This is a genomic window from Streptomyces luomodiensis, from assembly GCF_031679605.1.
GTDB classification, from domain to species: domain Bacteria; phylum Actinomycetota; class Actinomycetes; order Streptomycetales; family Streptomycetaceae; genus Streptomyces; species Streptomyces luomodiensis.
The window spans coordinates 1,833,311-1,946,321 of the sequence record NZ_CP117522.1; the positions used below are offsets into that span (position 1 = coordinate 1,833,311).

Annotated in this window: 107 protein-coding genes and 2 pseudogenes; 45 read left to right on the plus strand and 64 right to left on the minus strand. The window is 71.0% G+C overall.

Annotated features, from left to right (window positions below; all coding sequences use genetic code 11):
• The first annotated feature begins 162 nt into the window (after positions 1–162).
• Positions 163–1,443, plus strand: coding sequence for an NtaA/DmoA family FMN-dependent monooxygenase (locus PS467_RS07665; protein ID WP_311034591.1), 1,281 nt, complete (start codon positions 163–165; stop codon positions 1,441–1,443).
• Between the two features lie 72 nt (positions 1,444–1,515).
• Here the strand turns inward: PS467_RS07665 and PS467_RS07670 are convergent, their stop codons facing one another.
• From PS467_RS07670 to PS467_RS07715, 10 genes are all read right to left on the minus strand, one after another.
• Positions 1,516–1,953, minus strand: coding sequence for a transketolase C-terminal domain-containing protein (locus PS467_RS07670; RefSeq protein WP_311034592.1), 438 nt, complete (start codon positions 1,951–1,953; stop codon positions 1,516–1,518).
• 260 nt (positions 1,954–2,213) lie between these two features.
• A complete protein-coding gene (locus PS467_RS07675; protein ID WP_311034593.1) occupies positions 2,214–2,921 on the minus strand; it encodes a FadR/GntR family transcriptional regulator in 708 nt (235 codons plus the stop codon).
• A 147-nt stretch (positions 2,922–3,068) separates the two neighbouring features.
• Positions 3,069–4,820 (minus strand): 4-oxocyclohex-2-ene-1-carboxylate 5-dehydrogenase, encoded by a 1,752-nt coding sequence (chcC2, locus tag PS467_RS07680; protein WP_311034594.1) that lies wholly within the window; start codon positions 4,818–4,820, stop codon positions 3,069–3,071.
• A gap of 54 nt (positions 4,821–4,874) precedes the next feature.
• Entirely contained in the window at positions 4,875–5,645 is a 771-nt protein-coding gene (locus PS467_RS07685; protein ID WP_311034595.1) for an SDR family NAD(P)-dependent oxidoreductase, read from the minus strand.
• A 31-nt stretch (positions 5,646–5,676) separates the two neighbouring features.
• Positions 5,677–6,072 carry an FAD-dependent monooxygenase gene (locus PS467_RS07690; protein WP_432280723.1) on the minus strand — a complete coding sequence of 132 codons (396 nt, stop codon included), beginning with the start codon at positions 6,070–6,072 and terminating at the stop codon, positions 5,677–5,679.
• A gap of 326 nt (positions 6,073–6,398) precedes the next feature.
• Complete coding sequence (locus PS467_RS07695; protein WP_311034596.1) at positions 6,399–7,223, minus strand: IclR family transcriptional regulator; 825 nt, start codon at positions 7,221–7,223, stop codon at positions 6,399–6,401.
• 97 nt (positions 7,224–7,320) lie between these two features.
• A complete protein-coding gene (locus tag PS467_RS07700) occupies positions 7,321–7,614 on the minus strand; it encodes a YciI family protein (protein WP_311034597.1) in 294 nt (97 codons plus the stop codon).
• Positions 7,615–7,658: 44 nt separating this feature from the next.
• The gene (locus PS467_RS07705) at positions 7,659–9,026 is read right to left on the minus strand and encodes an MFS transporter (RefSeq protein ID WP_311034598.1); all 1,368 of its coding nucleotides are present in this window, start codon (positions 9,024–9,026) and stop codon (positions 7,659–7,661) included.
• Positions 9,027–9,343: 317 nt separating this feature from the next.
• Positions 9,344–10,504 (minus strand): M20 family metallopeptidase, encoded by a 1,161-nt coding sequence (locus tag PS467_RS07710; RefSeq protein WP_311034599.1) that lies wholly within the window; start codon positions 10,502–10,504, stop codon positions 9,344–9,346.
• 66 nt (positions 10,505–10,570) lie between these two features.
• On the minus strand, positions 10,571–12,136 hold the full coding sequence (locus tag PS467_RS07715) for a GMC family oxidoreductase (RefSeq protein WP_311034600.1): 1,566 nt from the start codon (positions 12,134–12,136) through the stop codon (positions 10,571–10,573).
• Between the two features lie 142 nt (positions 12,137–12,278).
• On the opposite strand from PS467_RS07715, the gene PS467_RS07720 reads away from it, so the two are divergent.
• Positions 12,279–12,782, plus strand: coding sequence for a GbsR/MarR family transcriptional regulator (locus PS467_RS07720; RefSeq protein ID WP_311034601.1), 504 nt, complete (start codon positions 12,279–12,281; stop codon positions 12,780–12,782).
• Positions 12,783–12,819: 37 nt separating this feature from the next.
• Here PS467_RS07720 and PS467_RS07725 read toward each other — a convergent pair whose 3' ends face one another.
• The 4 genes from PS467_RS07725 to PS467_RS07740 all read right to left on the minus strand — a co-directional run bounded on the left by PS467_RS07725 (position 12,820) and on the right by PS467_RS07740 (position 17,650).
• Positions 12,820–14,211, minus strand: coding sequence for a cytochrome P450 (locus PS467_RS07725; RefSeq protein ID WP_311034602.1), 1,392 nt, complete (start codon positions 14,209–14,211; stop codon positions 12,820–12,822).
• 54 nt (positions 14,212–14,265) lie between these two features.
• On the minus strand, positions 14,266–16,125 hold the full coding sequence (locus PS467_RS07730; RefSeq protein ID WP_311039785.1) for an acyl-CoA dehydrogenase family protein: 1,860 nt from the start codon (positions 16,123–16,125) through the stop codon (positions 14,266–14,268).
• Positions 16,126–16,142: 17 nt separating this feature from the next.
• Complete coding sequence (locus PS467_RS07735; RefSeq protein WP_311034603.1) at positions 16,143–16,682, minus strand: EF-hand domain-containing protein; 540 nt, start codon at positions 16,680–16,682, stop codon at positions 16,143–16,145.
• A gap of 155 nt (positions 16,683–16,837) precedes the next feature.
• The gene (locus PS467_RS07740) at positions 16,838–17,650 is read right to left on the minus strand and encodes an SDR family NAD(P)-dependent oxidoreductase (RefSeq protein ID WP_311034604.1); all 813 of its coding nucleotides are present in this window, start codon (positions 17,648–17,650) and stop codon (positions 16,838–16,840) included.
• A gap of 98 nt (positions 17,651–17,748) precedes the next feature.
• Between PS467_RS07740 and PS467_RS07745 the strand changes: the two genes are divergently transcribed.
• Entirely contained in the window at positions 17,749–18,351 is a 603-nt protein-coding gene (locus PS467_RS07745) for a TetR/AcrR family transcriptional regulator (RefSeq protein ID WP_311034605.1), read from the plus strand.
• Between the two features lie 93 nt (positions 18,352–18,444).
• Here the strand turns inward: PS467_RS07745 and aztD are convergent, their stop codons facing one another.
• The 4 genes from aztD to aztB are packed head-to-tail and all read right to left on the minus strand — an operon-like array spanning position 18,445 to position 22,793.
• On the minus strand, positions 18,445–19,650 hold the full coding sequence (aztD, locus tag PS467_RS07750) for a zinc metallochaperone AztD (RefSeq protein WP_311034606.1): 1,206 nt from the start codon (positions 19,648–19,650) through the stop codon (positions 18,445–18,447).
• Positions 19,651–19,693: 43 nt separating this feature from the next.
• Positions 19,694–20,659, minus strand: a complete 966-nt coding sequence (gene aztC, locus PS467_RS07755) for a zinc ABC transporter substrate-binding protein AztC (RefSeq protein WP_311034607.1) — start codon at positions 20,657–20,659, stop codon at positions 19,694–19,696.
• Positions 20,656–21,894: a hypothetical protein gene (locus PS467_RS07760; RefSeq protein WP_311034608.1), complete on the minus strand. Its 1,239-nt coding sequence runs from the start codon at positions 21,892–21,894 to the stop codon at positions 20,656–20,658. Before PS467_RS07760 ends, aztC begins: the two co-directional genes overlap by 4 nt.
• Before the next feature lie 44 nt (positions 21,895–21,938).
• A complete protein-coding gene (gene aztB / locus PS467_RS07765; RefSeq protein ID WP_311034609.1) occupies positions 21,939–22,793 on the minus strand; it encodes a zinc ABC transporter permease AztB in 855 nt (284 codons plus the stop codon).
• A 14-nt stretch (positions 22,794–22,807) separates the two neighbouring features.
• Here aztB and aztA point away from each other — a divergent pair, with 14 nt between their 5' ends.
• A complete protein-coding gene (gene aztA / locus PS467_RS07770) occupies positions 22,808–23,545 on the plus strand; it encodes a zinc ABC transporter ATP-binding protein AztA (protein WP_311034610.1) in 738 nt (245 codons plus the stop codon).
• Positions 23,546–23,659: 114 nt separating this feature from the next.
• Here aztA and PS467_RS07775 read toward each other — a convergent pair whose 3' ends face one another.
• Positions 23,660–25,024 carry an MFS transporter gene (locus tag PS467_RS07775; protein ID WP_311034611.1) on the minus strand — a complete coding sequence of 455 codons (1,365 nt, stop codon included), beginning with the start codon at positions 25,022–25,024 and terminating at the stop codon, positions 23,660–23,662.
• Between the two features lie 287 nt (positions 25,025–25,311).
• Positions 25,312–26,049: a GntR family transcriptional regulator gene (locus PS467_RS07780; RefSeq protein WP_311034612.1), complete on the minus strand. Its 738-nt coding sequence runs from the start codon at positions 26,047–26,049 to the stop codon at positions 25,312–25,314.
• Positions 26,050–26,193: 144 nt separating this feature from the next.
• Here PS467_RS07780 and PS467_RS07785 point away from each other — a divergent pair, with 144 nt between their 5' ends.
• The 3 genes from PS467_RS07785 to PS467_RS07795 all read left to right on the plus strand — a co-directional run bounded on the left by PS467_RS07785 (position 26,194) and on the right by PS467_RS07795 (position 28,332).
• A complete protein-coding gene (locus tag PS467_RS07785) occupies positions 26,194–27,081 on the plus strand; it encodes a sugar phosphate isomerase/epimerase family protein (RefSeq protein ID WP_311034613.1) in 888 nt (295 codons plus the stop codon).
• A complete protein-coding gene (locus PS467_RS07790) occupies positions 27,078–27,491 on the plus strand; it encodes a dihydroxyacetone kinase subunit DhaK (RefSeq protein ID WP_311034614.1) in 414 nt (137 codons plus the stop codon). Before PS467_RS07785 ends, PS467_RS07790 begins: the two co-directional genes overlap by 4 nt.
• A 70-nt stretch (positions 27,492–27,561) precedes the next feature.
• Positions 27,562–28,332 (plus strand): SDR family NAD(P)-dependent oxidoreductase, encoded by a 771-nt coding sequence (locus tag PS467_RS07795; protein WP_311034615.1) that lies wholly within the window; start codon positions 27,562–27,564, stop codon positions 28,330–28,332.
• 63 nt (positions 28,333–28,395) lie between these two features.
• Here the strand turns inward: PS467_RS07795 and PS467_RS07800 are convergent, their stop codons facing one another.
• Genes PS467_RS07800 through PS467_RS07810 form a run of 3 tightly spaced genes read right to left on the minus strand, consistent with a single transcriptional unit; the run spans position 28,396 to position 31,645 of the window.
• Positions 28,396–30,129 (minus strand): CotH kinase family protein, encoded by a 1,734-nt coding sequence (locus tag PS467_RS07800; RefSeq protein WP_311034616.1) that lies wholly within the window; start codon positions 30,127–30,129, stop codon positions 28,396–28,398.
• A complete protein-coding gene (locus PS467_RS07805; RefSeq protein ID WP_432280724.1) occupies positions 30,129–30,806 on the minus strand; it encodes a DUF4956 domain-containing protein in 678 nt (225 codons plus the stop codon). Before PS467_RS07805 ends, PS467_RS07800 begins: the two co-directional genes overlap by 1 nt.
• A 5-nt stretch (positions 30,807–30,811) precedes the next feature.
• The gene (locus PS467_RS07810) at positions 30,812–31,645 is read right to left on the minus strand and encodes a polyphosphate polymerase domain-containing protein (protein WP_268976869.1); all 834 of its coding nucleotides are present in this window, start codon (positions 31,643–31,645) and stop codon (positions 30,812–30,814) included.
• Positions 31,646–32,107: 462 nt separating this feature from the next.
• On the opposite strand from PS467_RS07810, the gene PS467_RS07815 reads away from it, so the two are divergent.
• Positions 32,108–33,610: a M1 family metallopeptidase gene (locus PS467_RS07815; protein ID WP_311034618.1), complete on the plus strand. Its 1,503-nt coding sequence runs from the start codon at positions 32,108–32,110 to the stop codon at positions 33,608–33,610.
• Between the two features lie 11 nt (positions 33,611–33,621).
• On the opposite strand, the gene PS467_RS07820 is transcribed toward PS467_RS07815, so the two are convergent.
• Positions 33,622–34,308 (minus strand): response regulator, encoded by a 687-nt coding sequence (locus PS467_RS07820; RefSeq protein ID WP_311034619.1) that lies wholly within the window; start codon positions 34,306–34,308, stop codon positions 33,622–33,624.
• Between the two features lie 219 nt (positions 34,309–34,527).
• Here PS467_RS07820 and PS467_RS07825 point away from each other — a divergent pair, with 219 nt between their 5' ends.
• The 4 genes from PS467_RS07825 to PS467_RS07840 all read left to right on the plus strand — a co-directional run bounded on the left by PS467_RS07825 (position 34,528) and on the right by PS467_RS07840 (position 37,410).
• Positions 34,528–34,755, plus strand: a complete 228-nt coding sequence (locus PS467_RS07825; protein ID WP_311034620.1) for a hypothetical protein — start codon at positions 34,528–34,530, stop codon at positions 34,753–34,755.
• 331 nt (positions 34,756–35,086) lie between these two features.
• A complete protein-coding gene (locus tag PS467_RS07830) occupies positions 35,087–35,581 on the plus strand; it encodes a DUF5709 domain-containing protein (RefSeq protein WP_268970815.1) in 495 nt (164 codons plus the stop codon).
• 189 nt (positions 35,582–35,770) lie between these two features.
• The gene (locus PS467_RS07835; protein WP_268970816.1) at positions 35,771–36,655 is read left to right on the plus strand and encodes an SDR family oxidoreductase; all 885 of its coding nucleotides are present in this window, start codon (positions 35,771–35,773) and stop codon (positions 36,653–36,655) included.
• Positions 36,656–36,804: 149 nt separating this feature from the next.
• Positions 36,805–37,410, plus strand: a complete 606-nt coding sequence (locus PS467_RS07840) for a DUF2165 domain-containing protein (protein WP_311034621.1) — start codon at positions 36,805–36,807, stop codon at positions 37,408–37,410.
• On the opposite strand, the gene PS467_RS07845 is transcribed toward PS467_RS07840, so the two are convergent.
• The 4 genes from PS467_RS07845 to PS467_RS07860 all read right to left on the minus strand — a co-directional run bounded on the left by PS467_RS07845 (position 37,299) and on the right by PS467_RS07860 (position 41,476).
• On the minus strand, positions 37,299–39,035 hold the full coding sequence (locus tag PS467_RS07845) for an MFS transporter (RefSeq protein ID WP_311034622.1): 1,737 nt from the start codon (positions 39,033–39,035) through the stop codon (positions 37,299–37,301). The genes PS467_RS07840 and PS467_RS07845 overlap by 112 nt on opposite strands.
• Positions 39,036–39,245: 210 nt before the next feature.
• Positions 39,246–39,875 (minus strand): TetR/AcrR family transcriptional regulator, encoded by a 630-nt coding sequence (locus PS467_RS07850; RefSeq protein ID WP_311034623.1) that lies wholly within the window; start codon positions 39,873–39,875, stop codon positions 39,246–39,248.
• Between the two features lie 406 nt (positions 39,876–40,281).
• Positions 40,282–40,560, minus strand: coding sequence for a hypothetical protein (locus PS467_RS07855; RefSeq protein WP_311034624.1), 279 nt, complete (start codon positions 40,558–40,560; stop codon positions 40,282–40,284).
• Positions 40,561–40,633: 73 nt separating this feature from the next.
• On the minus strand, positions 40,634–41,476 hold the full coding sequence (locus tag PS467_RS07860) for an enoyl-CoA hydratase/isomerase family protein (RefSeq protein ID WP_311034625.1): 843 nt from the start codon (positions 41,474–41,476) through the stop codon (positions 40,634–40,636).
• Positions 41,477–41,686: 210 nt separating this feature from the next.
• Between PS467_RS07860 and fabG the strand changes: the two genes are divergently transcribed.
• The 9 genes from fabG to PS467_RS07905 all read left to right on the plus strand — a co-directional run bounded on the left by fabG (position 41,687) and on the right by PS467_RS07905 (position 51,257).
• The gene (fabG, locus tag PS467_RS07865; RefSeq protein WP_311034626.1) at positions 41,687–42,430 is read left to right on the plus strand and encodes a 3-oxoacyl-ACP reductase FabG; all 744 of its coding nucleotides are present in this window, start codon (positions 41,687–41,689) and stop codon (positions 42,428–42,430) included.
• A 185-nt stretch (positions 42,431–42,615) separates the two neighbouring features.
• Entirely contained in the window at positions 42,616–42,870 is a 255-nt protein-coding gene (locus PS467_RS07870) for an acyl carrier protein (protein ID WP_311034627.1), read from the plus strand.
• Positions 42,870–44,093, plus strand: coding sequence for a beta-ketoacyl-[acyl-carrier-protein] synthase family protein (locus PS467_RS07875; RefSeq protein ID WP_311034628.1), 1,224 nt, complete (start codon positions 42,870–42,872; stop codon positions 44,091–44,093). Before PS467_RS07870 ends, PS467_RS07875 begins: the two co-directional genes overlap by 1 nt.
• Positions 44,090–45,286, plus strand: coding sequence for an SDR family oxidoreductase (locus tag PS467_RS07880; protein WP_311034629.1), 1,197 nt, complete (start codon positions 44,090–44,092; stop codon positions 45,284–45,286). The genes PS467_RS07875 and PS467_RS07880 overlap by 4 nt, the downstream gene beginning before the upstream one ends.
• Before the next feature lies 1 nt (position 45,287).
• Positions 45,288–46,418, plus strand: a complete 1,131-nt coding sequence (locus tag PS467_RS07885; RefSeq protein ID WP_311034630.1) for a ScbA/BarX family gamma-butyrolactone biosynthesis protein — start codon at positions 45,288–45,290, stop codon at positions 46,416–46,418.
• Positions 46,415–47,356, plus strand: coding sequence for a beta-ketoacyl-ACP synthase III (locus PS467_RS07890; protein WP_311034631.1), 942 nt, complete (start codon positions 46,415–46,417; stop codon positions 47,354–47,356). Before PS467_RS07885 ends, PS467_RS07890 begins: the two co-directional genes overlap by 4 nt.
• Before the next feature lie 32 nt (positions 47,357–47,388).
• The gene (locus PS467_RS07895; RefSeq protein ID WP_311034632.1) at positions 47,389–48,891 is read left to right on the plus strand and encodes a coproporphyrinogen-III oxidase family protein; all 1,503 of its coding nucleotides are present in this window, start codon (positions 47,389–47,391) and stop codon (positions 48,889–48,891) included.
• 55 nt (positions 48,892–48,946) lie between these two features.
• Complete coding sequence (locus PS467_RS07900) at positions 48,947–49,918, plus strand: alpha/beta hydrolase family protein (RefSeq protein WP_311034633.1); 972 nt, start codon at positions 48,947–48,949, stop codon at positions 49,916–49,918.
• The gene (locus tag PS467_RS07905) at positions 49,908–51,257 is read left to right on the plus strand and encodes an FAD-dependent oxidoreductase (RefSeq protein WP_311034634.1); all 1,350 of its coding nucleotides are present in this window, start codon (positions 49,908–49,910) and stop codon (positions 51,255–51,257) included. Before PS467_RS07900 ends, PS467_RS07905 begins: the two co-directional genes overlap by 11 nt.
• Here the strand turns inward: PS467_RS07905 and PS467_RS07910 are convergent.
• Positions 51,245–52,258, minus strand: a pseudogene (locus PS467_RS07910) (chitinase); the annotation flags it as partial. The gene PS467_RS07905 and the pseudogene PS467_RS07910 overlap by 13 nt on opposite strands.
• A 435-nt stretch (positions 52,259–52,693) precedes the next feature.
• On the opposite strand from PS467_RS07910, the gene PS467_RS07915 reads away from it, so the two are divergent.
• On the plus strand, positions 52,694–53,449 hold the full coding sequence (locus PS467_RS07915) for an esterase/lipase family protein (protein WP_311034635.1): 756 nt from the start codon (positions 52,694–52,696) through the stop codon (positions 53,447–53,449).
• A 63-nt stretch (positions 53,450–53,512) separates the two neighbouring features.
• Here the strand turns inward: PS467_RS07915 and PS467_RS07920 are convergent, their stop codons facing one another.
• The 3 genes from PS467_RS07920 to PS467_RS07930 form a co-directional block, all read right to left on the minus strand.
• Complete coding sequence (locus tag PS467_RS07920) at positions 53,513–54,301, minus strand: alpha/beta fold hydrolase (RefSeq protein ID WP_311034636.1); 789 nt, start codon at positions 54,299–54,301, stop codon at positions 53,513–53,515.
• A 72-nt stretch (positions 54,302–54,373) separates the two neighbouring features.
• On the minus strand, positions 54,374–55,273 hold the full coding sequence (locus PS467_RS07925) for an aldo/keto reductase (RefSeq protein ID WP_268970832.1): 900 nt from the start codon (positions 55,271–55,273) through the stop codon (positions 54,374–54,376).
• Positions 55,270–56,187 (minus strand): helix-turn-helix domain-containing protein, encoded by a 918-nt coding sequence (locus PS467_RS07930; protein ID WP_311034637.1) that lies wholly within the window; start codon positions 56,185–56,187, stop codon positions 55,270–55,272. The genes PS467_RS07925 and PS467_RS07930 overlap by 4 nt, the downstream gene beginning before the upstream one ends.
• Before the next feature lie 200 nt (positions 56,188–56,387).
• On the opposite strand from PS467_RS07930, the gene PS467_RS07935 reads away from it, so the two are divergent.
• The gene (locus PS467_RS07935; protein WP_311034638.1) at positions 56,388–56,915 is read left to right on the plus strand and encodes an SRPBCC family protein; all 528 of its coding nucleotides are present in this window, start codon (positions 56,388–56,390) and stop codon (positions 56,913–56,915) included.
• A 16-nt stretch (positions 56,916–56,931) separates the two neighbouring features.
• Here PS467_RS07935 and PS467_RS07940 read toward each other — a convergent pair.
• The 3 genes and pseudogenes from PS467_RS07940 to PS467_RS07950 all read right to left on the minus strand — a co-directional run.
• A pseudogene (locus tag PS467_RS07940) lies at positions 56,932–56,979 on the minus strand (hypothetical protein); the annotation flags it as partial.
• Between the two features lie 142 nt (positions 56,980–57,121).
• Positions 57,122–57,979, minus strand: coding sequence for an NAD(P)H-binding protein (locus tag PS467_RS07945; protein WP_311034639.1), 858 nt, complete (start codon positions 57,977–57,979; stop codon positions 57,122–57,124).
• Positions 57,976–58,401 carry a nuclear transport factor 2 family protein gene (locus PS467_RS07950; RefSeq protein WP_311034640.1) on the minus strand — a complete coding sequence of 142 codons (426 nt, stop codon included), beginning with the start codon at positions 58,399–58,401 and terminating at the stop codon, positions 57,976–57,978. Before PS467_RS07950 ends, PS467_RS07945 begins: the two co-directional genes overlap by 4 nt.
• 107 nt (positions 58,402–58,508) lie before the next feature.
• Between PS467_RS07950 and PS467_RS07955 the strand changes: the two genes are divergently transcribed.
• On the plus strand, positions 58,509–59,117 hold the full coding sequence (locus tag PS467_RS07955; RefSeq protein ID WP_311034641.1) for a TetR/AcrR family transcriptional regulator: 609 nt from the start codon (positions 58,509–58,511) through the stop codon (positions 59,115–59,117).
• A 47-nt stretch (positions 59,118–59,164) separates the two neighbouring features.
• Here PS467_RS07955 and PS467_RS07960 read toward each other — a convergent pair whose 3' ends face one another.
• A complete protein-coding gene (locus tag PS467_RS07960; protein ID WP_311034642.1) occupies positions 59,165–60,376 on the minus strand; it encodes a globin domain-containing protein in 1,212 nt (403 codons plus the stop codon).
• A 122-nt stretch (positions 60,377–60,498) separates the two neighbouring features.
• Positions 60,499–61,146 carry a DUF4232 domain-containing protein gene (locus PS467_RS07965; RefSeq protein WP_311034643.1) on the minus strand — a complete coding sequence of 216 codons (648 nt, stop codon included), beginning with the start codon at positions 61,144–61,146 and terminating at the stop codon, positions 60,499–60,501.
• Positions 61,147–61,386: 240 nt separating this feature from the next.
• Here PS467_RS07965 and rpmF point away from each other — a divergent pair, with 240 nt between their 5' ends.
• Together rpmF and PS467_RS07975 are read left to right on the plus strand one after the other, a co-directional pair.
• Positions 61,387–61,557 carry a 50S ribosomal protein L32 gene (gene rpmF / locus PS467_RS07970; protein WP_311034644.1) on the plus strand — a complete coding sequence of 57 codons (171 nt, stop codon included), beginning with the start codon at positions 61,387–61,389 and terminating at the stop codon, positions 61,555–61,557.
• 158 nt (positions 61,558–61,715) lie between these two features.
• Entirely contained in the window at positions 61,716–62,249 is a 534-nt protein-coding gene (locus tag PS467_RS07975; protein ID WP_311034645.1) for an EF-hand domain-containing protein, read from the plus strand.
• Between the two features lie 45 nt (positions 62,250–62,294).
• Here PS467_RS07975 and PS467_RS07980 read toward each other — a convergent pair whose 3' ends face one another.
• The 6 genes from PS467_RS07980 to PS467_RS08005 all read right to left on the minus strand — a co-directional run bounded on the left by PS467_RS07980 (position 62,295) and on the right by PS467_RS08005 (position 70,886).
• The gene (locus tag PS467_RS07980; protein ID WP_311034646.1) at positions 62,295–63,590 is read right to left on the minus strand and encodes a haloacid dehalogenase-like hydrolase; all 1,296 of its coding nucleotides are present in this window, start codon (positions 63,588–63,590) and stop codon (positions 62,295–62,297) included.
• A gap of 135 nt (positions 63,591–63,725) precedes the next feature.
• A complete protein-coding gene (locus PS467_RS07985) occupies positions 63,726–65,069 on the minus strand; it encodes a DUF3500 domain-containing protein (RefSeq protein WP_311034647.1) in 1,344 nt (447 codons plus the stop codon).
• Positions 65,070–65,252: 183 nt separating this feature from the next.
• Positions 65,253–66,719 (minus strand): sensor histidine kinase, encoded by a 1,467-nt coding sequence (locus tag PS467_RS07990; protein WP_311034648.1) that lies wholly within the window; start codon positions 66,717–66,719, stop codon positions 65,253–65,255.
• Complete coding sequence (locus PS467_RS07995; RefSeq protein ID WP_311034649.1) at positions 66,716–67,438, minus strand: response regulator transcription factor; 723 nt, start codon at positions 67,436–67,438, stop codon at positions 66,716–66,718. The genes PS467_RS07990 and PS467_RS07995 overlap by 4 nt, the downstream gene beginning before the upstream one ends.
• 249 nt (positions 67,439–67,687) lie before the next feature.
• Positions 67,688–69,781, minus strand: a complete 2,094-nt coding sequence (locus tag PS467_RS08000) for an FUSC family protein (RefSeq protein ID WP_311034650.1) — start codon at positions 69,779–69,781, stop codon at positions 67,688–67,690.
• A gap of 88 nt (positions 69,782–69,869) precedes the next feature.
• Positions 69,870–70,886, minus strand: a complete 1,017-nt coding sequence (locus PS467_RS08005; RefSeq protein WP_311034651.1) for a LacI family DNA-binding transcriptional regulator — start codon at positions 70,884–70,886, stop codon at positions 69,870–69,872.
• 275 nt (positions 70,887–71,161) lie between these two features.
• Here PS467_RS08005 and PS467_RS08010 point away from each other — a divergent pair, with 275 nt between their 5' ends.
• The 5 genes from PS467_RS08010 to PS467_RS08030 all read left to right on the plus strand — a co-directional run bounded on the left by PS467_RS08010 (position 71,162) and on the right by PS467_RS08030 (position 77,609).
• The gene (locus PS467_RS08010; protein WP_311034652.1) at positions 71,162–72,478 is read left to right on the plus strand and encodes an ABC transporter substrate-binding protein; all 1,317 of its coding nucleotides are present in this window, start codon (positions 71,162–71,164) and stop codon (positions 72,476–72,478) included.
• 89 nt (positions 72,479–72,567) lie between these two features.
• Positions 72,568–73,584, plus strand: coding sequence for a carbohydrate ABC transporter permease (locus PS467_RS08015; RefSeq protein WP_432280549.1), 1,017 nt, complete (start codon positions 72,568–72,570; stop codon positions 73,582–73,584).
• A 16-nt stretch (positions 73,585–73,600) separates the two neighbouring features.
• Entirely contained in the window at positions 73,601–74,530 is a 930-nt protein-coding gene (locus PS467_RS08020; protein ID WP_311034653.1) for a carbohydrate ABC transporter permease, read from the plus strand.
• Positions 74,531–74,611: 81 nt separating this feature from the next.
• Positions 74,612–76,072, plus strand: a complete 1,461-nt coding sequence (locus tag PS467_RS08025) for a GH1 family beta-glucosidase (protein ID WP_311034654.1) — start codon at positions 74,612–74,614, stop codon at positions 76,070–76,072.
• Positions 76,073–76,208: 136 nt separating this feature from the next.
• On the plus strand, positions 76,209–77,609 hold the full coding sequence (locus PS467_RS08030) for a WD40 repeat domain-containing protein (protein ID WP_311034655.1): 1,401 nt from the start codon (positions 76,209–76,211) through the stop codon (positions 77,607–77,609).
• An 80-nt stretch (positions 77,610–77,689) separates the two neighbouring features.
• Here the strand turns inward: PS467_RS08030 and PS467_RS08035 are convergent, their stop codons facing one another.
• A complete protein-coding gene (locus tag PS467_RS08035; protein ID WP_311034656.1) occupies positions 77,690–78,460 on the minus strand; it encodes an IclR family transcriptional regulator in 771 nt (256 codons plus the stop codon).
• A gap of 158 nt (positions 78,461–78,618) precedes the next feature.
• Between PS467_RS08035 and PS467_RS08040 the strand changes: the two genes are divergently transcribed.
• Positions 78,619–79,329, plus strand: coding sequence for a CoA transferase subunit A (locus PS467_RS08040; RefSeq protein ID WP_311034657.1), 711 nt, complete (start codon positions 78,619–78,621; stop codon positions 79,327–79,329).
• 30 nt (positions 79,330–79,359) lie between these two features.
• Complete coding sequence (locus tag PS467_RS08045) at positions 79,360–79,986, plus strand: 3-oxoacid CoA-transferase subunit B (RefSeq protein WP_432280725.1); 627 nt, start codon at positions 79,360–79,362, stop codon at positions 79,984–79,986.
• 8 nt (positions 79,987–79,994) lie between these two features.
• Here PS467_RS08045 and PS467_RS08050 read toward each other — a convergent pair whose 3' ends face one another.
• The 9 genes from PS467_RS08050 to PS467_RS08090 all read right to left on the minus strand — a co-directional run bounded on the left by PS467_RS08050 (position 79,995) and on the right by PS467_RS08090 (position 90,171).
• Complete coding sequence (locus PS467_RS08050) at positions 79,995–80,447, minus strand: DUF6314 family protein (RefSeq protein ID WP_311034659.1); 453 nt, start codon at positions 80,445–80,447, stop codon at positions 79,995–79,997.
• A 186-nt stretch (positions 80,448–80,633) separates the two neighbouring features.
• On the minus strand, positions 80,634–82,100 hold the full coding sequence (locus tag PS467_RS08055) for an aldehyde dehydrogenase family protein (RefSeq protein WP_311034660.1): 1,467 nt from the start codon (positions 82,098–82,100) through the stop codon (positions 80,634–80,636).
• A 62-nt stretch (positions 82,101–82,162) separates the two neighbouring features.
• The gene (locus PS467_RS08060; protein ID WP_311034661.1) at positions 82,163–83,302 is read right to left on the minus strand and encodes a DUF711 family protein; all 1,140 of its coding nucleotides are present in this window, start codon (positions 83,300–83,302) and stop codon (positions 82,163–82,165) included.
• 32 nt (positions 83,303–83,334) lie between these two features.
• Positions 83,335–84,519: a cytochrome P450 gene (locus PS467_RS08065; RefSeq protein ID WP_311034662.1), complete on the minus strand. Its 1,185-nt coding sequence runs from the start codon at positions 84,517–84,519 to the stop codon at positions 83,335–83,337.
• Complete coding sequence (locus PS467_RS08070) at positions 84,516–85,247, minus strand: thioesterase II family protein (RefSeq protein ID WP_311034663.1); 732 nt, start codon at positions 85,245–85,247, stop codon at positions 84,516–84,518. The genes PS467_RS08065 and PS467_RS08070 overlap by 4 nt, the downstream gene beginning before the upstream one ends.
• Positions 85,244–87,022: a non-ribosomal peptide synthetase gene (locus tag PS467_RS08075; RefSeq protein ID WP_311034664.1), complete on the minus strand. Its 1,779-nt coding sequence runs from the start codon at positions 87,020–87,022 to the stop codon at positions 85,244–85,246. Before PS467_RS08075 ends, PS467_RS08070 begins: the two co-directional genes overlap by 4 nt.
• A 50-nt stretch (positions 87,023–87,072) precedes the next feature.
• Positions 87,073–87,780 carry a ubiquinone/menaquinone biosynthesis methyltransferase gene (locus PS467_RS08080; RefSeq protein ID WP_311034665.1) on the minus strand — a complete coding sequence of 236 codons (708 nt, stop codon included), beginning with the start codon at positions 87,778–87,780 and terminating at the stop codon, positions 87,073–87,075.
• Positions 87,781–87,794: 14 nt separating this feature from the next.
• A complete protein-coding gene (locus tag PS467_RS08085) occupies positions 87,795–88,781 on the minus strand; it encodes a UbiA family prenyltransferase (RefSeq protein WP_311034666.1) in 987 nt (328 codons plus the stop codon).
• Between the two features lie 64 nt (positions 88,782–88,845).
• Complete coding sequence (locus PS467_RS08090; RefSeq protein WP_311034667.1) at positions 88,846–90,171, minus strand: cytochrome P450; 1,326 nt, start codon at positions 90,169–90,171, stop codon at positions 88,846–88,848.
• A 310-nt stretch (positions 90,172–90,481) separates the two neighbouring features.
• On the opposite strand from PS467_RS08090, the gene PS467_RS08095 reads away from it, so the two are divergent.
• Entirely contained in the window at positions 90,482–90,991 is a 510-nt protein-coding gene (locus tag PS467_RS08095) for an MSMEG_6728 family protein (protein ID WP_311034668.1), read from the plus strand.
• 339 nt (positions 90,992–91,330) lie between these two features.
• Here the strand turns inward: PS467_RS08095 and PS467_RS08100 are convergent, their stop codons facing one another.
• On the minus strand, positions 91,331–92,251 hold the full coding sequence (locus tag PS467_RS08100; RefSeq protein ID WP_311034669.1) for an SDR family oxidoreductase: 921 nt from the start codon (positions 92,249–92,251) through the stop codon (positions 91,331–91,333).
• Positions 92,252–92,396: 145 nt separating this feature from the next.
• Between PS467_RS08100 and PS467_RS08105 the strand changes: the two genes are divergently transcribed.
• Genes PS467_RS08105 through PS467_RS08120 form a run of 4 tightly spaced genes read left to right on the plus strand, consistent with a single transcriptional unit; the run spans position 92,397 to position 95,861 of the window.
• Positions 92,397–93,146: an enoyl-CoA hydratase family protein gene (locus PS467_RS08105; RefSeq protein ID WP_311034670.1), complete on the plus strand. Its 750-nt coding sequence runs from the start codon at positions 92,397–92,399 to the stop codon at positions 93,144–93,146.
• Positions 93,147–93,166: 20 nt separating this feature from the next.
• Positions 93,167–94,015 carry a CoA transferase subunit A gene (locus PS467_RS08110; RefSeq protein ID WP_311039787.1) on the plus strand — a complete coding sequence of 283 codons (849 nt, stop codon included), beginning with the start codon at positions 93,167–93,169 and terminating at the stop codon, positions 94,013–94,015.
• Entirely contained in the window at positions 94,012–94,788 is a 777-nt protein-coding gene (locus tag PS467_RS08115) for a CoA-transferase subunit beta (RefSeq protein ID WP_311034671.1), read from the plus strand. The genes PS467_RS08110 and PS467_RS08115 overlap by 4 nt, the downstream gene beginning before the upstream one ends.
• Positions 94,785–95,861 (plus strand): NAD(P)H-dependent flavin oxidoreductase, encoded by a 1,077-nt coding sequence (locus PS467_RS08120; RefSeq protein ID WP_311034672.1) that lies wholly within the window; start codon positions 94,785–94,787, stop codon positions 95,859–95,861. Before PS467_RS08115 ends, PS467_RS08120 begins: the two co-directional genes overlap by 4 nt.
• 58 nt (positions 95,862–95,919) lie before the next feature.
• On the opposite strand, the gene PS467_RS08125 is transcribed toward PS467_RS08120, so the two are convergent.
• The 3 genes from PS467_RS08125 to PS467_RS08135 are packed head-to-tail and all read right to left on the minus strand — an operon-like array spanning position 95,920 to position 98,501.
• Positions 95,920–97,077 carry an acetyl-CoA C-acetyltransferase gene (locus PS467_RS08125; RefSeq protein ID WP_311034673.1) on the minus strand — a complete coding sequence of 386 codons (1,158 nt, stop codon included), beginning with the start codon at positions 97,075–97,077 and terminating at the stop codon, positions 95,920–95,922.
• A 36-nt stretch (positions 97,078–97,113) separates the two neighbouring features.
• Positions 97,114–97,707: a TetR/AcrR family transcriptional regulator gene (locus tag PS467_RS08130; protein ID WP_432280550.1), complete on the minus strand. Its 594-nt coding sequence runs from the start codon at positions 97,705–97,707 to the stop codon at positions 97,114–97,116.
• Between the two features lie 5 nt (positions 97,708–97,712).
• Positions 97,713–98,501, minus strand: a complete 789-nt coding sequence (locus PS467_RS08135) for an SDR family oxidoreductase (protein ID WP_311034675.1) — start codon at positions 98,499–98,501, stop codon at positions 97,713–97,715.
• Between the two features lie 159 nt (positions 98,502–98,660).
• Between PS467_RS08135 and PS467_RS08140 the strand changes: the two genes are divergently transcribed.
• The 4 genes from PS467_RS08140 (at position 98,661) to PS467_RS08155 (ending at position 102,544) form a co-directional block, all read left to right on the plus strand.
• A complete protein-coding gene (locus tag PS467_RS08140) occupies positions 98,661–99,518 on the plus strand; it encodes an enoyl-CoA hydratase (protein WP_311034676.1) in 858 nt (285 codons plus the stop codon).
• Positions 99,518–100,693 (plus strand): acyl-CoA dehydrogenase family protein, encoded by a 1,176-nt coding sequence (locus PS467_RS08145; RefSeq protein WP_311034677.1) that lies wholly within the window; start codon positions 99,518–99,520, stop codon positions 100,691–100,693. Before PS467_RS08140 ends, PS467_RS08145 begins: the two co-directional genes overlap by 1 nt.
• Positions 100,693–101,679, plus strand: coding sequence for an acyl-CoA dehydrogenase family protein (locus PS467_RS08150; RefSeq protein WP_311034678.1), 987 nt, complete (start codon positions 100,693–100,695; stop codon positions 101,677–101,679). Before PS467_RS08145 ends, PS467_RS08150 begins: the two co-directional genes overlap by 1 nt.
• 76 nt (positions 101,680–101,755) lie before the next feature.
• Complete coding sequence (locus PS467_RS08155) at positions 101,756–102,544, plus strand: SDR family oxidoreductase (protein WP_311034679.1); 789 nt, start codon at positions 101,756–101,758, stop codon at positions 102,542–102,544.
• A 33-nt stretch (positions 102,545–102,577) separates the two neighbouring features.
• Here the strand turns inward: PS467_RS08155 and PS467_RS08160 are convergent, their stop codons facing one another.
• Positions 102,578–103,522: an SDR family oxidoreductase gene (locus PS467_RS08160; RefSeq protein ID WP_311034680.1), complete on the minus strand. Its 945-nt coding sequence runs from the start codon at positions 103,520–103,522 to the stop codon at positions 102,578–102,580.
• Between the two features lie 105 nt (positions 103,523–103,627).
• Here PS467_RS08160 and PS467_RS08165 point away from each other — a divergent pair, with 105 nt between their 5' ends.
• Complete coding sequence (locus PS467_RS08165; RefSeq protein WP_311034681.1) at positions 103,628–104,221, plus strand: TetR/AcrR family transcriptional regulator; 594 nt, start codon at positions 103,628–103,630, stop codon at positions 104,219–104,221.
• A gap of 78 nt (positions 104,222–104,299) precedes the next feature.
• Here the strand turns inward: PS467_RS08165 and PS467_RS08170 are convergent, their stop codons facing one another.
• On the minus strand, positions 104,300–104,962 hold the full coding sequence (locus PS467_RS08170) for a TetR/AcrR family transcriptional regulator (RefSeq protein ID WP_311034682.1): 663 nt from the start codon (positions 104,960–104,962) through the stop codon (positions 104,300–104,302).
• A 215-nt stretch (positions 104,963–105,177) separates the two neighbouring features.
• On the opposite strand from PS467_RS08170, the gene PS467_RS08175 reads away from it, so the two are divergent.
• Both PS467_RS08175 and PS467_RS08180 read left to right on the plus strand, forming a co-directional pair.
• Entirely contained in the window at positions 105,178–106,779 is a 1,602-nt protein-coding gene (locus tag PS467_RS08175) for a linalool dehydratase/isomerase domain-containing protein (RefSeq protein WP_311034683.1), read from the plus strand.
• A 17-nt stretch (positions 106,780–106,796) separates the two neighbouring features.
• On the plus strand, positions 106,797–107,306 hold the full coding sequence (locus tag PS467_RS08180) for an SCO family protein (protein ID WP_311034684.1): 510 nt from the start codon (positions 106,797–106,799) through the stop codon (positions 107,304–107,306).
• Between the two features lie 41 nt (positions 107,307–107,347).
• Here the strand turns inward: PS467_RS08180 and PS467_RS08185 are convergent, their stop codons facing one another.
• The 5 genes from PS467_RS08185 to PS467_RS08205 form a co-directional block, all read right to left on the minus strand.
• Complete coding sequence (locus PS467_RS08185; RefSeq protein ID WP_311034685.1) at positions 107,348–108,007, minus strand: response regulator; 660 nt, start codon at positions 108,005–108,007, stop codon at positions 107,348–107,350.
• Positions 108,004–109,203: a sensor histidine kinase gene (locus PS467_RS08190; protein ID WP_432280551.1), complete on the minus strand. Its 1,200-nt coding sequence runs from the start codon at positions 109,201–109,203 to the stop codon at positions 108,004–108,006. The genes PS467_RS08185 and PS467_RS08190 overlap by 4 nt, the downstream gene beginning before the upstream one ends.
• On the minus strand, positions 109,200–110,033 hold the full coding sequence (locus PS467_RS08195; protein WP_311034686.1) for a CPBP family intramembrane glutamic endopeptidase: 834 nt from the start codon (positions 110,031–110,033) through the stop codon (positions 109,200–109,202). The genes PS467_RS08190 and PS467_RS08195 overlap by 4 nt, the downstream gene beginning before the upstream one ends.
• Before the next feature lie 223 nt (positions 110,034–110,256).
• Positions 110,257–111,108, minus strand: a complete 852-nt coding sequence (locus PS467_RS08200; protein WP_311034687.1) for a nuclease-related domain-containing protein — start codon at positions 111,106–111,108, stop codon at positions 110,257–110,259.
• Between the two features lie 67 nt (positions 111,109–111,175).
• Positions 111,176–111,949: a hypothetical protein gene (locus PS467_RS08205; protein WP_311034688.1), complete on the minus strand. Its 774-nt coding sequence runs from the start codon at positions 111,947–111,949 to the stop codon at positions 111,176–111,178.
• Positions 111,950–113,011: the final 1,062 nt, after the last annotated feature.

Genomic DNA, 113,011 nt, shown 5'->3' on the forward strand with positions numbered 1-113,011 from the left:
CTCCCCTGGCAGGCCCGCGCCCACCCGTGGCCCCGGGCCGGGCCTGGTTCCCCCTGTCCGGGTGTTCACCCGCCCCCAGCAAACGCCGCACCGAGACGTCACCGCGATGCCGGTGAGAATGGACGAGTCGTGAGCGCGAAACGGCCCAGAACGCTGAAAACCGTGACCGGAGCCGGCGGCACGTCGGAGACCTACGACCTGGCGATCGACCCGACCCGGTCCACACTCGACACCGCCGTGCGGGTGGCGAAGCTCGCCGAAGCCGCGCGGATCGACGCGCTCTTCACCGCCGATCTGCTCAGATTCGACGCCCAGGGCGCCATCGGCTCGCAGGAACCGCTGGTCTTCGTCTCGGCGCTGAGCCAGGTGACATCGCGGATCGGCCTGATCGCCACGGTCTCGACCACGTTCAGCCACCCGTTCAACCTGGCGCGGCTGTTCGGCACCCTCGATCACGTCAGCAACGGGAGGGCCGCCTGGAACCTGGTGACCTCCTCGGTCGGGGAGGAGAACTTCGGCCCCGGCGAACTGCCCAGCCCCGAGGAGCGCTACGCCCGCGCCGCGGAGGCGCTGGAGGTGGTCAACGCGCTGTGGGACAGCTGGGAACCCGGTGCGCTGACCGTCGGCCCGGACGGGAAGGCGGTGCTGCACCGCGACCGGGTGCACCCGATCCACCACTCGGGCCGGTTCTTCGACGTGGCCGGTCCGCTGAACATCCCGCCACTGCCGCAGCGGCGCCCGGTGCAGATCCAGGCCGGGCAGTCCGCGGCGGGGACCGCACTGGGCGCCCGCTACGCCGAGATCGTCTTCACCTCGCTGCCCACCCTCGACCACGCGGTGGACTTCACCCGGAAGATCCGTGGCCAGGCGGAGCGGCTGGGACGGCCCGACGGGCTGCCGCTGATCTTCAGCTCGTTCCACGCCACCTACGGCGCCACCGAGGAGGAAGCACGGCGGCTGGTACGGGAGAGGCGCGAGTCGATCGACTTCGAACGCGGCCGCGCCCAGGTGGCCGACATGCTCGGCGGCGGAGTCGACCTGTCGGACCTCCCCCTCGACGCGACGCTGCCCGAGAGCCTGCTGCCCGACGTGGCCTCGGTGAACCGCCGCCGCGGCCGGGTCGACATCTTCGCCGGCTACGCGCGGCAGGGGTACACACTGCGGGAACTCATCATCGCGGCGCAGGACACCGGGCACTGGGCCGCCGCGGGCACACCCGAGCAGCTCGCCGACGCCGTCGAGGAGCGGTTCCGGACGGGGGTGCTGGACGTGATCTCGCTGGGTGGCCTCGCGGACCCGCGCCAGCACGACTTCGTGGTCAACGGTCTCCTGCACGAGCTGCGCAAACGGAAGATCGTCGCGCCCGACTACACCGGCACCACCCTGCGCGAGAACCTCGGCCTGGAACTGCCGGCCCGCGCCACCGCCGCGGTGCGGGTCTGACCCGCCCGGCCGGCGCGGGAAGGGGCGGGGCGGCCTCGCGCCGCACCCGCCCCACCGCACGGCGCCCGCGGGTCACAGGGCGGCGAGCACGGTCTCCACGACGCGGTCGGTGGCCAGTCCGTACCGGTCGTGCAGGGTCGGGAGGGCGCCCGCCGCCAGGAACGCGTCCGGGAGCGCCACGGGGGTGACGCGCACACCGAGGCCACGGCGGACCGCGGCGGAGGCCACCGTCTCGTACAGTCCCCCGACCACGGTGTGGTTCTCCAGCGTGAGCGCCAGCCGGTCCCCGGCGAGTTCGCCCAGCACCGTTTCCTCGTCGAACGGCTTGAGGGTGACGTCGGCGGCCGGGACGTCCGCGAACCGGGCGGCGGTGGTCAGCCCGGCGGCGCGGGCGCGCTCCCGCGCGGCGGGCAGCGGATCGATGCCGGTCACGGTGTACCCGGCGGCGGGCAGACGGGACGCCATCGGCAGGCCGATGGCGCCCACGCCCACGAAGGCGAGGGAGGGCATGGCGAAACCCTTTCCGGAAGGGCCGGCGCGGTCCGGGTCCTCGGCGGGGACGCCGCGTCTCGGCGGTGGGGCAGGCCGTCCCGGTGACGGGGGACGGCGGGGACGCGCCAGGGCACGCGGGCGTCACCCGGCGCGCCGACAGCGGTGCTGGTGGGGTGTCAGGCCGGCGGCCCGGTAGGGGTGGTGGGATGTCGGGCGTGACGGCCCGGCGGCGGTGTCCGCCGGTACGCCCGGGGAACCGGTACGCGGCGCGGTCGGCGTCAGGGGCCGGACGGCGGCCGGACCTCGCCGGTCACGGCGGAGAAGACGGTGAAGTGGCGCCGCATGGCCTCCCGGGCGGCCGAGCCGTCCCGGGCGTGCAGGGCGTCCACGATCTCGTAGTGCACGGTGTCGGTGATCCGGGTCTCCCCCAGGGCGAGCGGTGTCCGCACCACGGCCAGTCGGCGCAGTTCCACGTCGCTGCGCAGCACATGGCCGAGTGCCTCGTGCAGGAGGTTGAAGACGGGGTTGTCGACGATCAGGCAGAGCGTGCGGTGGAATTCCAGGTCCGCCTCCAGCGCGTGGGCGTCGTCGCCGTCGGCGGTGGCCGCGACCATCTCGTCGACCAGGGCGCGCAGCCGGTCCACGTCGTCGGCGTCCGCCCGCCGTGCCGCCGCCTCCGCAAGCGACAGCTCCAGCATCTCCCGCGCGCTGCGGAACTGGTCCTGTCGCAGGTGCCCGAGCTGTTCGGAGAGGTCGAAGTACAGCTGGACGAAGGTCGCGTCGGGCACCCGCAGATACGATCCGCGGCCCTGGGTGCGGTCCAGGAACCCGAGCGCCTCGAGCATCGACAGCTGTTCGCGCAGGGCTCCCCGGCTGATGTCGAGGCGTTCCACGAGCTCCCGCTCGGTGGGCAGCCGCAGCCGGTCCCCCTGGCCCTCCGACGAGCCGAGCCGGGCCAGTTCCTGCACCAGCCGTGGTTTGACCAAAATGCGAGAAAGTTAAGGGGGCGTTGCCAGGCAGGGCAATACTTTGGTCCGACTTTTTATGCGGACAGCGGACAGCGGACAGCCGAGCACCGGGTCGGTCACGGTGCCCGACCCGGCGCAAACTGTGGTCAACGTGTCGTCGGCGGCTCAGCGGTCCCGGCGCCGGCCCGCGGTCCGCTGGAGCCCGCCGGCGCGTTCCGCGGCGTGGCCGGCGATGTCCCGGCCGACCTGGTAGCCGAAGACCATGGCCGGGCCGATGTTGGCTCCGTATCCGGGGTAACCGCCGCCGAAGACGCTGACGGCGGCGGTGCCGACGGCGTACAGGCCCGGGACCGCCTCGCCCGTCGAGGCGACCACTTCACTGCGGCGGTTCACCGAGAGTCCCGCGTAGGTGCCCAGGTCACCCATCTGGATGCGGACGGCGTAGTAGGGAGCCTTGTCGATGGGGGCGAGGTTGGGGTTGGGCTTGTGCTCCATGTCGCCCTTGAAGTGGTGGAACCAGTTCGAGCCGCGCTTGAACCTGCGGTCCCGCCCGAGGGCCGCGTCGGCGTTGAACTCCGCCAGGGTGCGCTTCAGCGCGGCGGCCGGCACGTCGATCCGGGCGGCCAGCTCCTCGATGGACGAGCCCGCGACGAGGTAACCGACCTTCTTGTAGTACCAGGTGGGCAGCGGCCAGGGTTTGGCGTAGCCGATGCCGTAGGTGTGCATGGCCTTCTTGTCGGCGATGATCCAGCCGAAGGTGTCCCGCTCACCCGCGTTCTCCTTGATCATTTCCACGCCGAAGTCGTGGTAGGAGAACGACTCGTTGGCGAACCGCTCGCCCTTGCGGTTGACCGCGATCAGTCCGGGCAGGCCGAACGCGCGCAGATGGGGGAAGATCCGGTCCTGCCCGCGCAGGTTCTTCCAGACGGTGACCGGGCCCCAGGAGGCGGGCTGGTGCGGCCGGGTGTCCAGCACACCGCCGTGCGGCTCGGCCAGGTAGTAGCTGTCCCCCTGGTGACCGATGGTCGGCGTGAAGTGGTTGTCGCCACGCGGGTCGTGTCCGAAGACCTGGGTGCGCAGCCTGGTGTCACCGGAGAAGCCACCGGCCGCGATCACCACACCGCACCCGGCCCGGACCCTCCCGGAGTGCGCACCGGTCAGCACCGCGCCGTCCACCACCCCGGCGTCGTTCCCCAGGATCTCGGTGACCTTGGTGTCGGTCCACATCGGGATGCCCATGTCCCCCGCGCTCGCCAGCATGCGGGTCATCAGCGCGTTGCCGTTGGTGCGGGTGAACGCCCGGCGGAAGAGGGTGCGCTCCACCCAGGTCGTCACCAGCCGCCGCAGCACGTAGAGGAACGCCTTGAGGGACCGGTTGGCCTTGAGGAACGTGGCGATGTCCGGGCCGATCTCGGGCATGTAGCCGAACACGGTGTACGTGTAGAGGTAGGGCTGTACGCGCAGCCGGTTCCGCTTCAGCATCCGGCCGCTGGCCTTCTGCACCGTCAGGGCCCGGCCGGATTTCCGGGCGCCCGGGGTGTCCATCTGGTAGTCGGGCGCCATCTCGGGGTAGTGGAACCGCACATCGGCGTCGTTCTCGAAGAAGTCCAGCGCCTCGGGCACCAGGTCGAGGAAGGCCGCGACGGCGGCCGGGTCGTGGGAGTCGCCGGCGAGCGCCTTGATATAGGTCTCGGCCTCCTCGCGGGTGTCGCCCTCGGCGATCCCCTGCTTGTTGCCCGGGACCCACAGCCAGCCGCCGGAGATGGCGGTGGTGCCGCCCAGGTACGGCTCCTTGTCGACGACCAGGACGTCGAGGCCCTGCTGCTTCGCCTTGAGGGCGGCCGAGATCCCGGCGGCGCCGGAACCGATGACGAGCACATCGCACTCGTAGGTCACATCGCTGGTCTTGTCGCTCATGATGTCCAACTTTCGCGGCTCGGAACTCAGGTGGACGGGGCTCGGTGGCGGGGTTCAGTGGGCGGTGTAGCCCCCGTCGATGACGAGCTCGGTGCCCGTCGTGAACGACGATTCGTCGGACGCGAGGTACAGCACGCCGTAGGCGATCTCGTCGGGCTCGCCCTGGCGGGCGATCGGGTTGCCCAGGACCAGTTGCCGGTAGTACTCGTCGGCGCCCAGCGGGCTGCCCTCGGCCGAGGAGCGGCTCATCTTCGTCCGCATGGAGCCGGGGTGGATGGAGTTGACCCGGATGCCGTGCGGGCCGTAGACGACGGCGTCCGACTTCGTCAGCAGCCGGACCGCGCCCTTGGAGGCGTGGTAGAGCGGGACGTTGCCGCCGCCGGTCAGGCCGTGGATCGAGGAGAAGTTCACGATGCTGCCGCGGCCCCGCTCGATCATGTGCGGCACGACGTACTTGGTCAGCAGCCAGGTGCCCTTGAGGTTGACCCCGATGACCGCGTCGAACTCCTCCTCCGTCGCCTCGTGCGACGGGGCCGGGCGGCCCAGGATGCCGGCGCCGTTGACCAGGACGTCGGGGGCGCCGAACCGTTCGGCCACCTGCCGTACGGCGTTCTCGACCTGGGCGGCGTCGGTGATGTCCAGGGTCCAGTCGGCCACCGCGTCGGTGCCCCAGGGCTCGGCGGGCGCCGTCCGGTCGAAGTTGGCGACCCGGGCCCCGTGGGCGGTGAGCATGCGGACGGTGGCGGCGCCGAGGTCGCCGCTGCCTCCGGTGACGATCGCGACCTTGCCGGCGACGCGTCCGGTGTGCTGCCGGTCAGCGCTCATGATGCGTGCTCCTTCGCTTGGTTGTGGTGGGTCAGGGGGTGCGGCCCGCGGTGAGCCGGAGGGCCTCGGCGGCCACCGACGCCGGGTTGGTGAGCGCGATGGGCCAGCCGGTGTACGCCTCGGCGAGGAAGGTGCGCCCGGCGGCGGAGCCGGTGACCATGTCGAGTTCGCCCAGCCGGCGGCGGGCGTCGAAGTCCGTGGCGGACGCGTCGCGGTGCAGCGTCGAGGTCATCCACCAGGAGAGGTGCTGGGCACGCCGGATACGCTCCGAGGCCGTCGCCCCGTACCGCTCCAGCAGGTCCGGCTCACCGTCGAGGAGGAAGCGCTCCAGCGCCTGGGACAGCACGGCCACGTCGCAGATCGCGAGGTTGAGGCCCTTGGCGCCGGTCGGTGGGACCGTATGGGCGGCGTCCCCGGCGAGGAACAGGCGTCCGTAGCCATGAGCCCGGCCGGTCCGGCACCTATGATGCCGACCTGTGTGCGGGCATGGGTGGTCTGTGCGGTCATGCGGTGGTTACCCGTTCTGGCGAGAGCGGTGGGCCGGCGGGCACACACCGCGGGTGCTGACGCGCTGTCAGCGGTGCTGAGGAGTCGGGCGGTCCGGCCACGGCGGCCGGGCCGGCGCGAAGCGGACCGTCGTCTGCCGTTCACGTTCCGGTCGTTGGCCCGTGTCCGGCTCGTCGACCGATGTGACCAGCGTGCAGCGCGGCCGAGGTGGCCCACAACACACATTCCGTTCAATGGGAAGGCGGGTCACGGGGAAGGCCGTCGGCGGCCGTCGCCCGGCAGCCGGGGGCCGTGGCTGCGCAGCACGTCCTCGTCGGCGGTGGGAGCGCCCATGGCGCGGGAGATGCCCCGGCTGGCCGCGAGCAGCGCCGGGACCAGGGCGCGGGGGTTCGGGTCGGCGGCCGGGATGACGATGGACAGCGCCGCGACCACCTCGCCGTCACCGCCCCGGACCGGGGCCGCGACGCCCGTACCCGACTGGCTGATCATCTGGGCCGCGACGACGAACCCCTCGTGGCGCACCTGCGCCAGCAGGGAGCGGAGGTGCGCCGGATCGGTGACCGTGCGGGCCGTGTACCGCCGCAGTCGCCACGACAGGACCTCCTCCTGCAACTCCAGCGGGCTGTGGGCCAGGAGCACCAGGCCCGCCGAGGTCGCGTGGATCGGGAGCCGGCCGGCGATTTTGGTGATGTTCTGCACCGCGCCCCGGGCGGACAGGCGTTCCAGGTAGAGCACATCGGTGCCCTGGAGCACACCGATCTGGGTGTGCTGCCGCACCACCGCCTGGAGGTCCTCCATGAACGGCATCGCCACTTCGCGCAGATCGAGGACGCGGGACGAGCGGGACGCCAGCTCCCAGAGCTGATAGCCCATGCGCACCCGCTTGCCCTCGGCGCGGTCGAGGGCGCCGAGTTCGACGAGCTCGCCCACGATCCGATGGGCCGTGGCCACCGGCAGATCGGCGCGCCGGGCGATCTCCGACACGGTGAGGGCGGGCGAGCTGGACGTGAACAACCGCAGGATGCGCATCGCGCGGCTGAGCACCGACTCACCGGTGTTGGACCTGGCCATATGCGGTCACCTTCCGTTCCAGACTGGCACACGTCCTCGCCGGCGCACCAGCGCCGGCGAGGACCGCCGCGATACCGGCCTTTGTGGGTGGCGAGCCCTACATCTCCGCGGCCAGGCGCCCCAGCATGGGCGTCCACTCCCACGCGGTGACGGCGCCGACCAGCGAGTGGCGCCGGAACGGATCGTCCTCGGTGTGCCGGACGGCCTCCTCCTTGGTGTCGGCGCGGATCAGCAGCAGGGCGCCGGGTGCCTCATCGGGCCCGAACGGCCCGGAGCAGAGGTTGACGCCTCGGTCGCCGAGCGCGCCCAGGTACTCCTTGTGGGCCGGGCGGTGCTCGTCACGCCCCGCGGTGTCGTCGGTGTAGGTGTAGATGACGGCGAAGACCGGCATGCCGGGTCCTTCCTCTCGTACGGGTGGGGCGGGCGCCGGACCGCTCAGCGGCGCGGCAGCGGCTTGCCCAGCTCGGCCAGGGGGACCCGGTGGGTTTCGCGCGCGGTCAGGACGGCGGCCGAGGAGACCACGCCGCAGACGGCGGCGAAGACCGCGACCGGAATCCAGCCGGTGACGCCGTCCCCCATGATCGCGAACCCGATGGCCGGGGCGAACCCGGCGAGCAGGAAGCCGAACTGGCTGCCGACGGCGAACCCGGAGTAGCGCACCCGGGCGGCGAACAGCTCGGAGAAGTACGCGGGCCACAGGCCGTTCATGCCCGAATAGGCGACACCGTTGAGCAGGACGGCCACCAGGACGATCAGCGGAACGCTCCCGGTGGACACCGCCCAGAAGTATCCGCAGACCAGGACCGCGCAGCTCAGGGCGGCCGTGATCCACACCGGCCGGCGGCCGACCCGGTCCGAGAGCGCCGCCGCCGCGGGCACACCCACCACCGCCACCGCGTTCGCCGCCACCGACACCCACAGCATGGTCGATCTGTCCAGACCGACCGCGTCCGAGGTGGCGTACGCCAGGCCGAACACCATGAAGACGGTCTGGAACACCGCGAAGAGCGAGGCGAACAAGACCTTGAGGACATCGGCCCACTGCGTGCGGAAGAGGTGCGCCAGGGGCAGCGGCGGCAACGTCTCCCGGTCCGCCTCGGCGGTGAAGACCGGTGTCTCGTCCAGTCGCCTGCGGACGAGGTAGGCCAGCACGATCATGACGATGCCGAGCCAGAAGGGCACTCGCCACCCCCATGACATCAACTGGTCTTCCGGCAGGGCCGCCACCGGGATGAACACGAGGTTGGCCAGCAGGATGCCGGCCATCGTGCCGGACATCGCGAAGCTGGTGAAGAAGCCCCGGCGCCCCTCGGGCGAGTGCTCCAGGGTCAGGGTGCTGGCGCCGGCCGCCTCACCGCCCGCGGAGATGCCCTGGCCGAGGCGGGCGAGCACCAGCAGGATCGGGGCCACGATGCCCACCTGCTCGTAGGTGGGCAGCACTCCGACGGCCAGGCTCGAGATGCCCATCATGAGGAGGGTGAAGACCATGACCTTCTTGCGTCCGACCTTGTCGCCGAAGTGGCCGAGGATGACACCGCCGATCGGACGTGCGGCGTAGCCCACGCCGAAGGTGGCGAGGGCGGAGACGGTGCCGACCGCCGGGTCGCCGGAGGAGAAGAACAGGGTCGGGAAGACCAGGGCGGCCGCCGACCCGTAGCTGAAGAAGTCGTAGTACTCGAGCATGCTGCCCAGGAACGCGGCGAGCGCGGCCTTCCTGGGCTGGGTCCGAGGACCCCCGGGACCGCCGATCAACCGGTCGCCCGGTGGGTGGGCGGCTGTCGGCGGCGGGGTGGGTGCGGACATGGATTCCTCCGTACGCGGCTCGCGGAGAGAGTTCCTGTGTGGTTCGCATGCGATGGTCGGATGAGCGTGGCCTCAGTCACACGGACCGCGATACAGCCATTCCGTCCAATGGGAAACTTTCCGCTCCACCGCTCCGGGCCGCCATGTCGGCCCGCCATTCCCCTGCCCCGCAGAGAGGCACAGGCGAGGTGGCGGTCGGCCGTCTGGCATCCGCGTGCCACCACCGCCCTGTCCCCGGGCGCCGCCCGGGACGTACTGCCCGCACCCGGCGGGAGCCGGGGCCCCGGGCCACCGGCCGTACGACTCCCGCGGCCCGCTCAGGTACCCCGGCGGCCGGGCGTGGTGCGGGCGACGTCGATGGCCGTCCAGGCCATGCCGAGCGCTCCGTCGAGCACGGCTCGGTCGGCCGCCGGGGTGATACAGGCGGCGGTGAACTCGGGCTGGTGGTTGACGGCCGGATGGCAGTCCAGTCCGAGCATGGGGTGGATGGTGGGCACCACGTGTGAGACGTTGCCCATGTCGGTCGCGGCGCCGACCACACGGTCCGGCAGCTCGGGGAAGGACCGTCCGAGTGCGGTGGCGTTGGCCACCCACAGCGCCAGCAGGTCGGGGTCCGGGCGCAGATCGGCGTAGTCGGGGCCGGCCGGTGCCGTGGTCAGTTCGCAGCCGGTGGCCAGCGCCCCGGCTTCGAAGCAGCGGTGCACCCGGCGGGCCAGCGGCTGGAGGGTGTCGAGCCGGTCCGTGCGCACGATCCACCGGCCGCGGCTGACGTCGGGGATGATGTTCGCGGCGGTGCCGGCCTCGGTGACGATGCCGTGGACGCGGTCGGAGGCGGCGGTCTGCTGGCGCAGCAGGCCGATGGCCACCTGGGCGATGGTCATGGCGTCGGCCGCGTTGGTGCCGAGTTCGGGGTAGGCACCGGCATGAGCCGGCTTGCCACGGTAGGTCACGTCGAACTGGGTGACGGCCAGGCCCGGCATGGCCGCCATCTCGACCGCGGCCGGATGGACCATCATCGCGGCGCGCAGCCCGTCGAAGGCGCCCTGTTCGAGCATCCGGACCTTGCCACCGCCGCCCTCCTCGGCGGGGGTGCCGAGGACGCGTACGGTCAGCCCGAGGTCGTCCGCCAGGGGGGCGAGCGCGAGGCCGGCGCCGACCGCCGCGGCGGCGATGACGTTGTGGCCGCAGGCGTGTCCGATGTCCGGCAGGGCGTCGTACTCCGCGCAGACCCCGATATGCGTCGGGCCGCTGCCGATGGTCGCGGCCACCGCTGTCGGCAGCCCGTAGCACCCGTGGCGGACGTCGAATCCGGCGTCGCTCAGGGCGTCCGCGACCCATCGGCTGGCCAGGTGCTCCTCGAAGGCCGGTTCCGGGTGGGCGTGGATGCGGTGCGAGAGGGCGGTCAACTGGTCCTCGGCCGCATGGACACGGCGCGCCGCGGCGTCCTTCGCGGCGTCCCCGGTGAGCGGAGTCTTCATGGTCGTCGCCGTTTCCGTTCGGTACGCGTCGTTCGCTACGCGTCGTTCAGTACGCGTCGTTCGGGGTCAGTCATCGAGCCGGTCGGCCATGAGCTCGCCCGCCATGATGGTGGCGAGGTTGGTGTTGGCCCGCGGCACCGACGGGAAGACCGAGGCGTCCACCACCCGCAGCCCCGATACGCCCAGCACCCGGCACGCGGGGTCGACGACCGTCTCGGGTGCGTCCGGCGCGCCCATCCGGCAGGTGCTCGTGCCGTGCTGCGCGTCGACGACGGTGGCCAGCAGATGGTCGTCGAGGTCGGCGTCGCTCGCCAGCACCTCGAACAGCGGCCGGTTCGCCTCTTCCAGCGATCCGCCGAGGATGGCGGCGGTCTCCTCGCGGCGGCCCAGCTCGACGAGGGTGCGCACGCCCTCCCTCAGCGGGGCGAGATCGCGTTCGTCCGACAGCATCCTCTGGGCGACGCGCGGATGCGCCGAGGGGTCGGTCGAGACCAGGGTGAGCTCTCCGCGCGAATGCGCCCGGTTCAGCCAGACGCCGTAGGCACCAACGTGTGTCCCGGTGTCCGCGGTGGCCATCGCCAGCACGTTCTGGTTCATCGACGCGAACAGCAGGTCGTTCGCGTGCGTACCGGCCTGGCTGGACCAGCGCACACACACGTTGGTGTGCCGGTCGTGCGCGGAGGTGATGGCCGCTTCGGGCCGCAGGGGCAGGGAGAGCAGCACCATCGCGTGGTCCTGCATGCCGTGACCGACCGGGAGCTCCTGGCGGACCTCGATGTCCAGCGCCCGCAACCGGTCGGCGGGGCCGATGCCGGAGCGCAGCAGGATCGCCGGCGAATGGATCACCCCCGCGCTCAGGACGACCTCGTCCGCGTGCTCCGTGACGGCCACGCCGTCGATCACCGCGCGCACACCGACGGCGCGGTCCCCCTCGAAGACGACGGTGTCCACGAGGGCGTCGCCGCGGATGGTGAGGCCGGGCAGGGCACGAGCCGGTTCGAGGTAGCCGTCGTTGACGCTGACACGACGCGCGTCACGGGAGTTGATCGGGTACGGCGACACACCGGTGGCGCCGGGGGCGTTGACGTCGGGGGCCCAGCCGAACCCCGCGGCGAGGGCCGAGTCGGCCAGGGCGCGGTCGACGGCGCCCCAGGCCTCTTCCGGCATCCGGTGGACCGGGGTGGGCCCGCCGCGACCGTGGTGGGGCTGGTCGCCGAAGTCCTCGTCGTCCTCGAGCCTGGCGAAGTACGGCAGGACATCGCTCGGCGCCCACCCGTGGCATCCCAGCCGGGCCCACTCCTGGAAATCCTCCATCGGCGGCCGGATGGCGATCTGGCCGTTGATGGACGAGCTTCCGCCGACTCCCCGGCCACGCCAGTACGGCGCCTGGGGCTGTTTCTCGGTCCGTGCGGAGTCCAGACCGGCCCAGACCAGAGGCGCCGAGACGGCGGGATCCATCAGCGCCACCGCCGGGTTCGGCGAGCGCCACACCTCCGGCATCTGGGCCGAGCGGTAGTCAGGGCCCGCCTCCAGCAGCAGCACCCGCCTGCCCCGGCCGGCGGCGCGGGCGGCGAGCACCGCACCCGCCGAGCCCGCGCCGACCACGATGAGATCCCAGCCGCGTTTCGCCATGTCTTCACCCTTGAATACGGAAACCGAATGCGGGAACGAACGTCTTGCGTCGGCACGTCCGGCGCGGATGGCTGTAATCTGGCGCACCCCATAACGTTCAGTCAAGAGTGAACGTTCAGTCTTTTCTGTACGGGAGAAGTCGATGCCGCATGCCGCCAACGACGGTGAAGCCACCGACCACAGCCGGCTGATCGAGGACTTCGGCGTTCGGATCGGGCGCGCGATGGGGTGGCCCCCCATGGCCGGACGCCTGGCGGGCATCTTGATGCTCAGCCCGGCTCCCATGACGCTCTCGGAGCTCCAGCACGCACTCGGTGCCAGCAAGGGCTCGGCATCGGAGATGACCCGCCTGCTGATGACCCACGGCACGGTCGACCGCGTCAAGGTCCCCGGCGTCCGGCAGGCCGTGTACGTCTGGCGCGACGACGCCTGGGCCGGCTGTCTGCACCACCAACTCGACCAGACCAGGCTGCTCCTGGAGCTCGCGGAAACCGCCCGGGACCACAGCGGCCGCCTCGCGCCCACCCAGCGGACACGACTGCGTGACATGCACGCCTTCTACGACTTCATGGTGCGCCAGCTCGAAGGCGTGCTCGACGCGTACAAGCGGCGACTGCGCACCCCCGACGGGCACGAGCCCAGGTGAGTCACCCGCGAGGGCTCAGGCGCAGCGGAAGGCTCCGTCACAACGGAGGAGACCAGGACCCCGGGGCCGGCGGACGGCCGGGGCACCCGTGCGGCCGGCGTGCGCGGAGCCGGACCCGGCCGCCCCGGGCGGGGACGAGCATCACCGACACCAGCCGCGCCGGCTCCAGCGGGCCGGCCGGCTCGGGAACGGCCGCCGCGAGGAGCTCCCTCAGGACGGTCTCGATCTCGAGCTGGGCCAGCGACACCCCGATGCAGCGCCGCACACCGCCGCCGAACGGTGTCAGCGAGTAGGGCACCGGATCCGCGCCCAGGTGGCGCTCGGGCCGGAAGGCGTCCGGGTCGGGCCACCGTCCGGGGTCGAGGTGAGTGAGCGGGAACAGCGCCGCGACGAACGCGTGCCGCGGCACCGGGTGGCCGCCGAGCTCGGTGTCGTGCGCCGCGGTGCGCATGGCGTTGTAGACGGCGGGGCGCAGCCGGCCGGACTCCTTGACCGTCGCCTTCAGCAGGCGGTCGGAGCCCGCGTCGAGGTCGGCGATCAGGTCGTCGCGGGCGGCGGGGTGGTGGGCGAGCAGGTGCAGGGTCCAGGCGATCGTGGTGGCCGTGGTCTCGTAACCGGCCAGGACGAGCCCGGTCAGCTCGTCCAGGAGCTGTGCGTCGTCCAGCCCGGCCCCGTGCTCGTCGCGCGCGTCGAGCAGCATGGACAGCACGTCGTCGCGGTGGGCGCGGTCGGGCGCGGCCCGGCGTGCGGCGATCTCCTCGCGGGTCAGGTCCACTACGGTCGCGCGCAGCCGGTGGAAGCGGCCGCCCGGCGAGAGCGGTCCGAGATCGCGCCGCAACGGCTCGGGCAGGAACAGTACGGCGAGGTTGCCCATGCCCACGAACGCGTTCAGCGCGTGCCGGAAGGTCGCGACCCGGGCCGGGTCCGTCAGGCCGAAGACGACCCTCAGGATGACGTCGAGCGTCAGCCGCTGCGCCCACGGCCGCACGGGCACACCGTCGCCGGACAGCAGCGCGGGCAGTCCGGTGTGCACGAGTTCGCGCACCCGCGGCGCCCAGCGGGCCACCCGCACTCCGTGGAAGGGAGGCAGCAGGAGCTTGCGGTGGGCCAGGTGCAGGGGTGGCGGCGTGCAGATCAGCGAGCCGGCGCCGACCGCGGGCGCCAGCAGGGCGGCGGCGTCGCCGCCGGTGAACCGCTCGTGGTCGGTGAGCACCACCCGGTTGGCCGCCGCGTCGGCCGCGCACACGAGCGCACCGCGATAGGGGAACGTGCGCAGCGAGAAGACCGGCCCCAACCGCCGGCGCAGCGAGCGCGCGTAGCCCTGGGGGTCCAGCAGCATCCGGGCCGTCTGCACGGCCCGTGGCGCACGGGTGGCCGGCGGGAAGAGCCGGGGATCCCACCGCGGCTCCCGGGCGAACGCATCGCTCATGCCGGTGTGCTCCTCACGACGGTGGACGGGAAGGTGCGGCCGGTGCGGCCCGGCTCAGCCGACCGGTGCCCGCTGCCAGGGCCCCGCCGGGTCGTCGTAGGCGGCGGCGTAGCCGTCGGTGGCGATGGGAGCCTGGAGGATCGGGTCCGGAACGGCGAACGCCTCGACGAGGGCGAGCGCGTCGGGGGCCAGCTGGGCGCTGACGCGGTCGACGGCGGGGGCCAGGTCGCGGACCGCCGCGGCGGTGAGGTGCCCCTCCGCCAGCAGCAGGCCCGCGTGGGGGGCGAGGCGTTGCAGCGCGAACAGCTGGAAGACCCGCTCGAGCACGTTCCGCGTGGCGCGGTCGCCGACGCGGCCGACGGCGGCCAGGAACGCCTGGGCGGCCCGCCGGGTGGCGTACGCGTCGACGAGGTCCAGGGCCGGGTTCACCGCGTGGTTCCAGCGGTCCATCGGGCCGGTGCTGGGCGCGCTGAGCCGGCCGCGGGCGTGCCGGAGGCAGTACAGCTCGTGGTGCACGAGCAGGTCGAGCAGGAGGGCGGGGTCGGTCGGCGGGCCGGTCCGCGCGGCGGGCGCCGGGGGCGGGCGGTAGCCGCGTCCGGTCAGCATGTCGGCGGCCGCCTTCGTCCAGATGACGAGGTTGTCCCCTTCGGCCGTGATGGTGCTCTCGATCGGCGTGAGCAGGTCGACGATGCGGTTGGCCGAGAGCAGCCCCTGGGCGCCGCAGCGTTCCCGGCACTCGAGCGCGATGTCCCTGGCCTGCCAGGTGATCCAGCCCTTCGCCGCCGCGACGAGCAGCTCCGCCTCGGCCGACTCGGTGTCGTCCCGGTCCGCACAGCGGCGGGTGGTCTCGCGCAGCAGGAACGTCGCCGCGTAGGCGCGGGCCGCCGCCCCGAGGACGCGCGTCTGGTGGCAGCGGTAGGCGAAGACCGGGACGCCGGACCTGCTCGCCGGGGCGAAGGTGTGCCGTCGATGGGCGTACCGCACGGCGACGGTGAGGCCCGCACGGGCTCCGCCCAGCGCCGCCGCGCTCAGGCAGAGCTTCCCGGTGGTGACGCGCTGGATGGACCGCAGGAACCGGCGGCGCCGGCTGGCGATCGTGCTGTGGAAGGTCCCTTCGGCGGTCAGGTCCGCGTGGTCGCCCGCCAGCAGCGCCGTACGCTCCAGCGTCACCCGGTCGAAGGAGGTGATGGCGTGGTCGACCGCCGACCCGGGCGTCTCCGACAGCGGGCGCACCCGGATGCCGGGCAGCGGCCCGTGTGCGTCGCGCAGCGGCACGAGGAACAGGAACACACCGCAGTCCTGGCCGCGGACGATCAGCCTGGCCGCGACCAGACCGCTCTTGGGCCCGCCGGCGGGGCCGGTGTTGGGCATGAACTTCTGGGCGCCGGGCGACGGGGTGTGCAGGACGAAGGTGTCGGTGTCCGGCCGGTAGGTCGCCGTGGTCTCCAGCTCGGCGGCGTTGTTCCCGTAGCCGAGTTCGGTGATCAGAACGGTGCCGTACCGCCGCAGCCGGGTGAACGGGGAGAGGTCCACCGTGTCCCGGGGAGCGAGGCGGAGGAGGCTGCCCAGGAACAGGTTGTAGTGGATGGTGGCCAGGGTGGTCAGCGTGCCGTCGACCATCCCCGACCACTCGTGCAGCGACACCAGACGGTCCGTCGCCGCGACGAATTCCGCCACGGAGTCGATTTCCTCATTCAGGATCCGCAGACGCTCATAAGCGAGTTCGGAACGCTCCGAGGGCGACAATCCGTCGCGGTAACGGAAAATGTCCCGGCGGAACAATTCCGTCCAGGGTCTGTGCAGATCGTCGAAACGTCCGTCGAAGAGCACCTCGGTCAGCAACGGCACCCGCACCCGGTGGGCCGGGACGGCGGCGCCGTCGGCCGGAGCCCCCGTCCCCACTGCCGCGATCATGTCCACGCGGGCTTACCTCACAGCGCGCCGTAGAGCAGATGGCTCGCGGTGTCGCCCGGGTCCTCGCTGCGGTAGAACTGCGCGGCGGCGGCCATCAGCCGGCCCTTCGTCAGCTGCCCGTCCTGCCTGTCCTGCCCGGTCAGCCGGTCGAAGGCCGCCCCGGCCTCGGGCGCGGGGACACCGATGGCGACGAAGACCGCGATGAAGTCCTCCTTGCCGACCAGGCCGTCGCCGTCCCGGTCGGCGAGCTGGAAACCCGCCTCGTAGAGCGGGCCGACCAGCGTGTCGAAATGGTCGCTCACCTGGCTCAGGGCCTGGCGGAACTCGTCCTTGTCGATCCGGCCGTCGCCGTCGGCGTCGGCGGCCTCGCGCAGCGCCCGCCAGTAGTTCAACATCTCGTCGGCGTACGTCGCGCCCTTCGCCGAGGACTCCTCGCCGAAGGCGGCCACCACACGGCCGGCCATCAACTCGAAGTCGTCTTCGGCGATCACACCGTCGCCGTTGGCGTCGAGTAAGGAGAAAAGCCTCTCGTACTTCTGGTCCAGCAGCGCACCCATATTCGCCCTCCCAGCCGACGGTTCCCCCGAAGCGGGTTGAGAATATCGGCGGGCAATCGGGTTAATCCACCGGCCGCCCGCCCCTCTTTCGAGTGAAAAGCGCGTGCCGTACCTGACGCCGCGGGCGGCGATCGGCGCATCCCGAACGGTGGGGATCAGGTGAGGGTTTCGCCGCCGTCGACGGTGATGATCTGCCCGGTGACGTAGGTGTTGGCCATCAGGAACAGGGCCGAGGCGGCGGCTTCCTCGGCGGTGCCGAAGCGGCCGAGGGGAACGGCCGAGCCGGCGGCGGCGACCGCGTCGTCGGAGTCCAGCCCCGGCAGCGAGCGCAGGAGCGGGGTGTCGATCCGGCCGAAACGGACGGCGTTCACGCGCAGCCGTGCGGGGGCGAGCTCCACGGCGAGCGCCCTGGTGAGGGTCTCCACCGCACCGGCGACCGACAGCGGGGCGGTCATACCGGGCGCGGGGCGGACCACGAGGATGCCCGAGCTGAAGGTGAGCGAGCCCCCCGCGGGAAGCCGGCTCGCCGCCATGCGGGCGGTGGTGAAGGCCGCCCCGAGACGGGAGTCGACGGCCGCGCGGATGTCGTCGGCCGACAGCTCGGTCAGGGGGCCGACGCCCGTGAGGCCGCCCGCGGTGACGAGCACATGGTCGACCTGGCCCGCCGTGTCGAAGGCCGCGGCGAGGGTCCGCTCGTCCCCGCCGTCGCCGGCCACGGCCAGCACGGCGTCCTCAGGGGCCTCGGCCGGGCCCGCGCTCCGCACCCGGGAGACGGCGGCCTCCAGCCGGTCGGGGTCGCGGCCGACCAGCACGACGCGGGCACCGATCGAACGCAGCAGGACGCCCGCCGCCAGCCCGATGCCCGAGCTGCCGCCGATGAGGACGGCGGTCGCGCCGGAGAGGGCGCTCGTCAGCGGCGAACGAACGGGAATGGGACTGACGGGGGTGGTGGGGGTCGCAGTGCTCAAGGGAGCGCCTCTCTGAAATAAACCATCTGGTTGTTTTATTGCTGCCCCGATACTGCTGCCTGGACGGAGGGGAGTCAACCGGATGGTTTAATTTCCGCATGGCCTATGACGCGGAGGACACCAGACGGCGGATCTTCGCCGCCGCCACCGCCGAGTTCGCCGAGTACGGTCTGGCGGGGGCCAGGGTCGGCCGGATCGCGACCGCCGCCAGGGCCAACAAGCAGGCCATCTACCTGTACTACGGGAGCAAGGAGCAGCTGTTCGCCGCCGTCCTGCGGGCGAAACTGGAGGAGGTCCGCGTCTCCATCTCCTTCGATCCCGACGCGGTGGCCGAGTCGGTCGGGCAGCTCTTCGACTGGTACCAGGAGCACCCGGAGCTGATCAGGCTGCTGCTGTGGGAGGCCCTGGAGGCATCCGGCGAACCGGATGAGAGCGAACGGGAGCGCCGCGCCGGTTTCCGCGCGAAGGCGCACCATCTCGTGGCCGGCGGCGTGGCCCGCCACCTCCCCGAGGACGCACGCGTCCGCGCCGCCCAGGACCTGCTGTTCACCTTCATGGGACTGATCGCCTGGAACTTCGCGGTGCCCAAGATGTGCCGCATGATGCTGGACGAGGAGACCGACCGGGCCGCCCTGGCCCGCCGCCGCGCAACGGTCGTCGACGTCGCCCGCAGGCTCGCCGCCCCACAGGACACCCGCTGAGCGGGGTCCCGGAGGGGAAACCGGCTTTGGCGCGCAAACGGGAGCCGGTACCGCGTTGCGGTACCGGCTCGCGGCGGCCGCGGGGGCGTGGGATCAGTGGTCCGCGACGACTCCCGACAGCTCATTGGTGCTCTTCGGCAGGGTCACGGACGCGAGCTTCTCGCCCGATGCGAGGTCGATGGCGTGCACTTGGCGCTTGCTCGGTTCGGACACGTAAGCGGTGTGGTCGCGGACGAAGAGGGTGGGCCTGGTCTGCTGCCAGTCCAGCGGCTCCTGCCACTCGTCCACGGCCGGGATCTTCTTGTCCACCTTGCCCGTTTCCGGGTCGATGACGTGCAGGACGCCGTTGGTGCCGAGGACGAGCGCCTCGCCGTGGGGGCCACGGGCGAGCGAGCGGAACGAGTAGCTGGTGCCCAGGTCGACCAGGCGCAGCCGCGCGGTTTCGGTGTTGATCAGCGACACGCGGTTCGGCCGCTCCAGCTCCGCCTCCGGGTCGGTCTTGTAGTCGCCCAGGAGAATCGGCGACTCCTCGCTGCCCGCCTGGTTGCCGATGCGGCCGTAAGGGTCGGGGGCGTCGGCCTTGGTGAACTCACCGTCCTTGTAGATCAGGACGCCGTCCTCGCAGCCGACCGCGACGGCCTCGCCCTTGGCCGCGGCTTCGCCGTGCACACCGGGGCAGTTCTCGCTGCGCCTGGTCTCCTTGTTGTGCTTGTCCAGGACGAGGACGCCGGTGCGCTTCTCCTCGTCGCCCAGGGTGGTGAGGAGTTCGCCGTCGCTCAGTTCGATGGCGACGCCGTGGTGCGGTTCGGCGGAGGTGTAGGTGCGCCCCTCCGGCTTCTTGCCGCTGCCGAGGTCCTCGGGGTCGAAGACGTTCACCTGGCCGGTGCCGTCGGTGAACAGGACCGTCCGGCCGGCGTGCCGTACCACGTGGCCGGGCTTGGCACCCTCGTACCGGATGTCGGTGAGGGTCTGTTCGGCGGCGTTCATGACGCGGAAACCGCTGTCGGTGGAGACGATGACGTGGGAGTCGTCGCCCGCGGGGTTGACGCGGTTGAAGCCGGGCAGCTCGATCGTCCTGGCCAGCTCCAGGCTCTTGCCGTCCAGGACGTACAGTCCGCCGTCGAACGTGGCGACCAGCGGGTCCTTGATCTCGGCGGCGCTGGTGCCCGGTGTGTCCTTCGCCTTCGCGCCGGAGGAGTCGGAGGAGGTGTCCTCGCCGCCGCAGGCGGTCAGGACCGCGGACAGCGCCAGGGCGAGCGCCGTCCCCGTGAGGGCTCTTGTACCTATCGGGTTGTTCACCGGTGTGTTCCTTTCCGGGCCGCCGGGTGGCGGCGTCAGGTGGTCAGGCGTCGGTCAGGCCGTCGGCCATGGCGGTGGTGTTGGCGCGCATCATCTCCAGGTAGGTGCCGGCGCCCTTGCCCTTCTCCGTCAGCGACTCGGAGTAGAGCTCGACGACGCGCACCCCGCCGCCCAGTTCGGTGCGCAGCACCTCGGCCAGCCGGTTGGGCTGGGAGGAGTCGGCGAAGACGGTGCGCACCCCGGCCTTTTGCATGGCCTGGGTGAGTGAGCGCAGATCGGAGGAGCTGGGGGACGCCAGCGTGGTGCCGCTCGGGATCACCGCGCCGATCACCCGGAAGTCGAAGCGTTCGGCGAGGTAGCCGAAGACGTGGTGGTTGGTCACCAGCGCGCGCCGCTCCCGGGGGATGCGGTCGAAGGACTTCTCCATCCAGGTGGTGAGGTCGGCGAGGCGTTCGCGGTAGCGGGCGGCGTTGTCCCGGACCGCTTTCTCGTTCACGCCGTCCACGTGCTCGATCACCCGCTCGCTGATCAGGCCGGCGGCCTCGCGCACCCGGTCCGGGTCGGTCCAGAAGTGCGGGTCGGGCTGTCCGGTCCCCTCCTCGGGCCCGCCGTCGTCGTGTGCCTGGAAGGTGAGCGGGTGCACCGCCTTGCCGACCTCGAAGGTGGCCACTCCCGACGCGCGGGCGGCGTCCACATGGCGCAGCACGTTCTCCTCCAGCCCCAGCCCGTTGAAGACCACGAGGTCGGCATGCTCCAACTCGGCGGCCTGCACGGCCGACAGGCCGAAGGAGTGGGGGTCGGCGTTCGGCTTCATCAGGACGCTGACCTCGGCTTCGTCGCCGACGATCTCCCGGGTGATGTCGCCGAGGATGTTGGTCGTCACCACGACCCGTGGCTGGTGGCCACCGCTGGTACAGGCGGTGGCGAGACCGGCCGGGACCAGGGCGAGCAGGACCAGCAGCAGGGTGCGCGCCCGCGTCGCGCGCGCCGCTTTCGTCGGCGTCCTCATCGTCCGGTCTCCACCATCAGGGCCGGCGCGATGTCCAGGTCGAAGGAGCGCGCGATGCGCAGCTTGTCGTTGTAGTCGATCTCGTACACCCGGCTGCCCGACGGGTCGTTGAGATAGGCCCGGCTGCGGTCGACCTCGATGACCGGTCCGGCGGCCCCTTCGGCGCCGGCCTCGGGGACGTCCGTCAGGAGCGGTTCGGTCCTGGACACCTGTTCGCCGGTGGCGGTGTCGTAGCCGTGGAGCGCTCCGTCGGACTCCAGGACGAGCAGGGGGGAGCCTTCGCCCGCGGTGTTGGCCGCGACGACGGGTCCGGTCCCCACCCGCGTCCATGCGCGCTCCGTGACGTCCAGGACCCACACGGCCCGGTCCCCGGCCGGCGCCGTGAGCGTGTCGCTGCCGGGCCGGAGGCGGAAGGCCGTGGCCCGCTCCCGCTCGGGCACGTCCTCGCCGTACGGAATCCGCTCCGCCGTGAACGTGCCGTCGGACTCCCGGACGAGCAGCGCGCCGTCCGCGCATCCGAGCACCACTCCGCGCCGGGTGACGGCGTCGCCGCGCGGGTCCTCGCACTCCGCGTCCAGTGTCACGACGCGCTTGCCCGCGCGGTCGTGCACCACGACCTTCGTGGCCCCGCCGGTGTCGGTGAGGGCGAGCAGATGCTCCGCGTACGGCACGACGGCACCGGCGTGTGTGCCGGGCAGTGTGCGGGACGATCCGGCCTCGCCCTTCTCCAGGTCGGCCCGCCGGTAGAGGCTGGTTCGGCCGTCCCGGTCGGTCACCGCGGTCACGGCGGCGTCGCTGCGGACCCGTGTGCCGGGGCCGCCGGGGAGCCGGCCGACGTCGCGTATCGCCGCGCGGTAGTAGTGCACATGGTCGCCGTGGTCCACCATCCAGGCGCCGGTGTCCAGGACCCGGGTGTTCTCCGCGGTGTGGAAGTAGCCGAACCGGCCGTCGGTGGTGAGTTCGGCGGTGCCCGTCGTCCGGGATGTCCGGTGGCGCTTGCCGGTGATCAGGTCGAGTACCCGGGTGTCACCGGTCTTCGGATCGCTGAGCACCAGTCTCGACTGCTGCTCGGCGGCCTCCTGCGCCCCTTCGACATACCCGTGGGGGGTGGATGAGGAGGGGCTGGTGGCCGGGGCGGCCGCGTCGTCGTCCTGGCCGGCGCAGCTCGTGGCGCACAACGCGACGAGCACGAGCGCGGCCGGCGTCCAGGCGGTGGGCTTTCTTCGGAGCTTCAAGGGAATGTCCTCGGGATCGGCAAAGGAGTGTTCTCGGGGTGCGCTCAGCCGGTGGTCCGGGCGGGGGCGGCGGTGCGGCCCGCACGGCGGTGGCGGAGGCCCGAGGCCAGGTGGGAGAGGAAGAACAGGCTCACCGCGAGGGCCGAGACGGTCGCACCGGCCGCGGTGCTCAGGTGCCAGGACAGCAACAGGCCGCAGAACGTGGCGGTCATGCCCAGCAGCGCCGCCAGGACCATGACTCCGCGCACGCTGCGCGCCCATGGCAGCGCGGCCGCCGGCGGGGCGATGAGCAGGCCGAGGACCAGCAGCGTCCCGACGATGTGGAAGGAGGCCACGATGGCCAGCGCCAGCAGTCCCAGCAGCACGGAGTGGGCCAGCCGGGGGCGCAGGCCGAGCGTCCGGGCCTTGCGCGGGTCGAACGCCAGGGCGAGGAAGGCCCGGTGGCCGAGGACCGAGACGGCCAGCGCCAGCAGCAGTGCCACTCCCAGGAGCGCCAGGTCCTGTTCGCGCACGGCGAGGACGTCACCGAAGAGGAAGCCGGTCAGGTCCACCGCGAAGGACTGCGAACGCGACACGATGATGACGCCGAGCGACAGCATGCCCACGAAGAGCAGGCCGATCCCGGTGTCCTGGGACAGCCTCGGGGCGCGGCCGAGCGCGGTGACTCCGGCCGTCATGACGGCCGCGCTCACCACCGCCCCCACCAGCAGGTTGCCGCCGAGCAGCGCGGCGAGCGCGACTCCCGGCAACAGTCCGTGGGACATGGCGTCGCCAAGGAAGGCCATCCCCCTGAGCACCACCCAGGTGCCCGCCAGGGCGCAGATCGCCGACACCAACATCCCGCCCCACAGGGCTCTTTGCACAAAGGTCGCCTCAAAAGGGCCCGTCAACCACTCCACACACGCACACTACAATGAAAATCATGTTCAATACAGCCTCGCCGACCGCCGCCCGGGACCGGACGCCCCGCGTCCGCATCACCGAGCTGTACGCCGGCTATCCCGGACGCCCCGTTCTGCACGGACTCAGCGCCGACATACCGGCATCGGCCACGACCGCGCTCATCGGCCCGAACGGAAGCGGGAAGTCCACGCTGCTCGGCGTCATGGCAGGGGTGCTCGAACCCACCTCGGGAGAGCTGCGGAGCGACGGGAACGGGCCACCGGCGTTCGTTCCCCAGCGCGGTGCCGTCGGTGACGCGCTGCCGCTGACGGTCCGGCAGACCGTGGAGATGGGGCGCTGGGGTGAGCGCGGACCGTGGCGCCGGCTGACCCGGCGGGACCGCGCGACGGTGGAGGCCGCGATGGAACGGCTGGGCATCTCCGGCCTCGCGACCCGGCAACTCGGAGAGCTGTCGGGCGGACAGCGCCAGCGCGCCCTGATCGCCCAGGGGCTCGCCCAGGAGTCGGATCTGCTGCTGCTGGACGAGCCGACCACGGGACTGGACCCCGAGGCCAGGGACCGGATCGCCGCGCTGCTGGGGGAATTGGTCGCCGACGGGGTGACGGTCGTCCAGGCCACACACGACCTGGAGGCCGCGCGCGGCGCGGACGCCTGTCTCCTGCTCCGCGACGGACACCTGGTGGGACAGGGCAGCCCCGAGCGGCTTCTCACCCCCTCGACGCTCGCCCAGGTCTGGCAACCGGCCTGACGCCACGGGTACGTACGTCACGGGTACGTACGCCACGGCCGGGGCGGCTGGTCCCGGGCCGCCCCGGCCGTCGTATCCGCGCCGACGGGCGCGGACAAGGTGGTGGTCGCCGGGCTAGCGCACCGCCTCGGAGACGGTCGGCGCGGTGCGGGGCGACGGCGGCAGCGCGGCACGGTCCGCCTCTTCCCTCGCCGCCGCGTCCCAGGTCTCCTGGGTCGTCAGGGTCGCGACCAGGCCCAGCAGTCCATAGACGCTGAACAGGGCGGCGGGCCCGGCCCAGCCGGTGGCGGAGTAGAGCGCGGTGGCGATCATGGGGGTGAAGCCGGAGACGACCGCGGAGAGCTGGTAGGCCAGCGACGTTCCGGCGGTGCGCGTCTTGGTGGCGAAGAGTTCGGAGAACCAGGCGCCCTGGACACCGGCCAGGGAGTTCTGGCAGACGGCGTAGCTGACGGCGAAGGAGACCAGGACCAGGGCGGCGGTCTCGGTGTTGACCAGCAGGAACATCGGAACGCCCCACAGCAGCGTCACCACGCAGCCCAGCAGATACACCGGGCGGCGCCCCACCCGGTCGGACAGCCGCCCCCACAGCACGGTGGCGGCGATACCGAGGGCCGAGGCGGCCACCAGGGCGGTGAGGCTGACATTGCCCGAGACATCGGGTGCGTCGCCGTCGTCCAGGTAGGACAGCACGAAGGTGACGGAGACGGCGTAGCCCGCGGTCTCCGCGCACCGGAGGCAGAAGGCGCGCAGCACATTGCGCCAGTCCTCGCGGAGGACCTCCAGCAGCGGGTTCTTGGCGACCTCGCCGGACTGCTGGATCTGCTGGAACTCGGGCGACTCGTCGATCTTGAGCCGGATGAGGATGCCCACGACGATCAGGACCGCGCTGAGCAGGAACGGTACGCGCCATGCCCAGGTGTCGCTCAACGTGTGGGTGCTGAAGAGGAACGCGAGGTTGGCGAGCAGCAGCCCGACCGGGAAACCTGCCTGGGTGATGCCCGTGTACAGGCCGCGTCGGCGCCAGGGCGCGTGCTCGAACGTCATCAGGATCGCCCCGCCCCATTCGGCGCCGAAGGCGAGTCCCTGGATCACGCGGACGGCCACCAGCAGGATCGGCGCCCAGGTCCCGACCATCTGATAGGTGGGCAGACAGCCGATCAGGACGGTGGCGATGCCCATGATGAGCAGCGAACCGACCAGGACGGGCTTGCGGCCGATGCGGTCTCCGAGATGACCGGCGATGATGCCGCCCAGCGGACGGGCGGCGAAGCCGATGCCCAGCGTCGCGAACGACAGGAGCGTCGCGGACATGGGGTCCGAGTCGGGGAAGAACACATCACCGAAGTACAGGGCGGCGGCCGTGCCGAAACCGATGAAGTCGTAGGTCTCGATGGTCGCGCCGATCCCGCATCCCACTGCGACTCTCAGGCGCTCGGGCGACCCCTGGGCCGCCTGGTCCGACGGTATGAAGCCGGCCATACCGATCCTCCTTGATCGTGGGCGGGGCGACTGTCCCGAACCGAAGCCAGCCATCCCTGTCGGCTGTCGTCTGTTAACAGTCGAGAGCGATGCTGTGCCCCGAAGGAAGCAGTGTCAACCCTTCCGGCAGCGGAATCTGCGATGCCACCTCGGGCGATCGACGTGGTGGGGCCGGCCGCCGCGGGGAGCGGATGCGCCGCCGTAGCCTCTCCGCGGCCTCTTCGGGCCCGGCCGTCAGCGGCTCTGGATCTCTCGCGGGAGACCGCGCTGGAGTTCCCGTTGGCGACCTAGCCGGAAACCTCGTGGGAGACGTCGCCGGAGACCTTGTCGGAGACCTTGTCGGAGACCTTGTCGGAGACTTCGCGTCCGAGGCCGAGCCGGCGCACGGCAGAGGTCATGTGCGTGTGCAGGACCTTCTGGGCCGCCGCCGCGTCCCCGCGTTCGATCGCGTCGACGATCGGCACATGGGCCGACGCGGACATGGCCACCTGACGGTACTCCTCCGCGGCGCTCACGATCACCACACGGATCGGCCCCTCCAGGTGGCGCCAGGTCCTGAGCAGCATCGAGTTGCCGGAGAGCTCACAGAGCAGCAGATGGAAGGCCAGGTCCGCCTCGACCTTCACCTCGAGGTCCGCACCCTCCTCGGCGGCCCGCATGTGCTCCAGAGCCCTGCGCAGGGCCTCGGCGGCCGCTTCCCGCCGCGCCGACGCGACGATCTGCGCCACCGCGAGGCTCTCCAGCGCCTCCCGGACCTGGAACAGCTCACCGACCTCCGTCGAAGTGAGCCGCGAGACCCGCAGCATCCCCCGCGAACCCGCGGTGACCAGCCCTTCCTGCTGGAGGTGGCGCAGGGCTTCGCGCACCGTGCCACGGCTCACGGACAGCCGCTCGGCGATCTCCACTTCGCCGAGGTGATCACCTGGGCGATACTGCCCCGTGGTGATGGCCGTGCGCAGCGCCGCGAGCGCGCGCTCCCGCAGCGTCATCGTGCGGGTGAGACTGGAAAGCGCCTGACCAGCCACGATAGGCCCCCTTCGGCTACACGAACGATCAGCGTAGCGCAGAAGTGTCATGTGTTGACAGTCGGCAGCCGGGGCGGACGCTTCCCGTCCGGGTTTCACGACCGTTGACTGTTGACAGTCAACGTTACGGGACCGTAAATGGTCGTGACACCGAGAAGTAAGAGCGAGGTGATCCCCATGGCGGGGTCCGGCCGACTGGGCTGTTCCACCATTTCCTTCCGGGCGCGTCCGCTGCCCGACGCCCTCGCGGCCATCGCCGGGCTGGGCCTGCCCGAGGCCGACCTGGGGATGCTCCCCGGAGTCTGCGAGCACGCGCCGCTGCGGCCCGGACCGGATGACGTCCGGCGGCTGACGGACCTCGCCGCCGAGCACGGCATCCGCTGGCGGAGCCTGAACACCGATCCCGCGGACCTCAATAGCCCCCGGCTGCACCCCCGCGTCTGGCGGGAGTCCATCGACCTGCTGGCCCGCGCCACCGCCGGGGTCGGCGCCCCGTTCCTCGCCGTACCCAACGGCCGCCAGCGGCACCAGCCGTTCGGCCCGAGCCTCGAGGCCGACCTGGCCACGGTGGTCGCCCGGCTGCACGAGGCGGGCGAGGTCGCGGCCGAACACGGCGTACGGCTGCTGGTGGAGGCGCCGCACGTCTACCGGTTGTGCCGGGACACCGACCGCTCGGATCTGCTGCTGGACCGGCTGGACCCGGAGCGCTGCGGGCTGATCTACGACGTCAGCCATGTCGTCGCCTCGGGCGGCGACGCGGTGGGCTGGGCCCGCACGGTGGCGGACCGGGTGGACCACGTCCACCTGCGGGACGCCCGCCCCGGCGACATCAACCTCAGCGTCGGCAACGGGAAGGTGGACTTCGAGGCCCTCATCGACGCGCTGGAGTCGGCGGGATACCAGGGCCACTACACGCTGGAGCTGGAGACCCACGACGTGGCCGACACCGACCGCGAGGCCGTCGCCGCGCGCTCCGCCGCCCGGATCGAGGCGGCGCTCGGCGGAGCACGGCCGACGGAGCCGGCCTCATGACGCCGATGTTCCTCAACGACCCGGCCGACGCCGTCGACGAGATGCTGGACGGTTTCGTGCGGGCCAACGCCGACCGCGTCGAACGCGTCGCGCCCCGAGTGCCGGCCGCCACGCGGCGCCGCGCCGGGGTCGGCATCGTCACCGGAGGCGGCTCCGGGCACAAGCCCACCTTCATCGGCTACCTCGGTCCCGGCATGCTCGACGCGGTGGCCGTGGGCGATGTCTTCGCCTCCCCGCCCGCGCACACCGCGCTCGAGGCGATCCGCGCCGCCGACAACGGCAGCGGCGTGCTGTGCCTGCTGGGCAACTGCTCCGAGTCGGAGTTCCCGGGCGGCAACTCCGCCCGCAAGGTCGCCAAGACCTCCGACGTCGAGAGCCGTTACGCCAACGGCGGCTCCGGCAGCCGCTGAACTCCTGCCCCTCCCCGCTCCCCTACCCCGTACCCCCTCGTACCCCTCCCCCGCAGAAAGGCCCTTCGCCATGCCCGCTTCACCTGCCGTCGTCCGCACCGCCGTCGTCACCGGCGCCGGTTCCCAGCGCGGCATCGGCCGCGCCACCGCCCACCGGCTCGCCGCCGCCGGATACGAGATCGCCGTCCTCGACCTCGACGAGGCGGCCGCCAAGGAGGCCGCCGCCGAGATCGCCGAGCGCCACGGCGTACGCGCCCTCGGGGTCCGGTGTGATGTCACCGACCGCGCTTCCGTCGACAGCGCCGTCACCGAGGTCGAGGGGGCACTCGCGCCGATCGGCGCGCTGGTCAACAACGCCGGGATCACCGACCCGAGCCGTTTCCTGGACATCGAGCCCCACGTCTGGCGCAAGATCTTCGCGGTGAACGTGGACGGCACGTACCACGTCACCCAGCGCATCGCGGGCGGCATGGTCGAGCGTGGCTTCGGACGGATCGTGAACCTGTCGTCCGTCAGCGCCCAGCGCGGCGGCGGGGTGTTCGGCGGCTCCCACTACTCCGCCGCCAAGGGCGCGGTCCTGGGCCTGACCCGTGCCGTCGCCCGCGAACTCGGCGGCACCGGGGTCACCGTCAACGCGGTCGCGCCCGGTCTCATCGACACGGACATCACGGGTGGGGCGCTCGTCGGCGAGCAGCGCGCGAGCGTCCTGTCCACCATCCCGGCCGGCCGCGCGGGCAGCGCCGACGACGTCGCTGTCACGATCGCGTTCCTCTGCACCCCGGAGGCCGAGTACCTCACCGGCACGACCGTGGACATCAATGGCGGATCGCATATCCACTAGGCACGGCGAGCGACCGGTGCGGAGGGACGCACACGCCGTGCGTCCCTCCCGGGGTTCGGCCCTTCAGCCGGCGGTGACCTCCTTGTTCTTGGCCAGCGCCTTCGTACGGGCCGTGACGGTGCTCCGCAGCGCCGCGACGGCCTTGTCGACGCCGGTGTCGTCCGCGCCCGCTCGCTTGGCGTCGGCGGCCAGCGCGGTGAGCGTCCTGGACGCGGTACCGGAGGCGTAGAAGGTCTGGTACAGCTCGCGGTACGCGGACTTGTACACCTCGTCGAACGCGTCCAGCTCCAGGAAGCGCTCCTTGAGCAGGTGGCCGCCCATCGCGCCGCCCCTGCCGCCGCCCTTGCCCTGCTGGTCCACGCCCTGCTGGCCCTCGCCCTTCTGCCCCTGGTCCTGCTGCTCCTCGCCCGGGGCCCGCTGCTGCCCCTGGCCGCCGTTCGGCCCGGCCGCGCCCTGCTGGGCTCCACCGCCGGGACGGCCGCCGCCCATGCCGGTCTCGTCGTCCGGACCGGCCTCGGCCGAACCGCTGAACGTCAGGTTGAAGTCCCAGCCGAGCACCGAGAACTTCTTGGTGTCCAGGCTGTACCAGAGCACGTAGTTCTTTCCCGGGCCCGCCATGTCGTCGAAGTTCAGGATCAGGTTCTGCGTGGCCACGTACTGGGCCAGGGACTTCACGTCCACGTACTGGTCCAGCTCCTCGGCGAACTCCTTGTCCGACGCCTGGTTGGCCCACTTGATCAGGCGCATCACGGGGGCGAGGTCCTGGCTGCCCTTCTTGTTGAGCTGTTTGAAGGAGTCCTCGTACGCCGTCGGATCGTCACCCCGGTAGTCGAAACTGCTTCCCGCGCGGGCCTTGTACATCACGCCGTCGTCCGCGCGCTGGGTGTCGGCGTAGTCCTTGCTCGGGTTCTCGACGTACATCCGGGTGACGGCCGGACGGTTGTTGACCTGGAGCGAGGCGAAGGCGAACCCCTCGGCCGTCTGGTCGGAGGCGTCCATCAGGGAGAGCGACAGCGCCTCGTTGAACGGCACTTGGTCGTCGCTGCCGGGACGCAGGGAGATCTCCCGGTGGCCCTGGTAGGCACGGCCCTCGACATACTCGTCGATCTTGATGAGCCAGGGCAGCTCCTCCGGTTTGGACGCCGAGAGCTGGAAGTTCATCATGCCTCCGCCTCCCCCGCCCCCGCCGCCACCCGGCTGCTGCTGACCCTGCTGACCGGGCCGGCCCTGCTGCTGGCCCGGTTGGCCTGGCTGGCCTGGCTGGCCTGGCTGGCCTGGCTGGCCCTGCTGGTCCGGTTGGCCTGGCTGGTCCGGCCGGTCGCCGCCGCCGGGACCGTCGCCGGGACCGCCCTCACCGCCACCGCCAGGGCCGCCGCCCCGGTTGCCGCCGCCCAGGCTCCGGAGCGTCGAGTTGCCCTTGAGCCGGATGCCGACGTCGTTGAGGTACGTACCGTCGAGCGTCAGGTCGGCATCGATGTAGTCCTTGGTGCCGTCGGCCTTGAACTCCTTCATCATCTTGGTGAAGTCGGTCTGCTCGTAGGAGAGCTGGATGGAGTGCGGCTTGGTCTCGTCGTAGAGGTCGACCGTTCCGGTCACGTTCTCCGTGATCTCGTCGCTGTCCGCGGCCGAGGCGCTGGTGACCCACGGGGAGACGCGGGCGTCGCCGAAGAAGATCAGCAGTACCGCCGTTCCGGCGCACAGCAGCGCCGCGAACTTCCAGTGGTGCCGCAGACGCACCGGGATCCGGTGCTTCACGCGCTTGCGCACGGGCGAGCATGCCGTGGTGGGGGTGGTCATCACAGATCGGTCTGGTCGTATCCGGTCAGCACGGTCACGCGCTGCCCGAAGGTGCGCTCCTGGAGGGCGGAGACCAGTTCTCCGGGCTCGGTGCCCTTCTTCAGGCGGACGGTGTAGAAGACCTCGGTCAGCGCGCCGCCGCGGATGGTCTCCGTGCTGACGAGCTCGAACTCGCTGGTGTAGCGGATCAGGACATCGCTGATGGCGCCCGTGTGGTCCTCACCGGCGGGCACCTGCACCTTGACGACCTGGCGCTGCACATCGAGGTGGAACCAGTTGAACTTGTGCATCACGATGATGATGAGGCAGATGCCGACGCCCGCGATGGCGGCCAGGGTGTAGAAGCGGGCGCCCGCGGCCATGCCGATGCCCATCACCAGGAAGATGAAGCCGACGTCCCGGGTCTCCTTGATGGCGTTTCGGAAACGGACCACCGACAGGGCGCCGACGAGGGAGAAGGCACGGGCCAGGTTCGAGCCGACGACGAGCATGATGAGCGCGACGATCATGCCGACGATCACGAGCGTCTGCACATAGGACTGGCTGTAGGACACGTTGCGGTGCGTGAAGCGGTAGACGTAGCCGATCATCGTGCTGAGCACGAAGGTGAGCGCCATCGCGCACACGATGTCGGTGACGCTGAACGTCCCGCTGAGGTCCTGAAGGTCGAGGTTCACGGTGTTCATGCCTCCACGGGCGTGCCGGCCGGCGCGGCGGGGGACTCCGCGGACACCGGGGTGGGGGTGATGGGCGGGGGGAAGTCCTCTTCACGGACGTGGAAGACCGACCGCGGCGCGAGGCCGAACGCCTCGACGGACTGGACGTACTTGGAGACCCGGATCAGGTTCAGGTTGCGGCGGGCCGCCAGATCGGTGATCCAGTACGGGGTGCGCTCGTTGACCTTGACCTCCATCACCGACAGGTGCGGGGGCAGGGTGAAGCGGTTCTCCGCGCCCTCGGTACCGAAGTGGAAGTCACGGTCCCGGCCCCGGACGCGGCGGTCGAAGGTGACCCGTAATCCGGTGTCCTGGTCGCGGCCGACGAGCGCCTCACGCTGATAGCCGGTGATCACGGTCGGCTGGAGGCCGAGCCGGACGACCAGCTCCAGCACCTCCTCGACGAAGGCGCGCTCCTTCGCGGTGTGCTCGATCATCTGGCGTCCGTCGCACAACTGCCGGGCGACTGCGTACGGCACGGTGATGCGCCGTTTCTGCGTGACGCGGTTGACGCGCTGCTTGATCTCGACGCAGACGGGCGACTGGTCGGTGATGCCCGCGAGGTCTCCGTAGTGGCGGATGCGCAGCTTGCGCCGGAACTTCAGCCCCTCGATCTTCTCCCAGTAGAAGCGGAGCGCGGGGGTGTCGTAGTACAGGCTCCACACCCCGTAGCCGCCGACCGGGCTGTGCTCGTCCCGGTCCATGCGCTCGGCCAGTTCGTCCCGGATGGCCGCGGCCTGGTCGACGGGGACCAGGTACTTCAACTCGTAGCGGTTGAAGGCGTGCAGCCGGCTCGCCACCCGCAGCGCCGGTTCATCGGCGATTCCCCGTTCGCGGTCCGCGGGTGGGGTGGCGGCGGGCTCGATGTGGTGCGGGTCGGCCCGCGCGGCGTCGCCGCCGGACACGGGTGTCTTCCGCGAGCGGAACATGGCTCCCCTTACTCAAGGTCGTCTGTGCGTCCTGAAGCAAGGAACCGGCCGAGCCTGAGAATCAGGTAAGAAACACATATGAACGATCTATGATCCACAGCTGAACAACAGATGAACGACAGGGGACCGGAACGGAACGTACCGCATCACCGCCATCTCCGCCGTAATGTCCCGCCGCACAGCGGCCGCACAGCCCGGAGCCCGGAGCCGTGCCTTCCGCCGTGCCGTGCCCGTACCGTGCCCGCGCCGGTCGTTCTTTTGGCCGATGCCGATGGCCATGAACCCGCTATCCGGGTGATCTGCGGCAGTGGCCTCCCGGGCGACCCTCGGGTCATGGCTCGTCACACCCGAAACTCAACGTTCACACCGTGGATCGCCGCGGCACTGACCACCGCCCTGACGGGAGTGGCCGCCTGCACCGCCGACGCGGCGACCACCTCGAGCGGCACCGGCGACCCCGCGCCCGGAGCCGCCGGAATCGGCGACACGCTCCACCCCGGGCTGGGCAACGGGGGTTATACGGTGCGCCATACGGATCTGGCGGTGCGGTTCGCCGAGGACCTCACGACGTACACGGCGACCACCACGCTCCGCGGACGGGCCACCCGCTCCCTCTCCCGCTTCAACCTCGACCTGACCGGGACCACGGTCCGTTCGGTGACGGTCGACGGCCGCGAGGCGGCCTGGGACCACTCCGGAGAGGAGTTGCGGGTGACTCCGGCGGCGCCGGTGCCCAGCGGCCAGGGCTTCTCGGTGGAGGTCACGGTGCACGCGCCCGTGGCGGACCCCGAGGCGGCCGGGAAACTCGGCACATCGGCGATCGGGATGGTGCGGGCGAAGGACACCGTCCAGACCCTCAACCAGCCCTCGGGCGCGCATCGGATCGCCGCGCTCGCCGACCATCCGGCCCAGAAGGCGCCGACCACCATCACGATCACCGCTCCCGCGCGCCTGAACTCCATCGCCAACGGCGAACTCACCACCAGCCGGCGCGAAGGGGCGTACACCGTCCGCCGGTTCGAGAGCCGCCAAAAGCTCGCGCCCGAACTCATCCAGATCGGCGTCGGCCCCTTCACGGTGGTCAAGCGGCGCGGACCGGACGGCATCAAGCTGCGCCACGCCCTCCCCAACGGTGAAGTCAACGACCTCCTGCCGCAGATCGACACGGTCGTGCCCAAGGCGCTGCGCTTCTTCACCCAACGGCTGGGCGCGTTCCCGTTGCGGACGTACGGCGTCTACGCCACACCTATGGGCGGTGAGCTCGAGACGCAGTCCCTGACCCTGCTCGGCTCGGAGGAGCTGACCAAGGAGGGGATGGAGGCCAACGGCTCGGACACGGTCGTCGCGCACGAGATCTCCCACGAGTACTTCGGCAACAGCGTCTCACCCCGCCGGTGGAGCGACCTGTGGCTCAACGAGGGCCACGCCGTCTACTACCAGAGCCTGTGGGCCCAGGAGACGCACGGCGCCGATCTGGTCGACGTCATGAAGAGGAAGTACCAGGACTCCGCCGCCGAGTTGCGGAAGCAGGGGCCCATCGCCGATCCCGAGGCCGGCGCCTTCACGCCCGGGGACATGGCTCCCTACGGCTGGGGCGCCTACCAAGGCGGCGCCCTGGCGTTGTACGCGCTGCGGCAGAAGGTGGGCGAGGACACGTTCCGGCGCATCGAGCGCGCCTGGGTGGCGGAGAACCGCGACAGCACGGCGGGGACCGCCGACTTCATCCGCCTGGCCGGCCGCGTCGCGGGCCGCGACCTGGGCCCCTTCCTCCGCTCCTGGCTGTACTCCGAGAAGCTCCCGGCGATGCCCGGCCACCCCGACTGGCACACGTCCTGACGGGTCCGGGGCTACCGGTTGCGCACCGCTCCGGTGTCCCAGGCCCAGGCCGCGATCTCGACGCGGTTACGGACGGCGAGCTTGACCTGGATGTTGCTCAGGTGGGTTTTCACCGTGGACAGCGACAGGTGCAGTTCGGCGCAGATCTCCTGATTGGTCCGGCCCACCGCCACCAGCCGGGTGACGTCCAGTTCCCTGTCGGTCAAGGGCGTCTTCGCCGTGGCGCCGCCGGGCTGACTCGCCAAGCGCCGGAGCAGACGCACAGTGACCGCGGGAGACACCAGCGCGCCACCGTTCGCGGCCGACCGCACCGCCTCGATCAGCAGTTCGGGACCGGCGTCCTTGAGCAGGAAGCCACAGGCTCCATTGCGGATCGCGGTGTGCACATAGTCGTCCTGGTCGAATGTGGTGACCACGACGACCCTCAGCGGATCGACCACTCCGGGGCCGGCCAGCAGCCGGGTCACCTCCAGGCCGTCCAGGTTCGGCATACGGATGTCGACCAGGCACACCTCGGGACGAAGCCGCCGGGCCAGCGCCACGCACTCGGAGCCATCGGCGGCTTCGCCCACCACCTCGATGCCCGCCTCGGCGTCGAGGATCAGCCGGAACCCGGCGCGCACCATCGCCTGGTCGTCCGCGATCAGCACACGGATCCGGGAAGCCTCGGAGGACCGTGTGTGCGCGGCATCGCTCACGTGGTGGCCCCTTCCAGAACCGCCGTAGGGCTCAAGCGCGCCAGAACCGTCCAGCCGCCGTCGCTCGCTCGTGCGAACGGCCTGAAGGATACCGCTCGCCTCGTCAACGCGTTCGCGCCCCCATTGGGAGGACACTGCGCCGCGGCCCCGCCGCGGAAGGGGCAGTATGCGTGCGAAGCCGGTCATATCCGGCTGCTCATGCCCAGTAAAGGAGTGCCCATGCGTATCCGGACCGCCCTGTCCACGCTCGCCCTCACCGCCACGTCCCTCGCCGTCGGCGCGGCCGGCGCTGCCGGTGCCACCGCGGACGACGGACCCGATGTCACCGTCCACAACTCCACCGCCACGACCTTCCCCGGCGTGTGCGCCGGCAACGAGTTCTCGTTCGTCACCGTCCCGGTCAATGTGCTGGGCGGGTCGGACTCCAGCTCGTGCCGGACCGCCTGATCAGCACGATCAGCACCGCTCCCGCAACCGGGGACCTCTCGGACCCCGGTTGCGGCCCGCGTCACGTGCTCAGCGGCGTACGGGCCGGGGCGGGGCTGGTCCACTCGCCACCCATCGCGCCAAAAGGTGACAAAATTACCGCTAGGAGGGTGATGCACACCGGGCGGGAGACCGATGAAGCCGAACCCCGCGGTCGGCATCCTGCCCTCGGGTGACCACATCACCACAGCCCGCGACGAACGCGCCAAGACGTCCGCCGGCGGTGTGAGGGAAGGGCGGGACCGGGAAACCCGGCCAGGACCGGCACCCCTCACATGCGAAAGAGGCAGCGATGATGAGCGAAGACAAGGCAGACGACGTCTATCAGCCGACCGGCACCAACGAGGAGCAGGAGGACGCGGCCCCGCTGGACACCCAGGACGCCTTGGACGAGCGTGATTACGACGAGATGCTCGACGAGGGCTACTCCCCACCGGAGAAGCCGCTCGGTGTGACCAAGCACGGCACCACGGCGGCCGAACAGCAGGAGCGGGAGACGCTCGACCAGCGGCTGGCCGAAGAGACCCCCGACGTCGAAGCGCCGGCGGGCGACGGGGTGGGAGATCTACAGGAGGGCGAGGGAGAGCCCCTCGACCCCGAGGCCGGGACGGACCGGGCGGGCCGGCTCGTCGCCCCGGACGAGGGAGTCCGCACCGACACCACGAAGGAAGTCCTCGCCAGGGACGAAGGCGTCGACGCGGGTGCTGCCGGTGCCGAGGAGGCCGCCGTGCACATCGTCCCGGACGAACAGCTCGAGGAGGCAGACGACGGCGAACCGGATCGCTGACCCTGTCCCGTCCGCGGCCGCGCCGTGGCCACGTGGCGGCGGACTCTCCCGGCCGACGGGCCCGGCGGGCCGGGCGGGCCGGGCGGGCCACGGGCCATCCGCCACGTACCGGCGTTTGCCCAGGTGGGCCGTGGGGCACCCGGGTCCGGAAGGTTTCGTCCCCAACGCCCGTGGCCAGGAGGTGCCCCCGTGAATCAGCAGGAACGGCGTCATCCGGTGGAGCGGCATCCGCAGCCGGAGTTCCCGCAGCAGGACCAGGCGCACCCCGGCGAGACGGAGGCGATGGAGCCCCGGCCCGATCACGGCGAGAACACCTACGAAGGCCACGGGCTGCTGAAGGACCGGCGCTCTGTGATCACCGGGGGTGACTCGGGGATCGGCCGGGCGGTGGCGCTCGCCTTCGCCAGGGAGGGGGCCGACGTGTGCTTCGGCTATCTGCCCGAGGAGGAGAAGGACGCCCAGGAGACGGTGCGCCTCGTCGAGTCGGCCGGGCGCCGGGCGGTCCCCTTCCCTTGTGACATCCGCGAGGAAAGCGCATGTCAACGGCTGGTGGACCAGGCGGTCGAGGCGTTCGGCGGGATCGACATCCTCGTCAACAACGCCGCCTATCAGATGTCCCGGCCCCAGGGGCTGGAGGAGATCACGACCGAGCAGTTCGACCGGGTGATGCACACCAACCTCTACGCCATGTTCTGGCTGTGCAAGATGGCGCTTCCGCACATCCCGGAAGGCGGCAGCATCATCAACACCACCTCGGTACAGGCGTACAAACCCAGCACCCACCTGCTCGACTACGCCACCACCAAAGGTGCGATCGTCACGTTCACCCAGGGACTGGCCGGCAACCTCGCCGAGCGCGGTATCCGTGTCAACGCCGTGGCCCCCGGCCCGGTGTGGACACCCCTGATCCCCGCCACCCTGCCGGACACCTCGACCTTCGGCCTCCAGAGCCCCCTGAACCGCCCGGCGCAGCCCGCCGAGATGGCCCCCGCCTATGTCTTCCTGGCCTCGCAGCAGGCCGGCTACATCACCGCGGAGATCGTCAACGCCACCGGGGGCACGCCCCTGCCCTAGTCCGAGCCGCCGCGGTCAGCGCGTAGATGTGGCGCGAATTGCACCACCGCACGGCAACAGCGGCTGAAAACATACCGCCGCGGGACTGTTCTTCCGTGCATGGTGGGTGATCCACGATCAACGGGACCAGCCCAGGAGAAGAGGCCATCGTGAGCGAGCGAGCCGGCAGACCGCGTTCCCCCCGCGCCTTCTCCGTCATCTCGGGGGTGCTCACCGGGACGATCGCGCTCTACATCACGCTCGTGGCCTTCGGCAACATCACCGACTTCGACACCAACCAGCAGTTCGTGCGGCACGTCCTGGCGATGGACACGACGTTCAAGGACGAGGACCTGATGTGGCGGGCGATCGAATCACCCGCCCTCCAGGACACCGCCTACATCGCCATCATCGTCTGGGAAAGCCTCGCCGCCGTTGTCCTCCTCGCCGCGACGGCCATGTGGTGCGCGGGCCCGCAGGGGGACCGCGTCCGCCGCGCCCGTCAGGCCAGCACCCTGGGGCTGTTGATGCTGATGCTGCTGTTCGGCGCCGGGTTCATCGCCATCGGTGGCGAGTGGTTCGCCATGTGGCAGTCGAAGCAGTGGAACGGGCTGGAGGCCGCCACTCGCGTCTTCGTGCTCTGCGGGCTCGTCCTGCTGCTCCTTCACCTGCCCTCGGCCGAGCGGGCCGAGCGGGCCGGGCGACCCGGTGCCGAGTCCGCGCCCGACTCCGCTTCCGAGTCAGCGCCCGACTCCGCCTTCGGCTCCGCGCGCTGATCGAGCGGGCGCGCCGCGGACGCGCCGTACTCCACGTCCTGGCCTGCCGCCGTCGGCTCCTCCGGTCGGGGCCGGCCGGCGTTCCGGCCGCCGGGCAGTACGGCGAGGACGATCATCGTCCCGGCAGCCATGATGATCCCGCCGATCAGGCTGGTCTGCGCCACGCTGTGCGCGAAGGACTCGTGCACCGCCTCGATCAGGGCCTGTGCCTGCTGGGGACCGCCGGCCGGGCTCTTCGCGACCTCCTCGGCGACAGCCAGACCGCCGCCCACCGAGTCCTTCGCCGTGTCCAGCGCCGCGGCCGGGAGGTGGCCTCCGGTCAGGTCGGTGAGCTTGTCACGGTAGGCGGTGCCCAGCAGTGAGCCGAGGATCGCGATGCCCAGGGCGCCGCCCATCTCCAGCGCGGTGTCGTTGGCGCCACCGGCCACGCCCAGCTCGGCTTCGGGGAAGGAACCCATGATGGTGTCCGTGGCCGGGGACACGCTGAGCCCGATCGCGAAGCCCAGCATCACCAGTGGCGCCAGGAAGTCGGCGTACGCGGAGCCCTTGTCGACCTGAGCGAGGAGGAAGACCCCGGCCGTGCCGATCACCATGCCGGTGACGACCATGACCTTCACACCCAGCTTGGGTGTCAGCAGTGCGGTGGCCGCGGCGCCGACGAAGACGGCACCGGCCAGTGGCAGCAGTCGCACACCGGTCTCCAGCGGACCGTAGCCGAGCACGAACTGGAGGTACTGGGTGGCGTAGTAGAGCGCCCCGAAGGTGCCGAAGAAGAAGAACAGCACCGCCAGCATCGAGCCGCCGAACCCCCGCTGGGCGAACTTGCGCACGTTCAGCATGGGGCGCGGGTGGCGCAACTCCCAGGCCACGAAGGCCAGCAGGCCGACTCCGGCGATCACAGCCGCCGCGATGGGGCCGGTGCCCCAGCCGAAGTGCGGACCCTCGATGGTCGCGTAGACCAGGCAGCCGACCGAGACGATCGACAGCAGACCGCCGATGTAGTCGATCCGGCCCATGTCCCGCGCCTTGGACGGCGGCACCAGGACCAGCGCGCCGATCACGGCGAGGACGGCGACGGGGACGTTGATCAGGAAGGTGGAACCCCAGGCGTGGTCCTCCAGCAGCCATCCGGCCACCAGCGGGCCGACCGCGATGGCGAGGCCGGAGGTGGCGGACCAGGCCGTGATCGCCTTGGCACGCTCACCCCGGGGGAAGATCGCGGCCAGCAGGGACAGCGTGGCCGGCATGACCACCGCGGCCCCGACACCCATGGCCGCGCGGGCCGCGATCACCAGCTCGGTCTTCTCGACCAGGCTGCCCGTGACCGAACCGGCCGCGAAGATCACCAGACCCGTGAGGAGCGCGCCACGGCGGCTGTACTTGTCGCCGATCGAGCCCAGCACCAGCATCAGCGCGGCGTACGGGACGGTGTAGCCGTCGATGACCCACTGGAGGTCACTACTGCTCAGCCCCAGGTCCCTGGTCATGTCCGGCGCGGCCACGATCAGGGAGGTGTTCGCCATGACCACGATCAGCAGGCTCAGGCACAGCACCAGCAGCGCCCACCAGCGCCGGGCGTACGGCCCGGTCATCTTCTCGACGGGCGTGGTGGCAAGCAAGGGCATCGGAGGCTCCCTGGCGACGATTAATTGCACATCGACGAGCAGATTATTTTATTGCCCAGCAGTGTGCAAATAAGTCGATGAGGTGCCCCTCTACCTGCGCGATCGAGGTGGTGCGCGGCGCACGAAAAGCAAGACGCACGAAAGGCAAGACGGACGAAAGGCAAGGCGGAACCGCACAGCAGCCGTACGGCGCACGGCGGACAGCGGCGGTTACTCCGACAGCGTGGCGGCGACGGCGTCGACCACGGCAGACGCCTGTTCCCGCGGCACACCGGCCGCGATGAGCATGGCGACGGCGGCCCGGGTCCCGTCGTCCTCCAGCGCCCCGGTGTTGACCTGTTCCAGCAGGGCGACCGTCATCGCTTCGAGCCCGGCGCTGAGCACGGCGGGCGGCAGGTGGGTGTGGAAGACGCCGTCCCGCTGCCCTCGTTCCAGGATGGCCGTGACCTCGTCGCGGGCCGGCCTGAGGACCTCGCCCACGCTGTCCGCGCCCAGGTCGCGCCGGGTCACCGCCAGGAGCATCCGGTAGCGGTCGCCCACGGGCCACGTCGACAGCAAGAAGTACGCGAGCGCCCGGTCGGCCGGCTCCGACGGCCTCGCCGCGGCCGCCGCCGCGCCCTGGAGGCTTTCGGAGGCCTCCTCCACCAGCGCTTCCAGAAGCGCCGCCCGTCCGGGGAAGTGGCCGAAGAGAGTGCGCCGCACGACACCGGCGGCTCGCGCCAGCTCTTCCAGGGTGATGTCGGGGTTCCGTCCCAGTTCCCGACGTGCCGTGGCCAGGATGCGCGCCCGGTTCGAGCGCGCGTTGCGTCGCTGCGGCTCACGGGCGGCGGACTTGGCCACGGAAGTACCTCAGGTGATGACGATGACGACGGCGGTGACGTAGGCGATGGTGATGGTGATGGCCAACGCCAGGACACGACCCGGCGCGCGGCCGATCCATTCTGACACGCGGGCCACTCCGCCACGGGGCCATCGCGCGGTCCGCAGCCGGATGCGACGGCCCTAGGGCGTGTTTCGAAAGTCCCGCCTGCCCCGCGACGCCTGGCACGCGCGCTCGCTGCGTTGTCGGGATCGTCCGAGTAGGCCCACTACGAGGACGACCCTCCGCCTTGCGATCACACGCACGAGACGCCGCGGGGCCCGCCCTCCGGGCAGACGGCGCTACTTTCGAAACACGCCCTAGTGGCCGGGAGGTACGGCCGGGGACAGCGTCCCGGGAGCCCGGTCACCTCGTACGCGCCCCGGGCTACTCGCTCGTGCTGGGCCGGCGTTCCCGGCCGGGCCGGGTCCGACCGGCCGTCTGGTCAGGACCGGCCTCCTGATCAACACCGGCTCTCTGATCAGGCCCGGCCGGCCGCGAGGGGGCGGTGCGGGCGGCGACCACCATCACGGCGGGGCCGAGCGCCACGACGGCGGAACCCACGTACAGCGGCGCCCGGTAGCCCAGGCCCGCGCTGATCGCGAGGCCGCCCAGCCAGGCGCCCAGGGCGTTGCCGACGTTGGAGGCCGAGACGTTGGAGCTCACGCCAGGCACCGCGTCGAGCTCCGGCCTGGTCCGGTCTGGCGGGGCTGCCCCCGCACGCATTCCCGGCGAGAGGTCACTCGCCCCGGAACTCGGGCCACTCCCCGGTCAGCAGGGACGCGATCCCGTGGCGCATGTCCCGTGACGCGACCCCCGTGGCGAAGTCCGCGCGTTCCAGTTCGAGATGGTCGGCGAGCGGCAGGGACAGGCTCCGGTCCAGCAGGCGCTTGGCGCTGCGGATCGTGTGCGGCGCGGCCTGTGCCAGCTCGCGCAGCCGCCGCAGCCCCGCCTCCACCAGCTCGTCGGGGTCCACGACCGCGCTGACCAGGCCCTCCCGCAGGGCCTGTGGCGCACGTATCACCGGCTGTTCCAGCAGCAGTTCCAGGGCGCGCGCGTATCCGACCGCGCGGGGCAGGAACCATGCCATACCGGCGTCGGTGGACGCGCCGATCGCTCCGTAGGCGAAGTGGAACGAGGCCCGCCGGGACGCCAGTCGCAGGTCGCAGGCGAGCGCGAGGGAGAAACCGGCCCCGGCCGCCTGGCCGTTGACGGCGGCCAGCACCGGGCAGGGGAGCGCGCGGATCGCCAGGACGGTCCGTTTCAAGAGGTGGGTAAGGCGGTCTCCGTAAGCCGTGGCGTCGAACGTGTCGTCCGACAGCGCCTGGTGGAACTCGCGGATGTCCCCGCCGAGACTGAACGCCTTGCCGGCACCGCTCATCAGCACTCCGCGCAGTGCCGGGTCCCGGGCTAGTACTTCCGTCGCAGCGAGGAGTTCCTCCAGGAGCGCGGTATTCATCGCATTGCCGTAGTCGGGGCGGTTCAGAAGCAGTACGGCGATCCCTTCCCGCATCGTCACGCTGACGGACGGGGGAATCGGCGGACCAGGGCTTGTCGCGTTCCGTGCCGGACTGTCTGCCATGGCAGGCGAGCGTAAGGAGGCGCCGGAGCCGCTGACAAGACGACGGGCACACCGGTGACTTCTGGCCGTGGGCACCCTACGATCGGGCGCAGCACGGTCCGGACTTGCTCCACGCACTGTCGAAACGCGCTCATCCACACGGGGGATGGCATGCCGGAGACTGCCATAGACCGCTCAACCACCCACTTATCGCCTGAAGGATGCGCCCTGGTGACGGGCGCCTCACGGGGCATCGGCGCTGCCGTCGCCCGCGAACTCGCCGCCACCGGCCGTCCCGTGATCGTCGGGTTCCGCCAGGACGAGACCGCCGCGAAACAGACCGTGGCCGACATCGAACGGGCCGGGGGAACGGCCCTCGCCTGCCGCGCGGACGTCACCGAGGCCGACGGCGTCGAAGCGCTGTTCCGCACCGCCGAGGAGGCGTACGGGCGGGTGCTGGTCCTCGTCAACAACGCGGGCATCCGGGCCGACCAGGTGTTCGCGGCGATGGAGCCGTCCGACTGGCACGCGGTGCTCGACACCAACCTCAGCGCTGTCTACCGCACCATGCACCGCGCGCTGCCGGTCATGTCCAGGGCACGCTTCGGCCGTATCGTCAACATCGGATCGGTGCTCGGCAGCCGGTCGCTGCCCGGGGTCGCCAACTACGCGGCCGCGAAGGCGGGGCTCGAAGGGCTCACCCGATCGGTCGCGGTCGAGGTCGCCCGGCGCGGCATCACCGTGAACACCGTCGCGCCCGGCCTGGTCGAGACCGAGCTCGTGGCCGACGTCGAGTTCCTCAGACGCTCGGCACGCACCGCCATCCCCGCCCGACGGGCCGCCCAGCCGGCGGAGATCGCCTCCTGTGTCCGTTTCCTCGCCGCACCGGAGGCGGGCTATCTGACCGGAACCACGATCACCGTCGACGGAGGGCTCTCGGCCGCCGCGTTCGTTCCGCACGTGCCCAAGGACTGAGCGCTTCCGCCCCTTCGGTCCCCGGCTCCGCCCGGCCCGCCTGCCGTCGTACGGGGTGCCCGGCCGCTGTGTCCGCGTCCGCCCGCCGAACACCCTTCGCCGGCTCCGCCTGCCCGACATCGTCATGACCACTTGAACAGAACCGCATTGAACCGCATGGCATCTGCATGATGGGAGAGTCCGACATGCCCACCACCCCAGTCACCCGCGAGGCCGTCAGCGCGTTCGTCACCGAGGCGCTCGCCGACTTCGGCGCCGATCCCGACGCGATCACGATGGACGCCACCTTCGAGGATCTGGAGATCGACTCCCTGGACCTGGTGGAACTGGGCCAGGCCGTGAAGAAGACGTTCGGCATCCACGTCCGCCCGAAGGACATGGACGACGTCAAGACGGTGGGTGAGGCCCTCGACGCCATGTTGGCCACCGCGGGGCTGTGATGGCGCACCGCGACATCGTCGTCACCGGAGTCGGCGCGGTCACCGCCCTCGGTTCCGGCGCGGGCCCGCTCCACGAACGGGCCGTGGCGGGCGAGAGCGCGCTGGCCGGCGGGGAGGGCCGGTGCACCGGCTTCGACCCGTCCGCCGTCCTCAGCCGCCGGGAGGCCCGCAGGACGGACCGGTTCTCCCAGTTCGCGCTCGTCGCCGCGGCCGAGGCACTCGGCCAGGCGGGCTGGGACGGCCGGCCTCCGTACGCCCCGGAGCGGGTGGCCTGCGTCGTGGGTTCCGGAGTGGGCGGTCTGGAGACCTTCGAGGGGCAGCGGACCGTGCTGGACAAGGAGGGGCCGGAGGCCGTCTCCCCGCTCATGGTCCCGATGATGATGGCCAACGCGGCCGCCGCCCAGATCGCCCTGCGCCACGGCCTGGGCGGGGAGAGCCACTGTGTGATCTCGGCGTGTTCGGCCGGGGCCCAGGCCATCGGCGCCGGGCTGCGGCTGATCCGCTCCGGCGCGGCGGACGCCGTGGTGGTGGGCGGTGCGGAGGCCGCGACCTCGCCGATCGTACGGGCCGCCTTTCTGAACGCGGGCGCCCTCTCGCCCAGCGGCGCCTCGGTCCCGTTCGACCGGAGCCGGGACGGATTCCTGCTGGGAGAGGGCGCGGGCATCCTGGTGCTCGAAGGCGCGGACGGCGCGCGAGCGCGGGGCGCCACGGTGCTGGCCGAGCTCGCCGGTTACGGGGCCAGCAGCGACGCCCATCACCTCACCGCGCCCGACCCGGACGGGGTCGGCGCCGCCCGCGCCGTGTCCCTCGCGCTCGCCGACGCCGGGATCGCCCCGGGGGATCTCGACTACATCAACGCCCATGGCACGGGCACCGTCCTGAACGACCAGGCGGAGATCGTGGCCCTGCGGCGCAGCCTCGGACCGGTGCTGGAGGACATCCCGCTGTCCTCCACCAAGTCCTCGATCGGGCACCTCCTCGGCGCCGCGGGGGCGGTCGAGGCGGTGGCCACCGTACTCGCGCTACGGCACCGGCAGGCGCCGCCGACCGTGGGGCTGGCCACACCCGACCCAGCGCTCGGCCCGCTGACCCATCTGACCACGGCCCGCCCGCTGGCGCGCGGCGGGCCGGGCGGGCCGGTCGCGCTGTCCACCTCGTTCGGGTTCGGTGGCCACAACGCGGCGCTGGTCCTGCGCGGCGCACCGGAAGGAGCCGCCGCGTGATCACCCTTTCCGGGCGGCGCTACCTCGTGACGGGGGTGCTCACCAGTGACTCCCTGGCCTGGCATATCGCACGGGCGCTGCAACTCGCCGACGCGCAGGTGCTGTTGACCGGTTACGGCCGCACCCGCCGGATCACCGAACTGGCCGCCGCGGAGCTGCCGAGGCCGGCCGAGGTACTGGCCCTGGACGCGACCCGGCCGGACGACTTCACCGCGCTCGGCGCGTCGGTGGCCGACCGGTGGCCCGCCCTGGACGGCGCCGTGCACGCCATCGCGGGCGCCCCGGCCGACGCGATCGGCGGGTCGTTCCTCACCACCGCGCCGGACAGCGCCGAACGCGCCCTGCGGACCAGCGCACTGTCCCTGCACGCGCTGACCACGGCGCTCGCCCCGCTGCTCGAGCGGGGCGCGGACGGCGGCAGCGTCGTGGGGCTCGACTTCGACGGCACGCTGGCCTGGCCCGGCTACGACTGGATGGGTGTGGCCAAGGCCGCTCTGGAGTCGGTCTGCCGGTATCTCGCCCTCTATCTCGGGCCGCGACACATCAGGGTCAACCTGGTGGCGACCGGACCGGTCGAGACCGTGTCGGGCCGTGGCGTCGCCACCTTCGGCGCGCTCGACGAGCGGTGGCGCGGCGAGGCGCCGCTGGGCTGGGACAGCTCGACGGCGGCGGCCGAGGTGGTGGCGGGCCCGGTGCTGTTCCTGCTGTCCCCGCTGGCGCGCGGCATCACCGGCGAGGTGATCCACGCGGACGGCGGGATGCGCCACACCGGTATGGGCCTGCCCGCGGCTCCCATGGGCGCGGACCGCACCACCAACGTCGCGAACCGCACCGCCGACGTCGGGCACCCCACCGCCGATGTCGCACACCCCACCACCGACGTCGCGCACCCCACCGCCGACGTCGCGCACCACACCACCGACGTCGCACACCCCACCGCCGATGTCGCACACCCCACCACCGACGTCGCACACCACACCACCGACGTCGCACACCCCACCGCCGATGTCGCACACCCCACCACCGACGTCGCACACCACACCACCGACGTCGCACACCCCACCGCCGATGTCGCACACCCCACCACCGACGTCGCACACCCCACCACCGACGTCGCACACCACACCACCGACGTCGCACACCACACCACCGACGTCGCACACCCCACCGCCGATGTCCTGGGGAGGAGTTGAGATGACCGCGCCCGCGGCCTCCGGGGCCGCCCCCGCGCTGCCTGGCACCCGGCCGACGCCGCCCGGCGACCGGCCGACGCCGTCCGGCGACCGCGCCACACAGCCCGAGGGCCGTTCCACACCGCCCAGCGACCGCGCCACACCGCCCGAGGGCCGTTCCACACCGCCCAGCGACCGCGCCACACCGCCCGAGGGCCGTTCCGTGCTGCCCGGCGACCGGACCGTGCCCCGCCGGCTCGTGCACAAGCGCGCCGTCGAGCAGGTGCTGACCACCGGCGTGGCGGAATGCGGCGGCAGGCTGCTGGGCTCGGCCCAACTCCCCCGGCTGCACCGGTACTTCAACGACACCCGCGCCCCCTACTACGACCTGCTGCTGGTGGGCGAGGCGGCCCGGCAGACCGTCGAGGCCATGGCGCACGAGCTGCTCGGCGTCCCGCTGGACTCCCCCTTCGTGCTGAGCGACCTGGCGATCGAGCTGACCGGGCCGGAGGCGCTGCGGGTCGGTCCCGCCCCCGTCGACCTGGGGGTGGAACTGCACATCGACAGCGCGCGCCGCCGGCGTGACGGATCGGTGCGCGCCCTGCGGGGCACCGCGGTGTGCCGGGTGGCCGAGCGGGAGGCCGCCCGGTTCTCCGGGACCCTCCGCTTCCTGGAGGCGGGCGCGTACGCGGAACTGCGGGCCGGGCCCGCGGCCCCCGCGCCGCCCGCCACGGGCGTTCCGCCCCGGTCGGCCCCCGCGGCGGTGGGCAGGACCGATCCCCGGAACGTCGTCCTGGGACGGATCCGCCACAAGGGCGAGGAGACCGTGGCGCGGCTGGTGTGCGATCCGGGCGACCCCGTCTTCTTCGACCACCCGCTGGACCACCTGCCGGGCATGCTCCTGATGGAGGCGGGCCGCCAGATCGCGCTGGCCGCGCGGGCCCGGACCGCCGCGGTGCCGGCCACCGAGCTCATCGCCACGTCCTGCCGGGCCGGCTTCCGGGAGTTCGCCGAGCACACGGACCCGGTCTGGTGCAGGGCCCGGCCCACCGCGGCCGGGACGATCGAGGCCGTCGTGGAGCAGCGCGGCCGGCCGGCCGCGCTGCTCGAGGTCGCGGTGGCGCGGGTGACGGACCGGGGGATCGTGCCATGACCGTCACGATCAGCGGCGTCGGCGCGGCCCTCCCCGGCACCGTGATCGGCAACGACCACTTCGCCCACCTCGACACCTCCCACGAGTGGATCGTCAAACGCACCGGTATCCACACCCGGCACTGGCTGTCCCCGGACGAGTCGCTGGCGGACCTCGCCGAACGCGCCTCCCGGCAGGCCCTCGCCGACAGCGGACGCAGCGCCCACGAGGTGGACCACGTCCTGGTCTCCACCGTCACCCCCGACCGGATCACCCCCGGTGTCGCCCCCGAACTCGCCGCCCGCCTCGGCGCGCCGGGCCCGCCCGCGGTGGACCTCAACGCGGCGTGCGCCGGATTCCTCTACGCGCTCGACCACGCCTGCGCGCTCATCGAGAGCGGCCGGGCCCGCTGTGTGCTGGTCTGCGCGGCGGAGGCGCTGTCCCGGATCACCGATGTCACGGACCGCTCCACGGCGGTGCTGTTCGGCGACGCGGCGGGGGCGGTCGTCGTCACCCGGGACGGCCTGGAGGACGGGGAGCGGCCGCATTTCCTGCTCGGCTCCGACGGCGGCCACACGGAACTGCTGTACGCCGACCGCGAGGAGCGCGTGCTGCGTATGAGCGGCCGTGAGGTGTACGAGTTCGCGGTGGCCACCATGGCGGAGCAGACCCGCAAGGTGCTCGGCGCCCGCGGGCTCCGGCCGGCCGACATCGCCCTGTTCATCGGGCACCAGGCCAACGCGCGCATCCTGCGGGCGGTCGCCGCGGAGCTCGGCGTACCCGATGACCGTACCGAGATCAGCGTGGACACGGTCGGCAACACCTCGTCGGCCTCCATTCCCTTCGCCCTGCGGCAGGCCCGTGACGCCGGGCGGCTGCGGCCCAGGGACCGGATCGTGATGGCGGCTTTCGGCGCCGGCTTCGTCTGGGGCGCCGGTGTCGTCCGCTGGAAGGCATGACCGAGCAAACAAGCGCACCACGAGGAGAAACCATGACACAGACGGGACAGCCGCAGCCGTACTACCTGGGGGACAATCCCTCGCGGCCGGTGCCGTTCGACGGCGTGATGACCGTCTCGCACTACATCATGCCCAACTTCGCGACGATGGACTGGCACCAGGTGCCCCGCGAGAAGGTGATCGAGAACATCCACAGCCTTCAGGACCCGGGCGGCAACCTGAACGACCGGATCATGATGTACATCCATGTTCCGTACTGCAAGTCGTTCTGCCACTACTGCAACTTCAACCGGTTCCACTACCCCAAGCAGGACTCCGAGCGCCTGGAGAGGTACACCGACTACCTCATCAAGGAAATCGACTGGTACATGCGCCAGCCGTATGTGCGGGAACGTGAGTTCACCGCCGTCTACGTCGGCGGTGGCAGCCCCTCGACGCTCCCGACATCGGCCGTGGAGCGGCTGAGCGAACACCTCAGCAAGGTCGTGCCGAACTTCGACTCGATCGAGAAGAGCTTCACCGGCGAGCCCCGCACCCTGCGCCGCCCGGGACTGCTCGACGTGCTCAAGGACCACGGCTGGAACCGGATCACCTTCGGCATCGAAACCCTCAACGAGAAGATCCACCGGAAGATCGGCCGGCTGGACACCCGGGAGGACGTGGACGCGGTCTTCGACCGCATGCGCAGCCTCGGCTACACCGCGGACACCTGCGTCGACATGATGTACGACCTGCCGGGCCAGACGCTGGAGGGTTTCCAGGACGAGCTGTCCGAACTGCTCACCTGCTACGACCCGAGCGAGATCGACCTCTTCACCACGATCTACCTGCCCTACCGTCCGCTGCACAAGCTGATCATGGACGGCCGGGTCGAACAGCCCGGCAGTCCCTGGCAGTTGCTCGCCATGCGCGAACACCTCTACGACACGCTCAGCGCGGCCGGCTACCACAACACCATCGCCGAGACCTGGTCCAAGCGCCCGGAACCCTCCCAGTACCAGACCGCGCACTGCGCCCGGCAGGACATCATCGGCGTGGGCTGCGCGGCGCGCGGCAACGTCCGCGACATGGTGTCGATCAACCCGGAGAAGGTGGACGACTGGCAGCGCAACGTCGACGAACAGGGAGCCTCCACCGAGACGCTCCAGTCGATCGGGTACGAGGGCGTCCTGGACCGCATCATGGTGATGTTCCCCCGCTACAAGTCGCTCGAGAAGGAACTGCTGGCCGACTACGCCGCGAGGATCGACGAGGACGCCTTCGAGCGGGTGCGTGCCGTACTCGACGGACACCTGGCCGCGGGGGTCATCGACGACGAGGGCGACCGGTTCACCGTCACCAAGCTCGGTGTGATCTGGCACGGCAACCTCCAGACCGACTACCTGCGCCACACCCTCAACACCAAGGGTGAGGTCCTGATGAACCACCTCACCGAGGCGCGGCAGGACTTCGACAACGAGAACCGCTTCGACGTCACGCCCGAGACCGTCTTCATCAAGGAACACGACGCGGAGTACCCGAGGCTGATGAAGTAGCCCCGGCCGCCCCGCCGCCCCGCCACTCCCCCGTGCGCCCGAGAGGTGTGAACCGATGAACGGCACGACCCCCGACCCCGGTGCCGGGCGGCGGCCCGCCCCGCCGCCGCTGCCGGTCCTGTCCCGGGTGGCGCCCGCGCCCGGCGTGACCCTGGTGGCCCGCGTGCTGCGCCACGCCGACCCCGGCACGCCGGTCGCGGTGGTGCTGCCCGCGATGGGCGCCTCCGCACGCTTCTACCTGCCCGTGGTCCGCGCTCTGCACGAAGAGGGGCTGACCGTGGTGACGGTCGACCACCGGGGGCACGGCGAGTCCACCCCCGCCGTGTCCCGTGGCATCCGGTTCGGCTACCGGGAGATGGCCGAGGAGGACCTGCCCGCGGTGGTCGCGGCGGTGCGCGCGGAGTTTCCCGGCGCCCCGCTGGTGCTGGTCGGGCACAGCCTGGGGGGCCAGTTGGCGCTGCTGTACGCGGCGGCCCATCCGAAGGACGTGGACGCGCTGGTCCTGGTCGCCGCCGGGTCGGTGTGGTACCGGGGGTTCGGTGCGGTCCGGGGGCTGCGCAACCTCCTGGCCAGCCAGTCGTTCGCCGCGCTGGCCACGCTGATCGGGTACTGGCCCGGCAAGCGGTTCGGCTTCGGCGGCACCGAGGCCGCCGGTGTCATGCGCGACTGGGCCCGACAGGGCCGTACCGGCGGCTACCGGCTCAAGGGGAGTGCGGTCGACTACGAGCGGGCCCTTGGCGAACTCGCCCTGCCGCTGCTGGAGATCGGTGTCGACAACGACGTACTGGCCCCGGCCGGCTCCCGCGAACACCTGCTGTCCAAGGTGGGCCGGTGCGGCGTCGACCGCTGGCACTACACCACCGAGGCGGCGGGCGGAAAGCACATCGACCACTTCCGCTGGGTCCGCTACCACCGGGCCCTGTGTGCCCATCTCGCCCAGTGGGTGCTGAAAACGGCTGCCCAGGGGCGCGCGGGCCACGGTGGCCCGGCCGACCGTGACAGGAGGGACGAACCCGATGGATGCTGAGCGTTCCGGAGCCCGGGTGGCCGTGGTGGGGGGCGGCTGGTCGGGGATCGCCGCCGCCTGGAACCTGCATCGCGCCGGCGCCCGGCCGGTCCTCTTCGACGAACAGCCGGTGCTCGGCGGCCGCTCCGCCGCGGCACCGCTCGGCTCCCGCGAGGTGACGCTCGGCGGCAAGAACATCGGCCGCACACACCTGCTCTTCCGGGAGTTCGTCCGAGCACAGGGGATACCGGAGTCGGCCTTCGAGCACTTCGGCATCAACTCCTCCCGGGTGGAGGACGGCCGGGTGCGCACCGTGGACACCACCAGCAAGGCGGCGAGCCTGTACGGTCTGCTGCGCGGCGTCCCCCCGCGCGACCTGGTGCGGCTGCTGCGGCTGGCCCGCTACACCCGGCGTGCGCGGGCCAACCGCTTCCTTGCCGGGCCCGACTTCCAGCGGCTGGCGGACCGCACCGGCGACCCGTCGCTCGCGGCCTACTTCGGCAAGCGGTTGCGGGACCGGCTGATCCGCCCCGCCCTCATCCGGATGAACGGGGCCGAACCCGACGAGGCGTATCTGGGCAACTTCGGCACCAACCTGGGGATGCTGCTGGACGGTTTCGACCAGCTGCCCGGCGGCTTCACCCCGCTGCTGACCGCCTTCTCGGCCGCGGTGGAGACCCGCGGCGGCACCCGTGTCACCGGTCTGCGGGTGGCCGAGGGCCGGGTCACGGGGCTGTTCACCACGACCGGCGAGGGCGCGGGGGCCGAGGAGCGCGAGGAGAGCGCCGACGCGGTCGTCGTCGCCCTGCCCGCGCCGGCGGCCGCCGCCCTCGTCGCCCCGCACCACGCCGGGCTGGCCGAGCGGCTGCGCGAGGTGCGGTACTTCCCGGTGTCGGTGGTCATCGCCGCCTACGACCGGCCGGTCTTCGACGAACGGGTCAGGGCGCTGACCTTCCCGCCGGAGAGTCCGCTGAGCAACGCCGGCGCCTACGGTGTCTCGGACCGGCATCTGGTGCGGTACACCTTCAGCGGCCGTGCGGCACGTGACCTGCCGGCCGACGAGGAGTACCTGATCGGCCTCGCCGAGAAGGAGCTGGGCGCCCACCTCGATCTCGGCTCGGTCCGGCGCACCGGCCTGGTGTGCGCCCGCTGGGAACACGGCCTGTGCGCGTACTCCCGGTTCCACTCCCGGACCCTGGCGGAGATCGACGCGGCGGTGGCCGCACTCGACGGCCTGGCGCTGACCGGGGACTATGTCCGGGGCGCCGCCATCGAGGCGTGCTTCCGCGGTGCCTACGAGCGCACGGACGCGCTGCTCGCCGCGCTCACCTCCCGCTCGGGACGGGGTCAGCTGCCGTAGTAGGCGTCGAAGTTCTTGGCGAACTCCCCGCCGTTGAAGCCGTCCCAGTTGACCGACCAGGCCATCAGCCCGCGCAGGGCGGGCCAGCTGCCGTGCGGCTCGTAGCCGCCGCAGTCGGTCTTCTTGGTCAGGCAGTTCAGGGCCTGGGTCACATCACCGGGCTGGGTGTAGCCGTTGCCCGCGTTGGAGCTCGCGGGCAGGCCGATCGCCACTTGCGACGGGTCCAGCGGCGGGAAGACGTTGTCGGTGTCGCCGGCCACGGGGAAGCCGGTGAGCAGCATGTCGGTCATCGCGATGTGGAAGTCGGCGGTGCCCATGTTGTGGTACTGGTCGTCCAGCCCCATGATCGGGCCGGAGTTGTAGTCCTGGACGTGCAGCAGGGTGAGGTCGTCGCGCAGCGCGTGAATCACCGGGAGGTACGCCCCGGAGCGCGGGTCCTGGCCGCCGGATGCGCCCGAGCCGTAGTGCTGGTAGCCCAGCTGCACGAAGAACGTCTCCGGGGCCATGGTGAGGACGAAGTCGTCGCCGTACTTCTCCTTGAGCGACTTCACGGCCGAGATGAGGTTGACGATCGCCGGGGTCTTCGGGTTCTTGAAGTCGGTGTCGCCGTCGTCCAGCGACAGCGAGTGGCCCTCGAAGTCGATGTCGAGGCCGTCCAGTCCGTACCGGTCGATGATCGCCCCGACCGACTCCACGAACTTGTCGCGGGCCTCGGTGGTGGTGAGCTGCACCTGGCCGTTCTGCCCGCCGATGGATATCAGCACCTTCTTGCCCGCGTCCTGCTTGGCCTTGATGGCGGCCTTGAACTCGTCCTCCGACTCGACGTTCGGGCACTCGTCCTGCGGACAGAGGCTGAAGCGGATGTCGCCGGAGGTGGTGGAGGTGGGCTCGCCGAAGGCCAGGTCGATGATGTCCCAGCTGTCGGGGACATCGGCCATTCGGGTGTATCCGGAGCCGTTGGCGAAGCTCGAGTGCAGATAGCCGACGAGCGCGTGCTCGGGGATGGCCGCCTTCGCGGTGGCGGAAGAGGCGGTGTCCGCGGTGGCGGTCGTCGTCGAGGCCGTGGCGAGCAGCCCGGCCGCGGCGACAGAGGCGCACACGCCGGTCAGGACCCTTGCGGTGAAGGGGAAACGGAAGTTCATGGGGCCGCTCCTTGGTGTGGGGGGAAGGCGGAGCCGAACTGCGGTGGGGGGGAAGGTCCGAAGGTATCGGGAAAGCTGGGCGCCCACGAGAAAACAGGACTAGACCATTGGGTGTCAATGGTACGGGCCACATTGCCGGTGTGCGACGGCGAGCCGGCGCCGGGGCACCACGGTGGTCACGGGCCCCGCGGCACCGCGCACACTGGCGATTTCGCCGATGGCGCCCGCGCCTCGCCCCACGACGCTGGTTCGGGTCAGGCACCCGCTTCCCCGCATCCTCGTCAGGAGGGCTCCATGCGTCGTCGTACCCCACGCCGGCTTCTCGGCGTTCTCGCGGCCGCCACGGCCGCGTTCACCCTCTTCTCCTCGGCGTCCACGGCCGGCGCGGCCGACGCCTCGACCGCCGCCGCCACGTCCGCCTCCGCCGCCCGGTCGGCCGACGCGGCCGCCCGGCCGCTGTCGACCAGCACGCCGGTCGTCTTCGTCCACGGGTACACCGGCAACGCGTCCAACTGGATCACCGCCATGAGCGTCTTCCGGCTCAACGGCTGGTCCAGCTCCCACCTCTTCGCCTACGAGTACGACTCCTACGGCAACAACATCACCAACGCCCAGGGCCTGGCCAGTTACGTCAACAACGTGAAGGCGAAGACCGGCGCGAGCAAGGTCGCGATCGTCAACCACTCGATGGGCGGCCTGGTCAGCCAGTACTACCTGAAGGTGCTGGGCGGCAACACCAGCGTCAGCCACCTCGCCTCGATCGCCGGCGCCAACCACGGCACCACCTACGCCGGTGCCTGCCTGGTCTTCACCACCTGTCAGCAGATGTACCCGGGCTCCTCGTTCATCTCCCAGATCTCCTCGGGCGACGAGACGCCGGGCGACACCAAGTACGCCACGTGGTACTCGGCGTGTGACGGCATCATCATCCCCTACACCAGCACCCGGCTGGACGGCGCGACGAACAACAACGTGCTCTGCCAGACCCACATCGGGTACCTGGCGGACACCATCGTGCTGGGCCAGATAGCCGACTTCATCGCCTCCTGACCTCCCGGCCCGCCCCATGACGACGGCCCGGAGCGGTGTGCACCGCTCCGGGCCGTCGGTGTTTCAGTGCGGCGTGGTGTGCTCCGGCACCCGGTGCACGAAGTCCAGGAGCAGTGCGCAGAACGCCGCCGGTTGTTCCAGGGGTGCGAGGTGGCCCGCTCCGGGCAGGGTCACCACACCCTCCGCGCCCAGCTCACGGGCCAGCTGTTCGCCGCCGTGGAAGAAGTCGGGCATGTCGTGCTCGCCGACGCCGACCAGGGCGGGGATGAGGAGTGTGCGCAACGCGGCCGGGTCCTCGCCCAGCGGGTCCGTGGCCTGGGCCGGTTCGCCATGGGCGAGCCGCGACCGCAGCTGGTCGCGCAGCATGCGGGCCGCGTGTGCCCGTACCCCGGCAGGTGCGTCCGCCGCCGTCCAGGCATCGACCCCGGCCCGCACCGCGGCCTCGATGTCGCCCGCTTCCCACGCCGCGCTCTCGCTGTCCCAGGCCCTCTGGAGGTGGGGGGAGGGCGGCTGGTCATGGGGGCGGTAGCCCACCAGGACCATGCCCGCCACCCGGTCGGGTGCGGTCACGGCGACCTGGAGCGCCACCAGCGCACCGAGCGAGTTCCCGGCCAGCACGAAGCGGTCGACTCCGAGGTGGTCGAGCGTGGCGAGCACGTCCGCCCACGGTGCCACCACGCGACCGTCGCGTACGGACGCCGCACCGTGGCCGGGCAGGTCCAGGGCGATGGCCCGGACGCCGGCCTCGGCGAGCAACGGCAGGTGTGCCCGCCACATGGTGCGGTCCGTGGGCCGGGCGTGGAGGAGGACGACCGGCCGCCCGTGGCCTGCCTCGTCACATGGCAGCAGCATCACTCGGGTCTTTCTCTTCGGAACGAGCGAGGGACAGGGGGACGGGAGGGAGCCCGCCCCGCGGGGCGGTGGTCATGCGGCACGGGTGAGCTCGTCGAGCTCTTCGTCGCTCAGCCGCACCGTCGCCGCGGCCACGTTGTCCTCCAGGTGGGCCACCTTGGACGTGCCGGGAATGGGCAGCATGACCTCGGAGCGGGCCAGCAGCCACGCGAGCGCGACCTGGGAGGGGGTGGCGCCGTGTGCGGAGGCGATGCGGTCCAGTGGCCCGCCGGGCCGGGCGAGGTCGCCGGCGCCCACGGGGGCCCAGGGGATGAAGCCGATGCCGTGGCGGACGCAGTGGTCGAGAACGTCGGCGGACCCGCGGTCGGTGAGGTTGTAGCGGTTCTGGACGGTGGCGATGTCGGCGATGCGCCGTGCCCGCTCGATCTGGTCGACGGTCACCTGGGACAGGCCGATCGCGACGATCTTGCCTTCGTCCTGGAGCTTCTTCAACTCGCCGACCTGGTCCTCCAGCGGGACCTTCGGATCGACGCGGTGCAACTGGAACAGGTCGATGTGGTCCAGGCCGAGGCGGCGCAGGCTCATCTCGGCCTCCTGGCGCAGGTACTCCGGACGTCCGACGGGCGGCCACGCCTTGGGGCCCAGTCGCACCAGTCCTCCATCGGTCCTGATCACATCGGGGCCGTTGCGGGTGAGACCGGCCTTGGTCGCGATGAGCACATCGTCCGGATAGGGGTGGATGGCCTCCCGGATGATCTCCTCGCTGACGTACGGCCCGTAGGAGTCGGCGGTGTCGATCAGCTGGACGCCGAGGTCGACGGCGCGGCGGACCACGCGGACGCACTCCGCGCGATCGTCGGGTTCACCCCACACTCCGAGTCCGGTGAGCCGCATGGCGCCGAAGCCCAGACGGGCGACCTTCTTGCCGGCGATCTCGAAACGGCCGGCGGCGTGGGCAAGGGATGCGGTCACGGACGGAGGTTTCCTTCCTCTGTCATGGCTTTCATGGCCTTCGTGGCTTTCATGGTGTCGTCCGCGCCGGTGTCCGCCGCGGCTTCGGCGGAAGCGGCGTTCTGCTCGGCCAGCCGGCGCAGCAGGGCCAGGCCGTCGGCGTCGGCGCTGCCGGGTGCGGCGCTGTAGACGGACAGGTGCTGTCCCGGGGCGCTGGTGACGGCCAGCGCCTCGAAGTGCAGATGGAGTTCACCCACCCGCGGGTGGTGGAAGTGCTTGTCCTCGTGGGTGCGCGGGCGGACCTCGTAGCGGGCCCACAGGGCCGCGAACGCGGGACTGCGCACGCTCAGCTCGCCGACGACGCGTTCGATCCGCTCATCACCCGGGAACTGCGACGACGACGCGCGCAGGTTGCTCACCGCGATGCGCGCCGCCTTGTCCCAGTCTCCGTAGAACTCCCGGGCGAAGGGGTCGAGGAAGATCATCCGAAGCAGGTTGTCGTAGCGGGCGAAGCCGCGGTACAGCTCCCGCGCCATCGCGTTGGCGGCGAGGACGTCCTGGGCCGAGCCGACGACGAAGGCGGGCACGTCGTGCATGCCGTTCATCAGCCGCAGCAGCTCCGGGCCGACGGTCGTCGTCGGGGGCACGGACGGCCCGAGGACGGGCAGGCCGAGCCGGAAGAGGTGAGCGGCCGCGGCGTCGTCGAGCCGGAGCGCCCGAGCGATCGCCTGGAGCACCTGCTCGGACGGGTGCCGCTCACGGCCCTGCTCGAGCCGGATGTAGTAGTCCGTGCTCACACCGGCGAGCAGCGCCACCTCGTCCCGCCGCAGACCGGGCACCCGGCGGGAGGCGTCGTCGGGGAAGCCGACGGCGCCCGGCGGGGTCATCGCACGGCGTGCCCGCAGATACTCACCGAGCTCGTTCTCGCTTTCCATGCCCGCCAGGCTAATCAGGCCACCGGGGCTCCCGAGTAGGTGTGACGCACCCTCCCACTGCCCCGGGCAGGCTCCGTAACGTCGGCGGTGCCGACGCGGCTCGCCCGACCGCGGTGACGAGCCCCGTTGTCCTCCGAGCCCTCCTCCGAGTGCTCCGAGCGCTCCGAAACCTCTGAGTCCTCCGACGGGAAAGAAGCCCGATGCCCCAGACGTTCGCCAGTGCCGGCATCCCTGCCGACGCCGACACCGTGTGGCGCACCCTCCGCGACTTCGGCGGCCTGGCCACCTGGCAACCGGCCGTCGCGCGCGGTGTCCTGCGCCCGGACGACGCACCGGACCGTATCGGCGGTGTCCGCACCCTGCTGATGGCCGACGGCGGAACCGTGGTGGAAACCCTCGTCGCGCTCGATGACGGCGAAAGGTCCCTGACGTACGACATCGTCAGCTCCCCGTACCCGGTGCGGGACTACCGGGCCACCATGCGGGTTCTGCCGCTCACCGCCACCGGTGAGGCGTTCGTCGGCTGGTCCGCGGTCTTCGACTGCGCGCCCTCGGACGCGGACGGGCTGGCGGAGTCCTTCCGCGATGTCATCTTCGCGGCGGGACTCCGCGCGCTGGCCGAGCACCTCTCCCCCGGCCGGACCGCGGATGAGTCGGTCACCGCTTCGTCAGCGGGCCCGGGAGTTCTCGGCCGTGCGGCCACGGGTCCAGGCCGCTCGCGGAGCTGAGGTGTCCGCATGCGCCCCCCAGGTGCCACCACGCCGCCCAGCGCGCCGCGAGGTCTTCGGCCACCTCGCGGGTGCGGTACGGGTCGTCAGCCAACCGGCCGCCGCCCAGCGCCCCGGACTGTGGGCCACCAGCACCACACGGCCGGTGTGCCGGGCAGCGCGTCCGGCGCCGACGTCGGCCGCCGCGTCGTCCTGCCGGCGGCTGTTCACCACGGCTCGCTTTCGAGGAGCGCGCGGAAGGACCGCGCGGGCCGGCCGGTGAGGCGCTGGACGGTGTCGGTGACGCGGTCCTCCGCCCCCTCGGCGATGGCGCGGTCCAGGCCGGCCAGCATGGCCGCGAACGGCACCGGGGTATGCGCCGCGAGGCGATCGCGCAGCTGCTCGTAGGACAGCCGGCGATGGACCACGGGCCGGCCGGTGACCTCGGTGAGGATCGTGGCGATGTCGTCGTAGCCGAGCGCCTCCGGTCCGGTGAGGACGAGATCGGTGTTGGGGGCGTGTTCGGCGGTCAGAGCGGCCACGGCGACGGCGGCGATGTCCTCGGCGTCGACGAAGCCGACCCGGCCGCTTCCGGTGGCGGTCCAGATGGTGCCGTCCTCACGGATGCTCTGAGCGTGCGCGTGCGTACCGGTGAAGTTCTGCATGAACCACGAGGGCCGCAGCACCGCCCACTGCTCGAACAGACCGGGCAGGGCCTGGTGCACCACTCCCACCGCCGGGCCGCCCTCGGGGATGGCCGAGGAGCTCAGGAGCACCGCGCGGTGTGTTCCGGCGGCGCGGGCCCGCTGGAGGAACGGCAGCATGACCCGCGCCGGCTCGGAGTCGCCCAGGGGTGGTACGAGGTAGACCCGATCGACTCCGTCGAGCGCGGCGGCGTGGGTGGCGGGGTCGTACCAGTCGAAGGCCACCGGCTCGGCGCCCGCGACCGGGGTGGCACGCCGACTGGCGGCCCTGACGCGGTGGCCGGCGGCCGTCAGCCGCGCGGCGGTGCGGCCGCCGGTGGTACCGGTGGCCCCGATGACCAAGGTGGTGCCGGTGGTGGACGTGGTGCCGTCGGTGGTCATCGGCTGCTCCTGGTGAAGTCGGCGCCGGGTTCGAGGACGGCGAGGGGGTTCCAGTAGTCGCGGTAGGAGGTGACGCGCCCGTCCCGCACGGTGACGACGGCGATGTAGGTCATGTCGAAGGGGCTGCCGGTCCGCACCAGGCGGCCGACGCCGCGCATCTCGACCACGATGGTCTGCGGATCGGTGGTCTGGTGGATCCGCAGGGCGGGAAACTCACGCAGATCGATGTGGTCGGGGTAGTGGCGCATATAGGCGGCGATGGCCTCCTTGCCCGCCAACCGCTCGGGCCAGCCGTCGGGGGCGAAGGGGAACTCCATGACGCCGTCCTCGGCCCACAGGCCGACCCAGCCGTCGATGTCCTTGTCCAGCAGCAGCCGCAGGCTGTGGCGGAAGAGATCCGCCGGGGACGTCGGTGCGGACATGGGTGTCCTCCATTCCTCTCATCTCATAGAATCCGGACCCAGGGTCCACTTTGACGATACGGACCCGCGGTCCGGTTCGCAAATGGATTCGCCCATGGAGGAGCAGCATGCCCGAGCGCCAGTCCCGCAAGGACGCCGTCCGCAACCGGGAGGCCGTACTCGCGGCCGCCGACGCCCTCTTCGCCCGCCGCGAGAGTCCCGAGGACGTCACCATGGCCGAGGTCGCGGCAGCGGCGGGCGTCGGCAAGGGCACGCTCTTCCGGGCCTTCGGCGATCGCGCCGGGCTGCTGCGCGCGCTGTACGAGGCCCGGCTCACACCGCTCAGGGAGGCCGTCGAAACCGGCCCACCGCCCCTGGGGCCCGCCACCCCGCCACGGCAGCGGGTGCCCGCCCTGCTGGACGCCGTCCTGTGCTTCAAACTCGACAACCGCCGCCTCGCCCTGGCCCTGGAGGAAAGCGGGAGCGGCAGCCCGTACCAGGCGGAGCACTACGAGCGGTGGCACGGCCTGCTCCGCGCCGTACTGGAGCAGATCCCCGGCCTGGCCGACGGCGATTTCACCGCCCACGCCCTGCTCGCCGCCACCCGAGCGGATCTCGTCGAGCACCTGGCCGGGCAGGAGCGCGCGCCACGGGAGAGGATGCGGGCGCAACTGGCGGACTTCACCGCCAAAGTCCTGGGCTCCGGCCCACGGCAAGGAGTGCCCGCCGAGGACTGACCGGGCCCGGAGCAGCCCGTGAGGAGCCCGGTGGTGGAAAACCGGGTTCAGGCCAGGTCCGCTTGCCACAGGTCGGGGCCGAAGACCTCGTACTGGATGTCGTGCGGGGCGACTCCTGAGTCGATCAGCCGGCTGCGGACGGCCTGCATGAAGGGCAGCGGGCCGCACAGGTAGTAGAGGGCGTCGCCGGGGATGTCGGCGGCGGTCGGGTCCATCAGGCCTTCGAAGACTCCGTCCACCGGTTCGAGGCTGGACGCGCCCTTCTCGTACCACAGGAACATCCGTGCGTTGCGCAGCGCCAGGACGTCATTGACCACCTGCCGCCGCAGCGGGAAGGACGCCTCGTCGGTGTCGGCGTGGAGCACGGTGATCAACAGCCCGGACTCGGCGGCGACCAGGTGCGACAGCATCCCCGCCATGGGGGACACGCCGATGCCCGCGCTGGCGAACACCACCGGCCGCCCCGCGTCGTCGAGCACCACGTCGCCGTAGGGCAGCGACAGGGTCAGGACATCGCCCACCTCGACGTGGTCGTGCAGCAGCGCCGACATCTCGCCCTCGGGGTCGCCGCCCTCGCCGCGCACCCGTTTCACCGAGAACTGGCGGTGCTCGCCGTCGTCGGCACGGGTCAGGCTGTACTGGCGGGGCTGGAGGGTGCCGTCGGGCATCCGCATCCGGACGGTGACGTACTGGCCCGGCAGTGAGGCCTTCACCAGACGGTCGTCGATCCGCTTGACCACGAAGGTGACCACCTCGTCGGTCTCCTTGATCTTCCGCTCCACCCGCCAGTCCCGCCACACCGTCTCCGGGCGGACGCCACGGGCGCTGTAGAGGCCGCGTTCCTGGTTGATCAGGGCGTTGGCCATGAGCCAGTAGACCTCGTCCCAGGCCGCGGCGATCTCCGGTGTGACGGCGTCCCCGAGCACGTCGCCGATCGCCCACATCAGGTGGTCATGGACGACCTGGTACTGGTCCGGACGGATACCGAGCGAGGCGTGTTTGTGCGCGATCCGCCGCAGCAATTGCTCCGGCACCCGCTCCGGCGTCTCCACCAGGGTGGTGGCGAACGCGGCCACCGAGCCGGCCAGCGCCTGCTGCTGCTGGCCGTGCGCCTGGTTGCCGCGGTTGAAGACACCGTCCAGGAGCTCAGGGTGCTCGGCGAAGAGGTGCCGGTAGAACCGCTGGGCGATCTCGCCGATGCGGTCGGCCACTACCGGCAGCGTTGCGGTGATGACCGGGCGCGACTTGTCTGACAGCACGTTTCTGCCCTCCGGGAGCTCCCCCCTTCGGTCCGCTCCCAGTACCCGTCGCGTCCCGTCCGACGCTGAAGGGATCCCCGCACCCCGTGCGGGTGCGGGAATCCCTTCCGTGTCCTCGGACGTCAGTGTCCGGCGTTGACCGGGCCGATGAAGGTGCCCGGGTGGGTGGCGGCCGACTGGTCCAGCAGCGCGCCGCCGTAGGGCCAGTCCAGCACGAGGTTCCGGCGCTCGTTCGGCGGGGTGATGACCACCTGGTTCGGCGCGAACTTCCGGTCGTCGTCGCGGGTCGACGCCAGGAACGTGATGTCGAAGGCGACCTGCTCGCCGGGGCCGACCGTCACGGGCTTGGGCTTCTCGTTGTCCCGCCGCAGATCCCAGGTCTCGCCGTGCTCGGTCTGGAGCTGGACGCCCGGGAAGCCGACCATGGAGCAGTCGGCCGAGCCGGTGTTCTTCAGCATCACCAGGACGGTCTGCTGCCCGTCGTTGTTCATGTCCGGGCCGACCTCGGACGCCCACGAGGCGTCCAGCTGGCCGGTGGTGCAGCGGCTCGCCGACAAGGAGGTGTCGGCCGCGATGCCCACCTTGGTACCGACCTCGGCACCGGAACCGCCCGAGTTGCTGGTCGAGGCGACCGCGGATGAGCTCCCCTTGGCATCGTTCCCGGAGTCGCCACTCCCGCAGGCGGTGAGCGAGAGCGCGGCAGCGGCGATCAGCGACGCGGCGGCGACGGTACGGGTACGGGTACGGCGGAGAACGGTCTTGCGCGACATGGAATCCCCCCAGGGGTGGTCGAAGTGTGTCCGGGACACGGCGCGCTTTCCGCGCCTTCCGCGCTTTCCGTCCGGCGTTCCGCGTCCTGGAAACAACTCTGTCCGCCGCCGCTGGCGAACCCCTAACACCCGACTAACACGTCGCTGGCGCGCCCCTACGTTGCCCAAATGGAAACGGTACCCATTTTCATATACCGTGTGCGAGACACCACCGACCACATGTGAAAGGGCCCATGCGCCATGGCCGTCCCCAAGCGGAAGATGTCCCGGAGCAACACCCGCCACCGCCGCGCACAGTGGCGGGCGAGCGCACCGGAGCTGGTGACGCTCACCATCGACGGGCGCGAACACCGCGTACCACGCCGCCTCGTCCCCGCCTACCGGCGCGGTCTGCTGCGCCCCGAGGACTGACATCCATAGGAAGCAGGCCGACCATCTCCTTGCGGCCTCCTTGCGGCGCGGTTTCCACCTTTCGAGTGAACAAAAAGGGATGCCCATCGTATGAGCAGGCCGTCGGCCCAATAGTGAGCGAGGAACAGCTGACGGTTCGAAGAAGGGTGACAGCATTCATGCGCACGGAGGCCACCAAGCGGGTCGCACACGTCTTCTCCCTGTTCGACGCCAACGGCAACGGCGTCCTCGAAGCCGATGACTTCGACCTCATGGCGACCAACGTCACCGAGGCCGCGCCCGACGCGGACGAGGCGGCGAAGGACGCGATGCGCGCGGCGTTCCGCCAGTACTGGACGACCCTGGTCACGGAACTAGACGCAAACGGCGACGGCAAGATCAGCTACGAGGAGTTCGAAGCCTGCGTGCTCTCGCCCGAGCGCTTCGATGCGACGATCGGCGTGTTCGCCGACGCGCTCGCCGCGCTCGGCGACCCGGACGGCGACGGGCTCATCGAACGCCCCGCGTTCGTCGCGCTGATGCGGGCGATCGGGTTCCACGACGCGAACATCGAAGCGCTCTTCGACGCCTTCGGCCCCTCGGACGCGGACCGGATCAAGGTGACGACCTGGGTCGCCGGGATCAAGGACTACTACGCCCCGGACAAGGGGGGCATCGCGGGTGACCTCCTGGTTCCGGGGACGGCGGGCTGACCACGCGCGCGGTGGTCAGCGCCTCCGGTCCGCTCCCCCGTGGGCTCAGTCTGCGTGGACCGTGTCCGTCTGGTCCGGGATGACACTGCCGTCCTGCCGCCGCACCGGACCCGGCGTGCCGTCGGGGTTCGTGTAGCCCGTGGTGGAGCAGGGGTAGACGGCTTCCTTGCGTGGCAGCGGCTCGATGAACATGGGGTTGATCAGCCAGGTGCCGTTCGCGTTGTCGTAGGCCCGGCACATGATCTCGTTCTTGTTCCGGTTGAGGACCAGGCCCGCGCCGGTGGCGTCGCCGACCATCGTCACATCGGTGTCGGCGTCGCCCGCGCCGATCACCAGGCGCTTCTCAGGGGCCTGCCGCTTCCAGGCGGCAGGCCCCGTGACATCGAAGGCCTTCTCGTTGAGCCAGCAGCGCTTGCCCTCGATGTACGGCATGACCGCGCCCTTGCTGTCGGGTTCGCCACCGCACCCCTCCTGGGTGTAGGTGATCCGCCCCTGACGGTCGAGCAGGTTGCGGATGGCGAGGACGTGTTCGCGGTCGACGCCGACGCCAGGTGCCCAGGCGTTGGTGACCGGTGTGCTGCCGGCGGAATCCACCCACACCTCGAAGCCCGCCTTCTTCAGGACCCGGATCAGGTCCTTGATCTGCGGGTTGTAGCGAGCATAGGCGTGCAGGGTGTGGCTGCCGACCCGCTGTGTGGCGCCGATGGGCGCGGCCAGCGCCTCGGCCCGGGACTTCCGCGCGTAGGAGGTGACCTCGGCTTCGGTGTGGCCCGCGAACAGCTGGGGCACCCAGGCGTACTGGGGAAGTGTCCGGCGGCTGTTCCACGTGCCCGCGAAGGCCTTGTGGCCGTTCATCAAGGTGGCCTCGCTGCGGATGGAGAAGATCTCGTCCGTGCAGGCGGTGTTGGTGGACGTCGGCAGTGGCGCGCCGACGGGCACGTCCGTGCCACATGCCTCGGTCAGGGTCCGGTCGGCTTCCTCGGTCAGCCAGGGACTGGTGTCGGACCAGTGCGCCGGTCGCAGGATCTTGTCGTGCTTGAGAGCCCAGGCGATGGCGAGGTCGGTGATGTCGTTCTTGGAGACGGTGTTGTCCCAGTCGAAGGCGGCGACCGGCCGCTCCCCGTCACGCAGATGCGGGTTACCGCACGTGCCGTGCTCGTCGATCACTCGCTGAAGCTGCTCCCTGTTGTCCCCGTACCACGCGAGCGAGGTGGACAGGCGGGGGCAGTGCGCCCGTCCGGCGACGGTCTCCGCCGCGTAGGTCGGGCTCGCTGGGACCAGGGACGTCAGGGCGACGACCGACGCCAGCCCGAGGGCGGCACCCAGGGAAGCAGTGCGCATGCGGCGGCTCTCCTTCGTTCGAGAACGGTGCGGATGGTAGGCCGTCTCGCACCGTACCCCGGCCTGGGTGGCTCCCGGTAACGGCGCGGGCCGCCCCCTCACATGGGCGTGCGGAGGGCGGCCCGCGGAGGGTTTTCAGCGGTGGTGAGGCGAGGTCAGATAGTGCTGGCGGATGAGTTCCTTGCCGTAGTCGTTGCCGTTGGGGGTACGGATGACGGAGTGCACATGCTTCTGGGTGGGGGCACCGCCCTGGCTCGCGCCGTACGCGCCGGCGAGGGGGCCGGGTGACTGGCAGTCCACCTCGACCCAGACGACGGGACTGTGCACGCGGACGTAGAAGGCGTCGTCGTCGCCGGTTCCGCCGGCCCAGGTGACGTACGTGTCGTCCAGGTGCCCCCGCACCTCCGCCATCCTCACCTTCGCGGCATCGGCCTTGGCCCGCCCCACGAAGGCCTCGACGATACCGAGCAGCTTCTTCCGCTGCGCGCCGGTGAGCCCGTTGCCGCGCAGACCCGTGTACTCCTGGACCGCGTTGTCGGAGAAGGCCCCCGCCTTCATCGACTCGTTCGACTTGGTCGAGGACTCGATCGCGACCGCCCGCTGTGCCTCGGTCAGCGAGTTGATGAACGCGAGACTGGCCACGACCTCCTCGTGGCACACGGCCACCGTCTCGCCGTCGATCTCCATCGAGGTGGGTTCCGAGCCCCAGAAGCAGGGGCTCATCACGACCTGGTCGCCGAGCACGAAGTAATTGATGACCAAGTGGTGACCGTCGAACTGGAAGCCCCAGGGCTCGGTGTCCGAGGGAGTGCCCAGCACGGTCCAGTAGTAGGCGTCCTCGTTGAACCGGTCGGTGCTGTCGATGGCCTCGCCCGCGGCCTGGTTGATACGGCGGATCTTCTCCGTGGTCTCCAGGCCGTCGGCGCTCAGCGCCGCCTCCAGCAGGGCCGTGCCCAGGTCCTTCTGCGTGTCGGTCAGATCGGTGAGGGAAACGCCTTGGCGTTCGTACCCGTCGACATTGCTCCACAGCCGCCACTCCGTGGAGTGGACGGTGAACTGGGTCGCGGACCTCTGGTCGTCGGTCAGGCCGGCCAGGAAGGCTTGCGCGGCGGCGACGACGGGGGCGGTGGCGACGCCGGTGGAGTGGATGGTGAAGAGGTCGTCGATCCGCTTGCCGTCAGTGGTCAGGCCGAAGAAGTCCTCGGTGATCGACTGGTTGCCGGGTCCTCCCGCACCGCCGCCCGGGGGCCCGGTGGGGGCTTCGCTCGGGGTGGGGCTCGCCGTGGCGTCGGCCGTGCCGGTGGTGTCGTCGGCCAGCGCCGTCCAGGCACTGGCGCCGCCCATCGTCGCGACGGCCGTGGCGCCGGACGCGAAGAAGACCTTGCGCATGAAGTTGCGGCGGCTCGCGTCGGCGCGGTGGGCGGCCTCGGCCACGTGTCGCGGTTTCTCCCCGGACTCACCGGTGTCGAGCTCGGACATGGTCGCCCGCTCCCTTCGTGAGGTGGCACGTCCCTGGTGGACCGGCCATCGGGGGTACACCTTGACGGACGTAACTGAGGCTGAGCTGAGGGCGGTTCGCGACCGGCCACCCGAAGAAGGACTCCGTTCACCGGCTTGGGTTCACCCGCTTCCGTTCGCCGGCTTCCATTCACCCGCTTCCGTTCAATACCGAGCACCGTCGCCGGAGCGGTGGAGCGTCACCGTGAACTCCGTGTGTCCCGGCTCGCTTCGGACGCCGATGTCACCGCCGTGCGCCTGAGTGATCGCCGCGGCGATGGCCAGGCCCAGGCCCGAGCCACCGCCCTGGCCGGCCGACCGGGAGCGGGAGGTGTCGGCGCGGGTGAAACGATCGAAGACGGACGGAAGGAGGTCGGGCGGGATGCCGGGGCCATCGTCCCGTACCCGGATCACACGGCGTGCGCATGTCGCCTCCACGGCGACGGCGACCCTGGTGCCGGGCGGGGTGTGCACCCGGGCGTTGGCCAGCAGGTTGGCGACCACTTGGTGGAGCCTGTCCGGGTCGCCGGTCACCGAGGCCGGTTCGTCGAGGTGGAGCGAGAGTTGCCAGTCGTGGCCGGTCCCGGCGGCCCGCGCGTCCCATACCGCCTCGGCGACCAGTGTCGCGAGGTTGACCTCCGTGGCCCGTAGCGGCCGTCCCTCGTCGAGGCGGGCGAGCAGCAGCAGATCCTCCACGAGCCCGGTCATGCGGGCGGACTGCGCCGACACGCGGCGCCACGCCCGAGCCGGTTCGATCTTCGTGCCGCCCTGGTTCATGAGCTCGGCGTATCCGGCGATGGACGCCAGCGGTGTGCGCAGTTCGTGGCTGGCGTCGGCGAGGAAGCGGCGCATGCGGTCCTCGCTGCGTTGCCGTTCGGCCAGCGAGGACTCGACCCGGTCGATCAGGTGGTTGAGCGCGGCGCCCACCTGTCCGGCTTCGGTACGGATGTCGGTGTCCCCGGCGGGGACCCGGGTGAGCCCCGTGACCTCGCCACGGTCCAGCGGTGCCCGCGCGACCTCGGCGGCGGTGTCGGCCACCCGGCCGAGCGGCCGCAGCTGGCGGCGTATGACCACCGCGCAGGCGGCACCCGCGGCGGCGAGCCCGACAGAGGCGATCACGGCCTCGGTCGCGACCACGTCGCTCAGCGTGTCCTGGACGGCGTCCGTGGGGAGCCCGGCCAGCACCGGAGGGCCGCCGCCGCGGGCGGCGGTGATCCGGTAGGTGCCGAGGCCGGGGAGGGTACGGGTGTGGAGCGTGCCGTCCGAGGTGATCCCGTGCAGAGCCGCGCGCTGGGCGGCGGTGAGGGGCCGATGGCGGCCGTTCGAGGTCACCACCTCGGCGGCGGTGACCTCGCCGTCGACCAGCCGGGCGGCGACGGTGCCGATGGGCTGGCCGCGCTCGTTGAGGAAACCCAGGTCCGTCGGATCTCCCGCGCGCCGTTGCAGACCGCCCTGACTGCGCTCGGCCGCGTCCCGCACCCGCTGGTCCAACTCGGCGTACAGATGGGAGCGTTGGACGAACACGGTGGCGAGCGCCATCGCCACGCACACCACCGCCAAGGTCACGGTGGTGAACAACACCAGCCTGGCCCGGAGCGTCCGCGCGCCCAGGCCCGCACTCCGGACCCTCATCTCCCCTGGCTCGCGGCCCTGATGACGTATCCGGCGCCACGCACCGTGTGGATCATCGGAGCCCGCCCCTTGTCGATCTTGCCACGCAGGCTGTAGACGTAGACCTCGACCAGGTTGCCCTCGCTCTCGAACGAGCTGCTCCACACGTGGTTGAGGATCTGCGCCTTACTGAGCACCTGCCGCGGGTGGCTCATCAGGAAACACAGCAGGTCGAACTCCTTGGCGGTGAGCGCGATGGACTCCCCGCCGCGCCGCACCTGCCGGGTCTTCTCGGCCAGCACCAGATCGCCGAGCACCCGCACGGACTCGCCCTCGGCCGCCTCGGCTCCGGTGCGGCGCAGCAGTCCCCGCAGCCGCAGCATGACCTCCTCCACGGAGAACGGCTTGGTCACGTAGTCGTCCGCGCCCGCCGACAGCCCGTCGAGGCGGTGCTCCAGCGCGTCGCGGGCGGTGAGCATCAGCACGGGCAGCTTCGCGTTCTCGTACCGCAGCGTTCGCAGCACCCGCAGGCCGTCGAGGTCGGGCAGCATCCAGTCCAGGACGACGGCGTGGGGGGCGCAGCCGCGCGCGAGCGCCAGCGCGCTGTGCCCATCCCGCGCCAGGAACGGCTGCCAGCCCGCCTCGACGGCCGCCCACGACAGCAGCTCGGCCAGTTCGGGCTCATCGTCCACAATCAGTACTCGGACCGCACCTTCGCGGGTCCCGCAGGCAGCAGACATGCCCCGACTCTGCCGCGACACCCTGTGATTCGTCTGTGGTCCGCCTGGGTCCGGGCCATGCTCGGTGGCCGGTCAGGCGTTCCGGCTGCCGGTCAGGGTCTCGGAAGCCGGTCCAGCGCCCCGATAGCCGGTCAGGCGTCTCGGAAGCCGGTCCAGGCGTCCCGGTAGCCGGTCCAGGCGTCCCGGTAGCCGGTCAGACGTCTCGGTGGCCTGGTCCAGGCGTCTGGTGGCCAGGCGCCCCCGGGCGCGTCAGGCCGCGCGGCCCATCGCCACCCGCTCCAGGCGCTCCACCGAGGTCACCGTCTGGAGGCACGCGGTCAGCGCACGGCTGCGGGCGTGCGAGATGCCGTCGGGGGCCGTCGGGTCGGTGAGCTGGGCGAGGCGGCCGTCGCTCGCGACGCGGTCGAAGGCCTCGCGCAGGTCGCCGGTGCGCAGCGGGGCGTCGAGGGCGAGATCCTCGGCGAGCCGGTCGAGGTGGTCCCGGACCTCGGCCGCGAACAGCGCCGTCTCCGGCACGGCGTCCGACCGGGTGCGTGGCAGGTTGCCGTACACGAGGGCGGCGGCGCGGCCCACGTCGAAGACGGCGGACTGGATGGCCGCCAGCTCGGTGGCGCTCCAGCGGGCGCGGTGGCTGCGCGGCTCGTGGGCGAGGCTGCCGATGGCGGCCTCGAGCCGTTCGCGGGTCTGCCGGGCGCGGTCGCGCAGGGTGCCGAGCCCGGCGGGGTCCACGGCACCGACCCGGGCGTACCCCTCCAGCAGGGCGCCGAACAGGTCGCGCTGTGCCTCGACCCAGCGGGCGAGCAGCTCGGGCAGCCGGTTGTGGTGGTACGTCGGCAGGATCAGGAAGATCACCATGCCTACCAGCGCGCCCACCACCGTGTCGGCAGCCCGGCCCCAGGCGGCCTCCGCGGCCGGGTACAGGCCGATGCCGCCGATGAGGAAGACGATCCAGGCGGTGATGAAGATGTTCAGCACCCACTGGCCCATGAGCAGGACGTAGAAGGCCAGCAGGGCGAGCACGGTGGCGGCGACGACCATCGCGTCGTGGTTCCAGACGTCCGGCAGCAGCAGCACCCAGGCCGCGACGCCACCGATGACGGAACCGGCGGACCGGCCCCAGCCGCGGGTGAGGGTGTGCCCGTAGTCGGGGAAGAGGACCAAAATCGTGGTGAGCGCGGCCCAGAAGCCGTGGGAGGGCAGGCCGTGTCCGCCGAAGTCGCCGATCCAGCGGCCGATCGCCTCGCCGGCGGCGGCGCCCACGGCCAGCCGGATGGAGTTCATGAACAGCGGGGCGCCGGGGCGCAGCTCCGCGGCCAGCCGCTGCCGGCCGAAGCGGGCCGCGCCGGCGGGGAAGCCGACGAGGTGCTGTTCGCCCATCTCGAACTCACCGGGCCGATCGGAGCGGCGCAGCGTGTAGCGGGCGATGTCGAGGGCCTCGGCAAGCCGCGGAAGCACCAGGTCCGCTTCCGCTCCCCGCCAGTGTTCCAGCTCCCGCGCGGGGGCGCCGAAGGCGGCGTCCAGGTCGGTGGCGCGACCGCTGCGGACGGCCGCCGCGACGGCGTTCAGCGTCGCGGCCACGGCCGTGCGCGGCACGTCCGTGGCGTGCGCGGTCATCTTCAGGGCCCGGCGGACCTCCTCGGCGGCGCCGTACAGGGCGAAGAGCGGGCCCGCGGGGCGCCGGGCGAAGGCCGGCAGCACGCCGAGCGCGGTGCGGGCGAGGGTGAACGGCGTCGACGGCAGCCGGCCCGCCGAGCCCGCGGCGGCGTACCCGGCGAGGGCGCTGTAGAGGGCCGCGAGGCTGCGGCGCTGGTTGTGGTGGCGCGGACCGTACGGTGGGAGGAACTGGGCGACGACGACCATGCCGGCGCCGACCGCGATCCAGCGGGCCATGATCAGGCCCTGGTCAACACCGGGCGAGAGGTCCGCGGTGATCATCGCGCCGATCACCACCAGGCAGGCGCGGATTCCGGGGACCACGCCGAACGCGCGCCACAGGCCGGCGACGTACGCGCCGACGAACAGGACGGGGAGGACCCACCAGCCCAGCTCGTGCAGGTACACGCCCGCGAACACCGCGGCGGTGAAGGCGGCACCACTGATCAGACTGAGGGAGAAGCGGTTGCGGGTGGCGGGGAGGATCGTGCAGATGCCGCAGATGAAGGTGCCCACCATCATCATGGCCCACGCCATGCGGTCGTCGATGGCCCAGCCGATGACCGAGCCCGCGACCAGGGCGACGGTGGCCCGCGCCAGGGCCCGGGGTTCACACCACCTGCGTTCGACTCGCGTCGCCGCCGCCAGGGTGTGGGCGACGGACGACCACCACATCGTGCCTGCATACATATTTGTATGCTACATCTAAGTCTGCCGCCGCGCCGCACGCCCTGGCGCCGCCGCCCGGCGAGGACCGCCGAGCGCCCCCTCGGCCGGATCAGGAGGAGTCGCGGACGACCAGCGTGGTGGGCAGGACCACGTGCCGGCGCGGCGTATCGGGGTCGGAGATCTCCTGGATCAGGATCCGGGCGATCGTCCTGCCGATCTCCTCCACCGGCTGGCGCACGCTCGTCAGGGACGGGGTGGTGTGACGGGCGATGATCGAGTCGTCGAAGCCGACCACCGCCACGTCCTCCGGGACCCGCCGCCCCTGTGCGCGCAGCTCGACCAGGGCGCCCGCGGCCATCACATCAGAGGCGACGAACACGGCGTCGAGGTCGGGAACGCGTCGCAGCAGCTCGCGCATGGCCCGCCGGCCGCTCTCCTCGGTGAAATCCGCCCTGGCCACCAGCGCCTCCTCAGGCTCCCGGCGCGCCTCCCGCAGCGCGTTCCGCCAGCCCTCGAGCCTGCTGCGGCCGACCTCCATGTCCAGCGGCCCGGTGATCGTCGCCACCGTCCTCCGGCCACGTGCCAGCAGATGCCGCACGGCTTCCTCGGCACCGCCCAGATTGTCCGAACGCACATGGCTCAGCGGTTCGGCGGGAGACCGCCGCCCGGCCAGCACCGTGGGAAGGCCGAATTCCTCCAGCAGTCCGGGGATCGGATCGTCCTGGTGCACGGAGACCAGGAGTACGCCGTCGACCCGCCGCTCGGCGACCGACTCGGTGAGCTGGTCCAGTTCCCCCTTGTCGCGCACCAGGACGAGCTGGAGCTGCGTCTTGGTGTCGGCGAGGCCGGTGCTCACGCCACGGATGACGGCGGAGAAGTAGGGCTCGGAGTCCAGCTTGCTCTGCGCTTCGGGGATGACCAGCGCGATGGAGTTGGTCCTGCTGGTGACCAGGCCGCGCGCCACGGAGTTCGGGACGTAGTTGAGTTCGGCGATCGCGGCTTCCACCGCCGCTCGGGCCTTGTCGCTGACCAGCGGTGATCCATTGATCACCCGAGAGACCGTGGTGCGTCCGACCCCGGCCCGCGCGGCCACGGTCTTGATGGTCGGCCGCTGGCCGGCGTCCATGACCCCTCCTTCCGGGCGCCGCTCCCCTGGCGCTCACCAGCGCATTGTGCCAGAGCGTCACACCGGCCGACGGCCGGGAAGTGAAGACACGACATCTGGCGGCAACGAACTGGATTCAAGTCCTTGACACAGCCGTCCTCCCGCCGCCACTCTTCCCTGGACTTACTGGGAACGTACCCATCTCGATTGGGATCGTTCCCAATCGCGGATGTCGCCATGAACCGTCCCAGTGGTCCGTGCTCCGGTGCGCCGGTGCCGTCGGTCAGGAGGAAGAAATGGGTGGGTCCCGCAAGTTCTTACGTACAAGAAGTGCGGCTGTCGTCTCGGCCGCACTCGCCCTCGGACTGCTCGCCGGCTGCGGTGGCGGCGGTGATTCGGGCACCGGAGGCGGACGGTCCAAGGATGGCAAGGTCACCATCACCATGGGCCTGTACGGGGTCATGGGCTTCAAGGAGACCGATCTCCTCGACCGGTACATGAAGGAGAACCCCGACGTCACCGTCAAGGCCGAGGTGGCCGGCGATGAGCAGACGTACTACACCGCCCTCCAGACACACCTCGCGGCGGGCAGCGGGCTCAAGGACATCCAGGGCATAGAGATCGGCCGGGCCAAGGAGCTCGTCGACACCCAGGCGGACCAGTTCGTCGACATGGCGGACGTGCCGGGCACGGATCACTTCCTGCCGTGGAAGCTCAACCAGGTCACCACCCCCAAGGGCAAGGTCATCGGTCTCGGTACGGATATCGGCCCGATGGCCGTCTGCTACCGCAAGGATCTCTTCGAGCAGGCGGGCCTGCCCACCGACCGCGAGGAGGTGGGCAAGCTCTGGGAAGGCGGCTGGTCCGAGTTCGTCGACGTGGGCAAGGAGTTCGCGGCCCACTCCAAGGACGACGAGGTCGCCTACATCGACAGTGCCAGCGGGCTGTTCAACGCGATGGTCTACGGCGCCTCGAAGCAGTACTACGACGAGCGGGGCGATCTGATCTACCAGGACAACCCCGTGGTCAAGGAAGCCTGGACCACGGCCTCGGAGGCCGCCACCTCGGGCCTGACCGCGAAACTGCGGCAGTTCCAGCCCGGTTGGGACCCCGGACTGGCCAACGGGACCTTCGCCGCCACCGTCTGCCCCGCCTGGATGCTCGCCCACATCAGCGAGAAGTCCGGAGCCGCCAACAAGGGCAAATGGGATGTCGCCAAGGCGCCCAAGGGCGCCAACTGGGGCGGCTCCTTCCTCGGCGTCATGGAGAAGAGCCCGGTCAAGGAGGAGGCCAAGAAGCTCGTGGCCTGGCTCACCGCGCCGGAGCAGCAGGCATACCTGTTCAAGAAGCTCGGTAACTTCCCCTCCTCCGAGAAGGCGCTGACGTCCCCCGCCGTGGCGGATGCGAAGTCCGAGTACTTCAGTGACGCACCGATCGGGAAGATCTTCGGCACCGCTGCCCAGGAGATCCCCGACAAGCAGGTGCTGGGCCGGAAGGACGGCACGATCAAGGACATCTTCTCCCAGGGGCTGACCCTGATCGAGTCGCAGAACCAGAGCCCGGACAAGGCATGGGCCACCACGGTCAAGCGGATCGAGAAGGCCACCGGCTGACCGTACGCCCTTCCAGGGTTCCGGCGGCCGTCACGGCGGCGGCCGCCGGAACCCGACCCCTCGCCCATGTCTCGAAAGGAGGCTGGAAGGTGGCCACTTCCGCTTCGGTACCGCACGCCGACGACACCCGGGGAATTCCGGGTGACGCCGCGCAGACGCCCGGCACCGGCGGTGACGCGGACCGCCCCAGGCAGGGCCGGCGCAACCTCCTGCACCGCCTGGACATCAAAGGTGCGCCCTACGCCTTCATCGCCCCGTTCTTCCTCGTCTTCGCGGCGTTCGGTTTCTATCCGCTGCTGTACACGTTCTGGATCTCGCTGCACCACGTGGAACTGGCCTCCATGAACGTCATGGAGTGGCGCGGCTTCGGCAACTACACCGAACTCTGGCAGGACGACCGGTTCTGGAACGGGCTGTCCAACACCTTCACCATCGGTGTGCTGTCCACCGTCCCCCAGCTGTTGATGGCCCTGGGCCTGGCCCATCTGCTCAACTACCGGCTGCGCGGCTCGACGTTCTTCCGGGTCGCCGCCCTGACACCGTACGCCACCTCGGTGGGTGCCGCCGCCCTGGTGTTCACCATGCTCTTCGAGCGCGACTTCGGCCTGATCAACTGGATGCTGGGCCTGGTCGGCGTCGACAACATCGACTGGGAGAACAACAAGTGGGCGGCCCAGACCGCGATCTCCGTGATCGTCGTCTGGCGCTGGACCGGCTACAACGCCCTGCTCTACCTGGCGGCCATGCAGGCCGTGCCGCGCGACCGGTACGAGGCGGCGGCCCTTGACGGCGCCTCACGGTGGCAGCAGTTCACCAAGGTCACCATCCCCGGCATCCGGTCCACGATCCTCTTCACCATCGTGCTGTCCACCATCGGCGCCACCCAGTTGTTCGGCGAGCCGCTGATCTTCGGCCAGGGGCCGAACGGCGTCACCGGCGGTGCGGACAACCAGTATCAGACGCTCGGTCTGCTGCTGTACGAAGAGGGCTGGAAGAACTACCAGATGGGGCGGGCGGCGACCGTCGCCTGGGCGATGTTCCTGCTGCTGATCCTCATCTTCGCCGCCCAGCGGGTCCTCAAGCGCTTCACCTCCCGTACGTCATGACCAGGAGCAGCCAGCCATGACCACCGAAAGCCTCCGGCCCCGGGCGGGCGCGCGCGCAAGGACCCCCCGGGACACGCCAACACCGTCCAGGCGCCGGTTCCGCCTTTCCCTGCGCCCCAGGGCGGGGCGTCAGCACCACGCCGGTCCGGTCGCCTACGTCCTGCTCGGCCTGGCCACGGTGTTCTCCCTCTTCCCGCTCTACTTCACCCTGGTGGCGGCGTCGAGCGACAACACCCGTGTCACCCAGAGCCCGCCACCGTTCCTGCCCGGACCACATCTCTTCGACAACCTCGGCAAGGCCTGGCAGGACGCGGCGCTGGGCAAGGCCATGATGAACAGTCTCATCGTGGCGGGCGTCATCGGCCTGTCCACCGTGCTGTTCGCCACCCTGGCCGGGTTCGCCCTCGCCAAACTGCGTTTCAAGGGACGCAATATCGCGCTGATGCTGGTCATCGGCACCATGCTGGTGCCACCGCAGCTCGGTGTGGTGCCGCTCTTCATGATGATGACGGAACTGGGGTGGGGTCAGCAGCTGCCCGCCGTCATCTTTCCGACGCTGGTCAGCGCGGTCGGAGTGTTCTTCATGCGGCAGTACCTCTCCGAGGCCCTGCCGGATGAACTCATCGAGGCGGGCCGGGTGGACGGCGCGCATTCGCTCCGCATCTTCTGGAGCATCGTGCTGCCGATCGCCCGTCCGGCGATGGCCGTCCTGTTCATGATCACCTTCGTACACGCCTGGAACGACTTCTTCTGGCCGTTCATCGTGCTGGACATGGGCAACCCGACCGTCCCGGTCGCGCTGACCCAGCTCAGCGCGGGCTATGTGCGCGACCAGTCGCTCATCATGGCCGGCGCGCTGCTCGGCACCCTGCCGCTGCTGGCGATGTTCATCGTCTTCGGCCGCCAGATCGTCGGCGGCATCATGCAGGGCGCGGTCAAGGGCTGAGCGCCGCCCGTTCCGTCCGGCGCCCGAGTCGCGCCCCGTGCCCCTCGCGTTACCGACCACCCGCTCACCGGAAGGACCCCCATGGCCGCCGCGATTCTCAAGCAGACGCCCGCCCGGACGACGTCCGCCGACCGTACCTTCCCGCCCGGATTCCTGTGGGGTGCGGCGACCGCCGCCTATCAGATCGAGGGCGCCGCCGCCCTCGACGGTCGCACCCCCTCCATCTGGGACACCTACTGCCGCACTCCGGGCAAGGTGCACAACGGCGACACCGGTGACGTCGCCACCGACCACTACCACCGCTGGCGCGAGGACGTCGGCATCATGACGGACCTCGGCCTCGGCGCCTACCGCTTCTCCGTCTCCTGGTCCCGCGTACAGCCGACCGGCCGCGGCCCCGCGGTCCAAAAGGGCCTGGACTTCTACCGCCGGCTCACCGACGAGCTGCTCGAGGCGGACATCAAGCCCGTAGTGACCCTCTACCACTGGGACCTGCCGCAGGAGATCGAGGACGCGGGGGGCTGGCCCGAGCGGGCCACCGCCGACCGCTTCGCCGAGTACGCGGCGCTGGTCGCCGACGCGCTGGGCGACCGGGTCGAGAGCTGGACCACGCTCAACGAGCCCTGGTGCAGCGCCTTCCTCGGCTACGGCTCGGGGGTCCACGCCCCGGGGCGTACGGACCAGGTCGCGGCACTGCGCGCCGCGCACCACCTCAACCTCGCCCACGGAAAGGCCGTCCAGGCGCTGCGCGCCCATCTGCCCGCCCGCGCCCAGATGTCCATCACGCTCAACTTCCACCATGTGCGGCCGCTCACCAGCGGCCCGGAGGACGCCGACGCGGCACGCCGCATCGACGCGCTGGCCAATCGGGTCTTCACCGGTCCCCTGGTGAACGGCGCTTACCCGGCCGACCTCTTCCAGGACACCGCACACCTCACCGACTGGTCCTTCGTCCGCGACGGTGACACCTCCACCATCCACCAACCGCTGGACTTCCTGGGCGTCAACTACTACACGCCCACTGTGGTGTCCGTCTCCCAGGGTGCGGACACGCGCCGCTCGGACGGCCACCGGCCCAGCCCGCACAGCCCCTGGCCCGGAAGCGACGACGTCGCCTTCCACCTGCCGCCGGGCGAGACCACGGCCATGGGCTGGGCCATCGACCCGAGCGGCCTCCACGACCTCCTGCTGCGGCTGACGAACGACTTCCCCGGCCTGCCACTGGTGATCACCGAGAACGGTGCGGCGTTCCACGACTACGTCAACCCGGCGGGCGAGGTCCACGACCCCGAGCGCATCGCCTATCTGTCCGGCCACCTGACGGCGGTGCACCAGGCGATCGAGGCAGGCGCCGACGTACGCGGCTACTTCCTGTGGTCGCTCCTGGACAACTTCGAATGGGGCTACGGCTACAGCAAGCGTTTCGGCGCGGTCTACGTCGACTATCCCACCGGTACCCGTATCCCCAAGTCCAGCGCGCGCTGGTACGCGCGGGTGGCACGCACCGGGACCCTGCCGGAGGCGTCCGGGCAGCAGCCCTGACCGGCACGGGCGCGCCACGCGCTGCACGCGTCGCTGTCAGTCCCCTCTGCCACCATCAGGGTCGTTCCGGCACCGCGCGACGGGGCCGGCAGGCCGCTACCGGTGGCGCGCACCACCAGTTCCCGAGGAGACGACGATGTCGACCGATATGTACGGCGTACGGGTCCTTGCCGTGAATCCGGATGAACTCCGCGCCAGATTGCGGGTGTTCGTCGTCTACTACGACGTCGGCTCGCGCACCCACGTCCCGCTGCCGAACGAGGAGCCCAACACCTTCCTGCACTTCCTCTGGGAGGCCGCGTCCGGCTATCTGGGCAGCGGTGACGAGCGCACGGGCCCGCTCGGGCACGCGGTGAGCACCAGCCAACTCCTCGACTACGAATGGGCCGACGCGAACGCCCGCCGGTTCATCTCCCGCGTCGAGCGGGTGGAGCTCCGGAACTTCCCGCTCACCGACGACCAGTGGGAGGACATGCACGACTTCTACTATGTCCGCGACGGGTCCTGGAAGGACGAGGACCTGCTGGTCCAGGCCGAGTACGAGATCCGGGTCACCGACCGCAGGTGGCTGGAGCCGCTGACCGTGGGCGACGGCTGGGGCTCGGCGGCCTTCCCGCTCAACGGTGACAGCTGGTCGGCCGAGGACGCCCCGCACATACCCGACCTGGCCCGGCCGGCCGTCACCCTGCGGCCGTTCCAGACCACGACCGGTGACGTCGAGTACGACCACGTCAACGCGATGGGCTTCTCCGACGACGGCGCGTACCTGGCCGTGTGCAGCGATCAGGGGAGGGTGTGGGTCTATGACACCGCCGACTGGAGCGAGGTGGTGCACGCCCACGCCGGTGACTGGATCGTGCCGCTGATGATGTGGGTGCCGGGCGGTCACGTCCTGGTGGTCAAGAGCTACAGCAGCGGCGGCGAGCCCGAGGAGGAGGAGCAGTGGGCCTACGACGTCGACCGGCGGTCGGAGGTCGAGGCGCCCTTCCAGCGCGGGCATCTGCGCTCACCCGACGGCACGTACCGCATCAGCCCGAACGGCGCGGGCGAGGGCGGCTTCGACCTGCACGGCGACGAGCGTGAGCCGTTCCGCCGCGTCTCCCACGCCGGTGGGTGGGACCCGATCCAGTGCACGGCCTTCTCCGGCGACTCCTCGCGGCTCTTCCTCGGCGCACAGGAGAACCTCTACACCGTCGACCCGGCGACGGGCGAGGTGATCGACAAGATCGACGGCGCCTCGAAACGGCTGTTCGCCCTCGCCGCGAACAAGGACGGCGGCTATCTGGCCGTCGGCAGCTTCAGCCGCAGACTGGGCTATCTGGGGTTCCACGAGGAACGCCCGCACGAACTGTGCGTCTGGCGCATGGCCGACAAGAAGATCATCTTTGGCCGCCAGATGCGCACCTATGTCGAGGCCCTCAGCTGGTCCCCGGACAACCGCTGGCTCGCCGCCGCCCTGGAACCCCTCTCCGACGAGAGCTTCAACAACGGCTCGACCGAACTGGTCGTCTTCCCCATGGGCCCGGTCGACGACTGAGAACGGTGTGTCCTCCTCAGCGCGGAGCGTCCGGCGTCGTCGCCGGTCGCTCCGCTGCGGTGCACGGCAACACCGGCCGGTCATCTCCCGGTGGTGAGAGTGCGGCCGAGGGCGTGTGCCTCGCGCAACAGGAGTGCGCCGAGTTCGGGTCTCCGCTCGGGGCGGAATCTGGTCTCCACCCCGGTCAGCGTCAGCGCCCAGGCGGGCAGCCCGGCGCGGTCGAACACGGCCGCCGCCATGCCCCAGCTGCCCTCCACGACAAGTCCCGGATTCACGGCGTAACCATTGGTGCGGGTGCGCGCGATCCGGTCACGCACCGCGTCCGGCGCGTGTGCCCGGCCCCAACGGCCGGCCAGGTCCGTCCGTTCCAGATACGCGTCGATCTCGGCATCGTCGAGGAACGAGAGCACCACCAGGCCCGCTGACACGACACCGAGCGGAAACCGGGCGCCCTCGTACAGCACGAAGGAGCGGATCGGGAAGTCCCCGTCCTCGCGCAGCAGACACACCGTCTCATCACCCCGCCGCGCGGAGAAGAACGCGCTCTCCCCCGTCGCGGCCGCGAGCCGGTGCACGCTCGCACGCGCGTGATGGGTGACGTCGTAGCGCCTGCCGGCCGCCCCGCCGAGCAGGTAGAGCTCGGGGCCGAGGAACCAGCGGCCGCTGCGCCGATCGCGGTCGACGAACCCTTCCTCGGCCAGCGAGACGAGCAGTCGGTGCACGGTCGGCCTCGGCAGGCTCGTCGCCTTCGCCAGCTCGGTGGTGCCCGCACCGGCCTCGTTGACCGTCGACAGCGCACGCAGGACCGCGCCGACTCTGCCGACGATGTGGGCTGCCGGGGTCGTGTCCATGGCCTCAGCATACGTCCACTGAGTGAACGCCATGGCCGACCCACGATCACCGGCCGATCGGTTTCTCTGCCGGCTGCCCAGTTCCCTTGCGTGGTGCCGTGCCGCGCGTCGAGTCTGTGCGCTCAGTGAATGAACGGCTGCGGCGAGAGGTGGATGAGTTGCCCAAGCTCTGCGCGAACGCGGAAGCGGCTTTGGCCGGTGTGCTGACCGACGGGATGACGATCGCCGTCGGCGGGTTCGGTCTCTGCGGTATCCCGAACGATCTCATCGAGGTGGTGCGGGACAGCGGTGTCACCGGGCTGACGATCGTGTCCAACAACATGGGCGTCGATGGCAAGGGCCTCGGCTTGCTGTTGGAGAACCGCCAGGTGACCAAGGTGATCGCGTCCTACGTGGGCGAGAACAAGCTGTTCGCCCAGCAGTACCTGGACAAGGTTCTCGATGTGGAGTTCTCCCCGCAAGGCACCCTCGCCGAGCGCATGCGGGCCGGCGGGGCCGGGATCGCGGCCTTCTACACCAGGTCCGGCGTGGGCACACCCGTCGCCGAGGGCAAGCCGCACGCCGAGTTCGACGGACATCTCCACGTCCAGGAGCGAGCGATCGTCGCCGACCTCGCGCTCGTACACGCGCACACCGCCGACCGGGCGGGCAACCTCACCTACCGTGCCACCGCACGCAACTTCAACCCCCTCGTCGCCACGTGCGGCCGGGTGACCGTCGTCGAGACCGAACACCTCGCCGAGGAGTTCATCGACCCGGAAGCGATGGTCACGCCCGGCATCTACGTCGACCGGCTGGCGGTCGCCCGCGAGCGGATCAAGGACATCGAGAAGCGCACGGTCCGCCCCCGCGTGACCGTCGGAGCCTAGGAGCAACCCGTGCCCCGGACACGTGACGAGATGGCGGCGGTCGCGGCCGCCGAACTCAACGACGGCGACTACGTCAACCTGGGGATCGGCATCCCGACCCTCGTGGCCAACCACATCCCCGACGGCCTGCGGGTGACCCTGCAGAGCGAGAACGGCATCCTCGGCCTCGGCCCGTTCCCCTGGGAGGGCGAGGAGGACGCCGACGTCATCAACGCGGGCAAGCAGACGGTCACGGTCAACCCCGGTGCGAGCTACTTCGACTCGGCGACGTCCTTCGGCATGATCCGGGGCGGCCACATCGACATCGCCATCCTGGGCGCCCTCCAGGTGTCCGCAGGCGGCGACCTGGCGAACTGGACCATCCCCGGAGCACTCGTGAAGGGCATGGGCGGCGCGATGGACCTGGTGGTCGGCGCCCGCCGGATCGTGGTGCTCACCGACCACGTCGCCAAGGACGGCAGCCCGAAGATCGTCGACGGCTGCACCCTGCCGCTGACCGGCGCCGGCGTGGTCGACCGCATCATCACCGATCTCGCCACCATCGATGTGACTCCCGATGGCCTGCGGCTGGTGGCGCTCGCCCCGGGCGTCACCGAGGACGAGGTGCGGGCCAAAACCGGCGCCCGGCTGGAGGTGCCCGCCGCGGCGCTGGGCTGAGCAGCCGGTCAGCAGCGGGCGCGGCGATAGACCGAGGTGAGGAGCTGGTTCTTGGCGGGGCCATGGACGGCCCAGCGCAGATGCCACTCGTCCGGCGAGAGCACGGTGAACGTGCCTTCGTAGCGGTCAGCGGCACACTGGTGCACGGCCGTCCAGTGGCCGCGGCGCAGATCCAGCAGGTGGAACGGGCGGCCGTCCGAGAAGGACACCTCCGCGGTGCCGTCCGGGAGCGGCAGCATCAGCAAGGTCCGGCCGGCGTCCCGCACCGCACCGCCCCACTCCATGACGCCTTCCTCCGCGTGCACCCACCCGTCGTTCCCGTCCTCGACGCGGAACTCCGCCCGCCCCGTGAAGCTGCCGGTGTGCCGGCCGTCGTGCAACTCACGCCGCACGCTCCAGCCACCCGCGAGGTAGGCGAGTGCGTCGGGTACGGCGTGGACGGTGAGGTTGGACGATGACATGGCCACAGTCTCTCACCACATGGCGATGCGTCCGGGGGTGGCGACCGTCAGCCCTGGGTGGTGGCGACGGTGTACGCGCCCGGATGATACGCAAGAAGAGAATCGAATGGAGCAAATTCTGAGCATGACGTCGGCGGAACGAGCATCGGCGGGCCGCATCGTCGCGCGCGGCGAACCGCCGCCATGTCATGCCTTCGCCCGAACGCTCCGTCCGCCCGCCACCGGGTAGTGCAGAGCCTGGAGTTCGCAGAACGCGTCGATCCCTTCCGCTCCGCACTCCCGCCCGATGCCGGATTCCTTGAACCCGCCGAAGGGCGCCGCGGGGTTGAACGGGGCACCGTTGATCTCGAGTTGGCCTGCCCGCACCCGCCGGGCGACCGCGGTCGCCCGCTCGTCGCTGCTCGACCACACCGAGCCGTGCAGTCCGTAGCGCGTGGAGTTCGCCAGGCGGACCGCGTCGTCGTCGCCGTCATGGGTCATGATCGAGACGACCGGCCCGAAGATCTCCTCCTGGGCCAGGTCCATGTCCATGGTCACGTCGCTGAACACCGTCGGTGCGAAGTACAGGCCGTCCATATCCCGCGGCGGAAGCACCGCGCGAGCGCCTTGAGCCACTCCGCGCGCACAGGCGCGCGCGACCCGCGCCTTGGCGTCCGCGCTGATCAGCGGCCCCAGGTCGGTGTCGGGCGCGGCGGGGTCGCCGACGACGTACGTGGCGGTGATCGTCCGGGCGATCTCCTCCGCCTCGCGGACCAGCCGCCGCGGCACGATCAGCCGGCTCCACTGGAGACAGGCCTGGCCGCTGTTGAACAAGGCCTGACCGACGGATGCCGCGACCGCCTGGGCCAGGTCCGCGTCGTCGAGAACCAGGGAAGCGCTTTTGCCGCCGAGTTCCAGATGCACACGGGTGAGGTTCGCCGCGGCCGCGGCGGACACCGAACGGCCCGCGCGCACCGAGCCGGTGAACGAGACCAGGTCGGTGAGGGGTGACGAGGCCAGTGCCGATCCCACGTTCGGCCCGTCGCCGAACACGATGTTGAGCACGCCGGGCGGCAGTTCGCAGCGCTCGGCCAGGCGCGCGAGGTGCGCCGCGTGCAGGGGGGTCAGCTCGCTGGGCTTGAGGACGACCGTGCACCCGGCGAGCAGGGCCGGCACGACCTTTTGCAGGGTGAGGATCAGCGGCACGTTCCACGGGATGATCGCGGCGACCACTCCGGCCGGCACTCGCCGGATGACGGAGTTGCCGCGCCGCTCCTCGTCCAGCCGGGAGACCGCGTCGACGGACGCCCGCGCGATGTCGATCGCGAGTCCCACCTGGACGTTGCGGCTCAAGCCGATGGGCGTGCCGACCTCACGGGAGATCAGCGCGCTGAGGATCTCGGCATCGGCCTCGATCAGCCGGAGCCAGTTTTGTACCGCTTCGAGGCGGTCCTCGCGTGGTGTCCCGCTCCAGCCGGGCAGCGCGGCGGCGGCGCTCGTGAGAGCGGCCTCCGCGTCGGCCGCCGTGCCGCGCGGAACGCCGCCGATGACACTCCCGTCGGCCGGATTGCTCACAGGGTCGATGTCCGGGCTCGTCGGCGCGGTCCAGGCACCACCGATCCAGTGTGCGCGGTGGTCCGACGAGGAACCGGTGATGGACGATATGAGCGGCATGGGCCGTCCCCTCCTTGACGTTTCGCGGACGTTCGGCATCGCCCCGCACGACCGGAACGGTCTCAGGCGGTCGGATAGTCGATGTTGACGACCTGTGGCGCCCGGAACTCCGTGCGCCGCGGATCGGAGCCGGCCGGCGCGAGCATCAAACGGGCCGACAGCGGTTTGCGCCATCGCGCCGACAGCGCCGCCATATCCGTGATCATGGCAACGACCTCGTGCTCCGGGGTCGAGCCCGGCAGCGGGATCGTGTCCAGTCCGGCACCGCAGACGGAGGAGTACGCGAGCACCGAGTCCGCGTCGATACGGCCCTCCTGCCACGCGCGTGCCAGCACCCTGTCCTCCAGCACCGGAAGCATCAGCCCCGCGTATCCGACCGTGGGGCGGCCCATCGACCGGATGCCCGCGGTCACCGCGGCGCAGGTGGCGACCGTGCCGGGAGAACCGAACCCGATCCCGCCGACGGTCTCCAGGAACTCGGCGATGCCGGCGTCCGGCGCGCACGCCGGCGACGGGTCGGCTCCATGGAACAGCAGCCCCTGCCGCTCGCACGAGGGCACCAGCACCTCCTGGAGCGCGTCGAGTTGGGCCCGCAGGCACCTCTCGGTCAGCCGCGTCGCCTCCGCGAGGTCACCGGGCTTGGCCGCGCGGGCGTGTGCGAGGAGCGCGCCGGCCGACTGAAGCGCCACGCTCACCCCCGCGTCACCGCCGTCGCTGTAGGAGCCGGGGAACAGCGGGGCGTTGGGGCCCAGGTTGGCGATCGCCGCGAACCGGAAGTTGGCGTCCCGGTCGCGCCCGGCCAGTTCGCGGATCACGGCCCCGCTGAAGGCGGCGGCGCAGTGGTCCACCTCGGCGCCGTCCGCGACCACGACCGACAGGAACAACGAGGGGTGGTCGGCCAGTACGTCCGCGACGTCGCACGGTTGGAGCCGCGCGAGCGCGGCGGGCCGCAGCGCGGTCAGCGAGGCGCTGCCCACCCCGGCACGCCGGCATGCCGCGGTGAGATCCGCGGCCCGCGTGTGCAGTTGTTCGCGGTGCACCGGCTCGTCGAGCGCGGGGCTGGACAGGCGGACCGTCTGCACGTCGAACCCGGCGCGGGTGATCTCGTCGCCGATCCGCAGGGCCCGCTCGCCGTATGCGCTGATACCGGCGACGCCGGCGCGTCCCCCCTGGAACACGCTGTCCGGGAGGCAGAGCGTCACGGCGCGCACCGGAGCGGCAGAGCTTGTCCGCGTCATGGGCGCAGCACCACCGGAAGGGCGTTCAGTCCCCAGGTGAAGTTCGACCCGTTGTAGCGCGGCTCGTCCTCGATGGTCATCGATCCCACCATGCGGCGCAGCGTCCGGAGGTACGCCGTGACTTCCAGCCGCGCGAGCCGGCTCCCCAGGCACATGTGGCGGCCGGTGCCGAAGCTCAGATGCCGGTTGCCGGTCCGTCCGACGTCGAAGGTGTCCGGGGCGGCGAACACCTCCTCGTCCCGGTTGGCCGAGCCGATCCAGGTCACGACGCGCTGGCCGGGCTCGATGGTGACGTCGCCGACCCGGACGGCCTCGGTCGCGGTCCGCATCACATGCATCCCGGGCACCGACCAGCGCAGTCCTTCCTCGGTGGCGACGGCCGGGTCGACTTCGCCCCGGTCGATCCGGCGCCACTGGTCCGGGTGCTGTGCCAACTGGAGCGTGAGCGCGGCCAGTGTGTACCGGGTCGTCTCGTTTCCCCCGGCCAGAATTCCGCTGAGGTTGAAGACCAGTTCCTCGTCGGAGATGTGCGGGCCGCCGTGCGCATGAGCGGTGAGTCCGCTGATGAAGTCGTTGGCGGCGGTTCGGCGGTTCTCGCGCACCATGTCGTAGAAGTACTTGAAGATCTCGCTGTTCGCCGTGATCCGGTGGACTTCCGACGGCGATTCGAACGCCTCGGTGGTCTTCTTCCCCATCCACGCCCAGTCGGACCGTGGCAGTCCCATGATCGCGCAGATGACATCGGTCGGGATGCGTTCGAGGTGGGTGATCAGATCCGGTTCCGGGTTCCGCACGGCCGTGGCGACGACGTCGGCGACGACCTCCTCCACGTACGCCTCGGCCCTGGCCAGCATCTGGTGCGAGAACGGTTGGATGAGCACACGCTTCATCCGGGTGTGCTCGGGCGGATCGGAGACGATCAGCATCTTGTTCGCGACGGCGCCGACCGCGGGGTCCGTCGAGCCGAGCCGCATGCCCTTCGTCGAACTCATCCTCGTGCTGTCCCGGTGGACGGACACCACGTCGCGGTACTTGGTGACGCTCCAGAACCCCTCCGGCTCCCCGGCGGGATGGAGCCAGGACACCGGATCGTGTGCCCGGTACCACGCGAAGACCTCGTAGAAACCGGTCCCGTCGAACAGCCCTGGCTCGAACAGGTCGGGCGCCGTGCGCTGCTTCACCCGCGCACCGCCCGACCGGCGGCGGTCTCGACCGCGATGTCGGAGAGAAGTCCCATGAGCACGTCCCGCTCCCTGAGCTGATGGTGGTCGGCGTCGATCACGCTGTGCCCCCGGAAGTCGGTCGACTTCTCGCGCCACCCCGCCATGTGCGCCGCGGTGACGACCCGGTCGCGGCGTCCCGACACCGAGCGGAGCCAGGTGCGCGTCAGCGGTGCGGACGGGACCTCGTATCCGGCCATGAGACGCAGGTCCGCGCGCAGCGTCGTGCGGACGTGGCGGGCGAACTCGGGATCGCCGATGGGCGGCAGCAGGGATGTCAGCTCCGCCGGCGGTGGGTCCGCCGACGGAAACAGCTCCCAGTGCTCCGGCGACCGGGCCGCGACCACCACGAGGGCGACCGGTGCCGCGCCGTCCGCTTCGAGCGTCCTGGCGACCTCATAGGCGATCGTCGCACCGAGGCTGATACCGAGGAGGGCCAGCGGCCGACGGTGTGCCGTCTCGCGCAGTTCGCCGCTGACGCTGTCCACGACCTCCGCCAGGGAGTTCGGCGGCCGGTCGCGCAACCGGTCCTCCCGGCCGGGCAGTTGGACGCCCCACAGGTCCAGGCCGGCGGGTGAGGTGGCGGCGATCGCGTGCAGGCCCAGGCAGCCCGCACCTGCCTGCGGGAAGACCACCACTGTCGCCGAGGCGCTGTCGCCGGCCGCGGTGAAGGATCGCAGAGAGGTCACTCCGGCCCCGTTTCGTCGATCCGGTCGGCCACCGCTCGAGGCGTCCTGGCCGTGAGGATGTCGGTGATCGACACGGCGACCCCGAGCTGTGCCTCCATCCGGGAGGCCAGTTGAGCGGCGAGGAGTGAATGGCCCCCGAGGGCGAAGAAGTCGCAGTCCTCGGCGACGCTGTGCCCGAACACACCGCTGAAGGCGGCGAGGACACCCTCCAGGACACCGCCGTCGGATTCGGACGGGGCTCCCGCCGCGGCCACCTGGTCCCGGTCGCCGGGCAGGACGGCCTCGCCGAGCGCGGCCACCTCGCGCCGCGCGACCTTGCCGGTCGGCTCCAGCGGGATCTCGGCGATGCGATGCGTGAACGTCGGGCACAGCTGGCGTGGCAGCCGTGCGGCGAACGCCGAGGCGAGCCGGCTGCGCAGTGGGTCGTCCAACGGGGCACCGGAAGCCGTTTGGACACCGATGGCGAGCGTGCCCGGATCACCGCGCACATAAGCCACCGCCCCCTTGACCTCCGGCACCTGGCAGGCGATGCGCTCGACCTCCTCCAGTTCTACGCGGAAGCCGCCTATCTTGACCTGGTTGTCGCCCCTGCCGAGGAAGCTCAACTGCCCGTCGTCCCGGAGCGTTCCGAGGTCGCCCGTGCGGAAGTACCGAGCCCCATTGTGTTCGATGAACCGATCCGCGGTCGGCCCGCTCGCGCTGACGTACCCGAGCGCGACCCCGAGGCCACCGATCAGCACCTCTCCGGTGACACCAGGGGGGACCTCGTTCAGATCGGCGTCCACGACGGTCACGGTGCAGCCGGACATCGGGCGGCCGATCGTGCGCGGATCCTCCCCGCGCGCGGTGTCGGCCATGGTGGCGGCGATGGTCGTCTCGGTCGGCCCGTAGACGTTGATCACCCGCTCGGCGATCGTGCCGAGCCGGACGACGAGAGAGTCCGGGCAGGACTCACCGGCCACCACGGCGACCTCGACCTGGGGCAGCTTCTCGATCGCGGCGTACAGCGACGGGGTCATGCAGAGGTTGTCGATCTGCTGTCCGGCCAGGCCCTGTTCGAGGTTCTCCAGCGCGGTGTCGAGCGCGACGCAGGTGACGCCGTTGACGAACGGCGTGAGGACCGACCACAGCCAGCCGTCGAACCCCGGCGAGACGACCGAGACGGCCCGGCTGCCCGGCCGGTATCCCAGCGATGCGGCATTGGCCAGGAAGTTCTCCAGGGCGGCGACCCCGACCCGCACCCCCTTCGGGTGGCCGGTGGTGCCCGAGGTGTAGACGACGTACGCCTCCGCCCCCGGCTCACGGGAGGCCCAGGCGACGGGGCCACGCCCGGCGGGCGGAAGTCCGGCGGGCGTGGTCTCGGTGCCGTCCGTGTCCACCACCGTGAGGCCCAGGTCCGCGGCGACGGGTTCCGAGGACACGACCACCGAGCAACCGGCGTTCCGCACCACCCAGCGCAGACGTTCGATCGGGTGCCATTCGTCGAGCAGGACCGCCGACGACCCGTTCGCCCAGATCGCCAGCAGGCTGCTGAGCGCGTACCGCGACCGGCCGGCCATGACGGCGACACGATGGCCGGCTCCGGCTCCGGCCCGCTCCAGCCGGCCGGCCAGTGTCCGCGTCGAGGCGGAGACCTCCGCCCAGGTCAGCCCGCGGCCGTCGATGCCGATCACTCCGACCCGGTCGGGGTGCTCGCTCGCCCACCGCTCCAGGGCCTGCTGCGCGCGTGATAATTGAGGAACGGCCGGAGTGCCGGCCAAAACAGGTTTGCTCACAAGATCTCCCCCTCAGCTCGCCGAAAAGCGGCGGACCCTCTTTCCACCCGTCATCGCGGCTTGGTGGCCCACAGAATGACGTTCGTACCGAAGAACTTCTTGCGCCACTTGACATGCCGAAATCCGATTCCCCGCAGTACGCCGGCGACGTGCTCCGGTGACGCGAAGGCGAGGGTGCTGGATTCGAGATAGGTGTAGGACTTCCGGTCGCGCGCCACGATCTGCCCCAGTAGCGGAACGACGAAGCGAATTCCCCACCGCATGACCGGCTTCATCAGACCGCTCGGGGGACACGTCTCGAGGATGGCGATCCGGCCACCGGGCTTGAGTACGCGGAACTGCTCACGCAGCACTCCGTCCAGGTCGGCCACGTTCCTGAGGAGATAGCCCTGGGTGATCCCGTCGAAGGACTCGTCCTCGAACGGCAGGCTCATCGCGTCCGCCTGGCGCCAACACACCGCGTCCGCCCCGGGTTTGGACTTCGCCCGACGGAGCATCTCCGCCGAGAAGTCGACGCCCGTCACGGTGGCGTCGGGGTACCTGCGCGCCATCTCCAAGGCGATCACACCGGTCCCGGTGGCCAGGTCCACCAGCTGGCCGCCCTCGGCCGGTGCGACGCGCGCGGCCACCTCACGGCACCATTGCGCATGACGGCCGAGGGTCATGACGAAATTCATCCGATCGTAGTACCCGGCGATCTTCTCGAAGATTCCGCGTACTTCGGAGCCCTTGTCATAGGGCGTATCAGCACTGGTCATCTCTCGGATCTCCCTCACTCGCTCATTGCCGACTCGACCCGGGCGAGATGATGACGTGCCCTTGAGTCCGTTCCGGAGACATCCGACCAGACCAGGACGGCAACGGCGAAGAGCCCGATCACCGCCGAGCCCACCGACGGCCGCAGCCCGAAGAGCAGAAGACCGAGGAACACCACGGACACATACATGTCCCGCTGGCCGACGCGGTTGTATTCAACCGGCGTTCGGGCCCGGACCATCGACATCATGTTACCCGCGGCGGGCAGCACCATGAGGCCCACATAAGCCAGACGATCGGGTATTGCGGTGGTGAGGACGAGCACCGGGAACGCGGCGTAGACCAGTGTGGTGGCTCCCGCGGCGACCCAGGCGGCCGAGTGCTGGGACGGCATGAGCACAGGGATCGTCCTGAGCCCGGCTGCCTTGTCCCCCGCGTAGTCGGGAACATTTTTCATGATTCCCTTCGCGAAGTACCAGCAGAACAGGAACACTCCGAGCACCAGCGGCACGGAGGAATCGTACCGGGGAATCTCCCACCACGAATTCCCGAGGAGCGCACCTCCGATGTACGGCTCGGTGACCGCCATCGAGAATACCGCCATGCCGATGATCGGACGGCCCTTCAGACGAAATCTCGGCGAGGAGTAGCCGAGGACCAGCAGGACGCTCAACACCCAAAGGAGAGTCAAGGCCAGGGATATCATCAGCGAGAGCAGGAGCATGATGCCCAGGCTCACGAATACGATCCTCTGGAGCAGCGCCTCCCCCGCCGTCTCGACCAGTTTCAGGCGGCCCGGTACGTTCTTCCCGTCCTCCACGAGATCGGTCACCGCATTGCGGGCGTTGGCGGCCAGCGGGGCGAGGACGTTGATGACGATGCCGAGCACCACCGCCAGATCGAAGCGGTGGTCGACCACGTACACGCCCACGCAGAACGAAAGGGGGCCGACGAGCAGCGTCCGTGGCCGCACGAGTTCGACCACCGCGGTGACACGTGCCATGCGGCGCATACGTTAACCTCTCTCGTGGTCTCGCGTTTCCAGAAGATGCGCGCCCGGATCCGGGTCAGATGCGCGTGAGGGTCAGCCCGAATCCCTCACGAGGCCTCAGGGTGATGAGAGCTTTGGGCTCCGGCCCTACGGAATCCCGCGGTGAAACCTCGAACCTGGCGAGAACGGCGGCCAGGAACATGCTCATCTCCATCATGGCGAACCCCTTGCCGATGCACATATGGGCACCGGCCCCGAAGGGCAGGTACTTCCCCTTGCCGGGAGTGCCGTCGAGGAAGCGCTCGGGAATGAATGCGTCGGGCCGTTCGTAAACGGCCGGATCCCGGTGGATGGCCGCGACGTTGAGCATCACGAACGTCCCCTTGGGCACCTCGGCCGAGCCGATGAGCGCGTCCTTCCTGGCCTGCCGCGGAATGGTCGGGGACGGCGGGAACAAGCGCATGCTCTCGTTGATGACGCAGTCCAGGAACGCGCCGCCCTGGGCCTTTTGCTGATCCTCCGCCGCCGGTGCGCACGCCTCCTCCCGAACCCGCCTCTGCACGTCCGGGTAGCAGGCGAGCAGGTAGAGAATCCAGGTCAGCGCACTGGCCGTGGTCTCGTACGCGGCCACGAAGGTGGTGAGAACCTCGTCCCGGACCTCGCGGTCGGTGAGGCGGTGCCCGGCGTCGCCCACGGTGGCCGCCAGGAGGATGTCCAGCAGGTCATCGTGCTGTTCATCGGTCCCGCGGCGTTCGTCGATGATCCGGTAGACGAGATCGTCCAGGTCCTTGAGAATCGACGTGAATTTCCGATTCCGCCGGCTCGGCACGCCCACCGGCAGGGAAAACGCCCCACGGATGCGGCGTTCGACGAAGTCGAGCAGGAAGGAGATGATGCCCGGTGTGAGGGTTTCGGACACGGTGTCGCCGGACCGGCTGAACATGCACATCGACACGGTGTCGAGAGCGAAGGCCAGCATCTCCTCATGGACGTCCAGGTCCGTCCGTTCCCGGCCTTCCCATCGCCTCGTGCGTTCGGCGATCACCTCGGCCATCTTGTGCCGCATACCCGAAAGGCTGCCGCGGCTGTACATGGGCTGGAGGGCCCTTCGCCGCTTCAGCCAGTTCTCGTGGACCGGATTGCTGATCAGGCCGTCCCCGAGGACCAGCCGCAGCGGATTCTCGCCGTCCGGTTTGCCGAAGGTGTGAATGTCGGAGAGAACGACGTCCGCCGCGGCGCTCCGATTCACGAAAATCATGCGCTTGGGGCCGATGTGGAAAGAGGAGACCTCGCCGCCGGCCGCGGCGGCGTGCTGGATGGCATTCAGCAGGTCCGACCGCAGGCGCAGCGCATCTCCGAATACCGGAACACGCACCCGCGGCGCGGTCGGCGCCGAGAGCACACCGCTGTCGTGCTGTACCCGCCTCGTAGGCAGCGTGCTCCCGAGTGTTCCTGCCATCCCCGATCCCTTGTTTGGCCGACGCGTCAAGCAGAACGCCGGGATCCAGATCTCGCTCGCATATCGAGTACACCGGCGGACAATTCAGCCGCCTGGGAGCAGGCGCGCAAAAGCTCCCCCCATCGCGATAAAGGTTTAACCTTCGCCGGCGCGACGGCGCAACATCATGGCAGGAAGGTGCCGTGCACAGACCGGTTCGACCGGAGATACGGGGGCACTCGGGGTCGAAGAGATGAGATGCGGACGAGTTGAGATGCAGACGTTCCTGCCCCATCCCGACTTCCGGCGGTCGGCCCGTGAGCTCGACCGGCGGCGGCTGGGCAAGCAGCGCGTCGAGGCCCTTCAGGTCCTCCGCGGCCTGACGGTGCCCGGTTACGGCTGGCGGCGGCACCCCGCCGTGCGGATGTGGACCGGATACGAAGAGGCCCTCGTCCGGTACGGGCTGGAGATGTGCCGGGTGTGGCGGGAGCTGGGGCATCAGGACAGCTGCGCCGCCTCCCTGGTCGCCGACCTCGCCGCACGCCGCCCCGGCCTCCCGGTCCGCGGCCAGAGCGAACTGGCGGGGGCCGGGGAACTGCCGCCGTGGCTCGGTGACGCCGCCTTCCACCGCAGCCACCAGTCGGCTCTCGTACGCAAGGACCCCGGGGTGTACGCCCCCCGCTTCCCCGGCGTGCCGGACGACCTGCCCTACGTCTGGCCGGCCTCGGACCGGGAGGCCCCGGACGCGTCCCGCGGCGGACAAGATCTCAACAGTGGCCCGTGAGCAGGGCGATCGCGTCGGTGCTGAGGGGGTCCGGCTGATCGAGGGACGCCCTGCCGGAGGTCACGAGTGCGGCGATGCCCCGACGGCCGGCGCCTCGCCGTTCCCACACCCCGGCCTCGTACGAGCCGTCACCCTCGCACGACGCGGCGGCGCGGGCGTCAGCTCGGCAGGGCGCAGCCGGCGTCCGCGCCGGCGCCGCACGAGCCGATGGTCAGCGTGGCGTCCACCTGCTTCGGCGCGTCCGCCACCCACGGATGGCCGGCCGGCTGCGCGGCCGTGGTGGCGACGGCGCCTCGGCGGTGCGTCCGATGTCGTTCAGGGACGCCCCCGCCGCGGACGTCAGCGGGTCCCGTACACCGGCCGCGGTGGCCCGGACGCGGCGAGCAGTTCCGCCACCGTCTCCCCGGCCTCGGCCGGGTTCCAGCGGGCCCCCCTGTCGGCGGTCGGGCCCGGCCGCCAGCCCTCCATCACCGTGATCCGTCCGCCCTCGGCCTCGAAGACCCGGCCGGTCACGCCGGCGCAGGCCGCGGAGCCCAGCCATACGACGAGCGGCGAGACGTTCTCCGGGGCCATCGCGTCGAAGACGCCCTCGCCGGGCGCCGCCATGGTCTCGGGGAAGGTCTCCTCGGTCATCCGGGTGCGGGCGGCCGGGGCGATCGCGTTGACCTGGACGCCGTAGCGGCCCATCTCGGCGGCGGCCACCAGGGTCAGGCCGACGATGCCCGCCTTGGCGGCGGAGTAGTTGCCCTGGCCGACGCTGCCGAGCAGGCCCGCCCCGGAGCTGGTGTTGATCACACGCGCCTCGGGGACCCGGCCCGCCTTGGCCTCGGCGCGCCAGTGCGCGGCCGCGTATTTCAGGGGCAGGAAGTGGCCCTTGAGGTGGACACGTATCACCGCGTCCCAGTCGTCCTCGTCCAGGTTGACGAGCGTCCGGTCGCGCAGGAACCCGGCGTTGTTGACGAGCGTGTCGAGCCGGCCGAAGGAGTCGAGCGCGGTGGCGACGAGGGATGCCGCGCCGTCGGCGGTGGCGATGTCACCGCCGTGCGCGACGGCCTCGCCGCCGGCCGCGCGGATCTCCTGGACGACCCGCTGGGCGGGACCGCTGCCCGCTTTGGACCCGTCGAGGCCGACGCCGAGGTCGTTGACGACCACGTTCGCCCCCTCGGCGGCGAACGCCAGAGCGTGCGCGCGGCCGAGTCCACGGCCCGCGCCGGTGACGGCGACGACGCGTCCGGCACACAGGGCGGTCGGTGAGGTCATGGTGGGTGTCCTTTCCGGCGGCGAGGCGGGGAGGCAGGGAAGCGGGGAGGTGAGTACCGCTCAGCGGCACGGCATTCCCCCGGCGTCCGGATCGCTGCTAGTTTCGGCCTAACAAACGTTTGGTGGAAAGGTAGCTGATGCGCTCATGGGTGTCTCCACCTCCGCCCCGCAAGAGGGCGTCGCCGTCGTCACCGTGGACTTCCCCCCGGTCAACGCCCTCCCGGTGCGGGGCTGGTACGAGCTGGCCGCGGCGGTGCGCGCGGCCGGCGCCGATCCGCAGGTGCGCTGTGTGGTGCTCACCGCCGAGGGCCGCGGGTTCAACGCGGGCGTGGACATCAAGGAGATGCGGCGCGCGGACGGACACGGTGCGCTGATCGGCGCCAACCGCGGCTGCTTCGAGGCGTTCGCCGCGGTCTACGAGTGCGAGGTCCCGGTGGTCGCCGCCGTCCACGGCTTCTGCCTGGGCGGCGGCATCGGCCTGGTGGGCAACGCGGACGCGATCGTGGCCGGCGACGACGCCACCTTCGGGCTGCCGGAGCTCGACCGGGGCGCGCTCGGCGCGGCCACGCACCTCGCCCGGCTCGTACCCCAGCACCTGATGCGGGCCCTGTACTACACCTCGCGCACCGCGACGGCCCAGGAACTGCACCGGCACGGCTCGGTGTGGCGCGTGGTGCCGCGCGAGGAGCTGCGGGCGGCCGCCCTCGAACTGGCCGGCGAGATCGCCGCCAAGGACGGCTACCTGATCCGGCTGGCCAAGGCCGCCATCAACGGCATCGACCCGGTCGACGTACGCCGCAGCTACCGCTTCGAGCAGGGCTTCACCTTCGAGGCCAACCTCAGCGGGGTCGCGGACCGGGTGCGGGACGCCTTCGGCGCGGACGAGGAGCGGTGAGCGTGCCCCGGGACAAGACGATGACGGCCGACGACATCGTCGGCCGGCTGCGCAGCGGCATGACGGTCGGCATCGGCGGCTGGGGCTCGCGCCGCAAGCCGATGGCCCTGGTACGGGCGCTGCTGCGGTCGGACCTCACCGACCTGACCGTGGTCTCCTACGCCGGCCCGGACGTCGGTCTGCTCGCGGCGGCGGGGAAGATCCGCAAGCTCGTCACGGCGTTCGGCACGCTCGACTCGATACCGCTGGAGCCGCACTTCACCGCCGCCCGGCAGCGCGGCGCGTTCGAGATGGTCGAGCTCGACGAGGCGATGCTCATGTGGGGCCTGACCGCCGGGGCGCAGCGGCTGCCGTTCATGCCGGTCCGGGCCGGTCTCGGGTCGGACGTGATGAGGGTCAACCCGTCGCTGCGCACGGTCAGGTCGCCCTACGACGACGGGGAGGAACTGGTCGCGGCCCCGGCCCTGCGCCTGGACGCCGCCCTGGTCCACCTCAACCGCGCCGACAAACACGGCACCGGGCAGTACCTGGGGCCCGACCCGTACTTCGACGACCTGTTCTGCGAGGCCGCCGACCACGCGTACGTCTCCTGCGAGCGGATCGTCGACACCGCGGATCTGCTCACGGCGCACGGGCCGCAGACCCTGCTGGTCAAGCGCCTGTTCGTGGACGGGGTCAGCGAGACCCCGAACGGCGCGCACTTCACCTCCTGCGCGCCCGACCACGAGCGGGACGAGTCCTTCCAGCGCGCCTATGTCCGGGCGGCCCGCGATCCCGAGGCGTGGCCGGCCTTCGTGAGACGGTTCCTGTCCGGGGACGAGGCCGCCTACCAGGCCGCCGTCACCGCGTTCCACCAGGAGGACGCATGAGTGCCACCGGGACCGGCGTCCCGGCCGCGACCCGCGCCGACCACTGTGTGGTGGCCTGCGCGGAGGCGTGGCGGGGCGCCGGTGAGGTCCTCGCCAGTCCGATGGGCACCGTCCCGGCCATCGGGGCACGTCTGGCGAAGCTCACCTTCTCGCCCGACCTGCTGCTGACCGACGGGGAGGCGCTGCTCATGGCGGACGTGCCCGCGATCGGGTCCGGGCCGGGGGCGGTCGAGGGCTGGCTGCCGTTCCGTCAGCACCTGGCGCTGACCGCCACCGGCCGCCGGCACGTGATGATGGGCGCCAGTCAGATCGACCGCCACGGCAACCAGAACATCTCCTGCATCGGCGACTGGGCCCGGCCCACCCGGCAGTTGCTCGGGGTGCGCGGCGCTCCGGTCAACACGCTCAACAACACCACGAGTTACTGGGTGCCGAAGCACTCCGCCCGGGTGTTCGTCGAGCGCGTCGACATGGCCAGCGGTGTCGGATACGACCGGGCCGCGGCGGCCGGTCCCTCCGCGACCCGCTATCACCGCGTTGCCGAGGTGATCAGCAACCTGGGCGTGTTCGACTTCGAGACCCCCGACCGCACCATGCGGCTGCGCTCACGGCACCCCGGGGTCACCCTCGAGGAGGTCACCGAGGCCACCGGCTTCGACCTGGTGATCCCCGACGAGGTGCCGTGCACGCGGGAGCCCACCGAGACGGAGCTGCGGCTGATCCGGGAGGTCATCGACCCCGAGGGCCTGCGGGAGCGGGAGGTGCCGTCATGAGCGGGACGGGTCCCGCGACGATCCCGACCGCGCTGACCGAGCTGACGGGGGTGCGGTATCCGATCGTGCAGACCGGGATGGGCTGGGTGGCCGGCCCCCGCCTGGTGTCGGCCACGGCGAACGCGGGGGCGCTGGGCATCCTCGCCTCCGCCACGATGACCGTGGAGCGGCTGCGCACGGCGGTCCGGGAGGTCAGGTCCCGTACGGACGCGCCCTTCGGCGTCAACCTGCGGGCGGACGCCGGGGACGCCGCGGACCGGGTGCGGATCATCATCGACGAGGGGGTCCGGGTGGCGTCCTTCGCGCTCGCCCCGACGAAGGAGCTGATCGCGCGCCTCCAGGACGCGGGCGTCGTCGTCATCCCCTCCGTCGGGGCCCGGCGGCACGCCGAGAAGGTCGCGGCGTGGGGCGCCGACGCGGTGCTGGTGCAGGGCGGCGAGGGCGGCGGGCACACCGGCAACGTGGCTACCTCGGTGCTGGTCCCCCAGGTCGTGGACGCCGTCGGCATCCCGGTGATCGCGGCGGGCGGCTTCCACGACGGCCGCGGTCTGGTCGCCGCGCTGGCCTACGGGGCGGCCGGTCTCGGCATGGGCACACGTTTCCTGCTCACCTCCGACAGCACCGTCCCGGCGGCGGTGAAGGCGAGGTACCTGGGTGCCGCGGTCCACGACGTCACGGTCACCACCAGGGTGGACGGGCTGCCGCACCGCATGCTGCGCACCGAACTGGTCGACCGCCTGGAGCGTTCGGGCCGTGCGGCCTCGCTGCTGCGGGCACTGCGGCACGCCTCGGCCTTCCGCAAGGAGTCGGGGGCGAGCTGGCCGCGGCTGGTCCGGGACGGGATGGCGATGAAGCGGGGCACGGACCTGACCTGGAGTCAGGTGCTGTTGGCCGCCAACACCCCGATGCTGCTGAAGGCGTCGATGGTCGACGGGCGCACCGACCTGGGGGTGATGGCCTCGGGACAGGTGGCGGGGGTGATCGAGGATCTGCCGTCCTGTGCGGAACTGGTCGAGCGGATCATGAGCGAGGCGCGGAACACGCTGGAGTCGCTGTCCCGCGCCGCCGGCTGACGCGCACCACGGCGACGGGGCGGGCCGGGGTCCGCGGCCCGCCCCGTGGCCGTGCCGCTCAGAGGCGTTCGATGATGGTGACGTTGGCCAGACCGCCGCCCTCGCACATGGTTTGCAGGCCGTACCGCCCGCCGGTGCGCTCCAGTTCGTGGAGCAGGGTCGTCATCAGCTTGGCGCCGGTGGCGCCGAGCGGGTGGCCGAGCGCGATGGCGCCGCCGTTGACGTTGACCCGGTCCGGGTCGGCGCCGGTCTCCTTCAGCCAGGCGAGGACCACCGGCGCGAACGCCTCGTTGATCTCGACCAGGTCCATGTCGTCGATGGACATCCGGGCCTTCTGCAGCGCGTACGCCGTCGCCGGGATCGGCGCCGACAGCATGCGGATGGGGTCCTCGCCGCGCACCGACAGGTGGTGGACGCGGGCCCGCGGGGTCAGGCCGTGTTCGGCGACGGCCCGTTCGGAGGCGATGAGCAGCGCCGCGGCGCCGTCGGAGACCTGCGAGGAGACGCCGGCGGTCAGCCGGCCGCCCTCGACGACCGGCTTGAGGGCGGCCATCTTCGCCAGGGAGGTGTCGCGGCGCGGGCCCTCGTCGGTGGTCACCTCGCCGACGGGGACGGTCTCGCGGTCGAAGCGGCCCTCGTCGATGGCGCGCACCGCCCGCTGGTGCGAGCGCAGCGCGAACCGCTCCATGTCCTCGCGGCTGATGTGCCACGTGGCGGCGATGAGTTCGGCGCCGTGGAACTGGCTGACGGGCGCGTCGCCGTAGCGGGCGCGCCAGCCCTCGGAGCCCGCGAAGGGGCCGTCGGTGAGGCCGAGGGGTTCGGCGGCCCGGCGGCTGGCGAAGGCGATGGGGACCATCGACATGTTCTGTGTGCCGCCCGCGACGACCAGGTCCTGGGTGCCGGAGAGCACGCCCTGGGCGGCGAAGTGGACGGCCTGCTGGGAGGAGCCGCACTGCCGGTCGACGGTGGTGCCGGGCACCTCCTCGGGCAGGCCCGCGGCGAGCCACGCGGTGCGGGCGATGTTCCCGGCCTGCGGGCCGACGGTGTCCAGACAGCCGAAGACGACGTCGTCGACGGCGGCCGGGTCGACGCCGGTGCGCTCGATCAGTGCCGTGAGGACGTGGGCCCCCAGGTCGGCGGGGTGTACGGCGGACAGTCCGCCCCGGCGCCGGCCGACCGGGGTGCGGACCGCTTCGACCAGGTAAGCCTCTGCCATGACTGCTCCTTCGTGATGGGTCGTCGGGGCGCCACGTCAACTCCGCGGGGTGATGCCCTCGAGGACCATGGACAGGTACTGCCGGGCGATCTCCTCCGGGCTGTGGGGGCCGCCGGGGCGGTACCAGGAGGCGGCCACCCACACGGTGTCGCGTACGAACCGGTAGACCAGCCGCACGTCCAGGTCGGCGCGGAAGGCCTGCTCGGTGACGCCTCGTTCCAGGGTGCGCAGCCAGGCGTGCTCGAACTTCACCTGGGAGGTGGCGAGAGAGCCGAAGCGCGGCTGGGCGGACAGGTGCCGGGACTCCTTCTGGTAGATGGCGACCGCGGGACCGTGCTGGTCGATCTGCCGGAAGGACTCGGTGACGAGGGCCTCGATGGTCTCCGGGGGCCCGAGTCCGGCGGCGAGCACGGTCTCGTAGCCGGCCCACAGCTCGTCCAGGAAGGCGGAGAGGATCTCGTCCAGCATCGACTCCTTGGAGTCGAAGTGGTGGTAGAGGCTGCCCGCGAGCATCCCGGCGGCGTCGGCGATGCGGCGGACGGTGGTGGCGTTGTAGCCCTGGTCGGCGAAGACCTGGGCGGCGGTGGCCAGGATCTCGGCGCGGCGCCCGGCGGAGGCGCTGGTGCTCATCGCCCTCATGCCCGCTGGCTGCTGACGGAGACCGTCTCGCCGGTCAGGTAGGAGGAGTATCCGCTGGCCAGGAAGACGATGACGTTGGCGATCTCCCATGGTTCGGCGTAGCGGCCGAAGGCCTCGCGTTCGGTGAGTTCGGCGAGCAGCTCGGGGGTGGTCACCTTCACCAGGTGCGGATGCATGGCGAGGCTCGGGGCGACGGCGTTGACGCGTACGCCGAAGTCCGCCGCCTCCAGGGCGGCGCACCGGGTGAGGGCCATGACCCCGGCCTTCGCGGCGGCGTAGTGGGCCTGTCCGCGCTGGGCACGCCAGCCGACGACGGAGGCGTTGTTGACGACGACGCCGCCGCCGTTCTGCGCCTTGAGGCGGCGCAGGGCGGCGCGGGTGCAGCGGAAGGTGCCGCCGAGCGTGACGTCGAGGACCTTGGACCACTGTTCGTCGCTCATGTCGACGAGGTCGGCCGTGCCGCCGAGGCCCGCGTTGTTGACGACGACGTCGAGGCCGCCGTGGCGCTCGGCGGCGAGCGCGAACAGGGCGTCGACCTGCTGTTCGTCGGTGACGTCGCAGGGCAGTCCGGCGACGTTGGCCGCGCCGAACTCCTCGGCCAGGGCGGCGGCGCTCTCCCTCAGGCGCCGCTCGTGGGCGTCACCGATGACGATCCGGGCGCCCTCCTCGAGGAACCTGCGGGCGGTGGCCCCGCCGATCCCGGCGCCCGCGGCGGCGGTGATCACCGCGGTGCGGCCGGCCAGGAGGGAGTGCCCCGGTACGTAGGGGGGCGGCTGCGGGGTCACGGGCGGATCTCCTGGGGCAGGCCGACGCAGGTCCGGCCGGCGGCGGCCATGTGCCGTTCCCGGGCGGGCCGTTCGGTGGGGGCCTCGGCGCGGAACTCCTCGACGCTGCTCATGCCGTTACGTTAATCTACCAAACACTTGTTAGGGAAGGAGGGCATGATGTCCGCTGCCCACGACGCATCCGCCCCACCCGTGCGCTACGAGAAGCGGGGTCCGGTCGCGACGGTCACCATGAACCGGCCCGAGTACCGCAACGCGCAGAACTCCGCGATGACCTACGCCCTGGACCGGGCGTTCTACCGCGCGGCCGAGGACGACGAGGTGAAGGCCGTCGTCCTGGCCGGGGCGGGCGAGCACTTCTCCGCCGGCCACGACATCGGCACCCCCGGGCGGGACGCGCATCTGCCCTTCGAGCGCCGGGCGGGACTGTGGTGGGACCACTCGGACAAGGAGGGCGCGGAGAGCCGCTTCGCCCGCGAGTCCGAGGTGTATCTCGGCATGTGCCGCCGCTGGCGCGAGCTGCCCAAGCCGGTCATCGCCTCCGTACAGGGCGCCTGTGTGGCGGGCGGTCTGATGCTCGTCTGGGTGTGCGACCTGATCGTGGCCTCGGAGGACGCGTTCTTCGCCGATCCGGTGGTGCGAATGGGCATACCGGGCGTCGAGTACTTCGCCCACCCGTGGGTGATGCCGCCGCGCATCGCCAAGGAGTTCCTCTTCACCGGCGACCGCATGAGCGCCCGCCGCGCCCACGAGGTCGGCATGGTCAACCGCGTCGTCCCCCGCGCGGAACTGGCGCGGCGCACCCGGGAGCTGGCGCTGCGGATCGCTCGGATGCCGCGCCTCGGACTCGCCCTGACCAAGCGCGCCGTGAACCAGGCCGAGGACCTCCAGGGTCTGCACGCGGGCATGGACTCGGCGTTCGGCCTGCACCACCTGGCGCACGCGCACAACGCCGAGACCGCACCCGACGCGCTCGGCGGCATGGACATCCACGCGATGAAGAGGGCGGGCGGCTGATGGACCTCGACCTCAGCGAGGCGGACGAGGCGTTCCGCACCGAGGTCCGCGACTGGCTGGCCGCGCATGTGCCGGCCACTCCGCTGCCGTCCCTGGAGAGCGCCGAGGGTTTCGCCGCCCACCGGGACTGGGAGCGCGAACTGGCCGCCGACCGCTGGTCGGTGGTGTCCTGGCCCACGGAGTACGGCGGGCGGGGCGCCTCGATCCTGCACTGGCTGATCTTCGAGGAGGAGTACTTCGCCGCCGGCGCGCCCGGACGGGTCAGCCAGAACGGCATCCACCTGCTCGCCCCCACCCTCTTCGCGCACGGCACCGCCGAGCAGCGGGCCCGGGTCCTGCCCGCGATGGCGCGCGGCGAGGTCATCTGGGCGCAGGCGTGGTCCGAGCCGGAGTCCGGTTCCGACCTGGCCTCGCTCACGTCGTCGGCCCGGCGCGCCGCCGGCGGCTGGCTGCTGAGCGGCCAGAAGACGTGGTCGTCCCGGGCCGCGTTCGCCGACCGGGCCTTCGGCCTGTTCCGCAGCGATCCGGACGCCGGGAAGCCGCACCACGGGCTGACGTACCTGATGTTCCCGCTGGACGCGGAGGGCGTCACCGTGCGGCCCATCGGGCGCCTCGACGGCCGGCCGGCCTTCGCGGAACTCTTCCTGGACGAGGTGTTCGTACCGGACGAGGACGTCATCGGCGAGCCCGGCCAGGGCTGGCGGATCGCGATGAGCACCACCGGCGACGAGCGCGGGCTCACCCTGCGCAGCCCGGGACGCTTCACGGCGGCCGCCGACCGGCTGACCGCGCTGTGGCACGAGCACGGCGACCCGGCCGACACGGCACTGCGCGACCGGGTCGCCGACGCGGTGATCGGCGCCCGCGCCTACCGGCTGTTCTCCTACGCGGCTGCCTCCCGCGTCCTGCACGACGAGGGCGCCCCGGCCGGCGCCGCCGCCAGCCTCAACAAGATCTACTGGTCCGAGCTGGACATCGCCCTGCACGAGACGGCCCTGGATCTGCTCGGCCCGTACGGCGAACTCGCCGACCACGCGCCCGACTCCCCCGCCCACGGCGGCTGGGCCGAGGGCTACACCTTCTCCCTGGCCGGGCCCATCTACGCGGGCACCAACGAGATCCAGCGCGACATCGTCGCCGAGCGGCTGCTCGGCCTGCCGAAGGGACGCCGGTGATGCGGTTCCTCCTCGACGCCGAGCAACGGGAGTTCGCCCGCTCCCTCGACGGACTGCTCACCTCCTGCGACACCCCGGCCGCGATACGGGCCTGGGCGGCCGGTGACCACGCCCCGGGGCGGGCTCTGTGGGCGCGGCTGGCCGAGGCCGGGGTGTTCGCCCTGGCCGTACCGGAACGGTACGGCGGCTTCGGTCCGCTGCCGCTCGACCTGTCCGTCGCCTTCGCGCAGGTGGGGCGGCACGCCGTCCCCGGCCCGCTGGTGGAGACGGTCGCGGCGGCGGCCCTGCTGGACCGGCTCGGCGACGCGGACGCGGCCGGTGCCCACCTGCCCGGCATCGCCTCCGGCACGACCGTCGCCTCCCTGTGCCTGACCGCCCTCGGCCCGTACGCCCTGGACGCCGACGCGGCCGACACGGTGCTGGTCGTGGACGGCGACACGCTGCGCGTGGGCGCCCGGCCGGGGCCCGTCCAGCCCTCGGCCGACCCGGGGCGGCGCCTGTCGCGGCCGTCCGGCGGCACGGTCCTCGCCGAGGGCCCGGCCGTGGCCGCGGCCGCCGCGCACGCGGCCGGCCTGGCCGCGCTGGCCACCTCGGCCCAGTCCCTGGGAGTCGGCCGCGCGCTGCTCGCCCGTACCGTCGAGTACGTCAAGCGGCGCACCCAGTTCGGCGTGCCCGTCGGCTCCTTCCAGGCCGTCAAGCACCGGCTCGCGGACACCCTCCTCGCCCTGGAGTTCGCCGAGCCGCTGGTGCACGGCGCCGCCCTCGCGCTCGCCGCGGGCTCCCCGGACGCCGACCGCGATGTCGCCGCCGCCAAGGTCACGGCGGGCGAGGCCGCCTACCGGGCCGCGCGCACGGCCCTGCAACTGCACGGGGCGGTCGGCTACACGGACGAACTGGACCTGTCCCTGTGGATACGCAAGGCCCGCCCGCTGCGCGACGCCTGGGGCACCCCGGCCGCCTGCCGGGCCCGCGTACTGGCAGCCTGACGCGCGCGGCTCGCCGCCGGCCCGGACCGGCCTCGTGCTGAACACCCGCCCCGACGGATGAGAGAGGCCGGGAGACATGGACAACGGCAACCCACTGGACTTCACCGGGCGCGTGGTGCTCGTCACCGGCGGCACCAAGGGCATCGGCGCCGCCATCGCGGAGGCGTTCCTCGGCGCCGGAGCCGATGTCGTCGTCTGCGGCCGCAACGCCCCGAAGACGCTGCCGGCGGCCCGGGGCAGGGAGGCGGTCCTCGTCCCCGCCGACGTGCGCGATCCCGTGGCGGCGGCGGGGCTCGTCGACAGCGCGGTGGGGCGTTTCGGCCGCCTGGACGTGCTCGTCAACAACGCTGGCGGCTCCCCGGACGCCGACGCGGCGACCGCCTCCCCCCGCTTGGTGGAGAAGGTCGTCGCGCTCAACCTGCTCGCGCCGTTCTACGTGGCGCAGGCGGCCCACCGCGCCATGCGGACCCGGCCGGGCGGCGGCTCGGTCGTCAACATCGGCAGTGTCTCCGCCCACGACCCGCAGCCGGGCACCGCCGCCTACACGGCCGCCAAGGCCGGGCTGCTGGCCCTCACCAAGGCGCTCGCCCTGGAGTGGGCGCCCCAGGTACGGGTCAACCACATCACCACCGGGCTGATCCGCACCGAGAGCGCGGCCGCCGGCTACGGCACGGACGGCGGTGCCTCGGTGGCCGGCGTCATCCCAATGGAACGGATGGCCCACCCCGGCGACGTCGCCCGCGCCTGTCTGTTCCTCGCGAGCGACCTGGCCGGATACGTCACCGGCGCCGACCTCGCGGTGCACGGGGGCGGGGAGGTTCCGGCCCGCTACCTCGCCGCGAGGGCGGCCGGCGGGCAGGGGTGAACGCGGACCGGAGCGTGCAGGGCGCCGAGCGCCTCAGGTGGTGGGGAACGACACCTTCGTCAGTTCTTCCGAGATCCGCCAGATGCGCTGGGCCTCCTCGGTGCTGCGCAGGCGGGAGTAGAGCTTCTGGTCGGCGGGCGGGCCTCCGAGGTGCCCCAGGCCGCTCGGCCCGTAGAGGTGGCCGGGCTGGGCTTCGGCGGCCGTCGCGGCGTAGAGGGCGGGGAGCTTCGCGGTCTCGACGGTCCCGAGGAGGATGCCACGGGCGGACAGGGCGCTGATGAGCTTCCTGCCTCCGGTTTCCGTGTCGCGGCCGACTTCGGGGCGCGCGGCGAGCAGGCTGGTCGGAGCGACCCCGGGGTGGGCGAGGTTGCTCGTGATGCCCCAGCCGTGCGCCTGGCTGAGCCGGTCGAGTTCGAGGCCGAAGAGCCCGAAGGCGATCTTCGACTGGCTGTACGCCTTCATACCGTCATAGGAGCGTTCCCAGTTCAGGTCCTCCCAGTTGATGTCGTTGCGGTTCGCGGCGATGCTGATCTGCGAGGTCACCCGGGCCTGGCCGGCGCGCAGCAGCGGAAGCAGATGGGCCACCAGGGCGAAGTGGCCGAGGTGGTTGGTGCCGAACTGAAGCTCGAACCCGTCGGTGGTCGTCTGGCGGTCGGGCGGGGTCATCACCCCGGCGTTGTTGATGAGGATGTGGAGGGGGCGGCCTTCCTCGCGCAGCGTGTCGCCGAGGGCCGCGACCGAGGCGAGTGAGGACAGGTCGAGGGCGTGGAGCGACACGTCGGCGCCGGGAACTGCCTGCACGATGCTCGCGACCGCCGCTTCGCCCTTGCGCCGATTCCGTACGGGCAGGAGTACCTCGGCCCCGGCCGCGGCGAGTCGCGTGGCGAGTCCGAGGCCGATGCCGTCGCTGGCCCCGGTGACGAGCGCGCGCCGCCCGGTGAGGTCGGGCACGGTGATGTCGATGGTTTTGCGCGGCATGCGCTCCTCCTGGGGTCATGTTCGTGAGCCGCCGCTCAATGTATGCGACGATCACAATGTATGCAACGTTCACAATGTAGGCGGCGCTCAGATTAGGCTGTCTCCATGAAGAAGCGGCCTTACCACCACGGAGACCTTCGCGCAGCCCTGCTCGAACGGGCCGAGCAAGCACTGCGTGAGCGGGGATCGGGCGCACTGTCCCTCCGAGAACTGGCCCGCGACCTCGGCGTGAGCCCCGCAGCACCCAGCCGCCACTTCAAGAGCAAGCAGGCGCTGCTGGACGCCCTGGCCCTGGACGGCTTCGAACGGCTCAACGAGGCCCTCGAGGCGTCCCAGAAGGGCGCGGGCCGGACCTTCGGCGAGCGCCTGACCGCCATGGCCCGGACGTATGTGGGCTTTTCCCTGACGAACGCCGCACTGCTCGACTTGATGTTCTCGGCCAAGCACAGCCCGGAGGCGTCGCAGGCACTGGAAGCGGCCGCACACCGATGGGCCGAGCAGGGCCTGGAACTGGTCAGCACCGGGCAGCGTCAAGGCGAGGTGCGCGAGGGGCCGGTGGACCGTGTCGCCCTGACGGTGTTCGCGCCGATATACGGGTACGTCGGCCTGGCGGTGAGCGGCGCACCGCTGCCCGAGACGGACGAGCGCGGACTCGACGACGTCATCGCGTCCATCATTCGCGCGTGCAGACCGGAATAGAGCCGTACCAGGGCGCCCGTACCACGGGTCCCGACTCACCCGGCGGGCCGGTCGGCGGCTGGATTCGGCGGATGCGGGCTACGCCGTCGGCCTCTGCATGATGCCGGTGAGGACCAGTCCGGCCAGCACCTGGCCGTAGTGGAGGTCATCCTCGTCCGACGACGGTTCCGGGCGGCCGAACCTGCGGGCGAGCGGCTGCTGGATCAGCCCACTGGTGGGCCCCATCACCGCGAAGTAGAGCAGATGCATGGGCACCGGCGGCATGACTCCCTTGGCGACGAGTCGCTCGATGCTCGGCTCGACGTTCTCCATGAAGGGCTGGATATACCGCTCGAAGAGGTAGTCGAGCCGCTCGGATTCGCGGGCCGCCTCATCGGCCACGATGCGGTGAAGCTGGGGCAGGTGGGCGGATTTCCGGTAGATCTTCCGGACGGCGGCGACGATCAGATCTTGGTCGTCGTCATAGTCGTCGCCGAAGGCCGGGCCGTCGAACTCGAGGACTTCCGCGGAAGCGAAATCGACGACCGCGCGCCAGAAGGCGAGCTTCGAGCCGTAGCGCACGCTGATGAAGTTGTGACTGACCCCGAGTCTGTGCGCCAGAACGCGGACCGTGGTCGCGTTGTAGCCCAGCTCCGCGAAGGCGTCGAGGCCCCGCCGCAGGATCCTCTGCTCGACCTCGGCCGGATCGCCGTCGAGGACCGACGTTCGTGAAGCGGCCCGCCGCCCGGGTGAGTTTGCCATGTCGCTGCTCCTAACCGTCGCTCCGCCCAGTGTAGTTGACAGTCGTCAACTCCTCGACTCATACTCTTGACACCTGTCAAGCAGCCGACTTCGCGGCGCCCCAGAGGGACGTGTGTCGCTTGAGGTCGATCGCGACCAGAAGAAGGCCGATGTCGAGGCGAAAGCCGCGTGAACCTCATGGGTGACCACGTTGGTCACCGACGAAAGAAGAAACCATGACACCCGAGCTCGTCACTCACGATCCGGGACTGGGAATCGATCTCGACCGGATTCCCGTCCTCGACGACCTCCAGCTGGGCCACCTGCGCCATCTCGAGAATCTCGCCAACCAGTTGCCGGGTGACTGGTCGAAGATGGGAGGGGCCGATCCCGGGCAGGAGCTGTTCGACGCCTACCGCTACCAGCTCGCGTACATGGCGTACACGCTGGGCCTCGCGCATTACCACTGGTTGCCCGCTGCCCCCTCGGCCGTCAAACCGACTTTCGAGAAGACGGTCGGGAAAATGCTGCGCCGTGATGTCTGGGGCTATTGGAAGGAGGCCAGCGGCGGTGCCCGTGCCCTCGACCCCGACATCGAGGAGCTGCGCGAACCCTGGACCGATCCGGTGGTCAAGGAGAACATCATGTACAGCGGCCACCTGTACGCGATGACCGGCCTGCACGCCACGTTGTTCGATGACGACCGTTATGACGCCCCTGGTGCCCTGACGTTCGAGTGGAATCCGGTTTTCCAGGGCCTGGCACCGGAAATCCACGTCTATCAGCGGTCGACTTTGGGCGAAGCCATTTACTGGCAGATGGTGGAGAACGGTTGGCTGGGCGTGGCCTGTGAGCCCAATTGCATCTTCATCGTCTGCAACCAGTTCCCCATGATGGGTTTCCGGTTCGAGGACATCCGCAACGGTACGGCCCGCGCCGAGGAGGCGACACAAGCCTACGCGGCAGCCTGGGAGCGGCGGGGCATGTATGCCGACAACGGCTCCATCTACCCGTTCTTGATGGTGAAGCAGAACCAGCTGGTCCCGCCCGTCGGCGTGACGAACGACGCTTGGGTGGCGTCGGTGATGAACACCTGGAACCGCGACGTCGTCAGGGAAACCTTCCCCCAGCAGCTGCGGGGCACGCTGAAGACCGGACCGGACGGCACCATCTCGCCCTACGCGCCGTCTGTCATCCCGCGGGTCCGGGCCGCCCTGGCCGCCGGCGAGCCCGCGGACCTGCCCCAGGACACCACCGATCCGACGACGGACCCGACGTTCGGTTACGTCGCGGCCGCGTTGTCCGAGCTCGGGGACGAACGCCTGCGCGGACTGCTGGCCCACGCCGACCGTTTCATGAACCCCACCTGGGAGAACGGCGGACTGTACTACCCCCGCGACGACCGCCCGTGGGACGCCGAGGGCAACCGGATCCACGTCGACGCCATGACCGGCAACGTCATGCTGGGCTACTCCCGGCTCAACGTCCCGGACGGCCTCTGGTCCCTCTACAACCGGCCGTGGACCGCCGAGCACTTCGCCCAGCCCCACGTGGCCGCGCAGGACGGTGAGGTCGACCTGCGCCGCGCCTACTACCACCGCGACAGCCACACGCTGCTGCTCACCGCGCGCCCGCGCGACAGCAAGCCGTCCGACGTCTCGCTGACCGTCGCCAACTCACCGTCCCGCCCGTGGACGCTCAGTTTCGACGGGGTCACCGTCGCCGGCAGTGACGGTCCGGAGCACACCTCGGCCGTGCGTGTCGTCGCGGACGGGGACACGCTCCGCATCAGTACGGCACTCGATTCCGAGACGACACTGGCCCTGCGCTGGTCATGAACACGGAGGTCCCTCGCATGGCATCCACCCGCGCTCGCGTCGGCGGGCATTTCGAACTCACCGACCACCTGGGCGCGCGCGTGACACCCGGCACCTACCACGGCCGGTTCACGCTCGTCTTCTTCGGCTTCACCCACTGCGGACAGATCTGCCCCGCGGTGCTGAGCCGCAACAGCCGCGCACTGGACCTGCTGGGGCCTGCTGCCGACGAGATCCGGGCGCTCTACATCACGGTCGATCCCGACCGCGACTCACCCGAGGTGCTCGCCGCGTACCTGCGCGACCGATACCCCCGCTACACCGGGCTGACCGGCACCGCGGAGGAGATCGAAGCGGCGAAGCGTGCCTATCGCGTCTTCGCCAGGCGGGCGGACGAACTCGACGACTACACCGTGCCGCACACGTCGTTCACCTTCCTCATGAACCCCGACGGCGATTACGTGACCCACTACACGGAGACCCTCACCGCGGAAGAACTCGCCGACGGCCTCGCGCACGACATCGAGCGCCACCGTCCTGGCGGCTGACGACCGGCACCCCGAGCGTGCTGCCGCCCGCACGGCGGGCGTCAGGTTGCCAGACCGTGGCGGTAGGCGTAGACGACGGCCTGGACGCGGTCGCGGAGCTGGAGTTTGGTGAGGATGCGGGAGACGAAGGTCTTGACGGTCTCCTGGCTGATGACAAGCGCCGCGGCGATCTCGCTGTTGGACAGGCCGTCCGCGATGAGGCGGAGGACTTCCAGTTCGCGGGGGGTGAGCGGGATGTCGCGGGGGGTCTTCTCGGTGGGGCGGATGCGGGCGGCGTAGCGGCCGACGAGCTGGCGTGTCACCTCGGGGTCGAGGAGGGCCGCGCCGGTGGCCACGGTCCGGATGCCGTGGAGCAGCCGGTCCGGGGGCGCGTCCTTGAGGAGGAAGCCGCTGGCGCCGGCGCGCAGTGCCTCGTAGACGTATTCGTCCAGGTTGAACGTGGTCACCACGAGGACTTTGACGGGGTGGGGCACTCCGGCGCCGGCCAGCAGGCGGGTGGCCTCGAGGCCGTCGAGGACCGGCATGCGGATGTCCATCACGACGACGTCGGGCCGTACCTGGTGGGCGAGTTCGACTCCGGTCCGCCCGTCTCCGCATTCGCCCGCCACCTCCATGTCGGGCTGGGCGTCGATGATGGTGACCAGGCCGGTGCGGACCAGCATCTGGTCGTCGCAGACCAGGACCCGGATCGGTGCGCTCACGAGGTGCTGCCGGCGGGGATGCGGGCCCGTACGGTGAAGCCGCCGTCCGTGCTGCTACCGGCTTGGAAGTCGCCGCCCAGGACGTCGATGCGTTCGCGCAGGCCGGTCAGGCCCCGTCCGCTGCCGACGGCGGCGGCGCTGCGTGAGCCGGTTCCGTCCGTGCTGACCTCCACGGTGATCTCCCTTTCGCCGTGCCGTACCTGGACGGAAGTCCGGCTGCCGTGAGCGTACTTGAGCGCGTTGGTCAGGGCTTCCTGCACCACCCGGTAGGCGACGAGGTCGGCGCTGCCGGTCGATGCCGGTGGCGTGCCCTCTTCGGTGAAGTCCACCGGCTGTCCGGCCCGGCGGGTCTGCTCCACGAGGGTGAGGACCCTGCCGACGGCCGGTGTCCTGGGCTCCTTGGCCTCCTTGGGCTCCTTGGTCTCCGCCGCCCCGGCGCCGGTGCCGTGGTCGGGGTTGAGCAGGTCGAGCAGGTGGCGCAGGTCGGTGATGGCGCGGCGGCCGGTGTCGCTGACGGCGGTCAGGGACTGTTCGAGCCGCTCGGGCGCGGCGGTCAGGTAGCGGGCGGCCTCGGCCTGTACGACCATGGCGGTCACGTGGTGGGTCACCACATCGTGCAGCTCGCGGGCGATCTGGGTGCGTTCGGCGGTACGGGTCTCCGCGGCGACGCGCTCACGGCGTTCGGCCTCCGCGATCCGGGTGGAACGCAGCCACGCCCCGGCCCCCCAGGCCAGGGCCAGCACCAAATAGAACGTCACGAACCCCTCCGGCGGCTCACCGCCCGAACCCAGCCGGGAGAGCGCGATCGCCAGCGGCACGTACGCCACGGTGAGCAGGACCACGGTGGTGCGCCGGCGGTGTGCCAGATGGGACCCGGCGCTGATCAGCGCGAGGGGCAGTGCGGTGCCGGCGACCGAGTGGTAGCCGCGCAGCTGGTCGAGGGCGAAGCCGCACGTCACCAGGGCGAGACAGACGACCGGCCACCGCCGGCGCACCGCGAGCGGAAGGCATTCGAGGGCGAGGGCCACGACGGCGAGTGCGTCGAAGGGGCGGGTCGGCAGGTCTCCGACCTCCGTCCCGTGGCCGCGCAGTCCCGGCAGGAACGACGCGACCAGGAACAGTATTCCGAGCGGAAGGTCGCGGACGGTGACGTCGAGCCGGCGCCACATCTGGCCGGTCCCCTGAGCGCTGATCACCGCGCGAGTGTAGCGAGGGCGTCGACACGCTCGGCCCGCCGCCGGGGGACGATGTGGCCGCGCCGGCGGGCCAGCCACAGGAAGGCGAGGGTCAGCAGCGCACCGAACAGCATCGAGTACACACTGGCCTCCGGACCGAACTCGCCGCCCGTGATCAGCTCGGCACCCGAGGTCGAGGCGTCCATCAGCCCGTGCGTGTCGCCGTTGCCCGAGACCTCGGTGCCGAAGATGCCGGATTCCGCGAAGTTCCAGCCGAAGTGCACGCCGATCGGCAGCCACAGGGAGCGCGTGGCGACGTACGCGGCGGCGAGCATGCCACCGGCCTCGATCGCGACGGCGATGCCGCCCAGCAGGGTGGCGTCCTTGTTGAGCAGATGGGCCGCGCCGAACACCACACCGGACAGCACCAGCGCGATGTACGTGCCCAGACCTCGCTCCACGAGCCGGAAGAGCAGCCCGCGGAACATCAGTTCCTCCGTGACGGCGGCGCCCGCCATGAAGCCGACCAGCCCGATCGCCCCGGTCAGCGAGCCGAAACCGTGGACGTGGTAGTCCCCGAGGAAGGCGATGTTCGCGATGACGCACCCGAACATCGCGACGCCGATGACCAGACCCCGAAACAGCGCCCCCTGCGCTCCCTCCCGGGCCAGCTCCGTGACCGGGCGCCGCTCGGTGCGCCCCACGACCCACCGGTAGACGAACACCGAGAGCACGACCGTCAGTCCCCCCAGAAGGAGCGACAACCACGGGTTGTCCCGCACCGCGGTCACGCTCTGACCACCGACCGCACCGACCGCGACCACGGCCAGGATCTGCCACACCAGTTTCATGACGACTCTTTCTCCGGTTCCGTTTCCGGTTCCTCGTCCGTTCCGCGGCCGGAGCGCCGCGGCTGAACTGAACGCTAGGGAAACGGTGATCAGGAATCGTCACCTCACAGTGGACACCCGCACGTAGCTCTCACGGGGGACAGCCCTGCCCTGCCGTCCGACCTGTGTGAGGTACCGCTCACCCCGTCCATGCTCTGTCCTCAACAAGTCGAAAGTCGCGGCGTCAGGCGTTCAACCAGGTGCGGCGGTTCCGCGCCGCGCCGTAGATCGGCTCCATCTCCCTCGGCGTCAACGCCCCCTCCAGGCGTTTGAACGACGAGAACTCCCTGTCCCGGACGACACGCACATCCCGCAAGGAGGGCGTCACCGTGATCGTGTCGGTGTCGACGAAAGCGAGCACAGGGCGCACATCGACGGCGAAGCCGCACGCTCGGCTGAGGGCCAGGGACGCACGCCTGGCTTCGGCGCGGCTCTTGCGTACGTACGGGTACGACTGGCCGCCGATCTTCACGGAGTCGTCGCCCACCCAGACGCGGGCGCCGCGGTGGTACTTCGTGTTCACGCTGAAGACGCCACCCGGGCCTATCAGCAGATGATCGATGTCCACACCCCGCGGCAGCGGTATCGAATGAAGCACCCGCCAGCCCTTGCGGGTGAGCCGTTCCAGCTCCGCGCCCACCCTTCGCTCCCCCGTCAGGCCCTTCCGCCAGCCGTACGCCTCCGACCGCCGCCCCAACATCAGCGCCACCAGACGAGCCACGATGCCCGGGGCAAGCTCATCGAGCTTCGCACGCACGGCGGTGCCCGGCCGGTGAGCCGCCAGATCGTCCTCCGGGCGCAGAGAACCCCGGCCGTCGTCGTCAGCCGCCGCAGCGTCCGAGGCGGCCGCCGACGACGACGTGCCGGCCAGGTACGGCGCCAGAACCTCCAGAACGGCATCCCGGTAGTCCTCGACCAAGACGTTCAACTTCCCGGTGCCACAGTCGTACCAGGCGACCTTCTCGCCGTCCGGGAGATTGACATACAGACGGTCGTGCCCGTACCGCTTCCACGGCGAGACCCGTAACCCGTTCACACCCGTACCTCCACACCACATCGACGATAAGCCGCGACCATAGGACCCAACCTCGGTGCTCGCGACACTAGGATGGCGCGCTCCAGTCGATCAGCAGGTGGGCGCGGGCGGTAGCGAACATCTGCCGCTGTCTGGCGAGCTTCTCGGAGCTGGCGGCGGTGTCGAAAAGCAGCTGGTAGACGTGGCCCGCCTGGCCCGCGACGAAGAGTTCGACGCGCTTGCGGGGTTCCCGCTGGCGCACCCAGTGGTAGTCGATCTCCAGCCAGAGCGCGCTCTGTCCGTTCTGCTGGGTGGGGTGGGTGACGACCTCAAGGTCGGCCATCGACGACTTGCCGGTGTCGCGGTACCAGGCGAGCTGTCCGGCGGAGGCTTCCAGGGCGGTCGAACCGTACGATGTATCCCGTTTGACGCTCATGTCATGAGCGTCGTCCGGGGACTTCCAGTTGCTCTGGATGTCGTTTTTCATCCTCTGGATCCAGCCGTCCGGCAGGGCGAAGGCGACCGTGAGGTCGGCTTCACTGACACGATGCCAGCCCTTCGGTACGGCCGACGGGGAGGGCTTTGACGACACCGAGGGCTGGGACGACGCCGAGGGTGCGGTGCTGGGCTCGATGGTCGCGGCCGGGGAGCCGGGGGTGTGCGTCTCGGCCGGAGCCGACGTGGAGGAGGCGGGAGTGGTCTCGGCACCGCCCGCGATGGTCCGGTGGGCTGAGGAGCCACCGACGAACGGAACCCCGAACACCGCCAGCAGCAGACCGATGACGGCGGTGATCGCCGAGACCATCGCCGCTATTTCCCCGATCCGCCGATTCGGCGGCGTACCGTCACCTGAACTGCTCAACTGCCTCTCCCCCCTGCCCCCGGGCACCGAGTGCTGCCCCCCAGAGCCATTGAACTGGATGAGCAGCGGCACCGACAGGCCCCGGACGTGGCGGGGGACGTCCCCAATTGTGCCGGTGTGCGAAACCACCGAACCGCGTCGTGATCACCGGACAAAACCGACCAACCACACACCGCGCCTGGCTGCGCCGGGGCATGGTCCCAGGGGCCCGCCGGTGCCGCCAGACCGCCTGCGGGCCGAAGCGACACGATTCCGGACAGCGCGGTGCGGCACCGACGCCGTCCCCCGGCCCGGCTCGGCCGGGCGGTGCCGCGCGGGCAGTCCGATCCGACCTGCGGTTTGTCCGCTCCCCAGGGCGCAGTCCGTCGGCGCCGTCCTGATCGCTGGGACCGCTTCCTACACGAGAACGGACCGACAGGGAAGACACGAAGACTAGGGGTTCTCACACTCACTGAGGCCACCCTTTACACATGGTGTCCCGGCGCAAATACTGGTCGGAAGCTCAGTCCTTGAATTCGCTCGGAACCGGCAGGCGTCCACCCTTGGTTCGGTCGTCCTGGGCGCGATACAAAGGGGTGACCTTCTCTGTACGTACTGCCTTGCTCCTGTGCACATCGCAGCGCCCATCACCCGCGTACCGCTCCCTGTGGCGGCTCCGCCCTCCGGCACGGCCATGGACCTGTGTCCGGGACGCCGGAGCGCGGCGCAAGACCGCTCGCCCCGCCGCCCGGCCCGGTGAGCTTCTCCAGGACACCCAGCATCTGACACCCGGTCCGCGGCCGATCTGATCGCTGCATCAACGGGGGATGGCGTTCGCCCGGAATTCCGCACGGGCACTTTTTCGGAGCCACGCGCATGGCCGAGTGACATTTCGGCGCGCCATACACATCGCTCCTTTCCGTACGCCTGCGGCGGTCTTTGCCTTGTGCGGTTCATCACATGGCTCCGGGGGGTTTCCATGACCACATCCCATACCCGCTGGACAAGTGAGCGCGAAGAACGCAATGCGCAGGAGGGACACACCATGCGAAGTTCGCGGCAGACCCGGAAAGCGAGCGAGTG

What these genes read in the sequence shown, in the direction of transcription:
- PS467_RS07670 (WP_311034592.1), bottom strand. Translation starts at nt 1,953, where the DNA reads ATGCCCTCCCTCGCCTTCGTGGGCGTGGGCGCCATCGGCCTGCCGATG.
- chcC2 (WP_311034594.1), bottom strand. Translation starts at nt 4,820, where the DNA reads ATGAGCGACAAGACCAGCGATGTGACCTACGAGTGCGATGTGCTCGTC.
- PS467_RS07685 (WP_311034595.1), bottom strand. Translation starts at nt 5,645, where the DNA reads ATGAGCGCTGACCGGCAGCACACCGGACGCGTCGCCGGCAAGGTCGCG.
- PS467_RS07695 (WP_311034596.1), bottom strand. Translation starts at nt 7,223, where the DNA reads ATGGCCAGGTCCAACACCGGTGAGTCGGTGCTCAGCCGCGCGATGCGC.
- PS467_RS07700 (WP_311034597.1), bottom strand. Translation starts at nt 7,614, where the DNA reads ATGCCGGTCTTCGCCGTCATCTACACCTACACCGACGACACCGCGGGG.
- PS467_RS07705 (WP_311034598.1), bottom strand. Translation starts at nt 9,026, where the DNA reads ATGTCCGCACCCACCCCGCCGCCGACAGCCGCCCACCCACCGGGCGAC.
- PS467_RS07710 (WP_311034599.1), bottom strand. Translation starts at nt 10,504, where the DNA reads ATGAAGACTCCGCTCACCGGGGACGCCGCGAAGGACGCCGCGGCGCGC.
- PS467_RS07715 (WP_311034600.1), bottom strand. Translation starts at nt 12,136, where the DNA reads ATGGCGAAACGCGGCTGGGATCTCATCGTGGTCGGCGCGGGCTCGGCG.
- PS467_RS07720 (WP_311034601.1), top strand. Translation starts at nt 12,279, where the DNA reads ATGCCGCATGCCGCCAACGACGGTGAAGCCACCGACCACAGCCGGCTG.
- PS467_RS07725 (WP_311034602.1), bottom strand. Translation starts at nt 14,211, where the DNA reads ATGAGCGATGCGTTCGCCCGGGAGCCGCGGTGGGATCCCCGGCTCTTC.
- PS467_RS07730 (WP_311039785.1), bottom strand. Translation starts at nt 16,125, where the DNA reads ATGATCGCGGCAGTGGGGACGGGGGCTCCGGCCGACGGCGCCGCCGTC.
- PS467_RS07735 (WP_311034603.1), bottom strand. Translation starts at nt 16,682, where the DNA reads ATGGGTGCGCTGCTGGACCAGAAGTACGAGAGGCTTTTCTCCTTACTC.
- PS467_RS07745 (WP_311034605.1), top strand. Translation starts at nt 17,749, where the DNA reads ATGGCCTATGACGCGGAGGACACCAGACGGCGGATCTTCGCCGCCGCC.
- aztC (WP_311034607.1), bottom strand. Translation starts at nt 20,659, where the DNA reads ATGAGGACGCCGACGAAAGCGGCGCGCGCGACGCGGGCGCGCACCCTG.
- aztA (WP_311034610.1), top strand. Translation starts at nt 22,808, where the DNA reads ATGAAAATCATGTTCAATACAGCCTCGCCGACCGCCGCCCGGGACCGG.
- PS467_RS07775 (WP_311034611.1), bottom strand. Translation starts at nt 25,024, where the DNA reads ATGGCCGGCTTCATACCGTCGGACCAGGCGGCCCAGGGGTCGCCCGAG.
- PS467_RS07790 (WP_311034614.1), top strand. Translation starts at nt 27,078, where the DNA reads ATGACGCCGATGTTCCTCAACGACCCGGCCGACGCCGTCGACGAGATG.
- PS467_RS07795 (WP_311034615.1), top strand. Translation starts at nt 27,562, where the DNA reads ATGCCCGCTTCACCTGCCGTCGTCCGCACCGCCGTCGTCACCGGCGCC.
- PS467_RS07800 (WP_311034616.1), bottom strand. Translation starts at nt 30,129, where the DNA reads ATGACCACCCCCACCACGGCATGCTCGCCCGTGCGCAAGCGCGTGAAG.
- PS467_RS07815 (WP_311034618.1), top strand. Translation starts at nt 32,108, where the DNA reads ATGGCTCGTCACACCCGAAACTCAACGTTCACACCGTGGATCGCCGCG.
- PS467_RS07825 (WP_311034620.1), top strand. Translation starts at nt 34,528, where the DNA reads ATGCGTATCCGGACCGCCCTGTCCACGCTCGCCCTCACCGCCACGTCC.
- PS467_RS07830 (WP_268970815.1), top strand. Translation starts at nt 35,087, where the DNA reads ATGATGAGCGAAGACAAGGCAGACGACGTCTATCAGCCGACCGGCACC.
- PS467_RS07845 (WP_311034622.1), bottom strand. Translation starts at nt 39,035, where the DNA reads ATGCCCTTGCTTGCCACCACGCCCGTCGAGAAGATGACCGGGCCGTAC.
- PS467_RS07860 (WP_311034625.1), bottom strand. Translation starts at nt 41,476, where the DNA reads ATGGCAGACAGTCCGGCACGGAACGCGACAAGCCCTGGTCCGCCGATT.
- PS467_RS07870 (WP_311034627.1), top strand. Translation starts at nt 42,616, where the DNA reads ATGCCCACCACCCCAGTCACCCGCGAGGCCGTCAGCGCGTTCGTCACC.
- PS467_RS07875 (WP_311034628.1), top strand. Translation starts at nt 42,870, where the DNA reads ATGGCGCACCGCGACATCGTCGTCACCGGAGTCGGCGCGGTCACCGCC.
- PS467_RS07885 (WP_311034630.1), top strand. Translation starts at nt 45,288, where the DNA reads ATGACCGCGCCCGCGGCCTCCGGGGCCGCCCCCGCGCTGCCTGGCACC.
- PS467_RS07890 (WP_311034631.1), top strand. Translation starts at nt 46,415, where the DNA reads ATGACCGTCACGATCAGCGGCGTCGGCGCGGCCCTCCCCGGCACCGTG.
- PS467_RS07895 (WP_311034632.1), top strand. Translation starts at nt 47,389, where the DNA reads ATGACACAGACGGGACAGCCGCAGCCGTACTACCTGGGGGACAATCCC.
- PS467_RS07900 (WP_311034633.1), top strand. Translation starts at nt 48,947, where the DNA reads ATGAACGGCACGACCCCCGACCCCGGTGCCGGGCGGCGGCCCGCCCCG.
- PS467_RS07905 (WP_311034634.1), top strand. Translation starts at nt 49,908, where the DNA reads ATGGATGCTGAGCGTTCCGGAGCCCGGGTGGCCGTGGTGGGGGGCGGC.
- PS467_RS07915 (WP_311034635.1), top strand. Translation starts at nt 52,694, where the DNA reads ATGCGTCGTCGTACCCCACGCCGGCTTCTCGGCGTTCTCGCGGCCGCC.
- PS467_RS07920 (WP_311034636.1), bottom strand. Translation starts at nt 54,301, where the DNA reads ATGCTGCTGCCATGTGACGAGGCAGGCCACGGGCGGCCGGTCGTCCTC.
- PS467_RS07930 (WP_311034637.1), bottom strand. Translation starts at nt 56,187, where the DNA reads ATGGAAAGCGAGAACGAGCTCGGTGAGTATCTGCGGGCACGCCGTGCG.
- PS467_RS07935 (WP_311034638.1), top strand. Translation starts at nt 56,388, where the DNA reads ATGCCCCAGACGTTCGCCAGTGCCGGCATCCCTGCCGACGCCGACACC.
- PS467_RS07945 (WP_311034639.1), bottom strand. Translation starts at nt 57,979, where the DNA reads ATGACCACCGACGGCACCACGTCCACCACCGGCACCACCTTGGTCATC.
- PS467_RS07950 (WP_311034640.1), bottom strand. Translation starts at nt 58,401, where the DNA reads ATGTCCGCACCGACGTCCCCGGCGGATCTCTTCCGCCACAGCCTGCGG.
- PS467_RS07955 (WP_311034641.1), top strand. Translation starts at nt 58,509, where the DNA reads ATGCCCGAGCGCCAGTCCCGCAAGGACGCCGTCCGCAACCGGGAGGCC.
- PS467_RS07965 (WP_311034643.1), bottom strand. Translation starts at nt 61,146, where the DNA reads ATGTCGCGCAAGACCGTTCTCCGCCGTACCCGTACCCGTACCGTCGCC.
- rpmF (WP_311034644.1), top strand. Translation starts at nt 61,387, where the DNA reads ATGGCCGTCCCCAAGCGGAAGATGTCCCGGAGCAACACCCGCCACCGC.
- PS467_RS07975 (WP_311034645.1), top strand. Translation starts at nt 61,716, where the DNA reads ATGCGCACGGAGGCCACCAAGCGGGTCGCACACGTCTTCTCCCTGTTC.
- PS467_RS07980 (WP_311034646.1), bottom strand. Translation starts at nt 63,590, where the DNA reads ATGCGCACTGCTTCCCTGGGTGCCGCCCTCGGGCTGGCGTCGGTCGTC.
- PS467_RS07985 (WP_311034647.1), bottom strand. Translation starts at nt 65,069, where the DNA reads ATGTCCGAGCTCGACACCGGTGAGTCCGGGGAGAAACCGCGACACGTG.
- PS467_RS07990 (WP_311034648.1), bottom strand. Translation starts at nt 66,719, where the DNA reads ATGAGGGTCCGGAGTGCGGGCCTGGGCGCGCGGACGCTCCGGGCCAGG.
- PS467_RS07995 (WP_311034649.1), bottom strand. Translation starts at nt 67,438, where the DNA reads ATGTCTGCTGCCTGCGGGACCCGCGAAGGTGCGGTCCGAGTACTGATT.
- PS467_RS08000 (WP_311034650.1), bottom strand. Translation starts at nt 69,781, where the DNA reads ATGTATGCAGGCACGATGTGGTGGTCGTCCGTCGCCCACACCCTGGCG.
- PS467_RS08005 (WP_311034651.1), bottom strand. Translation starts at nt 70,886, where the DNA reads ATGGACGCCGGCCAGCGGCCGACCATCAAGACCGTGGCCGCGCGGGCC.
- PS467_RS08010 (WP_311034652.1), top strand. Translation starts at nt 71,162, where the DNA reads ATGGGTGGGTCCCGCAAGTTCTTACGTACAAGAAGTGCGGCTGTCGTC.
- PS467_RS08020 (WP_311034653.1), top strand. Translation starts at nt 73,601, where the DNA reads ATGACCACCGAAAGCCTCCGGCCCCGGGCGGGCGCGCGCGCAAGGACC.
- PS467_RS08025 (WP_311034654.1), top strand. Translation starts at nt 74,612, where the DNA reads ATGGCCGCCGCGATTCTCAAGCAGACGCCCGCCCGGACGACGTCCGCC.
- PS467_RS08030 (WP_311034655.1), top strand. Translation starts at nt 76,209, where the DNA reads ATGTCGACCGATATGTACGGCGTACGGGTCCTTGCCGTGAATCCGGAT.
- PS467_RS08035 (WP_311034656.1), bottom strand. Translation starts at nt 78,460, where the DNA reads ATGGACACGACCCCGGCAGCCCACATCGTCGGCAGAGTCGGCGCGGTC.
- PS467_RS08045 (WP_432280725.1), top strand. Translation starts at nt 79,360, where the DNA reads ATGGCGGCGGTCGCGGCCGCCGAACTCAACGACGGCGACTACGTCAAC.
- PS467_RS08050 (WP_311034659.1), bottom strand. Translation starts at nt 80,447, where the DNA reads ATGTCATCGTCCAACCTCACCGTCCACGCCGTACCCGACGCACTCGCC.
- PS467_RS08055 (WP_311034660.1), bottom strand. Translation starts at nt 82,100, where the DNA reads ATGCCGCTCATATCGTCCATCACCGGTTCCTCGTCGGACCACCGCGCA.
- PS467_RS08080 (WP_311034665.1), bottom strand. Translation starts at nt 87,780, where the DNA reads ATGACCAGTGCTGATACGCCCTATGACAAGGGCTCCGAAGTACGCGGA.
- PS467_RS08085 (WP_311034666.1), bottom strand. Translation starts at nt 88,781, where the DNA reads ATGGCACGTGTCACCGCGGTGGTCGAACTCGTGCGGCCACGGACGCTG.
- PS467_RS08095 (WP_311034668.1), top strand. Translation starts at nt 90,482, where the DNA reads ATGCAGACGTTCCTGCCCCATCCCGACTTCCGGCGGTCGGCCCGTGAG.
- PS467_RS08100 (WP_311034669.1), bottom strand. Translation starts at nt 92,251, where the DNA reads ATGACCTCACCGACCGCCCTGTGTGCCGGACGCGTCGTCGCCGTCACC.
- PS467_RS08105 (WP_311034670.1), top strand. Translation starts at nt 92,397, where the DNA reads ATGGGTGTCTCCACCTCCGCCCCGCAAGAGGGCGTCGCCGTCGTCACC.
- PS467_RS08110 (WP_311039787.1), top strand. Translation starts at nt 93,167, where the DNA reads ATGACGGCCGACGACATCGTCGGCCGGCTGCGCAGCGGCATGACGGTC.
- PS467_RS08115 (WP_311034671.1), top strand. Translation starts at nt 94,012, where the DNA reads ATGAGTGCCACCGGGACCGGCGTCCCGGCCGCGACCCGCGCCGACCAC.
- PS467_RS08120 (WP_311034672.1), top strand. Translation starts at nt 94,785, where the DNA reads ATGAGCGGGACGGGTCCCGCGACGATCCCGACCGCGCTGACCGAGCTG.
- PS467_RS08125 (WP_311034673.1), bottom strand. Translation starts at nt 97,077, where the DNA reads ATGGCAGAGGCTTACCTGGTCGAAGCGGTCCGCACCCCGGTCGGCCGG.
- PS467_RS08130 (WP_432280550.1), bottom strand. Translation starts at nt 97,707, where the DNA reads ATGAGCACCAGCGCCTCCGCCGGGCGCCGCGCCGAGATCCTGGCCACC.
- PS467_RS08140 (WP_311034676.1), top strand. Translation starts at nt 98,661, where the DNA reads ATGTCCGCTGCCCACGACGCATCCGCCCCACCCGTGCGCTACGAGAAG.
- PS467_RS08145 (WP_311034677.1), top strand. Translation starts at nt 99,518, where the DNA reads ATGGACCTCGACCTCAGCGAGGCGGACGAGGCGTTCCGCACCGAGGTC.
- PS467_RS08150 (WP_311034678.1), top strand. Translation starts at nt 100,693, where the DNA reads ATGCGGTTCCTCCTCGACGCCGAGCAACGGGAGTTCGCCCGCTCCCTC.
- PS467_RS08155 (WP_311034679.1), top strand. Translation starts at nt 101,756, where the DNA reads ATGGACAACGGCAACCCACTGGACTTCACCGGGCGCGTGGTGCTCGTC.
- PS467_RS08160 (WP_311034680.1), bottom strand. Translation starts at nt 103,522, where the DNA reads ATGCCGCGCAAAACCATCGACATCACCGTGCCCGACCTCACCGGGCGG.
- PS467_RS08165 (WP_311034681.1), top strand. Translation starts at nt 103,628, where the DNA reads ATGAAGAAGCGGCCTTACCACCACGGAGACCTTCGCGCAGCCCTGCTC.
- PS467_RS08170 (WP_311034682.1), bottom strand. Translation starts at nt 104,962, where the DNA reads ATGGCAAACTCACCCGGGCGGCGGGCCGCTTCACGAACGTCGGTCCTC.
- PS467_RS08175 (WP_311034683.1), top strand. Translation starts at nt 105,178, where the DNA reads ATGACACCCGAGCTCGTCACTCACGATCCGGGACTGGGAATCGATCTC.
- PS467_RS08180 (WP_311034684.1), top strand. Translation starts at nt 106,797, where the DNA reads ATGGCATCCACCCGCGCTCGCGTCGGCGGGCATTTCGAACTCACCGAC.
- PS467_RS08195 (WP_311034686.1), bottom strand. Translation starts at nt 110,033, where the DNA reads ATGAAACTGGTGTGGCAGATCCTGGCCGTGGTCGCGGTCGGTGCGGTC.